Annotated in this window: 88 protein-coding genes, 1 rRNA gene, 1 pseudogene and 1 riboswitch; of the genes and pseudogenes, 44 read left to right on the forward strand and 46 right to left on the reverse strand. The window is 54.3% G+C overall.

From position 1 onward, the window contains the following. A 5S ribosomal RNA gene (gene rrf, locus AC07RN_RS19725) occupies nt 1-97 on the forward strand; the annotation flags it as partial. A gap of 103 nt (nt 98-200) precedes the next feature. Here the strand turns inward: rrf and mobB are convergent. Then, a complete protein-coding gene (gene mobB / locus AC07RN_RS19730) occupies nt 201-707 on the reverse strand; it encodes a molybdopterin-guanine dinucleotide biosynthesis protein MobB (RefSeq protein WP_478337114.1) in 507 nt (168 codons plus the stop codon). After that, the gene (gene mobA / locus AC07RN_RS19735) at nt 704-1,288 is read right to left on the reverse strand and encodes a molybdenum cofactor guanylyltransferase MobA (RefSeq protein WP_478337115.1); all 585 of its coding nucleotides are present in this window, start codon (nt 1,286-1,288) and stop codon (nt 704-706) included. Before mobA ends, mobB begins: the two co-directional genes overlap by 4 nt. Before the next feature lie 68 nt (nt 1,289-1,356). Here mobA and AC07RN_RS19740 point away from each other — a divergent pair, with 68 nt between their 5' ends. The 3 genes from AC07RN_RS19740 (at nt 1,357) to dsbA (ending at nt 3,338) form a co-directional block, all read left to right on the forward strand. Then, nucleotides 1,357-1,626 (forward strand): YihD family protein, encoded by a 270-nt coding sequence (locus tag AC07RN_RS19740; protein WP_059180536.1) that lies wholly within the window; start codon nt 1,357-1,359, stop codon nt 1,624-1,626. 75 nt (nt 1,627-1,701) lie between these two features. Next, complete coding sequence (locus AC07RN_RS19745) at nt 1,702-2,688, forward strand: serine/threonine protein kinase (protein WP_015961062.1); 987 nt, start codon at nt 1,702-1,704, stop codon at nt 2,686-2,688. A gap of 26 nt (nt 2,689-2,714) precedes the next feature. After that, on the forward strand, nt 2,715-3,338 hold the full coding sequence (dsbA, locus tag AC07RN_RS19750) for a thiol:disulfide interchange protein DsbA (RefSeq protein ID WP_015961061.1): 624 nt from the start codon (nt 2,715-2,717) through the stop codon (nt 3,336-3,338). A gap of 159 nt (nt 3,339-3,497) precedes the next feature. Here dsbA and AC07RN_RS19755 read toward each other — a convergent pair. Continuing rightward, nucleotides 3,498-3,675, reverse strand: a pseudogene (locus AC07RN_RS19755) (acyltransferase); the annotation flags it as partial. Nucleotides 3,676-4,110: 435 nt separating this feature from the next. Between AC07RN_RS19755 and polA the strand changes: the two are divergent. Both polA and spfP read left to right on the forward strand, forming a co-directional pair. Further along, nucleotides 4,111-6,903, forward strand: a complete 2,793-nt coding sequence (polA, locus tag AC07RN_RS19760) for a DNA polymerase I (RefSeq protein WP_478337116.1) — start codon at nt 4,111-4,113, stop codon at nt 6,901-6,903. Nucleotides 6,904-7,069: 166 nt separating this feature from the next. After that, nucleotides 7,070-7,117, forward strand: coding sequence for a small protein SpfP (gene spfP, locus AC07RN_RS19765; protein ID WP_071892919.1), 48 nt, complete (start codon nt 7,070-7,072; stop codon nt 7,115-7,117). A 99-nt stretch (nt 7,118-7,216) separates the two neighbouring features. Here spfP and yihA read toward each other — a convergent pair whose 3' ends face one another. Then, entirely contained in the window at nt 7,217-7,843 is a 627-nt protein-coding gene (gene yihA, locus AC07RN_RS19770) for a ribosome biogenesis GTP-binding protein YihA/YsxC (protein ID WP_015961059.1), read from the reverse strand. Nucleotides 7,844-8,418: 575 nt separating this feature from the next. On the opposite strand from yihA, the gene yihI reads away from it, so the two are divergent. Further along, a complete protein-coding gene (yihI, locus tag AC07RN_RS19775) occupies nt 8,419-8,934 on the forward strand; it encodes a Der GTPase-activating protein YihI (RefSeq protein WP_478337117.1) in 516 nt (171 codons plus the stop codon). 188 nt (nt 8,935-9,122) lie between these two features. Next, nucleotides 9,123-10,496 (forward strand): oxygen-independent coproporphyrinogen III oxidase, encoded by a 1,374-nt coding sequence (gene hemN, locus AC07RN_RS19780; RefSeq protein WP_478337118.1) that lies wholly within the window; start codon nt 9,123-9,125, stop codon nt 10,494-10,496. 40 nt (nt 10,497-10,536) lie between these two features. Here the strand turns inward: hemN and glnG are convergent, their stop codons facing one another. The 3 genes from glnG to glnA form a co-directional block, all read right to left on the reverse strand. Next, the gene (glnG, locus tag AC07RN_RS19785) at nt 10,537-11,949 is read right to left on the reverse strand and encodes a nitrogen regulation protein NR(I) (RefSeq protein ID WP_015961056.1); all 1,413 of its coding nucleotides are present in this window, start codon (nt 11,947-11,949) and stop codon (nt 10,537-10,539) included. 10 nt (nt 11,950-11,959) lie between these two features. Next, on the reverse strand, nt 11,960-13,009 hold the full coding sequence (gene glnL, locus AC07RN_RS19790) for a nitrogen regulation protein NR(II) (RefSeq protein WP_015961055.1): 1,050 nt from the start codon (nt 13,007-13,009) through the stop codon (nt 11,960-11,962). Between the two features lie 279 nt (nt 13,010-13,288). Next, entirely contained in the window at nt 13,289-14,698 is a 1,410-nt protein-coding gene (gene glnA / locus AC07RN_RS19795; protein ID WP_015961054.1) for a glutamate--ammonia ligase, read from the reverse strand. Between the two features lie 389 nt (nt 14,699-15,087). Between glnA and typA the strand changes: the two genes are divergently transcribed. The 5 genes from typA to fabY all read left to right on the forward strand — a co-directional run bounded on the left by typA (nt 15,088) and on the right by fabY (nt 19,992). Next, nucleotides 15,088-16,911, forward strand: coding sequence for a ribosome-dependent GTPase TypA (gene typA / locus AC07RN_RS19800; RefSeq protein WP_015961053.1), 1,824 nt, complete (start codon nt 15,088-15,090; stop codon nt 16,909-16,911). 195 nt (nt 16,912-17,106) lie between these two features. Next, the gene (gene yihX / locus AC07RN_RS19805) at nt 17,107-17,706 is read left to right on the forward strand and encodes a glucose-1-phosphatase (RefSeq protein WP_478337119.1); all 600 of its coding nucleotides are present in this window, start codon (nt 17,107-17,109) and stop codon (nt 17,704-17,706) included. Further along, the gene (locus AC07RN_RS19810) at nt 17,700-18,572 is read left to right on the forward strand and encodes a virulence factor BrkB family protein (RefSeq protein ID WP_478337120.1); all 873 of its coding nucleotides are present in this window, start codon (nt 17,700-17,702) and stop codon (nt 18,570-18,572) included. Before yihX ends, AC07RN_RS19810 begins: the two co-directional genes overlap by 7 nt. Next, a complete protein-coding gene (gene dtd, locus AC07RN_RS19815) occupies nt 18,569-19,006 on the forward strand; it encodes a D-aminoacyl-tRNA deacylase (RefSeq protein WP_478337121.1) in 438 nt (145 codons plus the stop codon). The genes AC07RN_RS19810 and dtd overlap by 4 nt, the downstream gene beginning before the upstream one ends. Before the next feature lie 44 nt (nt 19,007-19,050). Next, complete coding sequence (gene fabY / locus AC07RN_RS19820) at nt 19,051-19,992, forward strand: fatty acid biosynthesis protein FabY (RefSeq protein WP_041689564.1); 942 nt, start codon at nt 19,051-19,053, stop codon at nt 19,990-19,992. A gap of 20 nt (nt 19,993-20,012) precedes the next feature. Here fabY and AC07RN_RS19825 read toward each other — a convergent pair whose 3' ends face one another. From AC07RN_RS19825 to fdnG, 5 genes are all read right to left on the reverse strand, one after another. Further along, nucleotides 20,013-20,927 carry an alpha/beta hydrolase gene (locus tag AC07RN_RS19825; RefSeq protein ID WP_478337122.1) on the reverse strand — a complete coding sequence of 305 codons (915 nt, stop codon included), beginning with the start codon at nt 20,925-20,927 and terminating at the stop codon, nt 20,013-20,015. A gap of 427 nt (nt 20,928-21,354) precedes the next feature. After that, nucleotides 21,355-22,284 carry a formate dehydrogenase accessory protein FdhE gene (fdhE, locus tag AC07RN_RS19830; RefSeq protein WP_015961047.1) on the reverse strand — a complete coding sequence of 310 codons (930 nt, stop codon included), beginning with the start codon at nt 22,282-22,284 and terminating at the stop codon, nt 21,355-21,357. Beyond that, nucleotides 22,281-22,916 (reverse strand): formate dehydrogenase cytochrome b556 subunit, encoded by a 636-nt coding sequence (gene fdoI, locus AC07RN_RS19835; protein WP_015961046.1) that lies wholly within the window; start codon nt 22,914-22,916, stop codon nt 22,281-22,283. Before fdoI ends, fdhE begins: the two co-directional genes overlap by 4 nt. Continuing rightward, complete coding sequence (fdxH, locus tag AC07RN_RS19840; protein WP_478337123.1) at nt 22,913-23,836, reverse strand: formate dehydrogenase subunit beta; 924 nt, start codon at nt 23,834-23,836, stop codon at nt 22,913-22,915. Before fdxH ends, fdoI begins: the two co-directional genes overlap by 4 nt. Nucleotides 23,837-23,848: 12 nt before the next feature. Then, the gene (fdnG, locus tag AC07RN_RS19845; protein WP_150099591.1) at nt 23,849-26,899 is read right to left on the reverse strand and encodes a formate dehydrogenase-N subunit alpha; all 3,051 of its coding nucleotides are present in this window, start codon (nt 26,897-26,899) and stop codon (nt 23,849-23,851) included. Nucleotides 26,900-27,333: 434 nt separating this feature from the next. Here fdnG and fdhD point away from each other — a divergent pair, with 434 nt between their 5' ends. Together fdhD and AC07RN_RS19855 are read left to right on the forward strand one after the other, a co-directional pair. Continuing rightward, nucleotides 27,334-28,170: a formate dehydrogenase accessory sulfurtransferase FdhD gene (gene fdhD / locus AC07RN_RS19850; RefSeq protein WP_478337124.1), complete on the forward strand. Its 837-nt coding sequence runs from the start codon at nt 27,334-27,336 to the stop codon at nt 28,168-28,170. 114 nt (nt 28,171-28,284) lie between these two features. Beyond that, entirely contained in the window at nt 28,285-28,497 is a 213-nt protein-coding gene (locus AC07RN_RS19855; protein WP_015961041.1) for a YdgH/BhsA/McbA family protein, read from the forward strand. 39 nt (nt 28,498-28,536) lie between these two features. Here the strand turns inward: AC07RN_RS19855 and AC07RN_RS19860 are convergent, their stop codons facing one another. Further along, nucleotides 28,537-28,860 carry an AzlD domain-containing protein gene (locus AC07RN_RS19860; RefSeq protein ID WP_478337125.1) on the reverse strand — a complete coding sequence of 108 codons (324 nt, stop codon included), beginning with the start codon at nt 28,858-28,860 and terminating at the stop codon, nt 28,537-28,539. Continuing rightward, a complete protein-coding gene (locus AC07RN_RS19865; RefSeq protein WP_015961039.1) occupies nt 28,860-29,519 on the reverse strand; it encodes an AzlC family ABC transporter permease in 660 nt (219 codons plus the stop codon). Before AC07RN_RS19865 ends, AC07RN_RS19860 begins: the two co-directional genes overlap by 1 nt. Nucleotides 29,520-29,620: 101 nt before the next feature. Here AC07RN_RS19865 and AC07RN_RS19870 point away from each other — a divergent pair, with 101 nt between their 5' ends. The 4 genes from AC07RN_RS19870 to AC07RN_RS19885 all read left to right on the forward strand — a co-directional run bounded on the left by AC07RN_RS19870 (nt 29,621) and on the right by AC07RN_RS19885 (nt 34,721). Further along, nucleotides 29,621-30,169 carry a helix-turn-helix domain-containing protein gene (locus AC07RN_RS19870; protein WP_133632607.1) on the forward strand — a complete coding sequence of 183 codons (549 nt, stop codon included), beginning with the start codon at nt 29,621-29,623 and terminating at the stop codon, nt 30,167-30,169. A gap of 20 nt (nt 30,170-30,189) precedes the next feature. Then, nucleotides 30,190-31,185, forward strand: coding sequence for a LacI family DNA-binding transcriptional regulator (locus AC07RN_RS19875; protein WP_407438734.1), 996 nt, complete (start codon nt 30,190-30,192; stop codon nt 31,183-31,185). A gap of 102 nt (nt 31,186-31,287) precedes the next feature. Continuing rightward, the gene (locus AC07RN_RS19880) at nt 31,288-33,411 is read left to right on the forward strand and encodes an alpha-galactosidase (protein WP_478337126.1); all 2,124 of its coding nucleotides are present in this window, start codon (nt 31,288-31,290) and stop codon (nt 33,409-33,411) included. A 44-nt stretch (nt 33,412-33,455) separates the two neighbouring features. Then, a complete protein-coding gene (locus AC07RN_RS19885) occupies nt 33,456-34,721 on the forward strand; it encodes an MFS transporter (RefSeq protein WP_015961035.1) in 1,266 nt (421 codons plus the stop codon). Nucleotides 34,722-34,762: 41 nt separating this feature from the next. Here the strand turns inward: AC07RN_RS19885 and rhaM are convergent, their stop codons facing one another. The 9 genes from rhaM to rhaB form a co-directional block, all read right to left on the reverse strand. Next, entirely contained in the window at nt 34,763-35,077 is a 315-nt protein-coding gene (gene rhaM, locus AC07RN_RS19890; RefSeq protein ID WP_015961034.1) for an L-rhamnose mutarotase, read from the reverse strand. Then, entirely contained in the window at nt 35,074-36,222 is a 1,149-nt protein-coding gene (gene fucO / locus AC07RN_RS19895; RefSeq protein WP_478337127.1) for a lactaldehyde reductase, read from the reverse strand. Before fucO ends, rhaM begins: the two co-directional genes overlap by 4 nt. 131 nt (nt 36,223-36,353) lie before the next feature. After that, on the reverse strand, nt 36,354-37,358 hold the full coding sequence (locus tag AC07RN_RS19900; protein WP_478337128.1) for an ABC transporter permease: 1,005 nt from the start codon (nt 37,356-37,358) through the stop codon (nt 36,354-36,356). Further along, nucleotides 37,355-38,359 (reverse strand): ABC transporter permease, encoded by a 1,005-nt coding sequence (locus AC07RN_RS19905; RefSeq protein ID WP_478337129.1) that lies wholly within the window; start codon nt 38,357-38,359, stop codon nt 37,355-37,357. The genes AC07RN_RS19900 and AC07RN_RS19905 overlap by 4 nt, the downstream gene beginning before the upstream one ends. Beyond that, on the reverse strand, nt 38,359-39,861 hold the full coding sequence (locus AC07RN_RS19910) for a sugar ABC transporter ATP-binding protein (protein ID WP_478337130.1): 1,503 nt from the start codon (nt 39,859-39,861) through the stop codon (nt 38,359-38,361). The genes AC07RN_RS19905 and AC07RN_RS19910 overlap by 1 nt, the downstream gene beginning before the upstream one ends. A gap of 133 nt (nt 39,862-39,994) precedes the next feature. After that, nucleotides 39,995-40,981 (reverse strand): rhamnose ABC transporter substrate-binding protein, encoded by a 987-nt coding sequence (gene rhaS, locus AC07RN_RS19915; protein ID WP_015961029.1) that lies wholly within the window; start codon nt 40,979-40,981, stop codon nt 39,995-39,997. A gap of 82 nt (nt 40,982-41,063) precedes the next feature. Continuing rightward, a complete protein-coding gene (gene rhaD, locus AC07RN_RS19920) occupies nt 41,064-41,894 on the reverse strand; it encodes a rhamnulose-1-phosphate aldolase (protein WP_235134326.1) in 831 nt (276 codons plus the stop codon). A gap of 241 nt (nt 41,895-42,135) precedes the next feature. Beyond that, a complete protein-coding gene (gene rhaA / locus AC07RN_RS19925) occupies nt 42,136-43,395 on the reverse strand; it encodes an L-rhamnose isomerase (protein WP_015961027.1) in 1,260 nt (419 codons plus the stop codon). Further along, on the reverse strand, nt 43,392-44,861 hold the full coding sequence (rhaB, locus tag AC07RN_RS19930) for a rhamnulokinase (protein ID WP_478337131.1): 1,470 nt from the start codon (nt 44,859-44,861) through the stop codon (nt 43,392-43,394). Before rhaB ends, rhaA begins: the two co-directional genes overlap by 4 nt. A gap of 301 nt (nt 44,862-45,162) precedes the next feature. Here rhaB and rhaS (AC07RN_RS19935) point away from each other — a divergent pair, with 301 nt between their 5' ends. Further along, complete coding sequence (gene rhaS, locus AC07RN_RS19935; protein ID WP_478337132.1) at nt 45,163-45,999, forward strand: HTH-type transcriptional activator RhaS; 837 nt, start codon at nt 45,163-45,165, stop codon at nt 45,997-45,999. 72 nt (nt 46,000-46,071) lie between these two features. Then, nucleotides 46,072-46,920, forward strand: coding sequence for an HTH-type transcriptional activator RhaR (gene rhaR / locus AC07RN_RS19940; RefSeq protein WP_407438756.1), 849 nt, complete (start codon nt 46,072-46,074; stop codon nt 46,918-46,920). Here rhaR and rhaT read toward each other — a convergent pair whose 3' ends face one another. Then, on the reverse strand, nt 46,921-47,955 hold the full coding sequence (gene rhaT, locus AC07RN_RS19945) for an L-rhamnose/proton symporter RhaT (RefSeq protein ID WP_235134323.1): 1,035 nt from the start codon (nt 47,953-47,955) through the stop codon (nt 46,921-46,923). Between the two features lie 286 nt (nt 47,956-48,241). Here rhaT and sodA point away from each other — a divergent pair, with 286 nt between their 5' ends. Further along, nucleotides 48,242-48,862, forward strand: coding sequence for a superoxide dismutase [Mn] (gene sodA, locus AC07RN_RS19950; protein WP_015961022.1), 621 nt, complete (start codon nt 48,242-48,244; stop codon nt 48,860-48,862). Nucleotides 48,863-48,936: 74 nt separating this feature from the next. Continuing rightward, nucleotides 48,937-49,611, forward strand: a complete 675-nt coding sequence (gene yiiM / locus AC07RN_RS19955) for a 6-hydroxyaminopurine reductase (protein ID WP_478337133.1) — start codon at nt 48,937-48,939, stop codon at nt 49,609-49,611. Nucleotides 49,612-49,966: 355 nt separating this feature from the next. On the opposite strand, the gene cpxA is transcribed toward yiiM, so the two are convergent. After that, nucleotides 49,967-51,340: an envelope stress sensor histidine kinase CpxA gene (gene cpxA, locus AC07RN_RS19960; protein WP_015961020.1), complete on the reverse strand. Its 1,374-nt coding sequence runs from the start codon at nt 51,338-51,340 to the stop codon at nt 49,967-49,969. Beyond that, nucleotides 51,337-52,035 carry an envelope stress response regulator transcription factor CpxR gene (gene cpxR, locus AC07RN_RS19965; protein ID WP_015961019.1) on the reverse strand — a complete coding sequence of 233 codons (699 nt, stop codon included), beginning with the start codon at nt 52,033-52,035 and terminating at the stop codon, nt 51,337-51,339. The genes cpxA and cpxR overlap by 4 nt, the downstream gene beginning before the upstream one ends. Nucleotides 52,036-52,184: 149 nt before the next feature. Between cpxR and cpxP the strand changes: the two genes are divergently transcribed. The 6 genes from cpxP (at nt 52,185) to AC07RN_RS19995 (ending at nt 58,283) form a co-directional block, all read left to right on the forward strand. Beyond that, nucleotides 52,185-52,685, forward strand: coding sequence for a cell-envelope stress modulator CpxP (gene cpxP / locus AC07RN_RS19970; RefSeq protein ID WP_015961018.1), 501 nt, complete (start codon nt 52,185-52,187; stop codon nt 52,683-52,685). Nucleotides 52,686-52,838: 153 nt separating this feature from the next. Next, entirely contained in the window at nt 52,839-53,741 is a 903-nt protein-coding gene (gene fieF / locus AC07RN_RS19975; protein WP_015961016.1) for a CDF family cation-efflux transporter FieF, read from the forward strand. A 222-nt stretch (nt 53,742-53,963) separates the two neighbouring features. After that, nucleotides 53,964-54,926: a 6-phosphofructokinase gene (gene pfkA, locus AC07RN_RS19980; RefSeq protein WP_015961015.1), complete on the forward strand. Its 963-nt coding sequence runs from the start codon at nt 53,964-53,966 to the stop codon at nt 54,924-54,926. 137 nt (nt 54,927-55,063) lie between these two features. Then, nucleotides 55,064-56,053, forward strand: coding sequence for a sulfate ABC transporter substrate-binding protein (locus AC07RN_RS19985; RefSeq protein ID WP_015961014.1), 990 nt, complete (start codon nt 55,064-55,066; stop codon nt 56,051-56,053). Nucleotides 56,054-56,161: 108 nt separating this feature from the next. Beyond that, nucleotides 56,162-56,905 carry a CDP-diacylglycerol diphosphatase gene (locus AC07RN_RS19990; RefSeq protein WP_186754881.1) on the forward strand — a complete coding sequence of 248 codons (744 nt, stop codon included), beginning with the start codon at nt 56,162-56,164 and terminating at the stop codon, nt 56,903-56,905. Between the two features lie 73 nt (nt 56,906-56,978). Next, complete coding sequence (locus AC07RN_RS19995) at nt 56,979-58,283, forward strand: SLC13 family permease (RefSeq protein WP_478337134.1); 1,305 nt, start codon at nt 56,979-56,981, stop codon at nt 58,281-58,283. 142 nt (nt 58,284-58,425) lie between these two features. Here the strand turns inward: AC07RN_RS19995 and tpiA are convergent, their stop codons facing one another. Together tpiA and AC07RN_RS20005 are read right to left on the reverse strand one after the other, a co-directional pair. Further along, the gene (tpiA, locus tag AC07RN_RS20000) at nt 58,426-59,193 is read right to left on the reverse strand and encodes a triose-phosphate isomerase (protein ID WP_478337135.1); all 768 of its coding nucleotides are present in this window, start codon (nt 59,191-59,193) and stop codon (nt 58,426-58,428) included. Nucleotides 59,194-59,304: 111 nt separating this feature from the next. Then, complete coding sequence (locus AC07RN_RS20005; protein ID WP_478337136.1) at nt 59,305-59,901, reverse strand: DUF1454 family protein; 597 nt, start codon at nt 59,899-59,901, stop codon at nt 59,305-59,307. A 112-nt stretch (nt 59,902-60,013) separates the two neighbouring features. On the opposite strand from AC07RN_RS20005, the gene AC07RN_RS20010 reads away from it, so the two are divergent. Then, nucleotides 60,014-60,433 carry a DUF805 domain-containing protein gene (locus tag AC07RN_RS20010; protein WP_015961009.1) on the forward strand — a complete coding sequence of 140 codons (420 nt, stop codon included), beginning with the start codon at nt 60,014-60,016 and terminating at the stop codon, nt 60,431-60,433. Here AC07RN_RS20010 and fpr read toward each other — a convergent pair whose 3' ends face one another. From fpr to AC07RN_RS20030, 4 genes are all read right to left on the reverse strand, one after another. After that, nucleotides 60,434-61,180, reverse strand: a complete 747-nt coding sequence (fpr, locus tag AC07RN_RS20015; RefSeq protein WP_478337137.1) for a ferredoxin--NADP(+) reductase — start codon at nt 61,178-61,180, stop codon at nt 60,434-60,436. 96 nt (nt 61,181-61,276) lie between these two features. Beyond that, nucleotides 61,277-62,287: a class II fructose-bisphosphatase gene (glpX, locus tag AC07RN_RS20020; protein ID WP_015961007.1), complete on the reverse strand. Its 1,011-nt coding sequence runs from the start codon at nt 62,285-62,287 to the stop codon at nt 61,277-61,279. 219 nt (nt 62,288-62,506) lie between these two features. Further along, complete coding sequence (glpK, locus tag AC07RN_RS20025; RefSeq protein WP_015961006.1) at nt 62,507-64,015, reverse strand: glycerol kinase GlpK; 1,509 nt, start codon at nt 64,013-64,015, stop codon at nt 62,507-62,509. 21 nt (nt 64,016-64,036) lie between these two features. Continuing rightward, complete coding sequence (locus tag AC07RN_RS20030; RefSeq protein WP_015961005.1) at nt 64,037-64,882, reverse strand: MIP/aquaporin family protein; 846 nt, start codon at nt 64,880-64,882, stop codon at nt 64,037-64,039. Nucleotides 64,883-65,335: 453 nt separating this feature from the next. Here AC07RN_RS20030 and zapB point away from each other — a divergent pair, with 453 nt between their 5' ends. Continuing rightward, entirely contained in the window at nt 65,336-65,581 is a 246-nt protein-coding gene (gene zapB / locus AC07RN_RS20035; protein WP_190275359.1) for a septal ring assembly protein ZapB, read from the forward strand. Here zapB and AC07RN_RS20040 read toward each other — a convergent pair whose 3' ends face one another. The 8 genes from AC07RN_RS20040 to priA form a co-directional block, all read right to left on the reverse strand. Beyond that, nucleotides 65,582-65,740, reverse strand: a complete 159-nt coding sequence (locus tag AC07RN_RS20040; protein WP_478337138.1) for a hypothetical protein — start codon at nt 65,738-65,740, stop codon at nt 65,582-65,584. Nucleotides 65,741-65,769: 29 nt separating this feature from the next. Next, nucleotides 65,770-66,255 (reverse strand): ribonuclease E activity regulator RraA, encoded by a 486-nt coding sequence (rraA, locus tag AC07RN_RS20045; RefSeq protein ID WP_015961003.1) that lies wholly within the window; start codon nt 66,253-66,255, stop codon nt 65,770-65,772. Between the two features lie 92 nt (nt 66,256-66,347). Then, entirely contained in the window at nt 66,348-67,268 is a 921-nt protein-coding gene (menA, locus tag AC07RN_RS20050; RefSeq protein WP_478337139.1) for a 1,4-dihydroxy-2-naphthoate polyprenyltransferase, read from the reverse strand. Nucleotides 67,269-67,335: 67 nt separating this feature from the next. Continuing rightward, on the reverse strand, nt 67,336-68,667 hold the full coding sequence (hslU, locus tag AC07RN_RS20055) for an HslU--HslV peptidase ATPase subunit (RefSeq protein ID WP_015961001.1): 1,332 nt from the start codon (nt 68,665-68,667) through the stop codon (nt 67,336-67,338). A 9-nt stretch (nt 68,668-68,676) separates the two neighbouring features. Beyond that, nucleotides 68,677-69,207, reverse strand: coding sequence for an ATP-dependent protease subunit HslV (gene hslV / locus AC07RN_RS20060; protein ID WP_015961000.1), 531 nt, complete (start codon nt 69,205-69,207; stop codon nt 68,677-68,679). A 92-nt stretch (nt 69,208-69,299) separates the two neighbouring features. Next, nucleotides 69,300-70,310 (reverse strand): cell division protein FtsN, encoded by a 1,011-nt coding sequence (gene ftsN, locus AC07RN_RS20065; protein ID WP_041689734.1) that lies wholly within the window; start codon nt 70,308-70,310, stop codon nt 69,300-69,302. 93 nt (nt 70,311-70,403) lie between these two features. Further along, nucleotides 70,404-71,429, reverse strand: a complete 1,026-nt coding sequence (cytR, locus tag AC07RN_RS20070) for a DNA-binding transcriptional regulator CytR (protein ID WP_407438783.1) — start codon at nt 71,427-71,429, stop codon at nt 70,404-70,406. 128 nt (nt 71,430-71,557) lie between these two features. Continuing rightward, nucleotides 71,558-73,753, reverse strand: a complete 2,196-nt coding sequence (gene priA, locus AC07RN_RS20075) for a primosomal protein N' (RefSeq protein WP_478337140.1) — start codon at nt 73,751-73,753, stop codon at nt 71,558-71,560. Between the two features lie 203 nt (nt 73,754-73,956). Between priA and rpmE the strand changes: the two genes are divergently transcribed. Further along, nucleotides 73,957-74,169 carry a 50S ribosomal protein L31 gene (gene rpmE, locus AC07RN_RS20080; protein ID WP_015960996.1) on the forward strand — a complete coding sequence of 71 codons (213 nt, stop codon included), beginning with the start codon at nt 73,957-73,959 and terminating at the stop codon, nt 74,167-74,169. A 48-nt stretch (nt 74,170-74,217) separates the two neighbouring features. Here the strand turns inward: rpmE and metJ are convergent, their stop codons facing one another. Next, nucleotides 74,218-74,535: a met regulon transcriptional regulator MetJ gene (metJ, locus tag AC07RN_RS20085; protein WP_015960995.1), complete on the reverse strand. Its 318-nt coding sequence runs from the start codon at nt 74,533-74,535 to the stop codon at nt 74,218-74,220. Between the two features lie 277 nt (nt 74,536-74,812). On the opposite strand from metJ, the gene metB reads away from it, so the two are divergent. The 4 genes from metB to katG all read left to right on the forward strand — a co-directional run bounded on the left by metB (nt 74,813) and on the right by katG (nt 82,170). Then, nucleotides 74,813-75,973: a cystathionine gamma-synthase gene (metB, locus tag AC07RN_RS20090; protein WP_478337141.1), complete on the forward strand. Its 1,161-nt coding sequence runs from the start codon at nt 74,813-74,815 to the stop codon at nt 75,971-75,973. A 2-nt stretch (nt 75,974-75,975) separates the two neighbouring features. Further along, on the forward strand, nt 75,976-78,408 hold the full coding sequence (locus AC07RN_RS20095) for a bifunctional aspartate kinase/homoserine dehydrogenase II (RefSeq protein WP_015960993.1): 2,433 nt from the start codon (nt 75,976-75,978) through the stop codon (nt 78,406-78,408). A gap of 492 nt (nt 78,409-78,900) precedes the next feature. Continuing rightward, a complete protein-coding gene (gene metF, locus AC07RN_RS20100) occupies nt 78,901-79,791 on the forward strand; it encodes a methylenetetrahydrofolate reductase (RefSeq protein ID WP_015960992.1) in 891 nt (296 codons plus the stop codon). Nucleotides 79,792-79,989: 198 nt separating this feature from the next. After that, complete coding sequence (gene katG, locus AC07RN_RS20105; protein ID WP_478337142.1) at nt 79,990-82,170, forward strand: catalase/peroxidase HPI; 2,181 nt, start codon at nt 79,990-79,992, stop codon at nt 82,168-82,170. Nucleotides 82,171-82,229: 59 nt separating this feature from the next. Here katG and gldA read toward each other — a convergent pair whose 3' ends face one another. The 3 genes from gldA to argE all read right to left on the reverse strand — a co-directional run bounded on the left by gldA (nt 82,230) and on the right by argE (nt 87,583). Then, nucleotides 82,230-83,333, reverse strand: coding sequence for a bifunctional L-1,2-propanediol dehydrogenase/glycerol dehydrogenase (gene gldA, locus AC07RN_RS20110; protein WP_478337143.1), 1,104 nt, complete (start codon nt 83,331-83,333; stop codon nt 82,230-82,232). Nucleotides 83,334-83,509: 176 nt separating this feature from the next. Further along, nucleotides 83,510-86,161, reverse strand: coding sequence for a phosphoenolpyruvate carboxylase (ppc, locus tag AC07RN_RS20115; RefSeq protein ID WP_186754872.1), 2,652 nt, complete (start codon nt 86,159-86,161; stop codon nt 83,510-83,512). A gap of 270 nt (nt 86,162-86,431) precedes the next feature. Next, entirely contained in the window at nt 86,432-87,583 is a 1,152-nt protein-coding gene (argE, locus tag AC07RN_RS20120) for an acetylornithine deacetylase (protein WP_478337144.1), read from the reverse strand. 88 nt (nt 87,584-87,671) lie between these two features. Here argE and argC point away from each other — a divergent pair, with 88 nt between their 5' ends. From argC to oxyR, 4 genes are all read left to right on the forward strand, one after another. Further along, on the forward strand, nt 87,672-88,676 hold the full coding sequence (gene argC / locus AC07RN_RS20125; protein WP_015960987.1) for an N-acetyl-gamma-glutamyl-phosphate reductase: 1,005 nt from the start codon (nt 87,672-87,674) through the stop codon (nt 88,674-88,676). Nucleotides 88,677-88,682: 6 nt separating this feature from the next. Next, nucleotides 88,683-89,459: an acetylglutamate kinase gene (gene argB, locus AC07RN_RS20130; RefSeq protein WP_096759554.1), complete on the forward strand. Its 777-nt coding sequence runs from the start codon at nt 88,683-88,685 to the stop codon at nt 89,457-89,459. A gap of 54 nt (nt 89,460-89,513) precedes the next feature. Next, a complete protein-coding gene (argH, locus tag AC07RN_RS20135) occupies nt 89,514-90,887 on the forward strand; it encodes an argininosuccinate lyase (RefSeq protein WP_478337145.1) in 1,374 nt (457 codons plus the stop codon). Nucleotides 90,888-91,478: 591 nt separating this feature from the next. Next, a complete protein-coding gene (gene oxyR / locus AC07RN_RS20140) occupies nt 91,479-92,396 on the forward strand; it encodes a DNA-binding transcriptional regulator OxyR (protein WP_133632567.1) in 918 nt (305 codons plus the stop codon). On the opposite strand, the gene sthA is transcribed toward oxyR, so the two are convergent. Next, nucleotides 92,379-93,779, reverse strand: coding sequence for a Si-specific NAD(P)(+) transhydrogenase (sthA, locus tag AC07RN_RS20145; RefSeq protein ID WP_015960983.1), 1,401 nt, complete (start codon nt 93,777-93,779; stop codon nt 92,379-92,381). The two genes, oxyR and sthA, sit on opposite strands and share 18 nt — an antisense overlap. Nucleotides 93,780-93,975: 196 nt before the next feature. Between sthA and fabR the strand changes: the two genes are divergently transcribed. Together fabR and AC07RN_RS20155 are read left to right on the forward strand one after the other, a co-directional pair. Next, entirely contained in the window at nt 93,976-94,617 is a 642-nt protein-coding gene (gene fabR, locus AC07RN_RS20150; protein ID WP_015960982.1) for an HTH-type transcriptional repressor FabR, read from the forward strand. A 3-nt stretch (nt 94,618-94,620) separates the two neighbouring features. Further along, complete coding sequence (locus AC07RN_RS20155; protein WP_015960981.1) at nt 94,621-94,980, forward strand: YijD family membrane protein; 360 nt, start codon at nt 94,621-94,623, stop codon at nt 94,978-94,980. A gap of 5 nt (nt 94,981-94,985) precedes the next feature. Here AC07RN_RS20155 and trmA read toward each other — a convergent pair whose 3' ends face one another. Continuing rightward, nucleotides 94,986-96,086: a tRNA (uridine(54)-C5)-methyltransferase TrmA gene (trmA, locus tag AC07RN_RS20160; RefSeq protein ID WP_478337147.1), complete on the reverse strand. Its 1,101-nt coding sequence runs from the start codon at nt 96,084-96,086 to the stop codon at nt 94,986-94,988. A 104-nt stretch (nt 96,087-96,190) separates the two neighbouring features. Next, a riboswitch (cobalamin riboswitch) is annotated at nt 96,191-96,366 on the forward strand. 66 nt (nt 96,367-96,432) lie between these two features. Between trmA and btuB the strand changes: the two genes are divergently transcribed. Together btuB and murI are read left to right on the forward strand one after the other, a co-directional pair. Then, complete coding sequence (gene btuB, locus AC07RN_RS20165) at nt 96,433-98,283, forward strand: TonB-dependent vitamin B12 receptor BtuB (protein ID WP_478337146.1); 1,851 nt, start codon at nt 96,433-96,435, stop codon at nt 98,281-98,283. Further along, on the forward strand, nt 98,228-99,079 hold the full coding sequence (gene murI / locus AC07RN_RS20170) for a glutamate racemase (RefSeq protein WP_015960978.1): 852 nt from the start codon (nt 98,228-98,230) through the stop codon (nt 99,077-99,079). Before btuB ends, murI begins: the two co-directional genes overlap by 56 nt. The last annotated feature ends 149 nt before the right edge of the window (nt 99,080-99,228 follow it).

The raw sequence follows: 99,228 nt of genomic DNA on the forward strand, positions 1-99,228 counted from the left end.
TGGTCCCACCTGACCCCATGCCGAACTCAGAAGTGAAACGCCGTAGCGCCGATGGTAGTGTGGGGTCTCCCCATGTGAGAGTAGGGAACTGCCAGGCATCAATAAAGAAGAACCCCGGTCCGCAAGGCCCGGGGTTTTTTGCTTGTGTTTTTGGTGATAATGCTCAGAAAATAAGCCAGGCTGATAAGAAGTCCAGATGTTTACTGCTTCAGTAGCCACTCCTGAATAAAATCAGCAATCTCATCCGTGTTATTGAGATCTAATACGGGCACCTGTAAAGTCAGCAAAACATCACTGGCAACGGCAATCACATCCTCATTTAACATTAACTCATCGACCCCATGCCCGGTACCTTTCCTGAATAATAGAATCTTAGTCACTGGTTCATGCTTAAATCCCTCAACTAATACCAGATCCAAAGCGGAATGATCCATGCGACTCACAAGATAATTGAGATCGAGTGTGTCGTTCTCAGGTGTCTCAGTCATTAGTGCCCATCGCTGCGTACTGGTAACCATGGTTTGTGCGGCTCCAGCGCGACGCAATTCGTAACTGTCCTTACCCGGTTTATCGATATCCATATTGTGATGGGTATGCTTTATTACTCCAGTACGAATACCTCGCTCGTAAAGCGCAGGAATGAGTTTTTTTAGAAGCGATGTTTTGCCTGTGCCACTCCATGCGGCGATGGCTAAAACGGGTTTCATACAATCCCCTGTATATTTCGCAGATCTTCAGGTGTATTCACGTTAATAAAAGCAGATTTTTGATCGCTAAAATCGACTGAATGACCGCCGGATTGACGCATGAACATCATCACTCGACGTTCTCCGGATACTAGGTACGTTTTTAATTCTGCAATTAACTTTCGGTTAATCAATGCAATAGTAGGATGATCTCGCTCGCCATCATGTACCCAGACGACAGGGGCATTATTCCGATTGCTCACCAGACGCTCAGCAAGACAAGCTGGAATAAAAGGAGTATCGCAGGGACAAAAGAGAAACCATTCACGCTCAGACTGCTGCATAACGCTGAGCATACCGGCTAAAGGCCCCGGATAATCGTCCAGACTGTCTTGATAGACGGGATAGCCACTTTGCTGGTAAATATCGATATGCCGGTTAGCACTAATCGCGATGGCATCGACTTGCTTACGAAGCGTATCGGCCACATGCTTCCATAAAGGCTTTCCATTTAGCTCTTGTAAGCCCTTATCTCTTCCCCCCATTCGCGTCGCTCTTCCACCTGCCAGAACCACGGCGAGTACTTCCTTGCATTGATTCACAAATATCGCCTCTTTTATTGTGGGATTGACCCTGATAACGTATTCCCATAAACGAAAGGAGCATCGCAATGAAATGTAAACGTCTGAATGAAGTTATTGAACTCCTCCAGCCAGCCTGGCAAAAAGAGCCGGAACTGAATCTAATCCAATTTTTACAGAAACTGGCGAAAGAGTCAGGTTATGACGGCGAACTGACCGACCTTTCTGATGACATTCTGATCTATCACCTCAAAATGCGCGATTCCGCAAAAGATGCTGCGATTCCGGGGATAAAGAAAGATTACGAAGAAGATTTTAAAACCGCACTTCTACGCGCCCGCGGCGTAATTAAAGAGTAAAACCTTGTAAGAGGCGCCACCGAAATCTCTGTGAAATGATATCCTGAATCATTCGTATAATTTCCGGATGATCGGATGAACGACAAGTCTTTTACTTTCCAGACATTACACCCGGATACCATTATGGATGCCCTGTTCGAACAGGGTATCCGCGTAGACTCCGGGTTAACACCTCTTAACAGCTATGAAAACCGCGTCTATCAATTCCAGGATGAAGACCGCCAGCGTTTTGTCGTTAAGTTTTATCGGCCTCAACGGTGGTCTGCTGAGCAAATTCAGGAAGAGCATCAGTTTGCTCTGGATCTCGTAAATGATGAGATTCCTGTAGCCGCGCCGATCCAATTTGATAACCAAACGTTACTGACGCATAAAGGCTTTTTTTATGCTGTTTTCCCAAGCCTGGGCGGCCGTCAGTTTGAGTCCGATAACATCGATCAAATGGAGTGGGTTGCTCGCTATCTGGGTCGAATTCATCAGACTGGCCGAAAAAAAACCTTTAACGCCCGTCCTGCGATCGGTATTCAGGAATATTTAACAGAACCCCGCCAGGTTTTCGAAACCGCCACGCTGATCCCCAAGGCCCTGAAAGCGAACTTCCTTAAAGCGACCGATGCACTGATTAACGCGGTTGCGATGCACTGGGATGGTCAGGCAGAAACGTTGCGCCTTCATGGGGATTGTCATGCCGGTAATATCCTATGGCGAGATGGTCCTCTGTTTGTCGATCTCGACGATGCCAGAATGGGACCCGCGGTTCAGGATCTCTGGATGCTGCTGAATGGTGATAAAGCGGAACAGCGCATGCAGCTTGAAACCATTATTGAAGCATATGAAGAATTTAGCCCCTTCAATTCAGATGAAATCGCTCTGATTGAACCTTTACGCGCCATGCGTTTTGTATATTATCTCGCATGGTTAATCAGGCGTTGGGACGATCCCGCGTTTCCTAAAAACTTCCCGTGGCTGACCGGGGAAGATTACTGGCGCAGCCAGACAACCACATTTATTGAGCAGGTTAAGGTTCTTAATGAACCTCCACTGCAATTAACGCCAATGTATTAATCGGAAATATCAGGAGAAAGTTGATTATGAAAAAAATATGGCTGGCGCTGGCAGGTATGATTCTGGCATTTAGCGCATCCGCTGCTCAATTCAGCGATGGCAAGCAGTTCAATACCCTTGAGAAACCGGTTGCCGGTGAGCCTCAGGTACTGGAGTTTTTCTCTTTCTATTGCCCCCATTGCTATCAGTTTGAGGAAGTGCTGCACGTTTCTGATAACGTGAAGAAAAAGTTGCCTGAAGGCACCAAAATGACCAAATATCATGTCGAATTCTTGGGTCCATTGGGCAAAGATTTGACCCAGGCTTGGGCTGTTGCACTGGCGTTAGGTGTGGAAGATCAAGTTACCGCGCCAATGTTTGAAGCCGTACAGAAAACCCAAACCGTTCAGACGACGGCTGATATTCGCAAAGTCTTTGTTGATGCCGGTGTGAAAGGCGAAGATTACGACGCTGCATGGAATAGCTTTGTAGTGAAATCCCTGGTCGCCCAACAGGAAAAAGCTGCCGCAGATCTTCAGCTGCAGGGTGTTCCAGCCATGTTCGTTAATGGCAAATATCAAGTAAACCCGCAAGGCATGGATACAAGCAGCATGGACATTTTCGTGCAGCAATATGCTGACACCGTAAAATATCTGGTTGAGAAGAAATAAAAGAAAACGCCGGCTAACAGCCGGCGTTTTTGTTTGGCAATTTAATCCTGTTTATCAGCTCATCTTTATCATTCCATAGCGTGTTTAGCCAACTCTGGAATCGACGCTTGAAATGCTTATCGCTAATGTAATCGCCGTGTAACTCTTCATTCACCTCTACAACGCTAACCCTTCGCACCAGCAATGCATCATGAAATTACAGAATGTCGAAACTGTGCGCCAAACGACTGGAACCGGAAGCAATAATTTGATCACGCCGGCGAGAATAATGGGCACAGAGCGAAAGAGAGTGACCAGAACTCAGCTTTAAGGTGAATGCAGCGAGAAATCTCGACATGATGGGTTTTTGAAGGTGGTTAACTGATAATCAACGAGGGTACCGTTAACGCAGGGCGCTGATTTTATCAGTAAACCTGGCGTCGAATATGCTTTCATTCTGCGATTATGTGGAATTGATTTTGCAACAGAGTTTTCACCCGAAACAATTTTGGCGCAGGGAATATCCACATAGAGTAAATAATCAGCAACCGGAAATATACAGGTAGAATCCTTTCATAGTCGGTTGATCATAAAGCATAAATTATTAAAATTGATATTTAGAATGACATGATTATTCATATGTCATGAAAGTATTCACAAAGTTATCCACAGTTTTAATTTGCGAGTGATCCTCAGGATCGCGAAATCTTTTCCTGGACACGGCGCTAAAAACTGATGTTTTCATCCGTCTGTGGCATCCTTGAACCATAAATTAATTAAAGGCACGTACACTATGGTTCAGATCCCAGAAAACCCTCTTATTCTCGTCGATGGCTCTTCTTACCTTTATCGGGCGTATCATGCGTTTCCTCCTCTGACCAATAGCGCGGGGTTGCCGACCGGCGCGATGTACGGCGTGCTGAACATGCTGCGCAGCCTCATCCTTCAGTATCAGCCATCGCATGCCGCGGTCGTTTTTGACGCGAAGGGCAAAACGTTCCGCGATGAACTGTTCGAGCATTACAAATCCCATCGTCCCCCTATGCCGGACGATTTGCGTGCGCAAATTGAGCCTCTGCATGCCATGGTGAAAGCAATGGGCTTGCCGTTGCTGGCCGTTTCTGGCGTTGAAGCTGATGACGTCATTGGCACGCTGGCGCGTGAAGCTGAAAAGTTAGGCCGTCCGGTGCTAATCAGCACGGGTGATAAAGACATGGCTCAACTCGTCACCCCTGGTATCACCCTAATCAATACCATGACAAATACCATTCTTGGGCCAGATGAAGTCGCCACCAAATATGGCGTGCCTCCAGAACTGATTATCGATTTCCTGGCCTTGATGGGTGACTCCTCAGATAACATCCCAGGCGTGCCGGGTGTAGGCGAAAAAACTGCGCAAGCGCTGCTTCAAGGGTTAGGTGGGCTGGACACCCTGTATGCTGAATCAGATAAAATCGCTGGCTTAACATTCCGTGGCGCGAAAACCATAGCCGCGAAGCTGGAACAGAACAAAGAGGTGGCCTACCTCTCCTACAAACTGGCGACCATCAAAACCGACGTTGAACTGGAACTGACCTGTGAACAGCTTGAGGTGCAGCAACCTATTGCTGAAGAGCTGCTTGGCCTGTTTAAGCAATATGAATTCAAGCGCTGGATAACCGATGTCGAAGCCGGCAAATGGATGCAAGCTAAGGGCAGTAAACCTGCCGCGAAGCCAAAAGACACCATTGTCGTCAATGCTGAAGACGAAGTAGAAGAAGAGGCGACGACGCTCTCTTATGATAACTATGAAGTGGTGCTTGAAGAGTCTCAGCTCATTGCCTGGATAGAAAAACTGAAAAAAGCGCCCGTTTTTGCTTTTGATACCGAAACCGACAGCCTTGATAACATCTCTGCCAATATGGTGGGTCTGTCATTTGCGACGGAGCCTGGCATGGCGGCTTACGTTCCTGTCGCGCATGACTATCTTGATGCCCCTAATCAGATCTCCCGTGAGCGCGTACTGGAATTAATGAAACCGCTCCTCGAGGATGAGAAAGCCAAAAAAGTTGGGCAAAACCTCAAGTTTGACCGCGGCATTTTGCAAAATTACGGCGTTGAGCTGCGCGGTATTGCCTATGACACCATGCTGGAATCGTACATTCTGAACAGTGTCGCGGGCCGCCATGATATGGATTCGCTTTCAGATCGCTGGCTTAAGCATAAAACCGTCACCTTTGAAGAGATCGCCGGTAAAGGGAAGAATCAACTGACGTTTAATCAGATCGCGCTCGAAGAAGCGGGCCGTTACGCGGCGGAAGACGCCGACGTCACGCTGCAACTGCATCTGAAAATGTGGCCAAAACTGCAAAAGCAGGAAGGCCCGCTGAATGTATTCGAACATATTGAAATGCCGCTGGTGCCCGTTATTTCGCGCATTGAGCGCAATGGCGTCAAAATCGATCCGGCGGTGTTGCACAAACATTCTGAGGAGCTTGCCCTACGATTGAGTGAGCTTGAGCAAAAAGCCCATGAGATTGCCGGAGAGCCGTTCAACCTGTCCTCCACCAAGCAGTTGCAGACTATCTTGTTTGAAAAGCAAGGTATCAAGCCGCTGAAGAAAACGCCTGGTGGTGCACCATCAACGTCTGAAGAGGTACTGGAGGAGCTGGCACTCGATTACCCATTACCTAAAGTGATTCTGCAATACCGTGGTCTCGCCAAGCTTAAATCGACTTATACCGATAAGCTTCCGTTGATGATTAACCCAAAAACCAGTCGCGTTCACACCTCTTATCATCAGGCGGTTGCGGCGACAGGGCGTTTGTCCTCTACTGAGCCAAACCTGCAGAACATCCCGGTTCGTAATGAAGAGGGGCGCAGAATCCGTCAGGCATTTATCGCGCCGAAAGATTATCTGATTGTATCTGCCGACTACTCGCAAATTGAACTGCGCATCATGGCGCATTTGTCGCGGGATAAAGGCTTACTGACCGCATTTGCCGAAGGCAAAGATATCCATCGCGCGACTGCAGCAGAAGTTTTTGGTTTGCCACTGGATAGCGTGACCAACGATCAGCGCCGTAGTGCGAAAGCGATCAATTTTGGTCTGATTTACGGCATGAGCGCGTTTGGCCTTTCTCGCCAGCTAAATATTCCGCGCAAAGAGTCGCAAAAATACATGGACCTCTACTTTGAGCGTTATCCAGGCGTTCTGGAATACATGGAACGCACGCGCGCGCAGGCGAAGGAAAAAGGTTATGTCGAAACGCTGGACGGCCGTCGCCTTTATCTCCCTGACATCACGTCAAGCAATGCAGCTCGTCGAGCTGGAGCAGAGCGAGCGGCGATCAACGCACCGATGCAGGGCACGGCAGCCGACATCATCAAACGTGCAATGATTGCAGTGGATGCTTGGCTTGAAAAAGACAAACCGCGCGTGCGCATGATCATGCAGGTACACGATGAACTGGTGTTCGAAGTTCATCATGAAGATCTGGAAGCCGTTTCTAAAAAGATCCATGAACTGATGGAAGGCAGCATGACATTAGATGTGCCGTTGCTGGTGGAAGTAGGAAGCGGTGAAAACTGGGACTTGGCTCACTAATGATTCGATGCGTAATGCGCTTTTTATGTAAGTAAGCAACATAACAGTGTGCATTATGTGACATTCATTAGATTTACCTATGTAAAGAGTGAAAAAAAACTACAAAAAATGCTTTGTCCAGCGATAAAAAAAGAGTAGAGTTATTCGCGTAGGGTACAGAGGTAAGATGTTCTATCTTTCAGACCTTTTACTTCACGTAATCGGATTTGGCTGAATATTTTAGCCGCCCCAGTCAGTAATGACTGGGGCGTTTTTTATTGCGGCAAAGAAAATTTTCGGCAAAAAAAAAGCGCGGACATCGCCGCGCTTCTTATCACTCTTCCGCTTCTACAGCGGGTTCCAGCCCGTTATACCAACTGTCTAGCTTTTGACGTAAAACATCGACGCCTTGCTTTTTCAGCGATGAAAACGTCTCAATTTGCACGTCACCGTTGAATGCCAGTGCGGCTTCACGCACCATCTTGAGCTGCGCTTTACGCGCTCCGCTGGCCAGCTTGTCGGATTTGGTCAATAGCACTAGAACTGGGATTTCACTCGCTACCGCCCAGTGGATCATCTGCTGATCGAGATCTTTCAGCGGGTGGCGGATATCCATCAGCACAACCAGACCTTTCAGGCACTGGCGTTTTTCAAGATATTCACCCAGGGCTTTTTGCCATTTGAGTTTTACCTCTTCTGGAACTTCCGCATAGCCGTAGCCGGGTAAATCAACCAGTCGCTTGCCTTCAGCCACTTCAAACAAGTTAATAAGCTGAGTACGCCCTGGGGTTTTTGAGGTACGCGCCAGGCTTCTCTGATTAGTCAGCGTATTGAGGGCGCTGGATTTCCCTGCATTAGAACGGCCCGCAAACGCCACTTCAATCCCGGTATCAGGGGGTAAGTGGCGAATATCAGGCGCACTGGTGACAAAATTCGTCTGTTGATAGTTCCAGTTAGTCACGTACTTGTCTCCAAAATTCTTATTCTGAAAGGGATTATACCTGAATGCAGGCAAAAGGCTTTCCCTTCGCGAATGCGGCGTACGTTAACACCTTCTCCATTGTGAGATATCCGCCATGATATCTATGGGACATTTCAGACTAATGCCAGGCTTTAAAATAACCAATCCATTTAAAATCAAAGAGTTGTTTTTAAGTATTTTTCCTAAAATCCTTTTTTGTACACTTTCGTTACTTGTCAGAAGAACTGAAAAAGGTAAAGTAGCACCCACGGCGAGGATGCCATCAGGATTATGACTTAAGGATGAGGGTCAGGAGCGCCAGGAGGCGAAGACTCAGGATTACAAGGACGACACGCCAGGAGGCGTTTAAAAGGGAAATGGAACCGTATCACGGATGATTGCGCTAAAGGATAAACAGGGTTAGTTGTTGGCGAACAGGGATTGTAAAACCCGTTTAGGGTGGTGAGTCAGGAAAAAAGGCGACAGATTGCTCTGTCGCCTTTTTTCTTTGCTTGCTTTCTGCTAGATTTCGCCGCAATTCTATACTGAATAAAACGGCTTAAAGATAAGACATCATGAAAAAACCGACCTCTGCAGCGGGCGCGAAACGCCCGACAAAAGCGCACCGCAAAACACGTGAAGAACTGAATCAGGAAGCACGCGATCGCAAACGTGTTAAAAAGCACAGTGGGCATTCTGCGGGGAGCCGTGCGAATGGTAGCAGTGCATCAGGTTCTGCTGCACAAAACAGCAAACAGAAAGATCCACGCATTGGCAGTAAAACGCCAATTCCACTGGGCGTGACGGACACCCCAGTCGTCAAGCAGCACAAACCCAAGAGCGAGAAACCTATGCTTTCACCGCAGGCTGAGCTGGATATGCTGGAGAATGATGAGCGCCTGGACGCGCTGCTGGAACGCCTTGAAGCAGGCGAAAAACTGAATGCTGATGAGCAGAAATGGGTCGATGCCAAACTAGACCGTATTGATGAACTGATGCAGCAGCTCGGTCTTTCTTATGAAGATGATGAAGACGACGAAGAAGAAGAGAAGCAAGACGACATGATGCGTCTTCTGAAAGGTGGAAACTAACATTTGCACCCGGCAGGCTCTATCGTCCTGCTTATAACCCTTCCGGTTATATGTTATCTGGTGTGGTTATTCGTTAAACTACGGCGGTTGTCGCGGCGACAGAGGTTGTTGCGCACCCGAATGATGACCCGCAATGGGGTAAAAACGGGCCGCCGTATACGAATGCGACACCATCGGAAGGAGTGAACATGTCTGTACTGAGCATCGACTGGGATCTGGCCCTGATCCAAAAATATAACTATTCCGGGCCGCGTTATACCTCATATCCGACTGCGCTGGAGTTTGCCGAAACGTTCAGTGAGGCTGATTTTCAGCAAGCCGTGGTGCGTTATCCTGAGCGCCCGCTTTCGCTGTATGTTCACATCCCTTTTTGCCACAAGCTCTGCTATTTCTGCGGCTGTAATAAGATCGTGACTCGCCAGCAGCATAAAGCCGACCACTATCTTGATGCCCTTGAGCAGGAAATTCTGCACCGCGCACCGCTTTTTGCTGGCCGTCACGTTAGCCAGCTGCACTGGGGCGGCGGTACGCCGACCTATCTGAATAAAGCACAAATCAGCCGCCTGATGGATCTGCTGCGGGCAAACTTCCGGTTCGATGCTGATGCCGAAATTTCTATTGAAGTCGATCCGCGTGAAATTGAACTGGATGTCGTCGATCACCTGCGCGCCGAAGGCTTCAACCGTCTGAGTATGGGGGTCCAGGACTTCAACAAAGAGGTCCAGCGTCTGGTTAACCGCGAGCAGGATGAAGATTTTATTTTTGCTCTCCTGAACCATGCTCGCGAAATTGGTTTTACCTCAACCAATATTGACCTGATTTATGGCCTGCCGAAGCAGACGCCTGAAAGCTTTGCCTTCACCCTTAAACGTGTGGCAGAGCTGAATCCCGATCGCCTGAGTGTCTTTAACTATGCGCATCTGCCAACGCTGTTTGCGGCGCAACGTAAAATCAAAGATGCTGACCTGCCGTCTGCGCAGCAGAAGCTCGATATCCTGCAAGAAACCATCACGTCATTGACGGAAACTGGCTATCAGTTTATCGGTATGGATCACTTTGCCCGCCCGGATGATGAGCTGGCCATCGCCCAACGCGAAGGCGTGCTGCATCGTAATTTCCAGGGCTACACCACTCAGGGCGACAGCGATTTACTGGGCATGGGCGTATCCGCCATCAGTATGATCGGCGACTGCTATGCGCAAAACCAGAAAGAGCTGAAGCAGTATTATCAGCAGGTGGATGACATCGGGAACGCGCTGTGGCGCGGGATTGCTTTAACGCGTGACGATTGTATTCGCCGCGACGTTATTAAGGCGCTTATCTGTAATTTCCGCCTCGATTTTGAGCCAGTAGAAGCGCAATGGGATCTTAACTTTTCTGATTATTTTGCCGAAGATTTGAAGCTGATCGCCCCGCTGGCGAAAGATGGGCTGGTGGATGTGACGGATAAAGCGATTCAGGTGACGCCGAAAGGGCGCTTATTAATTCGTAATATCTGCATGTGTTTTGACGCCTATCTGCGCCAGAAGGCACGACTGCAGCAGTTCTCAAGAGTCATTTAAGCAATAAACCGGAGGCACAAGCCTCCGGTTTGAACTTTACTTATTCCATTCCTAACTCTTTCAGCTTACGCGTCAGGGTATTTCGCCCCCAACCTAGCAGTCGAGCCGCTTCCTGTTTGTGCCCTTGAGTGTGGCGAAGTGCGGTCGTCAGCAACGTACGCTCCATCTCTGGCTGTGCCTCTGACAATAAATTTTGATGACCGGAACGCAGCGCGCGATCCGCCCATTGCGCCAGAAGCGTTGCCCAGCTATCGGGCAATGACTGCCCGTTGCTGCTCTCTGGGGCTGTCGCTTCAAACAACTCACTCGGTAAATCCTGGATCAACACTTCCTGACCGGCAGCCATCACGGTGAGCCAGCGGCAGGTGTTTTCAAGCTGGCGCACGTTTCCGGGCCAGGCGAGACGAGTTAATGCAGCATCGGTCTCCGGATGCAGGAGTTTGGCTTCCACACCCAATTCGCGGGCAGCAACCTGCAAAAAGTGGCGTGCCAGACGGGGAATATCTTCACGGCGCTCGCGCAGCGGCGGCAGATGAACGCGGATAACGTTCAGGCGGTGGAACAAATCCTCACGGAATTTGCCTTCCTGAACGCGTTGCTCCAGGTTCTGGTGCGTCGCGGCGATAATACGCACGTCCACTTTCACCGGCGCATAACCGCCGACGCGATAGAACTGACCATCGGCCAGTACGCGCAACAGACGAGTCTGCACATCCATCGGCATATCACCGATTTCATCAAGGAACAGCGTCCCGCCATCGGCTTGCTCAAAGCGCCCCTGACGAACGGTGTTCGCACCGGTAAAGGCCCCTTTCTCGTGACCAAACAGTTCCGACTCGATCAAGTCTTTTGGAATCGCCGCCATATTCAGCGCGATAAACGGCGCTTTCGCACGCGGACTGTGGCGGTGCAGGGCGTGGGCAACCAGCTCTTTACCGGTCCCGGACTCACCATTAATCAAAACGCTGATGGATGAGCGCGATAAACGCCCAATGATGCGAAACACGTCCTGCATGGCAGGCGCTTCGCCAATAATATCGGTCGTTGGCCCAAACACTGGCGCATTGCGCGGCTGTTGCTGTTCCTGATAATGACTGATCGCGCGCTCAACCAGCGCTACCGCTTCGTCGATATCAAACGGCTTGGGTAAATAATCAAATGCACCCTGCTGGTACGCGCTCACGGCCGCATCCAGATCGGAATGTGCGGTCATTATGATGACCGGCAACATCGGGTGGCGCTGCTTGATTTGCTTCAGTAACGCAAGCCCGTCCATTCCCGGCATGCGAATATCAGAAAGCAGCACGTCCGGGGTTTTGGTGATGAGCGCGTCAAGCACTTCGCTACCGCTTTCAAAGGTGGTGCAGTTTAATCCTGCTCCGGTAAGCGCGCGTTCGAGCACCCAGCGAATGGAACTATCATCATCGACTACCCAGACTATCCCTCGTTGCATCGTCGTCACCTTATTTTTTTATTGGCAGGTAAACCGAAAACTCGGTATGACCCGGCCAACTGGTAAATTCAATTTTGCCGGAGTGTTGATCGATCAAATTGCGGGCAATGGACAACCCAAGCCCGGTGCCGCCTTCACGGCCGCTCACCATCGGGTAGAAAAGCGTATCTTGAAGGTGCGATGGAATACCCGGCCCGTTGTCTTCAACGTCGATTCTCGCCGCCAGGCGATAGCGCACGCCGTGTAGTGTCAGCTGGAATGCCGTGCGGGTACGTAAAACAATTTCGCCGCCTTCGGGGCCTAACGCCTGAAGAGCATTGCGCACGATGTTCAGCAGAACTTGCTCAACCTGGTCGGGATCGTGCGGTAATTCCGGCAGGCTCGGATCGTAATCGCGAATCAGTTTGACGTTAGGTGGGAGCTCCATCGACACCAACTTCACGACCCGCTCCGCCACTTTATGAATACTTTCCGTTACGTGCATACCCGGCTGCTGCGGCCCAAGTAAACGGTCAACCAGATTGCGCAGGCGGTCGGCCTGTTCAATGATGACGTTGGTATATTCCGCCAGCGCAGGGTCTGGCAGCGCCTTGGTCAACAGCTGTGCTGCACCGCGTAAACCGCCTAATGGGTTTTTGATTTCGTGGGCAAGGCCTCTCACCAGATCGCGTGCAGCAATCTGCTGTGCATGCTGAAGCTGTTCCTGGCTGAGCCGACGCAGATTATCCATCGGCGCCATTTCCAGTAAAATCAGGCCGTCCGGCAAGCGTTGCGCCGTTAACGAGAGAATATGCGAGCGTCCGTCGATAACCAGGGTCACTTCGTTGTCGGTAAACCCCTGACCGGCAGCCAAACTTTCCTGCATCAACGCGATATTCAGTGAAAAATAACTCAACAGTTCCGGTAAAGGTGTGCCGAATAATTTGCGTGAGCTTTGGGCGAGCAACTGCTGCGCCGCAGGGTTGGCGTAATGGACCGCCAGCTCATCATCGACAAGTAAGATACTGTTGATTAAAGAATTGAGGATCTGCCCAGCATCGGGCAGCGCGCCAGTTGCCATTCAGCAGTCTCCTGGAGTAGGTGCACTAATTTAGTGCAGTATAGCTTTTTCGTCGTGAAAAGCGCGTCAGATCAGTCTGTTGGTGGAGAAAAAAGCCCATCCGAAGATGGGCTGAAAGTTTCCACGGCAACAAAAATCTTCTCGCGTCTTTCTCGCCACCACTGCGTTGGCAACCTTCGTTAACCCCGGCCACATAGCTGTCTATGCCCCGGAGATTTACTCAGTTGCCGCCTTGCTGCGACAAGAAATCCGCCGAATAGGGTTTTCTTTAATGCTGACTTAAACGCTGTAGTACAGCTCGAACTCAACCGGGTGCGGAGTCATGCGTACGCGGTCGTTCTCTTCGATACGCAGGCCGATGTAAGCATCGATTGCATCGTCAGTGAACACACCACCCGCCGTCAGGAACTCACGGTCGGCGTCCAGCGCGTTCAGTGCTTCTTCCAGAGAGCCTGCAACCTGTGGGATCTCTTTCGCTTCTTCTGGCGGCAGGTCATACAGGTTTTTATCCATGGCTTCGCCAGGATGGATCTTGTTCTTAATGCCGTCCAGACCCGCCATCAGCAGTGCTGCGAAGCACAGGTATGGGTTAGCGGCTGGATCCGGGAAGCGCACTTCGATACGACGTGCTTTCGGAGATGCCACCACTGGGATACGGATAGACGCAGAACGGTTACGCGCGGAGTAAGCCAGCATAACAGGGGCTTCATAACCTGGGACCAGACGCTTGTAGGAGTTGGTCGTTGGGTTTGCCAGGGCGTTGATTGCTTTAGCGTGCTTGATAACACCGCCGATGTAGAACAGCGCTTGCTCAGACAGACCCGCATATTTGTCACCAGAGAACAGGTTTACGCCGTTCTTGGACAGGGACATGTGGCAGTGCATACCGGAACCGTTGTCGCCAAACATTGGTTTTGGCATAAAGGTCGCAGTTTTACCGAAGCGGTGAGCAACGTTGTGCACCACATATTTGTAGATCTGAATTTCATCCGCTTTTTTGGTCATGGTGTTAAAGCGGGTTGCGATTTCGTTCTGGCCCGCCGTCGCCACTTCGTGGTGGTGAGCTTCAACCACCAGGCCCATCTCTTCCATGATCAGACACATGGTAGAACGGATGTCCTGTGAAGAATCGACCGGAGGAACCGGGAAGTAACCGCCTTTCACGCCAGGACGGTGACCTTTGTTACCGCCTTCGTATTTGGTGGAGGAGTTCCATGCGCCTTCGATATCATCGATAGCCACGTGGGAACCGGAAATGGACGCACCAAAACGAATGTCGTCGAACAGGAAGAATTCTGGCTCTGGCCCAAACAGAACGGTGTCTGCAATGCCAGTAGAGCGCAGGTACTCTTCAGCGCGTTTAGCGATGGAGCGTGGGTCGCGATCGTAGCCCTGCAGCGTGCCTGGCTCAAGAATGTCGCAACGGATAATCAGGGTAGACTCTTCGTAGAACGGGTCAATGAGCGCAGTCGTTGAATCTGGCATCAGCACCATGTCGGATTCGTTAATGCCTTTCCAGCCACCGATAGAGGAGCCGTCAAACATTTTGCCTTCTTCGAAGAATTCGGCATTTACCTGGTGAGCAGGAATTGTGACGTGCTGTTCTTTGCCTTTGGTATCGGTGAAGCGCAGATCAACAAACTTCACTTCATGTTCGTTCAGCATCGTCAAAACGTGTTCAGCGGACATACTTAACTCTCCCGGATTGGTCATTGTCGTCGTGGTAACGAGGTCTTCAATTCTGTGTAAGGCTGGCGTTGTCGCCATCTTTTTGCCGTATTTTTATAAAGCGAAATCTGTGCCAACTTTCAAATTACCCCCAAAAGGCGCTATCATGCACACCATAGTGCAAACGACCTGCACCACGAACGTCACATTGCACCATTATAGTGCTTCGATGTGAACATTGAGCACCATAATGGTGCGATTTCCGTTAAAGTGCACTTTTTACGCTGCGTGAAAGCGATCACAAAGCAACTCTGCAATACTTGTTTGCGGAGGATGTTTGTGATCCTGTTTAGTCCTGCGATTAATCCGTGTACAATAACGCGCTATTTCTAAATGCCTGAGGCAAAGTTGTGATCGAAAATCTGCGTAATATCGCCATCATCGCGCACGTTGACCATGGTAAAACTACCCTGGTTGACAAGCTGCTACAGCAATCCGGTACGTTCAGCAATGATCGTGCGGAAGCCACCGAACGCGTGATGGACTCCAACGATTTGGAGAAAGAGCGTGGGATTACCATCCTCGCTAAAAACACCGCTATCAAATGGAATGACTACCGTATCAACATCGTTGATACCCCAGGGCACGCCGACTTCGGTGGTGAAGTTGAACGTGTAATGTCCATGGTAGACTCCGTTCTGCTGGTCGTTGACGCAATGGATGGCCCAATGCCGCAGACGCGCTTCGTAACCAAAAAGGCATTTGCCCATGGTTTGAAGCCAATCGTGGTTATCAACAAAGTTGACCGTCCTGGCGCGCGTCCTGACTGGGTTGTGGATCAGGTCTTCGACCTGTTCGTAAACCTGGATGCAAGCGACGAGCAACTCGACTTCCCAATCATCTATGCATCAGCATTGATGGGTATCGCGGGCAACGAACACACTGATATGGCGGAAGACATGACCCCGCTGTACCAGGCTATCGTTGACCACGTTAAAGCACCGAGCGTTGATCTTGACGGTCCGTTCCAGATGCAAATCTCCCAGCTGGATTACAACAACTACGTTGGCGTAATCGGCATCGGTCGTATCAAACGTGGCCGTGTGAAACCTAACCAGCAGATCACTCTGATCGACAGCGAAGGTAAAACACGTAACGGTAAAGTCGGTAAAGTACTGACTCACCTCGGTCTGGAGCGTATTGAATCCACCGAAGCTGAAGCGGGCGATATCATCGCGATCACCGGTCTGGGCGAACTGAACATCTCCGACACCCTTTGCGATCCGCAAAATGTCGAAGCGCTGCCAGCGCTGTCTGTTGATGAACCAACAGTTACCATGTTCTTCAACGTCAACACCTCTCCGTTCTGTGGCAAAGAAGGTAAATATGTTACCTCTCGTCAGATTCTTGACCGCCTGAACAAAGAGCTGGTGCACAACGTGGCACTGCGTGTTGAAGAAACCGAAGATGCGGACGCGTTCCGTGTATCCGGTCGTGGTGAGCTGCACCTGTCCGTTCTTATCGAAAACATGCGTCGTGAAGGCTTCGAACTGGCTGTGTCCCGTCCGAAAGTTATCAACCGTATGATCGACGGCCGTTTGCAAGAGCCGTTCGAGAACGTGACGCTGGACATCGAAGAACAGCACCAGGGTTCTGTGATGCAGGCAATGGGCGAGCGTAAGGGCGATGTCAAAGACATGATCCCTGACGGCAAAGGCCGTATTCGTCTGGATTACCTGATCCCGGCACGTGGCCTGATCGGCTTCCGTACCGAGTTCATGACCATGACGTCTGGTACTGGTCTGCTGTACTCCACGTTCAGCCACTACGATGACGTTAAACCGGGTGAAATCGGCCAGCGCCAGAACGGCGTGCTGATCTCTAACGGCCAGGGTAAAGCAGTTGCGTTCGCACTGTTCAGCCTGCAGGATCGCGGTAAGCTGTTCCTGGGTCACGGTGCAGAAGTTTACGAAGGCCAGATCATCGGTATTCACAGTCGTTCTAACGACCTGACTGTAAACTGCCTGACCGGTAAGAAACTGACCAACATGCGTGCTTCCGGTACTGACGAAGCGACCACGCTGGTTCCAGCACTGAAAATGTCTCTTGAGCAGGCTCTGGAATTTATCGATGACGACGAACTGGTAGAAGTGACTCCTACCTCCGTACGTATCCGTAAACGTCACCTGACTGAGAACGACCGTAAACGTGCGGGCCGTGGCAGCAAAGACTAATACGACTCCTTTTTAAGGATGCGTAGTCCGGGCTAAGCGAAAGTGATACCCGGCAAAAAAAGCCGCTGAGTTTCAGCGGCTTTTTTATTGGCACCCATTCAGACCCCCTCCTATGCGCTAAGCTGAACCTGACGCATAGCCAAAGCTTATCTTTCCCGCTACAGTTATTTCTTCACGGCGCAAAGGGAGATAAACATGCTTTATATCTTTGACTTAGGAAATGTCATCGTTGATATCGATTTCAATCGGGTGCTGGGCGCATGGAGCGATTTCAGCCGCGTGCCGCTGGCGACGCTCAAACAGAACTTCGCAATGGGCGAGGCGTTTCATCAGCACGAGCGCGGTGAAATCAGCGATGAGGCCTTCGCAGAAGCGATGTGCCATGAAATGGTTTTGCCGCTGAGCTACGAGCAATTTTCCCACGGCTGGCAGGCGGTCTTTGTGGCGATACGTCCGGATGTTGTCGACATCATGCACAAACTGCGCGAGCATGGGCATCGCGTGGTAGTCCTGTCCAATACCAACCGTCTTCACACCACTTTCTGGCCGGAGGAATATCCGGAGATCTGCGCAGCAGCCGATAAAATTTACCTTTCCCAGGAGATGGGCATGCGTAAACCGGAAGCGCGAATTTACCAGGCCGTCTTGCAGGCCGAAGGTTTCTCCGCCGCCGATGCGGTCTTTTTTGACGACAACGCCGATAATATTGAGGGTGCTAACCAGTTGGGTATCACCTCAATTTTGGTGACCGGGAAAGAGACGATACCGAATTATTTTGCGAAGCAGGTATGTTAAAAAACGTTCATCAAAAAGCTTCACATCACACCCGTCCGTTTCGGGCATGGATAAAACTGCTCTGGCAGCGCATTGATGAGGACAACATGACCACGCTGGCGGGCAATCTCGCTTATGTGTCGTTGCTTTCGTTGGTGCCGCTGGTGGCGGTGATTTTTGCGCTGTTCGCTGCATTTCCGATGTTTTCGGAAGTCAGCGTCCAACTGCGACATTTTGTCTTTGCTAACTTTATGCCGGCAACGGGCGACGTCATCCAGCGCTACATCGAACAGTTTGTCGCCAACTCCAGCAAGATGACGGCGGTCGGCGCCTGCGGGCTGATCGTCACGGCGCTGCTGCTGATGTATGCCATTGATAGTGCACTCAATACCATCTGGCGCAGCAAAAAAGTGCGGCCAAAAGTTTACTCTTTCGCCGTCTACTGGATGATTTTGACCCTCGGCCCGCTGCTGGCGGGGGCAAGTCTGGCCATCAGTTCTTATCTGCTGTCTCTACGCTGGGCCAGCGAGCTGAACACGGTGATTGATAACGTGCTGCGGATCTTTCCGCTGATTTTGTCGTGGCTCGCCTTTTGGCTCCTTTACAGCATTGTGCCGACCCTTCGTGTCCCTAATCGTGATGCCATTGTCGGTGCCCTGGTTGCGGCCATTCTCTTCGAATTGGGAAAAAAAGGCTTCGCACTTTACATCACCACATTCCCTTCCTATCAGCTGATTTATGGCGTGCTGGCTGTCGTGCCGATTCTGTTCGTCTGGGTCTACTGGACCTGGTGCATCGTCTTGCTTGGGGCGGAAATAACTGTCACTCTCGGGGAATACCGCAAACTCAAATTAGCCGCAGAACAAGAAGAAGCAGACCAACCATGATTGCATTGATTCAGCGCGTAAACCGTGCCAGCGTCACCGTGGAGGACGAGGTGACGGGTGAAATTGGCCCAGGACTTTTGGTGTTGTTAGGTGTCGAAAAGGATGACGACGAGCAAAAGGCCAATCGCTTGTGCGAGCGAGTGCTCGGCTATCGCATTTTCAGCGATGCAGACGGCAAGATGAATCTCAACGTCCAGCAGGCCGGTGGCAGCGTGCTGGTGGTGTCTCAATTTACGCTGGCGGCCGATACCGACCGTGGCATGCGCCCAGGATTTTCGAAAGGGGCTGCGCCCGATCGTGCTGAGGCGTTGTACGACTACTTTGTTGAGCGTTGTCGCCAACAAGAAATGAACACGCAAACCGGACGATTCGCTGCAGATATGCAGGTCTCGCTGGTGAACGATGGCCCCGTCACCTTCTGGCTGCAGGTATGAGCCAGCTGGCGGCCTGGCCGCGGGTAACAAGAGAGAGTACCGCTATGTATCATCTACGCGTACCGCAAACAGAAGAAGAGTTAGAGGTTTACTACCATTTCCGTTGGGAAATGCTGCGCAAACCGTTGCATCAGCCGAAAGGCTCAGAGCGTGATGCCTGGGATGCAATGGCGCACCATCAGATGGTGGTGGATGAAGAGGGGAATCTGGTTGCGGTCGGCCGCTTATACATCAATGCCGACTATGAAGCCTCCATCCGCTTTATGGCGGTTCATCCCTCCGTGCAGGACAAAGGGCTGGGCACGCTGATGGCGATGACGCTGGAGTCCGTTGCCCGTCAGGAGGGTGTAAAGCGCGTCACCTGTAGTGCCCGCGAAGATGCGGTTGAGTTTTTCTCTAAGCTCGGATTCGTCAACGAAGGCGAAATCACCGCGCCACAAACCACGCCGATACGGCATTTCCTGATGATCAAACCGATCGCCTCCCTCGATGACATTTTGCATCGCGGTGACTGGTGCGGTCAGCTGCAGCAGGCCTGGTATCAGCACATTCCGCTCAGCGAGAAAATGGGCGTACGCATCCAGCAATATACCGGGCAGAAATTCATTACCACCATGCCGGAAATCGGCAATCAAAACCCGCACCACACGCTGTTTGCCGGGAGTCTGTTCTCGCTGGCGACGCTGACGGGCTGGGGGTTGATCTGGCTGATGCTGCGCGAACGCCACCTTGGCGGCACCATTATTCTTGCCGATGCGCATATCCGTTACAGCAGGCCCATCAGCGGTAAACCAAGCGCGATTGCCGATTTAGGCTGTCTGAGCGGCGATCTGGACCGTCTGGCACGTGGACGTAAAGCCCGCGTGCAGATGCAGGTAGAATTGTTTGGCGACGAGACGTCGGGAGCTGTGTTCGAGGGAACCTATATCGTCCTGCCTGCGAAACCGTATGGTGCCTTTGAAGAGGGCGGGAACGAGGAAGAGTAGCCTCAAGCCAGCCTGGTGCATTACCGGGCTGTCCCAACTCGCCATGCGATATCTTTCATAACATCGCGTGCAGACTGGCTTATGCCGCCCAGTTGAAAGAATCCGTGAATCACGCCCTGCCACCGCTGAGCAGTGCACACCACGCTTTGCTCTGTCAGGCGCTCATAGAGAGCCTCGCCCTCATCGCACAGTGGATCAAACTCAGCCGTAATAATATGTACAGGCGGTAGACCGCTAAAATCATCGCGCCATATCGGACTGGCTTCTGGATGTTGGCGTTCACCATTCGGCAGATACATTTCATAGCCGCTCTGCAGCGTATCGCGGGTGATGACATAATCCACGCCATTGCGGGTATAACTCTCACACAGTGCCGTGGCATCAAGCATAGGATAAATAAGAATAAGTTGCGCGGGTTGCCATGTTTCTGCAGCTTTAAGCCGCAATGACGTCACCAACGCCAGATGGCCTCCAGCACTGTCTCCGCAAAGTGTGAGACGCTGTTTATCCGCACCAAACAATTCGGCGTATTGCCAGACCAGATTAGCGCCTTTCTCCGCGTCGTCATGCGCAGCGGGGAAGACATGTTCGGGGGCCAGCCTGTACTGAACCGCAATGACCCGACAGTGACTGTAAAACGCCAGTTGGCGGAGCTGATTATCATGGGTATCAAAACCCCCGCTGATAAAACAGCCACCGTGGTAGTAGATTACCGCGGGTAGAGTTTCTGATGCATTGAGTGGTGAAAATACGCGGAAAGTTATGCCTTCCAAATCGAACGTTTCCACTTTTACCCGTGTCTCCGTTTTTCCGGATAGCACTCTGCTGGCAACGTATCCTGCTCGCCGATCATCAATATTCTGGTTTCGAGACGAAGGTCGCCCGGCTGCAATGAAATCCTGAACCAGCTTATCAATACCCTTTTCCAGTGCCATGAATTTGTCCTTTTTACTGTGCGGATATACAGTCTTATAGCGCGATTTTTTACAGATGAAAATAGAGGATTTAGGTAGGGATTAGATAATGGAAAGCGACTCGCAGAATCGAAGACCGCTGTTCTAAATCTGGATAGAAGTCATTGTGGGGGCGCGTAAACACGGTCACAAAGTTAAAAGTGCGGCAGTGATGGACGCTTTTGAAATTATTGATGTGTCGCGAGAGATTGCTGGAAGAAGCGTGTCGCTCCGAGAGATACATGGGATGAACTTCCCGATGCCATCATTTTGGTTACTACCCAGAGCAGAAATTGCGCGTTAATTTCACGAAATACCAAAGGCTTTACTGGGATTGCAGGCGTGGTTTCACCCGATAAACTTTAGTGCCGAGCAACGTATGCCGCCCGGCACTCACTAAAGTAGGAAATTACTCCCCTTCACCCGGGAACAGGAACGGGTTGATAGAGCTACGGGCAAAGCCCTCTTGCTCCATGTGCGCGTCCAGTACCAGCGTGGCGAGATCGTCTGCGACGGCCTCGACTTTCGGGTCTTTTTCCTGATAAAGAATCTTCAGGTACGTCCCGCAATCACCGCAACTTTCGGCTTTTACGGCAGCGTTTTCGTTTTCCAGCGACCAGTAGTTCAGATCGCGGGTCTGCTCGCAGTTGCTGCATTTAATGCGCACCACATGCCACTCGGTTTCACACAGGTTGCAGTGCAAATAGCGCAAGCCTTGCGTCGTACCGATTTGCACCATGCTGGTGACGGGCATTGAGCCACAGACTGGGCAGAACTGGCGGGCTTCACCGTACTCAGCGCGCGCTTTGCCCGGAATCAGGCTGGCCATTTGCGCCCAGTAGAGCGACAGCGCAGCCCAAATAAACGGTGCTTTATCACTGCTAACTAACGCAAAATCGGCAGCAAACAGCGCGCTCGCCATCTCTTCCAGTTCAAGCGCAGAGGCTTTTTCCAGATTCTCGATAACCGCCAGTGCCGGACCGCTCATCTCTGGCTTCAGCTCAGCAATCAGTGATTGCAGCAGCGTGTGCCAGTGCTTATCGCGCGGCAAAACGTGGATATCTAGCGGCGGCTTGCCCTGATCGTTCGCTTCTTTGATGCGCGCGGTCAGGTCGATTTGCAGCGGGTGGTCATACAGCACCACTTCCTGCGCATGGGCGATAAGCGCAGCGAAGCGCAAGAAATCGCCAAGCGGATTGTTCTCTGCCAACTCGCGCAGACGCTCTGCGCGGCGGTTGTAGAGGTTCTTGAGTCTGGGGAATAACAACGGCGGAATGTAATCCGCCGTGCGTTTCTCGCTCGAACCCAGCTCATCTTGCGGGATTATGCGAATGCTCATTCAGATGACTTTTCCTGTTTCCGGCGGACTTCACGGTACCAGCGCGGGTGATGTTTCTTCGCCCATGCGCTGGTAACCCATCCTTCCACCATCGCGGTAATGGTGCCTTTGACCCAAAGGGCCGCGTAAATATGCACCATGATAACCACAATTAACGCGACTGCGGCAAATGAATGCAGCATCAGCGCAAATCGGATCACCGGGATTGAGAAAGCAGGCGCAAAATACGGACGCCAGATGATCACACCGCTCACCAGCAGCAGAACCAGGAAAATAATCGCCGCCCAGAATACGCATTTCTGGCCGAAGTTATAACGCCCGGTGTCACCCACTTCCTCGTTGACGATGATCTTACGAATATTCTTCGCCCAAAAGATATCATCCCGATTGATTAGGTTATGGTGCCAGTAACGGAAAAACATGATGATGAACGACGCAAACATAATCACGCCCACAAACGGGTGCAGAATTCGCGCCAGCTGCGGGGTGCCCAAGATTTGCATCAGCCAGTTGAACGACGGGAAGAAAAATCCCAGTCCGCTTATCGCCGCCAGCATGAAGCAGAAAGCGGTGACCCAGTGGTTGATACGTTCCGGCGCGGTGTAGCGCACGATGGTGTCACGTTTCCTCATTTGCGCTCCTCCTCACGATCGTCACGAGGCGTGTCTTTTTCCTCATGAAGATTGTCTTCTTCATCATCCGCACGGTTAGGACCGACGCCGACGTAGTGGAAGATACTGGCGGCAAACGTCGCTGCAAAGCCAACGGCGGCCAGCGGTTTCCAGATACCTTTCCAGAACTTCACGGTCGCGCTGATCTCCGGGTTCTCCGGCAGGCCGTGATACAGATTCGGCTTGTCGGCATGGTGCAGCACATACATCACGTGCGTCCCGCCAACACCCGCCGGATCGTACAGACCTGCGTTGTCATAACCACGGGTTTTCAGCTCGGACACGCGCTCGCCCGCTAGCGTTTTCATATCCTCTTTGGAGCCAAAGTGGATGGCCCCAGTCGGACAGGTTTTCACGCAGGCCGGCTCCTGGCCGACATTCACGCGGTCAACGCACAGCGTACATTTGTAGACGCGGTTGTCTTCCGGGTTCATGCGCGGTACGTCGAACGGACAGCCCGCGATGCAATAGCCGCAGCCAATACACTGTTCGGACTGAAAATCGACGATGCCGTTGGCATACTGAATGATAGCCCCTTCAGCCGGACACGCCTTCAGGCAGCCCGGATCGGCGCAGTGCATACAGCCGTCTTTGCGGATCAGCCATTCCAGTTTGTCGTTCTGCTCCACTTCCGAAAAACGCATCACCGTCCAGGATTTCGCGGTCAAATCGGCGGGGTTATCGTACACCCCGACGTTATGTCCCACTTCATCACGGATATCGTTCCACTCGGAACACGCCACCTGACAGGCCTTACAGCCGATACAGGTGGTGACGTCGATAAGCTTCGCCACTTCCTGCTGGTGGTCCCGCGCATGAGGCGCGGGCGTGAAACCGTTAGTCGCGGAACGACGAATAATGTCTTGCGATTGATAAGCCATAAGTCGTCTTCCTTACACCTTTTCCACGTTCACGAGGAAAGCCTTAAACTCCGGCGTCTGCGTGTTCGCATCGCCGACGAACGGTGTCAGGGTGTTGGCGATAAAGCCTTTCTTCGCCACGCCTTCGTAACCCCAGTGAATCGGGATGCCGATGGTATCCACCTCTTGCCCGTGTACCTGCAACGTGCGAATACGTTTAGTCACCACCGCCTTGGCTTTGATATAGCCACGGTTAGACGAAACTTTCACCGTGTCGCCGTGGGCGATGCCGAGCTTATTCGCCAGCTTCTCACCGATCTCTACAAACTGTTCCGGCTGTGCGATGGCGTTAAGCAGCGCATGCTTGGTCCAGTAGTGGAAGTGCTCGGTCAGGCGGTAAGTGGTGCCGACATACGGGAATTTATCTTTTTTACCCAGCGCTTCCAGATCGCCTTTAAAGATACGGGCGGCCGGGTTAGAGATAACGTTCGGGTGCAGCGGGTTAGTGCCCAGCGGCGTCTCAAACGGCTCGTAGTGTTCCGGGAACGGCCCTTCCGCCATCTTATCGATAGCAAACAGGCGGCCCATCCCTTCAGGCTGCATGATAAACGGCCCCACGTTGCTGCCCGGTGCGGCGGCGCTGTAGTCCGGAATATCGACGCCACCCCATTTCGCGCCGTCCCATTTCAGGAGCTGGCGTTTCGGGTCCCACGGATTGCCCTGCGGATCGGCGGATGCGCGGTTATACAGAATGCGGCGGTTCAGCGGCCACGCCCACGCCCAGCCCAGCGTATTGCCAAGACCCGATGGATCGGCGTTATCGCGGTTAGCCATCTGATTGCCTTTCGGCGTCCAGCTACCGGCGAAGATCCAGCAGCCGCTGGAGGTTGAGCCGTCATCGCGAAGATGCGCAAAGGTGCTCAGCTGTTCGCCTTTCTTCGCCAGCACGGTGCCGGTGGCCGGATCGATAATATCCGCCAATGCTTTGCCGTTGCTCTCCATCGCCACTTCTTCTGGCGCTGGATTTTCAGGCGTCGAATAGTTCCAGGTCATGTTCAGAACCGGTTCCGGATTCGCGCCGCCTTCGGTCGCATACATTTTACGCAGCCGCATGAAGATACCGGCCAGGATCTCGCCGTCGTTCATGGCGATGCCTGGGGCGTCTGCACCTTTCCAGTGCCACTGCAGCCAGCGGCCAGAGTTGACGATAGAACCGTTCTCTTCGGCGAAGCAGGTCGATGGTAAACGGAACACTTCGGTCTGAATCTTCGACGGATCGACGTCGTTTGATTCACCGTGGTTCTGCCAGAACGTCGCGGTCTCGGTATTGAGCGGGTCAATGGTGACCAGGAATTTCAGTTTCGACAGTGACTCCACTACCTTGTTTTTGTTCGGGAACGAGGCGACCGGGTTAAAGCCCTGGCACAGATAGCCGTTCACTTTGCCCTGGTGCATCATCTCGAAGTACTGCAGCACGTCGTACCCTTTGTCCCACTTCGGCAACCAATCAAAGCCCCAGCTGTTCTCTGCCGTCGCTTTGTCGCCGTAGAAGGCCTTCATCATTGAGACGAAGAATTTCGGGTAGTTGCCCCAGTAGTTGACCTGGCCTTCCAGCAGCGGTTTCGGCGTGTTGGCAGTCAGATAGGTCTGCAGGTCGGTCTGCTTCTCGCTTGGCAGCGTCATATAGCCCGTCAGGCTTTGTGACAGCAGACCAAGGTCGGTGAGCCCCTGAATATTGGAGTGACCGCGCAGGGCATTCACGCCGCCGCCTGCCATGCCCATATTGCCGAGCAGCAGCTGAATCATCGCCATGGTGCGGATGTTCTGTGCCCCGACGGAGTGCTGCGTCCAGCCGAGCGCATACAGGAACGACGCCGTTTTGTCTTTGGCGCTGGTTTCTGCAATGTATTCACAGACTTTCAGGAAATCCGCTTTTGGCGTGCCGCAGATGTTTTCGACCACATCTGGCGTGTAACGGGAAACGTGCTCTTTGAGCAGGTTCCATACACAGCGCGGATGAGTCAGCGTGGTGTCGCGTTTCGCAAAGCCGTTCTCGTCCAGCTCGTAGTTCCAGCTGGTTTTGTCGTACTTGCGTTTTTCGGCGTCGTAACCGCTGAACAAGCCATCTTCAAAGCCATAATCCTCACGCACGATCAGGCTGGCGTTGGTGTAGGCTTCGGCGTATTCACGGTTATATTTTTCGTTGGTGAGCAGGTACAGCAAAACGCCTGACAGGAAAGTAATGTCAGTACCTGATCGAATAGGGGTATAGAAATCCGCCACTGACGCTGTGCGCGTGAAGCGGGGATCGATCACAATCAGTTTCGCGCCATTATGGATTTTGGCTTCCATCGCCCAGCGGAATCCCACCGGATGCGCTTCTGCCGCATTCCCACCCATCACGACGATGAGGTTGGCGTTTTTGATGTCGACCCAGTGGTTGGTCATCGCACCGCGACCAAATGTTGGAGCAAGACTTGCTACCGTTGGTCCGTGTCAGACACGCGCCTGGTTGTCGACCGCGAGCATACCGAGTGCGCGCGTGAATTTCTGCGTTAAATAGCCGGTTTCGTTGCTGGACGCCGAGGCACAGAGCATCCCGGTGGAGAGCCAGCGGTTGACCGTTACACCGTCCGCGTTCTGCGGCATAAAGTTGGCGTCGCGATCTTCTTTCATCAGCTTCGCGATGCGATCAAATGCGTCGTCCCAGGTGATTTGCTGCCACTTGTCAGAGCCAGGTGCGCGATATTCGGGGAATTTGAGGCGGCTTTCTGAGTGGATGAAATCCACCAGACCTGCGCCTTTCGGGCACAACGCGCCACGGTTGACCGGATGATCCGGGTCACCTTCGATATGGAAAATAGATGCTTTAGCGTTTTTCGCGCCGTCGCCGAGGCTATACATTAACAGCCCACAACCGACAGAGCAGTAAGTGCAGGTATTACGGGTTTCACGGGTGCGCAGCAGTTTGTACTGCCGTGTTTCCGCGAGCGCGACGCCTGGGGCAAAGCCCAGTGCGGCTACCGTCGTGCCTGCCATACCGCCAGCGCAGATCTTAAAGAACTGCCTTCTGCTGACCTGCATGGGTCACTCCTTGTTTCGACATTGCCACCCTTCATTCCTCGGACAGCGGGCGTTTAACCCGTTAGGCGAGTTATTTAGGGGCATTATTGTTTTACTTTATGGATGAGAAATAACCACAAAGGTGAAAAATTGATTTATTCCCCCATTTGCACGAGGGATATGTTGAGAATACCACAATGTCGGTAAGCCTGTTCCCGCCGTGTTAAAACAAAGTGAGCGTATTATCACCGTGATGATTATAAAACGTGATATCAATCACGTTTTGCTTAGGGGATGTTACGACTATGTATCGGTGTCAACGTTGTGCCTCTCCAGAAGGAGTAGGTAAACTTGAAGGGTATGGGAGCCGAAAAGTTGATCCATACTATGCGCGTGGCCTGCGGTTTATGATGCAATAGCAGGTCTCACCTACGTGGTTGCTCAGGAATACCGTTGTGTCAAAACAGAATCGTGATACCCAAACGTCTCCACTGCCTGCGGGTGTGGTGGAACATTCGGTACACAGACCCCCTCACATTACCCATTCCGTCCCCGATTTTCTGGCGGAGGAGGTGCCCGTTGCGCTGGTTTACAACGGTATTTCCCATGTCGTGATGATGGCCTCACCCAAAGATCTCGAGCTGTTCGCCATCGGCTTTTCGCTCTCTGAAGGCATTATCGAGCAGCCTCAGGAAATCTACGGCATGGACGTTGTTAACGTCTGCAACGGCCTGGAAGTGCAAATCGAGCTGTCCAGCCGCCGCTTTATGGGACTCAAAGAACGTCGCCGCGCGCTGGCCGGACGCACGGGCTGTGGCGTTTGCGGTGTCGAGCAACTCAACGATATCGGCAAGCCGATTATCCCGCTGCCGTTTACCCAGACGTTCAATCTCCGCCAGCTCGATCATGCCCTGAACCATCTCAACGACGTGCAGCCCATCGGTCAACTGAGTGGCTGTACGCATGCCGCCGCCTGGGTTTTACCGTCGGGTGTAATTGCAGGCGGACACGAAGATGTGGGACGTCACGTCGCGCTGGATAAGCTGCTGGGCCGCCGCGCGGGAGAAAGCGACGCGTGGCAGCAGGGCGCTGCGTTGGTGTCCAGCCGGGCAAGCTATGAGATGGTGCAGAAAGCCGCGATGTGTGGCGTAGAAATTTTGTTCGCGGTCTCAGCAGCGACGACGCTGGCGGTCGAGGTGGCGCAGCGCTGCAATCTGACGCTGGTGGGATTTTGTAAGCCGGGGCGCGTCACGATTTATACCCATCCGCAGCGCCTGATTATTAATCAGTAAATTTGAATAACCTGAGCAAATCCTTCCGCTTTCAGTTGTCGGTGATGAGGTCTATTATTTATCATATCAAGGCAAAACGCCTTATCTAAACAACTAACGAACAGGATTTAAACCATGAAAAACATCAAAACTTTTGTTGCAGTAATCGCACTGGCGACTTCTTTCGGCTCATTTGCTGCTCAGTCAGTGACCGCAACCGCAACCACCATCGACGGTGCAGAAGCGAAAATTGCGGCTCAGGCACAAGAAGCGGGCGCGTCATCGTATAAAATTACTCAGGCATTCACTGGTAACCAGGTTCACATGACCGCTGAACTGACTAAATAAGCGAATCACCTGTCGAAAGAGCGCCCCTGGGGCGCTTTTTTAGTTTATGCCCGCCACGCGCAATAGCGCGGTGACCACCGCCGCCGCAAAAATCACCACGATCAACGGCATTTTCCGCCACGCCAAAAACACCGCAAACGCCACACCGGTCACCCGCGCCATTCCAGCAAAATGTTCGCTTTCGTAAAACGTGGTCGCCAGCGCCACGGAAAATAACAGCACCGTTGCGGCATCGGAAAGCAGCGCCTGAGAACGCTCAGAGAGCGCTAAACGGTTGCCCAGCTTCGCGCCGCCAAGGCGCATCAGGTACGTTCCCGCCGATAAAATGGCGATGCCGAGGATGAAAATCGTCATATTGCCCATTATTTCTTCCTCGCAGCAAGGCCCAGTAACGAGAGCAACACCGGCAAACCGACAGGCGCAAACGGCACCGCCGCCAGCGACAGCGCCGCACCGCTACAGGCGCGGATAAGCGTGGTGCGGTTCTTAAACGCAGGCACCACTAAAGCCAATAGAATGGCCGGGAACACGGCGTCCAGACCGATGGTCTCCGGCGCAGGCAATAATTTCCCAACCCCTGCGCCCAGCAACGTGCCGAGCGGCCAGATGATGGCGACGCCCAAACCGCACAGCCAGTAGGCTGCTTTGCGCTGCTCCGGCGTTTTTTGCGACAGGCCAAACACCACGCTTTCGTCGTTCATGATGTGGCAGCCCAAAAAGCTCGCGCCGCGTTTGCCGACCAGTTCACGCACCGTCACGCCAAACGGAACATGACGCGCATTGACCAGCAAACCCGCTGCGGCGGCGGCCAGCGGATTTCCGCCGCTGGCGACAATGCCGATAAACATAAATTCCGACGCGCCCGCCAGCACGGTGAGCGAAAGGACAAACGGCACCCAAATCGGGAAACCATACGCCATCGCCAGCGAACCATAAGACACCCCCACGACGCCCACGGCCAGGCACACCAGGACGATCGCTTTTATCGTGTCGCCTTTCAGGCAGGAGAAATAATGCTTCATACAATTTTAGCCATATCGAACGAGTTTCCATTATAATGAACGCATCAATGTCGTTTTACAAGATGAACGATTCGTTCGATTTATAGAACAGAGGCCCTTTTATGACGCAGCCAATTAGCGTTATCGCCAAAAGTCTGGTGCGAGAGCGTACGCGGACCGGGCTTTCACTGGCGGAAATCGCGCGTCGTGCCGGGATCGCCAAATCCACGCTTTCCCAGTTAGAGTCCGGCAACGGCAATCCGAGCCTGGAAACATTATGGTCGCTGTGCGTCGCGCTCGGCATTCCGTTTGCTCGTTTACTGGAGCCGCAGCAGCCCACCACGCAAGTGATTCGTCGTGGTGAAGGGACCAAAGTGACCGCCGAACATGCCCATTATCAGGCGATTTTGCTGGCCGCATGCCCGCCGGGTGCTCGTCGCGATGTGTATATGCTGATGGCTCAGCCGGGCGCGGACAGAATTTCGCAGCCACATCCGCCGGGATCGGTGGAACATATCATTGTGACGCAGGGCCGGGCGTTGGTTGGCCTGACGGAAGCCCCAGAAGAGCTGGGCGAAGGGGACTATATTTGTTATCCCGCTGACCAGCCGCATATCTTTAAAGCCCTTGAGCAAGATACCTATGCGCTTATGGTGGCGGAACAAAACTAAACAGCAGGACACGGAAAATCATGTCGCTTAAAGCCATTGCCAAAGAACTGGGACTGTCGGTTACCACCGTCAGCCGCGCCCTCAACGGATATGATGACGTTTCCAGCGAGACGCGCGCGCGCGTTGAAGCCGAAGCGCAGCGCCGTGGCTATCGCCCCAACACCTTTGCCCGCCGCCTGAAGATGGGCAAAATCGACGCCGTTGGGCTGGTATTTCCGGTGCATCCGGTTCCGCTCAATAACAGCGTTTTTATGGACATGGTCGGCGAAATTAGCCATGAACTGGCGCGACATGAGATCGACTTGCTGCTGATCGCTGACGACGACTTGGCCGACAAACACAGCTATATGCGTATGGTGCAAAGCCGCCGCGTGGATGCGCTGATTGTGGCGCATACGCTCGATCACGATCCGCGTCTTGAGCAGCTTCAGGCGGCGGGATTCCCTTTCCTGGCGTTAGGGCGTAGCCAGTTGCCGCAGCCTTACGCCTGGTTTGATTTTGACAACTACGCCGGAACGTATAACGCCACCCGCTGGCTGATTGCGAAAGGTCATCAGCGCATTGCGCTGCTCGGTGAAAGCAATAATCAGGCGTTCATCACCCAGCGTCGTCAGGGATATCTTGATGCACTGCGTGAAGCCGGACTGTCCAGCGAATGGCTGCGCGCGATGCCGCCTTCTCGTCGCGCGGGTTACAACACCACGCAAGCGCTGCTGGCGCTGACAGAACCGCCGACCGCCATCATCACCGACTGCAACACCCACGGTGACGGGGCCGCTATGGCGCTGGCGCAAGCCGGGCGTTTACACGGCGAGCACGCGGTGGCGCTGATCGTGTACGACGGGCTACCGCAGGACAGCATTGTCGAGACCGACGTGGCGGCGGTGATCCAATCCACCCGGCAGGGCGTGGGTAAACAAATTGCTGACATGGTGCGCCAGCTTATCGGCGGCGATGACCTCGCTCAACTTCAGGTGCTGTGGCAACCTGAATTCTCGCCAGGCGAAACCGCCTAAACTCGTTAAAATTGTAAACCGATCACAAATCCGAAACGTTTGGGTTGGCATCCGAAACGTTTCGGATCAACACTCAGGACATCTGATGACAGGAGATGTCCGATGCACGATTTCATTTTACGACTCGAAAGCGATACGGTTGACGTGGTGATAAAAACGCACCCATTCGCCGAAATTCTTTACTGGGGGCCGCATCTTCGCCACTTTTCCCCGCAAGATGTGCAAAGCCTTTCCCGCCCCATTGCGAACGGTCGACTGGATGTTGATATCCCGCTGACACTGATGGCTGAGCTGGGCCACGGATTGTTTGGCGCGCCCGGTATTGAAGGCCATCGTCAGGGACTCGACGGTTCACCGATATTCAAAACGGTTGCTGTAACGCAGGAAGGACAACGTCTGTCGATTACCGCCGAAGATGACACTGCAGGTTTACGTCTCACCAGTGAAATCACCCTCGATGACAGCGGCGTGCTGGTGGTGCGTCATGGCCTGACGAATTTACGCGCGCAGCCTTGGCAGGTCGATAGGCTCGCCGTCACGCTGCCAATCGCCGAACGCGCGCAGGAAGTGATGGCCTTTCATGGCCGCTGGATCCGCGAGTTTCAACCGCACCGCGTTACGCTTGAGCACGACAGCTTTGTGATCGAAAGCCGTCGCGGGCGCTCTTCCCACGAACACTTCCCGGCGCTGATGACCGGCACGCCATCGTTCAACGAAATGCACGGCGACGTGTGGGGCGTACATTTAGGCTGGAGCGGCAACCACCGCCTGCGCGCCGAAGCCAAAACGGACGGACGTCGTTATGTTCAGGCTGAAGCGCTCTATCTGCCGGGCGAAATGGCGGTGGAGGAGGGCGAAACGCTGTGGACGCCACGCCTCTACGCCAGCTATTCCGCTCACGGGCTGAACGGTATGAGCCAGCAGTTCCACCGCTATCTGCGTGAAAATATTATTCGCTTCCCGGAAAACAAATCGCGTCCGGTGCATCTCAATACCTGGGAAGGGATCTACTTCGACCACGATCCGCAATACATCATGCGAATGGCGGACGAAGCCGCCGGGCTAGGCGTGGAGCGTTTTATCATCGACGACGGCTGGTTTAAGGGGCGCAATAACGACCATGGCGCGCTGGGCGACTGGTATCTCGATGAGAAAAAATATCCTGACGGCTTAACGCCGGTGATTCATCACGTCAAAAATCTCGGCATGGAGTTTGGGATTTGGGTCGAACCCGAGATGATCAGCCCTGATTCCGATTTGTACCGCGCCCATCCCGACTGGGTGCTCGCCCTGCCGGGCTACACGCAGGCCACTGGACGCCATCAGTGGGTGCTCAATCTGAACATTCCTGAAGCCTTTGATTATTTACTCGAACGCCTGAGCTGGCTGCTTGGTGAACACGCGATTGATTACGTGAAGTGGGACATGAACCGCGAGCTGGTGCAGCCCGGCCATAACGGTAAAGCCGCTGCCGACGCGCAAACCCGCCAGTTCTACCGTCTGTTAGATCTGCTGGGCGAACGCTTCCCGCAGGTTGAATTTGAATCCTGCTCGTCGGGTGGTGGGCGCATTGATTACGAAGTGCTGACCCGCTGCCACCGTTTTTGGGCGTCGGACAACAATGACGCGCTGGAACGCAACACCATCCAGCGCGGCATGAGCTATTTCTTTCCGCCGGAAGTGATGGGCGCGCATATCGGTCATCATAAATGCCATGCCACTTTCCGCCAGCACAGTATCGCCTTCCGGGGCCTTACTGCGCTGTTTGGTCATATGGGACTGGAACTTGATCCGCTGAGCGTCGACGAGCACGAGCGAGACGGTTATCGGCACTATGCCGCGCTGCACAAGCAGTGGCGCGAGGTGATTCATCACGGCACGCAGTGGCGCGTGGATATGCCGGATGCCAGCACGCTGGCGAACGGTATAGTGAGTGCCGACAAAGGGCAGGGGTTGTTTATTGTCAGCCAGTTAGCGATGCCAGATTACACGCTAATGATGCCGCTGCGCATGCCGGGCCTTGAGGCGAGCGCGCAGTACCGCATCACGCTGCTCGAACATCCGAATATCCGTCTGACGGGCGAGGGCGGGCACACCATGCGCAAACTCCCCGCGTGGATGGAAGCACCGCAAACGGTGAGCGGTGAATGGTTGATGCAGGCAGGCATTGCGCTGCCGATTCTGGATCCGGAAACCGCCATTCTGATTGGCGTTGAACGCGTGTAAAGGTGACGGGCCGGATAGCCGGCCCTCAGTTGAGGATAAAAATAATGAACACGACTGCCTGTACCCACAAAAACAACCCTAATTTCTGGATTTTCGGGGCGTTCTTCTTTCTCTACTTCTTTATCATGGCCACCTGTTTTCCGTTCCTGCCGATCTGGCTGTCGGACGTCATCGGCTTGAACAAAACCCATACCGGGATTGTTTTCTCCTGTATTTCGCTTTCTGCGATCGCCTTCCAGCCTGTGCTGGGCGTGATTTCTGACAAACTGGGGCTGAAAAAACATCTGCTGTGGATAATCGCGGTGCTGCTGTTTTTATTCGCGCCGTTCTTCCTGTATGTCTTCGCGCCGCTTTTAAAAACCAGTATCTGGCTTGGGGCGCTGAGCGGCGGGCTGTATATCGGCTTTGTCTTCTCGGCGGGGTCTGGTGCCATTGAGGCCTACATCGAACGCGTCAGCCGCAACAGTTTCTTCGAATATGGCAAAGCGCGCATGTTCGGTTGTCTGGGCTGGGGGCTGTGCGCCTCAACGGGTGGCGTGCTGTTCAGCATCGATCCGTCGCTGGTGTTCTGGATGGGGTCCGGTGCGGCGCTGCTGCTTATGCTGTTGTTAGTGGTTGCCAAACCTAAGCCAAACCAGACGGCTGAAGTAATGAACGCGCTCGGTGCCAACCAGCCGCAAATCACCGCTAAAACCGTCATTAGCCTGTTCCGCCAGCGCAGAATGTGGATGTTTATTTTGTATGTGATTGGCGTGGCGTGCGTCTATGACGTGTTCGATCAGCAGTTTGCCACATTCTTTAAATCATTCTTCGCCACGCCAGAAGAAGGCACGCGTGCCTTTGGATTTGCGACGACGGCAGGGGAAATTTGTAACGCGATTATCATGTTCTGCTCGCCGTGGATCATTAACCGCATTGGCGCTAAAAATACGTTGCTGATTGCCGGGCTGATCATGGCGACGCGCATTATCGGCTCATCGTTCGCCACCACGGTGGTGGAAGTGATCGCCTTGAAAATGCTGCATGCGCTGGAAGTGCCGTTCCTGCTGGTGGGCGCGTTCAAATACATTACCGGCGTGTTTGATACCCGATTGTCTGCGACGATCTATCTGATAGGTTTCAATTTTGCCAAACAGTCGGCGGCGATTTTCCTGTCCGCCTTTGCCGGAAATATGTATGACCGGATCGGCTTCCAGGATACCTACCTGATGCTGGGCTGTATTGTACTGACGGTGACGGTGATATCGGCGTTTACGCTGAGTAGCAAACAGCAAATTGCGGCCAGAGGGAACACGGTGCAGGCCAGTTAAAACCAGGACGCTGCCGCAGTTCATGCGGCAGCGCAAAACGCTTAATCCAGGTAAAACACCTCTTTCAGTTCTGCACTCACCGGGCTGTTGTCCGGATTTGAGGGCATCACATCACGCATGTGTTTCCACCAGCGCTGGCAAACGTCAGTATGTGCCACTGCGTTCCAGCGCTCTTCCGATTCAATCTCGACAGTCGCAAACAGTAGATTACGGGCTTTATCCAGATAAATGGCGTAATGGTGCGCGCCGTGGTCTTTCAACACCGATTCAAGTTCTGGCCAGATCGGCGTGTGGCGGCGTTCATATTCATCGTGTGAATCTGGGTTCACCTGCATCACAAAAGCTTTGCGGATCATAATGCCTCCAGATACAGCTCGCGAACCTCGTCGCGGCTGGCGGTACGCGGGTTGCACGGTGCGCACGGGTCGGCGAGCGCTTTGTCCAGCCAGCCTTCGATATCCGCTTTGGTGACGCCAAGCTGGCTGAATCCTGATGGAATGCCGACGCGCGTGCTGAGATCGCGGATCGCCTGAATCGCTGACTGGCTTGCGGTTTCGTCGCTCATTCCACGCGTCTCGATGCCCATCGCCTGGGCCACGCGAGCAAAACGTGCGACCGCATTGGGCCGGTTAAAGTTTTCGATGATCGGCAGGAGAATAGCGTTGCACACGCCGTGCGGCAGGTTGTGCGTCGCGCCTGGCTGATGCGCCAGAGCGTGCACCAGACCCAGACCGGCGCTGTTAAACGCCATGCCCGCCAGATACTGCCCAAAAGCCATCTGCTCACGGGCGTGCAGGTTATGCCCGTCATCAACCGCTTTCGGCAGCCACAGCGCGATCAGGCGAATAGCTTCCAGCGCGTTGGCGTCGGTCAGCGGGTGCGCGCCGACAGACACATAGGCTTCGATGGCGTGCGTCAGCGCATCCATGCCCGTTGCGGCAGTGACGGACGCGGGAATATCGAGCATCACGCTGGCGTCATCGACGGCGATATCCGGGATAATATTGGAATCAATAATGACTTCTTTCACCTGGCGCGCGGTATCGATAATCACCGCGTTGCTGGTCATCTCCGCCGCCGTGCCCGCAGTGGTATTGATCGCCACCAGCGGCACGCCCGCGTTTTTGACTTTCCCGACGCCAGAATAAGCGGTGGACGGGCCAGGATTCGCCGTCAGGATTTTAATCGCTTTTGCGGTATCAATCGGGCTACCGCCGCCGAAAGCGATCAGATAATCACAGTCCGCATCCTGATATGCGGCGAACCCTTTCTGCACCAGCGCTTCGGTTGGGTTCGGGAACACGTCGTCGAACAGATGATACGACATCTGATGGACGTCCAGCGCGGTGAACAGGCTGTCGAGCAGCCCCATTTTCACCAACTGCCCGTCGGTAACAATCAGTGCTTTTCCCCACTGTTTGTTTGCCACCAGATTGACCATATCGCCGATTGCGCCCGCGCCGTGCAGGCTGATTTTGGGAAGCGCCAACATAAAGCTCATGATAATTCTCCTTAACATTGATTTTGGGAAATCCTGTTCCCCTCGCCCAACCTTCTCCGCAGAGGGGAGAAGGGACTGCTCGGTGCGGCTTTTCACCCTCTCCCTACGGGAGAGGGGTAGGGTGAGGGGACTCAAATCCGTCTGCGTTGCATAATCCGGCGGGTGATAATCGGCAGGGAGATCACCACAATCAGCATCGCGCCGATGATCACCGACATCACAATGCCAGGCACATTCAGCAAGCTCAGGCCAAAGGTCACCAGCCCCATCAGGAAGGCGGCGATAATCACGCCCACCATGCTGCCGGACCCGCCGAGAATATTGACGCCGCCGAGCACCGCCATCGTCACCACTGCCAATTCCCAGCCCATCGCAATCGTCGGGCGCGTGCTGCCTAAACGCGAGGTGAGCAATACCGACGCCAGCCCGGACATCAGCCCCACCAGCGCAAACAGCAGTAAGTTGTGACGTTTCACGTTGATGCCGGAATACCAGGCCCCGGTCGGATTGTTGCCGATGGCGTAGGTGCGTCGGCCAAAGTTGGTGCGATGCAACACGAAGGCAAACACCACGGCCAGCACGATAAACAGCGCGAAATCGAATGACAGCGCGCCCCACACGTAGCCTTGACCTAGCCAGGCGAAACTTTCGGGATAGCTGTTCAGCGCCTGATCGCCGAGCAAAATGTAGGTAATGCCGCGATACAGGCTCATGGTGCCGATGGTGATGACAATCGACGACAGATTAAAGCGGGTCACCAGCAGGCCGTTGAACAATCCGCACAGCAGCCCGACGCCTAATCCCACACAGACCAGCAGCGGCGTATCCACGCCCGCCGCCGCGCAAAAGCCCATCACCGTGGAACTCAGCGCGATAGTGGACGCCACTGACAGATCGATCTCTCGGGCGATAATCAGCATCGCCATCGGAAGCACGATGATCGCCTTTTCGGTGAAGTTAAACGTCGCGTCCGACAGATTCCAGATATCAAGAAAATAGGGCGAGGCGAAAGCATTGACCACAAACACCGCCAGGGTCACGGCCAGCAAAAATCCTTCCCAGCACAGCAGACGCTGGAAAATTCCCGTTGGCGCAGGCGTATTGTTCATCTCTTCCGACGTTATTATTTTGCTCATGATTTCACCGCCTGTTTCTGACGTGCCAGCGCGGCATCGCGCAAGATCAGCCGTCCTTTGCGTTTATTGCCGCGCTCGTTGAGCAGCACCGCAATCACAATCACCGTGCCGGAAATCGCCATTTGCCAGAACGGCGAAACGCCAATCACCGGCAGCGCGTTATTGATAACGCCGAGGAACAGCGCGCCGAACAGGCAGCCCAGGACACGTCCGGTGCCGCCCATGGTGCTGATGCCACCAATTACGCACGCCGCCACGACTTGCAGCTCAAACCCGTTTGCCACGTCGACGTACGCCACCGCGAAGCGCGAGATCCACAGATAGCCGCAGAATCCGGCCAGCGCGCCCGACAGGCAGAAGCTGACGAACTGCATTTTTCCGGCGTTAATCCCGGTGTAATACGCCGCCGTCGCGTTGCCGCCCGCGGTGTAAAGGGCGCGTCCGGTGCGGCTGTAGCGCAGGAAATAGCCCACCAACAGCAGCGCGGCAACCGCACACCAGCTCAGCACAGGCAAACCTAAAATCGCTGTGCGCGGCAGGGCGAGAAAATCCGTGCCCATCTGGTTGGAGTTCACCCAGCCGCCGCCGGAGAGCAAAAAGATAATTCCGCGGTAAATGCTCATGGTGCCGAGCGTCACCACAATCGCCGGGATGCCGAGCTTCCACACCAGCAGGCCGTTGATCGCGCCCATCAGCAACCCAAGCCCAGTGGCCAGAATCAGCAGCGCCCAGACGGGAACATCCGGATAATGGAAATTAATCAGCGCGACAATCATCCCGGTCAGCGCCAGGTTTGCCGCCATCGACAGGTCGATGCCTTTGGTCAGTAAAACCATCATCTGGCCGAGCGCGAGAATGATCAGAATGGAGGTGTCGTTAAACATCTCCACCAGATTGCCCGGCGCGATAAATGACGGCACGCGGCTGCCGATGGCGAGAATCAGCAGCACGATTACGGCGCCGAGCAGCGCCTCACGGTGCTTCAGCAGTTGCTTGATCATTACGCAGCCTCCTGTTTTGCACCGCTGGCCGCGCTGACGATGGTTTCCGCCGTCGCACCACCTGCGCTGTATTCCGCCACCATCAGCCCCTCGTGCATCACGATGATGCGGTCAGCCATGCCCATCACTTCCGGCAGTTCTGACGACACCATAATCACCGCCAGCCCCTGTCCAACCAGTTCTGACATAAACTGATGAACGGCCGCTTTTGAGCCGATATCGATGCCTTTTGTCGGCTCATCGAGGATAATCACGTCAGGATGCGTCGCCAGCCATTTGCCGATAACCACTTTTTGCTGATTGCCGCCAGAGAGCGTTTCGACCGGCTGTTTCCAGCTAAAAGCCTTCACCTGCAGACGCGTAGCGTATTCGTCCGCCAGCGCCCATTCGCGGCGGTCATTCAACACGCCGTTGGGGTTGAGCTTGCCGAGCTGCGGCAGACTGATGTTTTGCGCAATCGGCAGGGCAATAATCGCCCCCTGTTTTTGCCGCTCTTCCGGTACGCAGACAATCCCCGCTTTGATGGCATCGGACGGCTGGCGGAACTGTTGCGCTTTGCCGTTCAGCACGATTTCCCCGGAAGACGGGCGCGTGACGCCGGACAACGCCTGCATCAGCTCGGTACGTCCTGCACCGACCAGGCCGTAAAAGCCAAGGATTTCGCCTTTGCGCAGTGAAAACGAAATGTGCGCGAATTCAGTTGGATGGCAGAGATCGTTGACCTCCAGTACCGTCTCGCCTTTTTCGCATTCCACTTTTGGGAAAGTTTGGGTGATAGCGCGACCCACCATCATCGAGACCATACGTTCTTCGGTGATCTCATTCATCGCGCCCGCGCCGACAAACACGCCGTCGCGCAAAATGGTGTAGTGATCCGCCAGTTCGAAAATCTCGTCGAATTTGTGCGAGATAAACAGAATGGCTTTGCCTTCCTGCTTTAAGCGCTCAACGATGTGATAGAACTCGAGAATTTCATGCTGAGACAGCGCGGCTGTGGGTTCGTCGAGGATCACCACCTGCGCCTCAAACGACAGCGCACGGGCAATAGCCACCATATGACGCTGGGCAATGCTCAGGGTTTTGAGCGTGGCGCGCGGGTCAATCTGTACCTCGAGACGCGACAAAATCTCCTGCGCGCGACGGTGCATTTCCGGCCAGTCGAGCTTTTTGAAAAAGCCTTTGTGCAGATACTGACCGACGAAAATATTTTCGGTCACCGACAGTTCATCGAACAGCACGGTTTCCTGATGAATGGCGGTGATCCCGACTTTGTGCGCCGATTCCGGCGTCGGGAGCTGAATGGGGATCGCTTTGTAGAGGATTTCGCCCTCTTCAGGCTGATAAATGCCGGTCATCACTTTGACCAGCGTCGATTTGCCCGCGCCATTTTCACCGATAAGGGCGGTGACTTTGCCGGGCCAAAGCTCAAGCTGCACGTTCTCAAGGGCGCGCACACCGGGGAAAACCTTGGTGATGCCCTTAAGTTGAAGCAATGGGGTCATGATAGTTCTCCGTAGTATCCGCCTCCCCTCTGAAGAGGGTTAGGGGGCGTGCGGTCTGATGCCCTCACCCCGGCCCTCTCCCACAGGGAGAGGGGGTTAACGTTCCCTTTTCCTTTGGGAGAGGGTGAGGGGATTAGAAAATCTTAGAGAACTTATCAATGTTGCTGGCATCGTAGACGAACGGCTCAGCCATCGCGCCGCTGCCGTCGGCATCCAGCTTCACTTTGCCCAGTTTGCCCATGCTGGCTTCATCTTTGGTGGCGGTGCCTTTCACCAGATCGTCCGCCAGATAGGTTGCGGCATAGCCGAGATCGATGGGGTTCCAGATGGCGAAGCTTTTGCTCGCGCCGGATTTCACCGCGCCCGCCATTTCAGACGGCAAGCCCAGACCGGTGACATACACTTTGCCGATTTTGCCCTGGTCTTTCACTGCCTGCGCGGCAGCGACAATGCCGACGGAGGATGGCGAGACAATCACTTTCAAATCAGGATAGGTTTTCAGCAGGCCAACCGCTTCGCGGTAGCTTTTGTCAGAGAGATCGTCGCCGTAGGCCACGGTCACCAGATTGACGGACGGGTACTTCGGCAGCACCTTTTTCATCTCGGCAATCCAGGTGTTCTGGTTGGTGGAGGTGGGTGTCGCGCTCAGTACCGCCACATCCCCTTTTTCCACGTTCAGGGCTTTCAATGCATCTGCCGCCAGCTTGACGTTGGTTTCGCCGATCAGCGCGTTATTAGAAGGATTCAGATGGATCTGACGCCCGGCTTTTGCCACGCCAGAATCCCACGACACCACTTTGATGCCGCGCTGCATAGCTTTCTTGAGTACCGGAACCAGGGCATCCGGATCGTTAGCGGAAATGGCGATCGCATCGACACCTTGTGCGATCAACCCGTTCAGCACTTCGATCTGCGCTTCGGCGGTGGTCGTCGTTGGACCGGTGTAAATCACTTTGACATCACCTAACTCTTTGGCCGCCTCCTGCGCGCCGACGTTCGCGGCTTCGAAGAATCCATTTCCGAGGGATTTCGCCACCAGGGCGATTTTAACTTCTGCTACTGCGGAACCGGACAACGCCAGAGCGGCAACGGTGAGGATTAAGCTTAGTTTTATTTTCATTGCTTTTACTCCACTGAATAAGTGATTTGTGTAGGGATTGCAGGTGGTTTCGCCCCGTCTCAGTGAGCGGGGCGCGATGTTCTTATTTGTACAGCTCTAACGCCGATTTCATCGGGGTCACGCCAAAGCGTTTGCCCAGTGCAATCAGTTCTTCCTGAGTAATGGTCTGTTTCATTCCGCCCATGGAATAGACTTTGACTAACACTTCGGCGGATTTCTCGGCGGTATCGATCAGGCCAAAGGCTTCATCCAGCGTTGGACCGCTGCCGAACACACCGTGGAACGGCCACAGCACCAACGAATGTTTTTGCATGTCTTGCGCCGTCGCCTGGCCGATCTCGTCGGTACCCGGCACCATCCACGGCAAAATGCCCACGCCGTCCGGGAACACCACCAGACATTCGGTGCTGCCTTCCCACAGTTTGCGGGTGATAAACGCGCTGTCGTTCTCCAGCACGTAAGTCAGTGCGATCAGGTTGGTGGCATGACAGTGCATGATCACGCGGTCTTTCCCATCGGTCGCTTTGATACGTTCGCAGTGGGATAGGAAATGCGCTGGCAGCTCAGACGTCGGTACCGCTTCGTTCGTCAGCCCCCAAAGAATGTGGTAGCCCGCGCCGTCGCTGTCCACTTTTACCACGCCTAAATTCGCGGTCGGATCGAGCTGCACGTTGCGGAAGAATTTACCGGAGCCGGTGACGATAAACGCCGTGTTGGCGAGCAGCGGCATCGGCTGGCTCAGCGCGATATAGCGCGGCTTGTGGTGAAAATCTGCTTCAAACGGGGCGATATCCGCATCGTCAAGACGCAGCGTCAGGTTGCCGCCGTTGCGCTCGTCCCAGCCTTTCAGCCAGGCGTCGGTGGTAGCTTTAATCATGCCCTGGACGAACCAGGCGTTGGTGATGGTCTGCATAGTTTCTCTTTCCTTCAAAGTGCCGGGTGGCGCTGCGCTTACCCGGCCTACAAAATCTGATATTCGGTGAGGCCTGATGCCCTCACCCTAGCCCTCTCCCACAGGGAGAGGGGACTGTTCGGTGCGGTCTTCTCCCTCTCCATTTGGTGGAGGGCCACTCGGTCTTCTCCCTCTCCCTTTTGGTGGAGGGGCGCTCGGTTTTCTCCCTCTCCCTGTGGGAGAGGGCGGGGTGAGGGCAAAATTACCCGCGCTGGCTCAACACCTCTTTCTCATATGCCCGCACGTTGTCCAGCCACTGGCTACCGGCTGGCGCGTCGTTGCGCTGGCAGTACATTTCCCAGATGGCCTGCCACGGCAGGGATTTTTGCTCTTCCAGCAGCGCCAGACGCGCGGTGTAATCGCCGTTTTCTTCGAGCTGTTTCAGTGCAGCCGTAGGCTCAAGCAGCGCGCGCAGCAGGGCTTTTTTCATGTTGCGCGTACCAATCACCCACGCGGCGATGCGGTTGATCGAGGCGTCAAAGAAGTCGAGCCCAATGTGCACGCGGTCGAACAGATCGTGACGGATGATTTCGCTGGCGATGGCCTGGGTTTCGTCATCCAGCAGCACCACGTGGTCACTGTCCCAACGCACCGGACGGCTGACGTGCAGCAGCAGGCGCGGCACGTAGAGCATGGCGGCAGAGATTTTGTCGGAGATCACTTCCGTTGGATGGAAGTGGCCGGCATCCAGGCACAGCGCGGTCTGGCGGCTGGTGGCGTAACCCATGTAGAACTCATTTGAGCCAACGGTGTAGCTCTCCGCGCCGATACCGAACAGTTTGCTTTCCACGGCATCAATGTGATGCGCCGGATTTATCTTTTCGCTGATGATCTCATCGAGCGCCGCCAGCAGGCGCTGGCGTGGGGCCAGACGGTCGACGGTGATGTCTTTCATGCCGTCCGGGATCCAGATGTTCATCACCGACGGCGTGCCCAACTGTTCGCCAAAATAAGCGGACACGCGGCGGCTGGCCTTGACGTGGTCGATCCAGAACTGGCGAATTTCATCATCTGCGTGAGAGAGAGTAAAACCGTCGGCGCTCAGCGGATGCGAGAAGCAGGACGGATTGAAATCCAGCCCGAGTTTGTTGGCTTTTGCCCACTCAACCCAGTTCTTAAAGTGTTCCGGTTTGATTTCGTTACGCCCGACCGGCTCCGGGGCTTCGTGGTAAATCGCATGCAGATTCAGGCGTTTTGGGCCGGGGATTAAGCTCAGCGCCAGCTCCAGGTCGGCGCGCAGCTCGGTCGCGTTACGCGCTTTACCTGGATAGTTACCGGTGGCCTGAATACCCCCCGTCAGCGCGGCGCCGGTATTTTCAAAGCCTGCGACGTCATCGCCTTGCCAGCAGTGCATGGAAACCGGCAGACGATCGAGCTGACGCAGCGCCTCTTCGACATCCACGCCGACGGCGGCGAAACGCTGTTTAGCCAGTTCCCAGGCTTGTTCAAGTTGAGTGGTCATGCGCAAAGCTCCTTAGTCAGTCGTTTTTGCTGAAACTGCGCTCGGTAGCGGGCAATTTCATGGCAGGAATGAGGGGTAAACGTGGTGAGGGCGTAGTTGCCCGTGACCACGGTGCGGAAATCGTCCACGTTGGTGAGTTCGTCCAGCGTCATCAACTGGATGCCGATATTGCCGAGCGTGGACGCCTCGACAGGACCCGCCACGACGGTGATCCCGCAGGCGTCGGCGCAAAGCTGATTCAGTAGTTGGTTCTGGCAGCCGCCGCCCACGATGTGTAACTGGCTGAACGGTTTACCGCGCAGCGTTGCCAACTCCTGCAGCACGTCGGCATACAGCAGGGCGAGGCTGTCGAAAATACATCGCGCCAGTTCAGTTGGAGTGTTAGGAACAGGCTGGTTTGTTTCGCGACAGGCGGCCTGGATTTCGGCGCTCATATTGGCCGGATTGATAAAGCGATCGTCGTTCGGGTTGATCACGAAACGACACGCCGCCAGCGCTTCGGTATCGGTTATCAGCGTCGACAGGTCGGAGACGTTTTGCTCTTTCAGCACGCGCTGGAGCAGCCACAGCCCCATGATATTTTTCAGCACCCGATAGCGGCCTTCCGCGCCACCTTCGTTGGTGATGTTGGCAGCCAGCGCCGCATCGCTGGTGTACGGCGTTTTGCTCTCAAAACCCATCAGCGACCAGGTGCCGGACGAGAGATACGCCGCGTCTTTACTGGCGAGCGGAGAGGCTATCACGGCGCTGGCGGTGTCGTGGCTTGCTACCGCGACAACGGGGATTTGATTGCCCAGCGGGCAAATCCAGTGACCGATCACATTGCCGGGATGCGTCGGCGTGCCAAACCAGGCGGCGGAGACGCCGGTCCAGTTGAGCAGGCTTTCATCCCAGTTATCCGAGTTGATGTTGACCAACTGCGTGGTGGTGGCGTTGGTGTATTCCCAGTTCATATTGCCGGTCAGGCGATAGCTGAAGTAGTCCGGGATCAGCAGCGCATGAGCGACGTTTTTAATCAACTCTGGCTGCTGTTCCGCCAGCGCACGCAGCTGATACAGCGTGTTGAACGGTAAAAACTGAATGCCGCTGCGCCCGTAGATATCCGCTTTGCCGAGCTGTTCAATGGCGCGGGCCATCACGCCGTCGGTGCGGCTGTCTCGATATGACACCGGCAAACCGATGCGCGCGCCGTCGCGGTCCAGCAGGACGTAATCCACGCCCCAGGTATCAATCCCGATACTGTCAATCAGAATGCCTTCTTCGCAGACCTTGTTCAGTCCAGTGCGGATTTCAGCTTCCAGGCTGTCAATATCCCAGGTGTCCACGCCGACCTGTTTTTGCAGGCAGTTAACAAAACGGTGGATCTCGCGAAGAGTCAGCGTGCGCTGTTCAGGGGTATAGCAGGCCAGCATTACGCGACCGCTGGAGGCGCCTAAATCGACAGCGACACAATGGCGAAGAGTCATGTTCCGGTCCTTCTTTAAGTCATTACCGGAGAGTGTAAGAAAGGAAAGAAAAACAGACCTTCTCGCCACTGACAGCCAAAATCCGCGGCTGGCAAGGAATCAAAGATGAACGTGAGGGAGTTCACAGTTTCCAGTTATGGCGCGGATGTCAGGCCATGTGACGGTTGCCGCATTTCCCGATCTTTCCCGCTGTTTCTTAAAAATCCGACAGGCTTTGCACGCTTTACTGTCGAAAATTGAAGGTGAGAATCGCGGCCCTTAATTACTATTTTGAGAACATTTCTCATTGGTGGTGGCCGTTATGACCGTTCTGCACAGCGTGGATTTTTTCCCTTCCGGACATTCGCCCGTTGCGATTGAGCCGCGCCTGCCACAGGCGGCCTTTCCGGAACATCACCATGATTTTCATGAAATTGTGATTGTTGAGCATGGTACGGGCATTCACGTTTTTAACGGCCAGCCGTACACCATCAGCGGTGGAACGGTCTGTTTTGTTCGCGACCACGACCGGCACATGTATGAACATACCGACAACCTGTGCCTGACGAATGTGCTCTATCGTTCTCCGGATGCGTTCCAGTTTTTATCGGGGCTAAACCAGCTACTGCCGCAGGAAAAAGACGGGCACTATCCGTCGCACTGGCGAGTGAATCAATCCACGCTGCAGCAGGTACGCCAGCTCGTCACCCAGATGGAGCAGGCCGAGGAAAATACCGAATCACATGCGCTCGCCAGCCGTGAACTGACGTTCATGCAACTGCTGGTGCTCCTGCGCCGTAGCAGTCTGGTGGAAGGTCTCGAGAATAACGACGCGCGGCTCAATCAACTGATGGCCTGGCTGGAAGATCACTTTGCCGAAGAGGTGAGTTGGGAGACGGTGGCGGACGTGTTTTCGCTTTCCCTGCGCACTCTGCATCGCCAGCTCAAACAGCACACCGGATTGACGCCGCAGCGCTATCTGAACCGTCTGCGCTTGATCAAAGCCCGCCATCTTTTGCGTCATACGGATGAGAGCGTGACGGACATCGCTTATCGCTGCGGTTTTGGCGACAGTAACCACTTTTCGACGCTTTTTCGCCGGGAGTTTAGCTGGTCACCGCGCGCGATCCGTCAGGGCCGTGATGCGTCACTTCAGTAACGCGAGGCCAATCACCGTTTTTTTATCGCGAACCCGCTAATAATGTTCGGTTATTAGCCGCTGGGGTGTGTCGTGGGCGTTCCGTTAATCCTTCGCAAAACTGATTTTTTTGCCAACGCCGGACAGGCTGTCGCGGTGGCGGACCGCTATCCGCAAAATGTCTTTGCTGAGCATACGCACGAGTTTTGCGAGTTAGTTCTGGTATGGCGCGGCAACGGCCTTCACGTCCTCAACGATCGCCCTTACCGCATTACGCGCGGTGACCTGTTTTATATCCGCGCGGAAGACAAACACTCCTACGCCTCGGTTAACGATCTGGTTTTGCAAAACGTCATTTATTGCCCCGACAGGCTCAAGCTGAACGTTGACTGGGCCAGCAACATTCCTGGCTTTAACGATGCACGCGGCGCGCCGCACTGGCGTTTAAGCAGCAACGGTATGGCGCAGGTCAGGCCCGTTATCACGCAGCTTGAGCAGGAGAGTTTGAAGGCGGATCAGAGTGCGAACGAGATGGCTGAACTGCTGTTCGCCCAACTGGTGATGACGCTCAAACGCTTTCGTTATGCGACCGATAACCCTTCGGCGAACGAGCAAGAGGCGCTGCTGGATAAACTGATTACTGCGCTGGCTGGCAGCCTGAACCGCAGCTTTGTGCTGGAGAAGTTTTGCGAGCAAGAGCAGTGCAGCGAACGCGCCTTGCGCCAGCAGTTCCGCACCCAGACGGGCATGACCGTGAACCACTATTTGCGCCAGTTACGCATTTGCCACGCGCAATATCTGCTGCAACATACGGAGCTGATGGTGAGTGAAGTGGCGATGCGCTGCGGCTTTGAGGACAGTAACTATTTTTCGGTGGTGTTTAACCGGGAGGTAGGGATGACGCCGGTTCAGTGGCGTCATCGCAGTCGAAAAGCAGCGTAGTTAACTCGCCATGCCCAGGCCGACAATGTTGGCGGCAATAATAATCACCACGCAACCCAGACTCAGCACGCCCACCGGACGACGCCCGGCGTTGTTCCACTCTTTTAGCACCAGGCCCACCATCCCGCCGCACAACACGTAGAAGCTCATGTGTAGCATCCAACTCATATAGTCATATTGCGGTGGAATGCTGGCGTGGCCCCAGGCGTAGAAGAAGAACTGCAAATACCACATCAGGCCGCCGAGCGCCGAAAGCAGCACGTTGGTGACGATCAGGGGTTTTGCCAGCGAGAAGTCGGCTTTTACCGACAGATTCTTCACTTTTGCCAGACGAATAAAACAGAAGCCCAGATTGACCAGCGCACCGCCGCCCATGATGACCACATAGCTTGGCAACGCGACGTACAGCGGATCAACGCCGAGCGCGGCAGCGGCTTCGTGCATTGGTTTGGCCGCGTTCATCGCAAACGACATGCCCGCCGAGAAAATGCCGCACATCACCGCCAGCACCAGCCCTTTCCTCAGATTGAAATCCTCGGCGGTGATGCCCATTTTGCGCTCTTTCAACTGACCCGCGCGGGTGACAATCCCCACGCCAATCACCGCCACCAGCACGCCGAGCAGCGTCATTCGACCGCCATGGGTGTTGATCAACACGTCGAAATTACCGTTCAGGATTGGCGTCATCAGCGTGCCGACAATCAGGGTGATCCCGATGGCAATCCCGATCCCCATCGACATGCCCAGATAGCGCATGGTCAGGCCGTAGTTGATATTGCCGATGCCCCACATTGCGCCAAACAGAAAAACGGGCAGCAGCGTCGAGGCGTTAAAGGAGGTGAAGTAGGCCCAGAAATCAGGCAGAAGTATGGCGCTGATGGTCCAGGGCAGGATCAGCCACGAAACCGTACCGCCAACGGACCACATGGTTTCCCATGACCAATGTTTGACCTTTTTAAAGGGGGCATAGAAACAGGCTGCACTGGCTGCGCCTATCAAATGCCAGAAAATACCCATCGTAATCGCATGATTCATTTTTACATCCTCATCGTTTTTATATGTCGTTGGCTTCCCTCCGACCCGATGAGTGTAAAAATTAAGCGGTGAGCGAACCTTCAGAAGGTTGCCGCACTTTTCTTCCAAATGGCAATCAACGCGTTAACCGCGTGAGCAGACTCACAATTTCACGAATGATACAAAAAATAACCTTATAAAAAGTACGGCATTGATAATCATTTTCAATATCATTTAATTAACTATAATGAACCAACTGCTTACGCGGCATTAACAGCTGTGCCGCCCGACAATAATGGAGAGGATTATGAGTTATACACTGCCATCCCTGCCGTATGCCTATGACGCACTGGAACCGCATTTCGACAAGCAGACGATGGAAATCCATCACACTAAACACCACCAGGCTTATGTAAACAACGCGAACGCTGCGCTGGAAAGCCTGCCAGAATTCGCTGAACTGTCCGTTGAAGAGCTGATCACCAAACTGGATCAACTGCCAGCAGACAAGAAAACCGTTCTGCGTAACAACGCTGGCGGTCACGCTAACCACAGCCTGTTCTGGAAAGGCCTGAAAACCGGCACCACCCTGCAGGGCGACCTGAAAGCGGCTATCGAGCGCGATTTCGGTTCTGTGGATGCTTTCAAAGCGGAATTCGAGAAAGCCGCTGCGACCCGTTTCGGTTCTGGCTGGGCTTGGCTGGTTCTGAAAGGCGACAAACTGGCTGTGGTTTCTACCGCTAACCAGGATTCCCCGCTGATGGGTGAAGCCGTTTCTGGCGTGTCTGGTTTCCCAATCGTGGGCCTGGATGTGTGGGAACACGCTTACTACCTGAAATTCCAGAACCGTCGTCCAGACTACATCAAAGCATTCTGGGACGTGGTGAACTGGGACGAAGCAGCCGCGCGTTTCGCTGCTAAAAAATAAGGTTGCATTGACGCCTGTGAGAAGCGAGTCTGATGACTCGCTTTTTTTGTCTCTGCATAAAGGAGCAATGACACATGCGCTATCCAGTTAACGTGTTTACAGGCAAGGTAAGGGATTACGACGGTAGCCGTCCGAGCGCTATCGCCAAAGTGCAGGTCGACGGCGAACTGACCCTGACCGATCTCGGGCTGGCGGGTGACGAACAGGCCGAAAAGAAAATCCACGGCGGGCCTGAGCGCGCGCTGTGCCATTATCCCCGCGAACACTATCTCCATTGGGCGCGTGAATTCCCCGAGCAGGCGGATCTCTTCGTCGCTCCCGCGTTTGGTGAAAACCTGTCGACCGACGGGATGACCGAAAAAGACGTCTTTATCGGCGACATTTATCGCTGGGGCGATGCGCTGATTCAGGTCACGCAGCCGCGTTCCCCATGCTTTAAACTCAACTTCCATTTCGGTATCAGCGATATGTCCTCGCAGATGCAAAGCGCGAGTAAAACCGGCTGGCTGTATCGCGTGGTGCTGGCGGGGCAGGTTTTTGCCGATGCGCCGCTGGAGCTGGCGTCGCGTCTGAGTGATGTGTCGGTTTACGATGCCTGCGCCATTGCCTGGCATATGCCGTTTGATGACGAACAGTACCATCGGCTTTTGTCTGCGGCGGGGCTGTCGACAAGCTGGACCCGAACGATGCAGAAGCGACGAATTGCCCGCAAGATCGAGGATAACTCGCGGAGATTGTGGGGGAAATAGCGCGACTGTTATCCCCTCACCCCTGCCCTCTCCCAAGGGGAGAGGGAGAAAGACTGCACGAAGCCTCCCTTCTCCTGGCGGAGAGGGCGAAAGACTGCACGGAGCCTCCCTTCTCCTGTCGGAGAGGGAGAAAGACTGCACGGAGCCTCCCTTCTCCTGTCGGAGAGGGGAGAAGACTGCACGGAGCCATTCCTTCTCCTGTCGGAGAGGGGAGAAGACTGCACGGAGCCTCCCTTCTCCTTGCGGAGAGGGCGAAACACTGCACGGAGCCATTCCTTTTCCTGTCGGAGAGGGGAAAGACGGCACTGAACCATTCCCTCTCCCTGTGGGAGAGGGGTAGGGTGAGGACAAAGGGCTACGAACGCTTATACAGCGGCAACCACATGGTTAACCGTAATCCTCCCAGCGGGCTGTCGTCGGCTTTAACCCAGCCGCGATGCTGCTGAATGGCGGTTTCGACAATCGCCAGCCCAAGCCCCGTGCCGCCTGACTCGCGATCGCGGGCCTCGTCGGTACGGTAGAACGGACGGAAAATCTGCTCACGATCATCCGGACTCACGCCTGGACCATCGTCGTCCACGTTGATGGTGACCCCATCTTTATCGACCGAAAACGCCACCTCAATTTTCGTGTGCGAGTAGCGCAGGGCATTACGCACGATATTCTCCAGCGCGCTTTCCAGCGTGTTGGGGTTACCGTACAGCGGCCACGGTCCCGGTGGGAAGTTGACGGTAAACGACTTGCCCATCTGTTCGGCTTCGAACGCGGCGTTATCCAGCACCTCATGCCACAGGTGATTGGCTTTCACCGTTTCGCTCACCAGTGCATTTTTTTGCTGATTGCGCGACATCACCAGCAGATCGTTGATCATGCTGTCCAAACGATGCGCTTCCATCTCGATACGTTCCAGCTCCTTGCTTTCACCGCTACGACGACGCAGCAGCGCGGTGCCGAGCTGCAGGCGCGTCAGCGGGGTGCGCAGCTCGTGTGAGATGTCCGACAGCAAACGTTGCTGTGAAGTCATCATCCTTTCAAGTGCGGTGACCATCTGGTTAAAACTGGCTCCAGCGGCAAGGAATTCTTGCGGCCCGGCTTCCAGTTCCGGATGTTGTCGCAGGTTTCCCTGAGCCACTTCATCCGCCGCGTTTTTCAGCTTACGCGCCGGTTTTGCCAGGCTCCACGCCAGCCATAACAGTAGCGGGGAACTCAACAGCATGGTGACAATCAGCAGCAGCAGCGGACGGTCAAACAGCAAGTTGATAAAGTCAGTTTGGGAGCTACTTGCCGGTCGAATCAGATAGAGCTGGTAATTATCTTCCCCATCCCTGATGGAAAATGGCCCTACCATTTCTACCCGACCGTACTTTTTCTTTTGCGGATGATCGGCGTTATCCGCCTGGCCAATGAAGTTACGGATAATTTGCATTTCATTGCGTTCCGCACCGATCACGCGGCCTTCGCTGGTGACCAGCAGCAGGCGTTGTCCGGGCGGCGCCCATTTGTCGATAGCGCGAAACAGCCTGCGCCACCACATCAAATCATTGGGCGGATCGTTTGCCAGTTCAGCTTCTACGTGTTGTTCGATCATCACGCCCTGACGTTGCTCGCTGTCGAGAAGCTCCGTCATCTGGCGTGAGTCGAGTTTTGGCAACATCAAAACCAGCATCAAAACCAGTGCCAGCGTCAGCCAAAAAATGGCGAAGATGCGGGCGGTTAAGCTGCCTATCATGAAGCGGAAACCATCAGATAACCGCGGCCACGTAGGGTTTTAAACCATGGGTGACCATCTTTGCGCTCCGGCAGCTTACGGCGCAGGTTAGAGATGTGCATGTCGATGGCGCGGTCAAACGGCGTAAGACGCTTGCCCAGCACTTCCTGACTCAAATGTTCACGCGATACCACTTGGCCGAGATGCTGCGCCAGCAGATAAAGCAGGGTGAACTCGGTGCCGGTTAATTCCAGCGTGACGCCATCAAAGCTTGCTTCCTGGCGGCCTGGGTTCAGGCTCAGGGAATCCACTTCCAGCGTCGGTGAACTGTTATCGCTATTCTGCTGCTGTTCGCTCCAGTGGGAACGACGCAGAATCGCGCGGATACGCGCTACCAGCTCGCGATCGTTAAACGGTTTAGGTAAATAGTCATCCGCGCCCAGCTCAAGGCCGAGAACGCGATCCAGTTCGCTGCCGCGAGCGGTCAGCATGATTACAGGTGTCTGATAGGTCTGGCGTAGTTCTTTAAGCGTATCGATACCGTTTTTCTTCGGCATCATCACGTCAAGCAAAAGCAAGTCAATGCTGTCGTCCAGGAGACTCAGCGCCTGTTCCCCATCATGGGCAACAATCACGTTGAAACCTTCCATGTCCAGCAGCTCTTTTAGTAGAGATGTAAGCTCTCGGTCATCATCAACTAACAGGATTTTATTCATTGTTTAAATACCTCCGAGGCAGAAATTACGACATCAAGGCTATCTAATCCATGACTTTACGTTGTTTTACACCCCCTGACGCATGTTTGCAGCACGTATCGTAATCTGTCTTCGTTGAATCGCGACACGAAAGATTTTGGGAGCAAGTGATGCGCAAAGTTACCGCTGCCGTCATGGCCTCAACACTGGCGTTTAGTGCTTTAAGCCAGGCTGCTGGAGTCATTACCGGCGTTAACGGGTCCTCAGCTGAGGGCATTACGCAGCACAGTGGCCAAAGCCATATGTTTGACGGCATAAATTTAACTGAACACCAGCGTCAACAGATGCGAGATCTGATGCACAGGGCAAGACACGATCAGCCCCCTGTTAATGTTAGCGAAATAGAGACAATGCACAGCCTTGTCACTGCAGAAAATTTTGACGAAAGCGCTGTACGCGCTCAGGCACAAAAGATGGCGCAGGAACAAGTTGCCCGCCAGGTCGAGATGGCCAGGGTTCGCAACCAAATGTTCCACCTGCTATCGCCCGAGCAGCAAGCGGTTTTGAACGAGAAACATCAGCAACGAATGGATCAGTTGCGTGAGGTTGCCCGGATGCAACAAAGCTCTGATATGACGCTTTTCAGTAGCAATACCCGTAGTAACCAGTAGACCCTGTTTTCCTTGCCATAGACACCATCCCTGTCTTCCCCCTCATGATGAGGGGGTTTTTTTTGCCTTTCATTCTGATTTGTTAACCGTTTATTCATGCTTTACCTCCTGATGCATCCGTTATACTAGCGGCAGGGCATGACAGGAGCGTGTATGAATCAATCCTATGGCCGGCTGGTGAGCCGCGCCGCAATCGCCGCGACGGTCATGGCGTCGTGTTTGCTAATCATCAAAATCTTTGCGTGGTGGTACACCGGCTCGGTCAGTATTCTGGCGGCACTGGTGGATTCCCTCGTCGACATCGCCGCGTCGTTAACCAATCTGCTGGTGGTGCGCTATTCTCTGCAACCTGCGGATGATGAACACACGTTTGGCCACGGCAAAGCAGAATCGCTCGCCGCGCTGGCGCAAAGTATGTTTATTTCGGGCTCCGCGTTATTTCTCTTTTTGACCGGTATTCAGCATTTGGCCTCGCCCGTCCCCATGAAAGATCCGGGTGTTGGCGTGGTCGTGACGGTTATAGCACTTATTAGCACAATTGTTCTGGTAACGTTCCAACGCTGGGTGGTTCGCAAAACGCAAAGTCAGGCGGTACGGGCAGATATGCTTCATTATCAGTCTGATGTTATGATGAATGGTGCGATTCTTGTTGCGCTCGGACTCGCATGGTATGGATGGCATCGTGCCGACGCAATATTTGCGTTAGGGATTGGGATCTATATTTTATACAGCGCCTTGCGAATGGGTTATGAGGCTGTGCAATCGCTTCTTGACCGCGCGCTGCCCGATGCAGAACGAGCAGACATCTTTGATATCGTCACCTCCTGGCCGGGCGTCAGTGGTGCTCACGATCTTCGTACGCGGCAGTCAGGGCCGACCCGCTTTATTCAGATTCATTTAGAAATGGAAGATAACCTGCCGCTGGTTCAGGCGCATGTGATTGCTGAGCAGGTTGAACAGGCGATTTTGCAGCGTTTCCCGGGGTCGGACGTCATTATTCACCAGGATCCCTGCTCAGTCGTACCAGGACATTTGAGCTTTCGTAATTCGTTGTAAAAAAGTGAGCCAGGCCAGCATTTTGTGGATAAATTACCACCATTGGGGCTGACCTGAATCAATTCAGCTGGAAGTGGTTGATATACTATTTGCAGTATTGGTTGGTTGAATCGACCCGTTATATTTCAAGTTGCCCGTGCTTTCCTGCAAATTGAAATATTTCGGGTATAGACCTCTTCCGGCAACAGATTTCATTTTGCATTCCTAAGTTCAGAGGTAGTCATGATTAAGAAAATCGGTGTGTTGACAAGCGGCGGTGATGCCCCAGGCATGAACGCGGCAATTCGTGGTGTTGTGCGTGCAGCGTTGACGGAAGGTCTGGAAATTTTTGGCGTTTATGACGGCTACCTGGGTCTGTATGAAGACCGTATGGTTCAGCTCGATCGCTACAGCGTATCTGACATGATTAACCGTGGCGGTACTTTCCTCGGTTCCGCGCGCTTCCCGGAATTCCGCGAAGAGCACATCCGTCAGGTGGCTATCGAAAACATGAAAAAACGCGGCCTGGACGCGTTAGTGGTTATCGGCGGTGACGGTTCTTATATGGGCGCAAAACGCCTGACTGAAATGGGCTTCCCATGTATCGGTCTGCCGGGCACCATCGATAACGACATCAAAGGCACCGACTACACCATTGGTTTCTTTACTGCCCTCGGTACTGTTGTTGAAGCGATTGACCGTCTGCGTGACACCTCTTCTTCTCACCAGCGTATTTCCATCGTTGAAGTGATGGGCCGTTACTGCGGCGACCTGACCCTGGCTGCGGCAATTGCCGGCGGCTGTGAGTTCATCGTTGTTCCAGAAGTGGAATTCAGCCGTGAAGATCTGGTCAACGAAATCAAAGCCGGTATCGCGAAAGGCAAAAAACACGCCATCGTGGCGATCACCGAACACATCTGTGATGTGGACGAGCTGGCAAAATACATCGAAACCGAGACCAAGCGCGAGACGCGTGCCACGGTTCTGGGTCACATCCAGCGCGGCGGTTCCCCGGGTCCTTACGATCGTATTCTGGCTTCCCGCATGGGCGCATACGCTATCGATCTGCTGCTGCAGGGTCATGGCGGTCGTTGCGTCGGTATTCAGAACGAAAAACTGGTTCACCATGACATCGTTGACGCGATCGAAAGCATGAAGCGTCCGTTCAAAGGTGACTGGCTGGACTGCGCGAAAAAACTGTATTGATAGCAGACACCCCTCTTCCCGTCGGAGAGGGGTGTTTATTCCCCTAAGTTATAGCCAATCTTTTTTTATTCTTTAATGATTGGTTCTCTTTCTGGCACGCTGCATTCATCAAAACACTACTTTAAGAGAGTTGGGCGATGAACAAATGGGGCGTGGGTTTAACGTTATTGCTGGCATCGACCAGCGTTCTGGCAAAAGACATCCAGTTACTGAACGTGTCGTACGATCCGACGCGTGAACTGTACGATCAATACAACAAAGCGTTCGCGGCACACTACAAGCAGGAGACCGGCGATAACGTGGTGATTCGCCAGTCGCATGGCGGCTCCGGTAAACAGGCTACCTCTGTCATTAACGGCATCGAAGCGGATGTGGTCACCCTGGCACTGGCCTACGACGTAGACGCCATCGCTGAGCGCGGTCGTATTGATAAAAACTGGATTAAACGTCTGCCGGACAATTCCGCGCCGTATACCTCCACCATCGTCTTCCTGGTGCGCAAAGGTAATCCGAAACAGATTCATGACTGGAACGATCTGATTAAACCGGGCGTTTCTGTGATCACCCCGAACCCGAAAAGCTCCGGCGGCGCACGCTGGAACTACCTGGCAGCCTGGGGCTACGCGCTGCACCATAACAACGGTGACCAGGCCAAAGCACAGGATTTCGTGAAGTCCCTGTTCAAAAACGTCGAAGTGCTGGATTCCGGCGCGCGCGGCGCAACCAATACCTTCGTAGAACGCGGCATCGGTGACGTGCTGATTGCATGGGAAAACGAAGCGCTGCTGGCAACCCATGAACTGGACAAAGATAAGTTCGAAATTGTCACCCCGAGCGAATCGATTCTGGCGGAACCGACCGTTTCTATCGTCGATAAAGTGGTTGAGAAAAAAGACACCAAAGCGGTGGCCGAAGCCTATCTGAAGTATCTCTACTCTCCGGAAGGCCAGGAGATCGCAGCGAAAAACTTCTATCGTCCACGCGACCCGGAAGTAGCGAAGAAATATGATAGCGCGTTCCCGAAACTGAAGCTGTTCACCATTGACGAAGAGTTCGGCGGCTGGGCGAAAGCGCAGAAAGAGCACTTCTCTAACGGCGGCACGTTCGACCAGATCAGCAAACGCTAAGCGTTCAACCCGCATGACAACAGACCCGGCGCGAGAAATCCGCCGGGTTTTTATTTGGTCATCATTTTGCGTTACTCTTTCGCTTCAACTGGATATCGGGAACGCGTAATGAAAAAACTTATCGTACTGGCGTTGGTCGTCAGTGTGGCTGTAGCGGGCGGCTGGTTCTGGATGAAGTCCGGTAATCCTGACGCACTTCGCCATATCGTTCTCGAACAGTGTGTTCCAAATCAGCAACAGCACCGCAATCCCGCGCCGTGCGCGCAGGTTAAACCGGATGCCGGTTACGTGGTGTTTAAAGATCGCAACGGGCCGCTGCAATATTTGCTGATGCCGACGTACCGTATCAACGGTACCGAAAGCCCGCTGCTGACCGAGCCGCAGACGCCCAATTTCTTCTGGCTGGCGTGGCAATCGCGCAACTTTATGAGCATGAAGCGCGGTACGGAAGTGCCGGACAGCGCCATCGCGCTCACGATTAATTCGCCGACCGGGCGCACGCAAAATCATTTTCATATTCACATCTCCTGCCTGCGTGCTGACGTGCGCGAAAAGCTGGATGCGAATCAGGGACAAATTAGCACGCAGTGGCTGCCGTTTCCTGGCGGACTGGAAGGGCATGAGTATCTTGCGCGACGGGTGACAGAAGCGGAGCTGGTCAAACGCAGCCCGTTTATGATGCTGGCGCAAGAACTGCCACAAGCGCGTGAGCACATGGGGCGGTTTGCCATGGCGATGGCGCAGCAATCCGACGGTTCGTTTGTGCTGCTGGCGACCGAGCGAAATTTACTGGTACTTAACCGCGCATCGGCTGAGGAATTACAGGATCATCAATGCGATATCCTGAATTGACCCCACCATAAATAGCGTTTACTCGGCCTGCCTGTCGCCGTAGACTTGCTGAAAAAATCGACAGGAGACAGGTATGTCGCTCTGGTTTACTCACCCTCTTTTTCTGCCTTCGCTCATTGTTGGCATCACCATCGTGCTGTGGGCGACCTCGCTCCTGCCTGAATTTATCACCGCGCTGCTGTTCTTTACGGCAGCGATGATCGCCAAAATTGCCCCAGCGGATGTCATTTTTGGGGGCTTTGCGTCATCGGCATTCTGGCTGGTCTTTAGCGGATTTGTGCTCGGTGTGGCGATTCGCAAAACCGGCCTGGCGGACAGGGCGGCGCGAGCGCTATCGGCAAAACTGACCGATTCGTGGCTGTTGATGGTAGCAAGCGTGGTGCTGCTGAGTTATGCCCTGGCGTTTGTGATGCCGTCGAACATGGGGCGCATCGCGCTGCTGATGCCGATTGTGGCGGCGATGGCTAAACGTGCCAGCATCGCGGACGGCTCCCGCGCGTGGTTTGGTCTGGCGTTGGCGGTGGGTTTCGGGACCTTCCAGCTTTCCGCGACTATTTTGCCCGCTAACGTACCGAATCTGGTGATGAGCGGCGCGGCGGAAGGTTCATACGGCATCCATCTGAACTACGTGCCTTATCTCCTGCTGCACACGCCGGTGCTCGGCATTCTAAAAGGGCTGATTCTGATTGGGCTGATCTGCTGGCTGTTCCCCGGCTCACCCAAACATCCGCAGGAGGTTTCTGCGCCTGAACCGATGGGGCGCGATGAGAAACGGCTCGCCTGGCTTCTGGCGGTAGTGCTTGTGATGTGGGTGACGGAGAGCTGGCATGGAATTGGCCCGGCGTGGACCGGGCTGGCGGCATCGCTGGTGGTGATGCTCCCGCGCATCGGTTTTATTTCCGGTGAGGAGTTTTCGGCGGGCGTGAATATGCGTACCTGCATCTACGTGGCGGGTATTTTGGGGCTGGCTATCACCGTCACGCAGACGGGAATTGGGAGCGCCGTAGGAGAGGCGTTGCTTCACCTGATGCCGTTGGACGCGGATAAGCCTTTCACCAGTTTCCTGGCGCTCACGGGTATCACCACGGCGCTTAACTTCATCATGACCGCCAACGGCGTTCCGGCGCTGTACACCACGCTGGCGCAGAGTTTTTCCGATGCGACCGGTTTCCCGCTGCTGTCGGTGATTATGATTCAGGTGTTGGGTTATTCCACGCCGCTGTTGCCGTATCAGGCATCGCCGATTGTGGTGGCGATGGGACTTGGGAAAGTGCCTGCAAAGGCGGGAATGATGCTGTGTCTGGCGCTGGCAGTGGCGACCTATGTGGTCCTGTTGCCGCTCGATTACTTATGGTTTAGCGTGCTGGGGAAATTATAGATTCTGCGCTGTGTTTCCCCTCACCTTGGCCCTCTCACAATGGGAGAGGGAGAAACCTTTCAGGCATTTATCTCGCCACTCGGGAAAGAAGACGCTGAACGGTTTCCTCTCCCTTGTTGGGAGAGGGTGAGGGGACAAGCCATTACGCCTGTTTAGCGGCTTCTGCTGCTTTAACGATCACCGCGAAAGCGTCAGCTTTCAGGGAAGCACCGCCAACCAGCGCGCCGTCGATGTCCGGCTGGGTGAACAGCTCAGCAGCGTTTGCCGCGTTAACGGAACCGCCGTACTGAATGATCACTTGCTCAGCCACTTTCGCGTCGGCTTTCGCAATGTGGTCACGGATAAATTTGTGAACAGCCTGTGCCTGCGCAGGGGTCGCAGATTTGCCAGTACCGATTGCCCATACCGGTTCGTAAGCGATAACCACGCCTTCGAACGCGCTCGCGCCCTGAGTTTTTAGCACAGCATCGATCTGACGTGCGCACACTTCTTCGGTTTTGCCTGCTTCGTTTTCTGCTTCGGTTTCACCAATGCACAGAACCGGGATCAGACTCTGCTCTTTCAGCACTGCGAATTTCTTCGCGATCAGCTCGTCAGACTCTTTGTGATAAGTACGACGCTCAGAGTGGCCGATGATGATGTATTTTGCGCCGATATCTTTCAGCATTTCAGCGGAGGTTTCGCCGGTGAATGCGCCAGAGAGGTTAACGTCAACGTTCTGTGCACCCAGAACGATGTGGCTGCCGTCAGCAGCGTGTTTAGCCAGATCCAGATAAATGTCTGGTGGAGCGATCGCTACAGCACAGCCTGTCACGCCAGCCAGCTCTTTACGCAGGTTCGCGATCAGCTCGTTTACCATGTGGCGGCTGCCGTTCAGTTTCCAGTTACCCATCACTAAAGGATGTCGCATTTCAATTCTCCACGCTACTAAAGCGAATTAAGGATTATGGCCGCCCTGACGGGCAGCATGGTCTGTGAATCAGTATAGAGATTTTCCCTCGAAAGGCTTTGCTTTTTGTCATTAATTCGCCCCTCCGAGTGTGTGAGATAGCGCCAGCTTAATCGGTTCAACGGCGAAGGTCAGCCCCTTTTCGCCGTGATCTGCGACCACATAGCGAATCGCGCCGTCTGTTTCGGCGTAGTAACGTTTGTTTTTACCGGCGGTCAGCAATTTTTGCAGTTTTTGCTGGCTTTGCGCTTTGGTCAAAATCGGGGTGAAGGCGCGCAAAATCGCGCTCATGTACTCCAGCGCTTTGGCTTTGGCGGCTTTCTGTTCCGGGCCTTGAATCGGCAGCCAGGTGATTTGCATGCTTTTGATTTTTAACGTGCCGCGTTCAAGCGCAGTCGAGGCGTACAGATTTTCGTTAATTTTACTGGCCGCACGCGTCAGGGTAGGCGTGTCTTTTGCGCCGTCTATCGCGCGAAACTCACCCAGCGCGAGTGTGGGATTATCTTTGTTGAACGTTTCGCGGAACTGACTGATCGATTGATCGAATGACGGCGCGCCTTGCAGAAGATACGGCGCAGTCGCAGGGGGAGAGGCGTCATTGGCGTGCAGGGAAAAGCTGGTGCTCAGCATCGTTAAACACAGCAGAATCGGGTGAGTCCATCTTTTCATCAATATTATCCCTGGCGGTCATTGCTCATGATTAAAACGATATCTGCCCGGCTTGTCAAAAGGTCGGCACTCCAGGGTAAACTACGCGGCAGACGATAATAAGGAACCTGACATGACCATACAGCAGTGGCTGTTTTCATTCAAAGGGCGTATTGGACGCCGTGATTTCTGGATTTGGATCGTGACGTGGATTGTCGCGATGCTGGTGCTTTTCGGCCTGGCCTACAGCAACTGGCTGGGCACCCAAACGGCAGCGTTTGCGCTGGTGTGTCTGCTGTGGCCAACGGCTTCCGTGATCGTTAAACGTCTGCATGACAGGGGCCGTTCCGGTTTGTGGGCACTGCTGATCCCTCTGGCGTGGATGCTGGTGGCGGGTCACTGGGCGATACTCCCGTCGGTCCTACCTTGGGTGGTAGGGAAACTCATTCCGACGGTGATTTTTGTCATGACTATCATCGATCTGGGCGCGTTCGTGGGCACCCAGAGCGAGAATAAATACGGCAAGGACACGCTGGACGTGAAGTTCCGCTAATTACCAGTAGTGTTCAGCAGTCATATGGCCCGGTCGGCGGCGCAAATGTTTGGTCATCTGCCGGGAGTCTTTCAGCAACTGCTGGGTATCACGCACCATCTGCGGGTTGCCGCAGAGCATCACGTGGCTGGTTTCCGCATTCATCTGTAAACCCACGGCGGATTCAAGTTCACCGCTTTCAATCAGCGCCGGAACGCGTCCGGTGAGCGCACCATCAACCGTTTCACGGCTGACCACCGTCTGGATTTTCAACTTTCCTGCGTAGCGTTTTTCAAGCTCCTGCATCAGCGGCAGATAGCTCAGATCGGCGGCGTAGCGTGCGGCATGCACCAGAACGATATTTTTGAATCGCTCCAGATCCTTCCCGTATTGCAGAATCGACAGATAAGGGCCGATGGCCGTACCGGTTGCCAGCATCCACAGGGTGTCGCAGTCGGGGATCTCTTCCAGCACAAAGAAACCAGCGGCTTCGCTGACCATCAGAACGTCATCACCGGGCTGAAGCGCAGCCAGGCGCGGGCTGAGTTTGCCGTCAGGAACGGTCACCAGATAAAACTCGAGATCCGGATTGTCCGGCGCATTGACGTAGGAATAGGCGCGCTGCACGCGCTCGCCGTCAATTTCCAGCCCCAGCTTGGCGAATTGCCCGGCCGTGAACGGATGAATGGGGGCATGAACGGTGATACTAAAAAGCGCATCGGTCCAGAACGTTACTTTTGTGACTTTACCTGTTACCCAGTCCGCCATGACGATCTCCTGTGCTGATATCTGTTTCTATCTTCCGTTCTTGCCGGGGAGATTTCCAGCCCAGCGGGGCCGGAAAGCTCTATTGATCAAATCACCTTACAGGATGTGAGTTTGAACATTTGGGTCTTTGCGATCCAGATAATGAATCGACTGGATGCGACGGATAGTGCGTGATTTTCCGCGAATCAGCAGCGTTTCAGTGGTGGCCATATTGCCCTTGCGGGTGATGCCGTCCAGCAGGTCGCCTTTGGTGATACCGGTTGCCGAGAAGATCACGTTATCGCTGCGCGCCATATCATCCAGGGACAGCACTTTATTCGCTTCAATGCCCATCGCTTTGCAGCGCGCCAGCTCCTGTTCGCCGATGCGACGGTTCTCTTCGCTGTCACCCTTCACGTCATGACGAGCCAGCAGGCGACCCTGCATATCACCATCCAGCGCGCGAATCACCGCAGCGGACACTACGCCTTCCGGCGCGCCACCAATGCCGTACAGCACGTCGACTTCGCTGTCTGGCATACAGGTCAAAATAGACGCCGCGACGTCGCCATCCGGAATGGCAAAAACACGCACGCCGAGCTGCTGCATATGCGCAATGGTGACGTCATGGCGCGGTTTGGCGAGAATAGTGACGGTCAGTTCACTGAGCGGTTTACCCAGCGCAGCCGCGACATTACGCAGGTTATCTGCCAGAGGCAGATTGAGATCGATAGCGCCTTTCGCGCCTGGACCGACAATCAGTTTTTCCATGTACATATCAGGCGCGTTGAGGAAGCAGCCTTTATCGCCAACGGCAAGCACCGCCAGCGCGTTCGCCTGGCCCATCGCCGTCATGCGCGTGCCTTCAATCGGGTCGACAGCGATATCCACCGCATCACCGTTGCCGGTGCCCACTTTCTCACCGATGAACAGCATGGGCGCTTCGTCGATCTCGCCTTCGCCAATGACAATGGTCCCGTCAATGTTGACCTGGTTGAGCATAATGCGCATTGCATGAACGGCCGCGCCGTCAGCAATATTTTTGTCGCCACGTCCTAACCACTTATAGCCTGCGAGGGCGGCGGCTTCGGTTACGCGGGAGAATTCGATGGCAAGTTCACGTTTCATGGGGTACTCGTGCAGTCAAAAGGAATTGCACGAAGTTTATCACAGAGTGGGATGGGGTGCGGGTTGATGCGGTGCGGCCTGATGCCCTCACCCCGGACCGTACACCCACGGGGAGAGGTCAGGATTATCATGCGTCGGGCAGGAAAAAAGCGGCAGGTAACGTGTGAGTGAAAACCAGAAAACTCCCTCTCCCATTGGGAGAGGGGAGGGTGAGGGAAATTACTCTTCGTGCTCTTCCCACGCCAGGGCGCGTTTCACCGCTTTTTTCCAGCCGCTGTAGCGATAGTTACGCTCGGTCGTTTCGATACCCGGACGGAATTCACGCTCGATGACCGCTTTTTCCTGCAGCTCATCCAGATTCTGCCAGAAACCAACCGCCAGACCTGCCAGATACGCAGCACCCAACGCGGTGACTTCGCGCACTTCTGGACGCTCAACGCGGGTGCCCAGAATGTCGGACTGGAACTGCATCAGGAAGTTGTTCGCGACCGCGCCGCCGTCCACGCGCAGAGCGTGCAGACGAATGCCGGAGTCGGCTTGCATCGCTTCCAGCACGTCACGCGTCTGGTAGGCGATGGATTCCAGCGTGGCGCGGATGATGTGGTTAGAGTTCACCCCACGCGTCAGGCCGAAAATAGCGCCGCGCGCATACGGGTCCCAGTATGGCGCGCCCAGACCTGTGAATGCCGGCACCACGTATACACCGTTGGTGTCCTTCACTTTGGTGGCGAAGTATTCGGAATCGAACGCATCGCTGATGAGCTTCATTTCGTCGCGCAGCCACTGAATGGATGCCCCCGCCATGAAGACCGCACCTTCCAGCGCATAATTCACTTCGCCGCGTGGGCCGCAGGCGATGGTGGTCAGCAGGCCATTTTCTGATTTCACCGCTTTCTCGCCGGTATTCATCAGCATAAAGCAGCCGGTACCGTAGGTGTTTTTCGCCATCCCTTCTTTCACGCATAGCTGGCCAAACAGCGCAGCCTGCTGGTCACCGGCGATACCGGAGATCGGAATACGCGTGCCGCCTTTACCACCGATGTTGGTCTGGCCGTACACTTCGGATGATTTACGCACTTCTGGCAGCATGGCGCGCGGGATGTCCAGCGCCTCCAGCATTTTGTCATCCCAGTCCAGCTTGTGGATGTTGAACAGCATGGTACGGGAAGCGTTGGTGTAATCGGTAACGTGCACCCGCCCTTGGGTCATCTTCCAGATGAGCCAGGTATCGACGGTACCGAACAGCAGTTCGCCGCGTTTTGCGCGCTCACGGGAACCTTCAACGTGATCCAAAATCCACTTCACTTTGGTGCCTGAGAAGTACGGATCCACCACCAGACCGGTGGTGCTGCGGATGTAATCTTCCATGCCGTCGCGCTTGAGCTTCTCGCAGATTTCGGCCGTACGGCGACACTGCCAGACGATGGCGTTATAGATTGGTTTACCGGTTTCACGTTCCCACACAATCGCGGTTTCACGCTGGTTGGTGATACCAATTGCCGCGATTTCATCGGAACTGATGTCGGCTTTCGCCAGCACTTCGACCAGCGTTGAGCTTTGGGTCGCCCAGATTTCCATTGGATCGTGCTCTACCCAGCCAGGCTTAGGATAGATTTGTTCGAATTCGCGCTGTGACACGCTGACGATATTCGCGTCATGATCCATTACGACAGCGCGGGAGCTGGTAGTGCCCTGGTCGAGCGCAACGATATATTTTTTGTCGGTCATAGTATGTGTCCCGTAGTCAGATTACAGCGAAGCTTTTTGTTGTGCGGTAGAGGTCGTTTCTTTCTCGTCTTCCACACAGGTGTCGCACGGTAAGTGGCGACCAATTAATTTGCGATAGCCGAATGCGCCCAGCGCAGCCCCTGCAATCGGGCCGAACAGCGGCACCAGGAAGTAAGGGATATCTTTGGCACCAGTAAAGGCCACTTCACCCCAGCCCGCAAAGAAGGCGAAGGTTTTCGGACCCAGGTCACGCGCCGGGTTCATCGCAAAGCCCGTCAGTGGACCCATTGATGCGCCGATCACGGCAATCAGTAAACCAATCAACAGTGGAGCCAGTGGGCCGCGCGGAATGCCGTTACCATCATCGCCCAGCGCCATGATAACGCCCATCAGAATAGCGGTAATCACCATCTCAACTGCGAATGCCTGCACAAAATTGATATGCGGGTTTGGATACGTTGAGAAGATACCGGCCAGATCCAGACTTTCGACACTGCCGCGCACCATATGATGCGTCTGTTCGAAGTCGATGAAAAGATTGTAATAAAGCCCGTAAACTAATGCCGCTGCGCAAAAGGCGCCGGCAAATTGAGAAATAATAAACGGCACAACTTTGCGTCCGTCAAAGCATGCGAATAGCCACAACGCGATGGTCACCGCCGGGTTAAGGTGTGCGCCGGAAACCCCTGCAGTCAGGTAAATGGCCATTGCCACGCCCAAACCCCAGATGATGCTGATCTCCCACTGGCCGAAGGTCGCGCCAGCCACTTTCAGGGCAGCAACACAGCCTACCCCAAAGAAAATCAACAACCCGGTACCAAGGAACTCGGCGATGCACTGGCCTTTTAAGGTTGATGTCTGACTCATAATCGGAATCCTGAAGAAAGATGAATGTTTATTGTTAGCGCAGCGACAACGAACAGCCACGATGTCCTGTAGACATGCTGTTAATTTATCGTTAACGAGCAAAAACGAGAAATATCGAAATCAAAATGTGTGTGCTGTGTCAATAAAATGAGCGTTTTCGCGCTATAAAGCGTGTTTTAGCAGCAGTAGAGAAATGTGAGCTGAATCATTTCATTAACTAAAGTATTAACAATTTAGGGGTAGATGGTGCGAATGCACCAGGACCAGACCGAAAAGTGTTGCAAACCGCGATCTGCGCGGCATGCCGCTGGACAGGGGACGCCGCGCTCCATACAATCGACATTAAATATGTTGTGCGCGTTTTACACGCCATTGTTCAGTTTTCCTCCTCCTTGATGAAATGTGAACGATGTAGCGTAAGTTCGAAGCGTCGCCTTGCCATTCAGAAGAGGTATGACCATGTCATTAGAAGTGTTTGAGAAACTGGAATCAAAAGTACAGCAGGCGATCGACACCATCACACTGCTGCAGATGGAAATCGAAGAACTGAAAGAAAAGAACAACGCCCTGGCGCAGGAAGTGCATTCTGCTCAGAACGGTCGTGAAGAGCTCGAGCGCGAAAATCAGCAGCTGCGCGAACAGCAGAACGGCTGGCAGGATCGTCTGCAGGCATTGCTCGGCCGCATGGAAGAAGTTTAATTACGCTTCATCTTTCGCGCCGTAGCGGCGTTGGCTGCGCTCAGCTACCCCAGTCACGTAGTTGACTACGCTCCTGGGGATATCTTCGTTTGCCGCCTTGCTACAACACGAAATCTTAGCGTAATGGCCCGCGTCAAATGCAGGCCAAAGTGAACTCATAAAAAAGGCACCTTTCGGTGCCTTTTTTATTACTCGATATCGAGAGGATCTTCGGAAAGGATGATGCCGGTATTGTCGGCGTAGAGATGGTCGCCGGAGAAGAAGGTGACGCCACCGAAGTTAACGCGCACATCGCTTTCGCCGATGCCTTCGCCTGCGGCACCCACGGGGATAGCTGCAATGGCCTGAATGCCCAAATCCAGCTCTTCCAAATCGTCAACCTGACGGACAGCGCCGTACACCACAATTCCTTCCCACTCGTTTTGCAGGGCCAGACGGGCAAGATCGGCGTCGATTAACGCACGACGGACAGAGCCGCCGCCATCAACCAGCAAAATACGGCCACGGCCATTTTGTTCGAGCAGCTCATACAGCAACCCGTTGTCCTCGAAACATTTTACCGTGATGATTTGTCCGCCAAATGACGACCGTCCCCCAAAGTTGGAAAACAGCGGTTCCACGACGTTGACATCTTCTTGATAGATGTCACAAAGCTCGGAAGTATCGTATTTCATAGGTTTAACGCTCGGTTGCTGCGAATGTGTTCAGTATATCGTGCTAAACGCGTTGTTGGCAAAATCATCAATTGTTAATTGATATTTGTCAGTTAACGCAGCGTCTGGCTCAGGATAATCCCAAGTACGAACAACAGGTTAGTCAGTAATGCGCCTTTTACCGTACGTTCGAGCATGGGCGGCATCGCGGAGGGGTTTAGCTCGCGCATCACGAAACGCGCCTGTTTGATCAGCAACGGCGCGGCCAGAACAAACAGCCAGCCCCAGAGGCTGTGCAATGAAAGCAGATTAAACAGTGCAAGGCAGATCAGCGCCCCCATCAACAGGCCCGCGTGATAGCGACGGGCGTTGACCGGTCCTAACCGTACCGCGAGGGTGTTTTTACCGTTCTCACGGTCACTTTCGATATCGCGCAGGTTATTGATGTTGAGAACCGCCGCAGCCAGTAATCCGCAGGCAGTAGCGGGCAGGAATAGCGCGGGAATCAGCGTATGCGCCTGCAAATACCAACTGCCCATCACGCTCAGCCAGCCAAAGAAAACCAGCACGGAAATATCACCCAAACCGATATAACCATAAGGGCGCGTGCCGACGGTATAGGTAATCGCCGCAATAATCGCCAGAATCCCCAACACCATAAAGCCGATGAAATCGGCCGTTGTTTTGCAGGCCACCGACACCAGCGCCAGACCTGAAAGACAGATGAGCAGCACGGTGATAATCAGTGCACGTTTCATCTGTGGCTGAGTTATCACCCCTTTCTGCATGCCGCGCAGCGGCCCAATACGATCGGGTTTATCGCTGCCCTTGACCGCATCGCCGTAGTCGTTAGCAAGGTTAGAGAGGATTTGCAGCAGACCGGCCGTGATGAGCGCCAGTCCGGCAACCAGCGGATCGAAATGACCTTGCCACCAGGCAAGCGTGGTGCCAACGACGATGGCGGCAAAGGCCAGAGGTAATGTCTTGGGACGCAGGCTTTCGAGCCACGCCTGAGTACGGCTGATATCAGTCATTTTATTTAGCCAATAAAAATGGGGGCATTAGCCCCCATCAACAGTGATGAAAATGCATTAACCGCGATTATAAGATAAAACGGCTTAGATCTTCATCTGCCACTAACGCATCCAGATGTTTACTCACATAATCTGCGTCAATGGTAATACTTTGGCCGTTCAGATCGCTGGCTTCATAAGAGATATCTTCGACCAGACGTTCCAGCACGGTGTGCAAACGACGCGCCCCGATGTTTTCGGTGGTTTCGTTAACCTGCCATGCGGCCTGAGCGATACGCTTGATACCGTCTGCGGTGAACTCAATGGTCACGCCTTCGGTGGCCATCAGCGCTTTGTACTGCACGGTGATCGAGGCATTTGGCTCAGTCAGAATGCGTTCAAAATCGTCGGTAGTCAGCGCCTGCAGCTCCACGCGAATCGGCAGACGGCCCTGCAATTCAGGAATGAGATCGGAAGGCTTAGCCACCTGGAACGCGCCAGAAGCAATAAACAGAATGTGATCGGTTTTAACCATGCCGTGCTTGGTCGAAACGGTACAGCCCTCGACCAGCGGCAACAGGTCACGCTGAACGCCTTCACGAGACACGTCCGGACCGTTGGATTCACCGCGCTTACAGATTTTGTCGATCTCATCGATAAACACGATGCCGTGCTGCTCAACCGCGTCGATTGCGTCTTGTTTCAACTCTTCTGGATTCACCAGTTTGGCCGCTTCTTCTTCAATCAGCAGCTTCATTGCGTCTTTGATTTTCAGCTTGCGCGGTTTTTGCTTCTGGCCGCCCAGGTTCTGGAACATCGACTGCAGCTGGCTTGTCATCTCTTCCATACCCGGAGGAGACATAATTTCTACACCCATTGGGGCCGCAGCCAGATCAATTTCAATCTCTTTGTCGTCCAGTTGGCCTTCACGCAGTTTTTTGCGGAATGCCTGACGCGCGGCGGACGGCTCCTGAGGTTGTTCATTCTGACCCCAGTTGTTTTTTGCCGGTGGGATCAGCACGTCGAGAATACGTTCTTCGGCCATTTCTTCAGCACGATAACGGTTTTTCTCAATGGCCTGTACGCGCACCATTTTCATCGCTGAATCGGCCAGATCGCGGATAATCGAGTCCACTTCTTTACCGACGTAGCCCACTTCAGTGAACTTGGTGGCTTCAACTTTGATGAACGGTGCGTTTGCCAGCTTCGCCAGACGACGGGCGATTTCGGTTTTACCGACGCCGGTCGGGCCGATCATCAGAATATTTTTTGGGGTAACTTCGTGGCGCAGCTCTTCATCAAGCTGCATACGACGCCAGCGGTTACGCAGGGCGATTGCCACGGAACGCTTGGCGTTGTCCTGGCCGATAATGTGTTTGTTCAGCTCACTGACAATTTCGCGTGGGGTCATTTCAGACATGGGAGATCCTTACGCTTTAGAGTTCAATTCTTCGATGGTATGGAAGTGGTTGGTGTAAATGCAGATATCACCTGCAATTCCCAACGCCTTCTCGGCAATTTCGCGGGCGCTCAGCTCAGTATTTTCAAGCAAAGCACGCGCAGCGGCCTGGGCGTAAGGACCGCCGGAGCCGATAGCAATCAGATCGTTTTCTGGCTGAATGACGTCACCGTTCCCGGTGATAATCAGAGAGGCATTTTCATCCGCGACGGCCAACAGCGCTTCGAGTTTGCGCAGCATACGGTCGGTGCGCCAGTCTTTCGCCAGCTCAACGGCCGCTTTGACCAGGTGGCCCTGGTGCATTTCAAGCTTGCGTTCAAACAGTTCGAAGAGCGTGAAGGCGTCAGCGGTACCGCCCGCAAAACCGGCGATCACTTTGTCGTTATACAGGCGGCGCACTTTTTTCACGTTGCCTTTCATGACGGTATTACCCAGCGTGGCCTGGCCATCACCGGCGATTACCACATGGCCGTTACGGCGTACACTTACTATTGTTGTCACGAGCAGACCCCCTGGTTACAAATTCGAAACAGATGCCCTGAGCTAATACTCAGGGCTGAATAGAATGATAGATGGGGGGGATTTTGGGGGTTTCAACCCCCAGAGGCGAGTCGAATGCAGTTTGTGTGACCGGCAATTTTCAGGCGGCTAATGGTGCCGTCTGCATTTTCTTTGCCCTTCACCGGGCCGATTACAACGCGATTCCAGCCGCCGTTGGTGGTGATGCGTGAATCAAAACCTTCAAAGGCCAACTGCGCACGCACGGTTTCTGCCTGGTCTGCGCCTTTGAACGATCCACACTGAACCATCCAGCGACGATCGTCTTTCTTCTCGGCCGTTTGTTTCGGTGCTTCGGCTGGCTGCGTAACCGGTGCGCTCTGCTGTGGCTGCGCTTTCGGCTGCTGCGCGGTATTATGCGCTGGCGTTTGCAGCAGATCCTGATACGGCTGTGCTGATGCGGTTTGTTTCTGCTGCTGCGTCTGGCGCGGCTGCTGGACAGGCTGAGTCTGCACGGTACGCGTCTGCTGCTGTGGCTGCTGATACGGTTGTTCGGTCACACGCGGCTGTGCGCGCGGTTGCTGTACCGGCTGCGTTTGCGTCAACTGCGGTTGCTGAACTTGCTGCTGTGCCTGACGTTGACGTTGCAGCGTTTGCTGACGCTGCTGTGGCGTCTGTTCATTCCACGGCACTTCGGTCAGCTGCGTTGGCTGCTGGCGCATATCGGCCTGCATCTGCGCCAGAAGCTGGCGTTGCTCATTCGTTAGCTGATCGGCATTTTTCACTTCACCACCGGCAGAAGGCTCGGTCGGGGCACGCACGCCTGGCTGGCGGCTTTCCAGCTCTTTGATATAGCGCCAGCGCTCTTCAGGTTTTGGCGGCAAACCATTACCGGCCACTTTGTTGCCCTGAAGCGCTTCTGACTCTTCTTTTTTGTGGTGAGTAATAAAGTATAAACCGCCGATAAAGGCCACGAGCACAGCCGCGGCTATCGCGACCATAGCGGGCGAGACGGAGGACAGGCTACTTTTCTTGCTCCGTGAGGTGCTCTTTTTGCGTCGCGAAGGTGCCGGCTGGCCGCGACGTACATAATCTCGTTGTGCCACTATCGTTTCGCTGTATTTATGCATTCGTCAGCCCGCCATGTTACTTAAGCGGCGGGCCTTTGACCAGATGAGGGAGTCTTAAAGCCGTTTACTTTAAGTAAGCGCCTGTGTAGAGCCCCGAATAATAAGTTCGCAATCCAGTAACCGCGAGCCGCTGCTGACGGTTTGCCCATGCAGCTGATCAAGCAGTAACAGCATGGCCTCGCGCCCAATATCATAGCGCGGTTGCGCGACGGTCGAGAGGGGAGGATCGCAAAACTCGGAAAGGGAAATATTATCGAACCCGATAATAGACAAATCTTGCGGCACGCGCAGGCCCCGGCGTTTGGCATACGACAACGCGCCCAACGCCATCACGTCGCTGTGGCAGAAAACGGCCGTTGGCGGTACAGGCTGCGACAGTAGTTGCTCGAGCGCCAGGCCTCCAGCTTCAAGCGTAAAATCACCGCGCGCGATGTAATGCGGATCGACCGTCACGCCAGCACGACGCAGTGCCTGAACGTAGCCCTGCAGACGATAATGGCACAGCGGCATCTCTTCCGGCCCGGCGATACAGCCAATGCGCTTATGCCCCAAATCCTGGAGATAGTTCACGGCGTTAAACGCGGCAGTCAGATTATCAATATGAACCGTCGGCAGTTTAAGCTCTGGCGCAAATTCATTCGCCATCACCATCGGCGGCAGGTTGCGCTGCTCTTCGATGCTGGCATCAAACGGCAAACGCGATCCGAGCAGCAACATGCCGTCGATCTGCTTGGTAATGATGAGGTCGATAAAGGTTTTTTCTTGCTGATTCTGATGCGCGCAATCACCGATCAGCACCAGATAACCCTGTGCGGCGGCGGTAACTTCGATGCCGCGAATAATCTCGCTAAAGAAGGGATCGCAAATGTCCGGCACAATCACCAGGATGGTCCGCGATTCATTTCGCTTGAGGTTACGGCCCATTGCCTGAGGTAAATAGCCCACTTCCAGCGCCGCCTGCTCAACGCGATTACGCGTCGTCTGAGAGACTTTATCCGGGTTCATTAACGCGCGGGACACCGTTGCCGTGGACACTTTGGCTTTCTGGGCAACGTCTTTCATGGTCGCCGGGGCAACCTCTTTCCTGGACTTCAACGTCTTCTCCTCGCAGGACCACCAACTACTGACTGATTCATTTTTACAGATAGTGAATGGAAGCGGTTACAGAATTTTCATAAAAAGTGTGAGGAGCGTTTGATTTTTCGATCCCTCTCGCATCGTTTCTATCCTTCGATGGGGTCGACATCCAGAACCCACTTCACTTTTCGCGCTTCTGGCAAGGTGTTGATGAGCGCCAGCGTGCCACTAATCACATGCTGTAAACGCACGCGAGAAGGGTGCTGGAGCAAAATTTGCCAGCGATACCGGCCACCGCGCTTAGGCGCAAGCGCAGGAACGGGGCCTAAAATCCACAGCTGATTATCCACCAGCGGGCTGGCCTGCAGCAGATTACGTAACTGCTGCAAAAACAGCGGTGCCTGCTGATTGTTATGGTCTTCCGCGCGAATAATCACGTGGCTGGTCCACGGGGGTAACTGCATGGTCTGACGCTCAGCCAGCGCCTGCTCCGCAAACGCGTCATAGCCTTTATGGAGCAATGTTTGCAGCAGCGGGTGTTCAGGGTGATGAGTTTGCAGCACCACTTCACCCTGTTTGCCCGCGCGACCTGCACGCCCGGCCACCTGCGTGTAAAGCTGGGCGAAGCGCTCAGCGGAACGGAAATCGGCAGAAAACAGCGCGCCATCGACGTCCAGCAGCGCCACCAGCGTGACGTCCGGGAAGTGATGCCCTTTCGCCAGCATCTGTGTACCAATCAGAATGCGCGCGCCGCCGCGATGAACTTCAGCCAGCTGTTGCTCTAGCGCCCCTTTACGGCTGGTGGTGTCGCGGTCAATACGCGAAAGCGGTACGCCGGGGAAAAACGGTGCCAGCGCCTGTTCGAGCTGCTCGGTGCCAAGACCGACCGGAACCATATGCGTCGAGCCGCACGATGGGCACTGGCGCGGCACCGGGCGCTGGCTGTCACAGTGGTGACAACGCAAATGATGCTGCGCCTGATGCAGCGTGTAGTAATGATCGCAGCGCGGGCATTCCGCTATCCAGCCGCAGTCGTGGCACAGCAGCGTCGGCGCAAATCCACGGCGGTTCAGGAAAAGAATCACCTGATTATCGGCCTGCAAATGCTGGCGCATGCGGGTGATTAACGCGGGCGCGAGTCCGGCCTGTACCTGCTGGCCTTTCAGATCCAGCACATGCTGAATGGCCGGGCGCGCATTACCCGCGCGGCGCGTCAGGCGCAGCATGTGGTATTTGCGCTGGCGCACGTTGTGCAGCGTTTCCAGGGCGGGCGTTGCCGAGCCAAGAATAATCGGGATTCGTTCGCTGTGCGCGCGGTAAACGGCCAGATCGCGGGCGTGATAGCGCCAGCCTTCCTGCTGTTTATAGGAACTGTCGTGTTCTTCGTCGATCACGATGACGCCGAGATTTTTAAACGGGGTAAACAGCGACGAGCGGGTACCAATCACAATCGCCGCTTCGCCGTTTTTGGCTTTCAGCCAGGCGCTTAAACGTTCTGTATCGTTCAAGCCGGAATGGAGCACTTCGACCGGGGCGTTAAAACGTTCACGAAAACGGGCGATGGTCTGCGGCGTCAGGCCGATCTCAGGCACCATTACCAGCGCTTGTTTACCCTGCGCGAGCGCATTTTCCAGTACGCTCAGATACACTTCGGTCTTGCCGGAACCGGTCACGCCCGCTAACAGCCAGGCGGAAAAACTATCAGATGCGCTGTGAATTGCGCCAACGGCGGTCGCTTGCTCCGTGTTGAGACGCAGCCGCTCACCGGCCACGCTAAACCCGTCGCGCCAGTCCACCAGCGCAGGGGCTTCGCTGGCAAGCTCGCACAGCCCTTTTTTGCGCAATGCCTGCAGCGCTGCGTCATTAAATTCCAGCTCTTCAACCTGATGACGCCAGATCCTGCCCTGACGCAGTGCGGCCAGCGCCTGCTGCTGCTTAGGCGATCTTTTCAGGCTGTTGATATCGACGGCTTGTCCGTCTTCTGTCGCAAACCAGAACCACGTCGGGGCATGGCTGGCGCTTTTACCCTGGCGCAGCAAAATCGGCAGCGCGTGAAACAGCACGTCGCCAATCGGGTGGTGATAATAATCCGCCGCCCACAGCAGCAGCCGCCAGACGCTTGCGGAGTAAACCGGCTCAACGTCGAGCACTTCCACCACCGCTTTTAATTCATTGATCGGCAGCTCGCTTTTGTCGCTTACCGACACCACCACGCCGACGCGCTGCTGCTTGCCAAAAGGCACGGTTACGCGACAGCCCGCTTTGGCGCTCATGCTGTCGGGCAGCAAATAGTCAAAGGTGCGGGGAAGCGGAACGGGCAGGGCAACGTGAGCAACGGGCATCGAATCTTCCTGACTTGAAAAGTGGCGCGTTAGTATACACATTAGATGCTATAGACGTGCTGATCAGTTTGCATCCACCGAATGGATTCTGTATGATTCGCCGCCTTTGGTGTAACATTACGCCAAAGAATTTACTATCAACATCGCGTGGTGTCTGGCGTTAGGGCTGGAAGAGCGACGCGGCCTTAACTGAGGTTCTCCCCATGAAAAAAGATATTCACCCGAAATACGATTTTATTACTGCAAACTGCTCTTGCGGTAACGCGATCAAAATCCGCTCTACAGTGGGTCACGATCTGAACCTGGACGTGTGCGGCCAATGCCACCCGTTCTACACTGGTAAGCAGCGTGATGTTGCAACCGGTGGCCGTGTTGACCGCTTCAACAAGCGTTTCAGCATCCCGGGCGCTAAATAAGCTACCCGAAAAAAAAGCGCCGAAAGGCGCTTTTTTTGTTTCTGCACTTCAGTATTCCCACGTATCCGGGTCGATACCCAGTTCACGCATGATCACTTTCGCCGCTTCCGGAATTTCATCGCTACGCTCTTTGCGCAGGTCTTCATCATTCGGCAGGGGTTGGCCAGTAAACGCATGCAAAAATGCTTCGCAGAGCAGTTCGCTGTTTGTCGCGTGACGCAGGTTATTCACCTGACGACGCGTGCGTTCATCGGTGAGGATCTTTAACACCTTCAGAGGAATGGAAACCGTAATTTTTTTTACTTGCTCACTCTTCTTACCGTGCTCAGCGTATGGGCTGATATATTCGCCGCTCCATTCAGCCATGAGATACCTTTAATCCTCTCTGTCATTTATAAGGGCATAAAGCCATAAGTTGTATGGGGCTTTATACCGTAATCTCGCGTAGTTTACCGTAAGGACGATACCGTGACACGGGTATTGCGCCTTTAGCGTGCACTAAAGCATGTCATTTTAACGGCTATTCTCGCATTGCTCAATCTATACGCAAAGAAGTTTAGATGTCCAGATGTATTGACGTCCATAAGTTCAGTGTTTACTCTGGTGCCTGACTTTTCACCTTATTAGCCAGGAAGCCTTCACCATGACGCGTAAACAGGCCACGATCGCAGTGCGTAGCGGATTGAATGATGACGAGCAGTACGGCTGCGTTGTCCCGCCGATTCATCTTTCCAGTACCTATAATTTCACCGGATTTAATGAACCTCGTGCGCATGACTATTCACGTCGTGGCAACCCGACGCGTGACGTTACCCAGCGCGCGCTGGCGGAACTCGAAGGCGGCGCAGGTGCGGTTCTGACCAATACCGGTATGTCGGCCATTCATCTGGTGACCACGGTATTCCTGAAACCTGGCGATTTGTTGCTCGCTCCACACGACTGTTACGGTGGCAGCTACCGACTTTTTGATAGCCTGGCAAAACGTGGCTGTTATCGCGTTCTTTTTGTCGATCAAAATGACGAACAGGCGCTAAAACAAGCACTTGCCGAAAAGCCTAAGCTCGTTCTGGTGGAAAGCCCAAGCAACCCGTTATTGCGTGTTGTCGATATTGCGAAAATTTGTCAGCTCGCAAGGGATGCGGGAGCGATAAGTGTAGTGGATAATACGTTCCTCAGTCCGGCGCTTCAGAACCCACTTTCCCTGGGTGCGGACCTGGTATTGCATTCATGCACGAAATATTTGAACGGTCACTCTGACGTGGTCGCGGGCGTGGTGATTGCAAAAGATCCGGAAGTTGTCACCGAACTGGCATGGTGGGCCAATAACATTGGCGTGACTGCGGGCGCGTTCGACAGCTATTTGCTGCTGCGCGGGATCCGCACGCTGTCGCCACGTATGGAAGTGGCACAACGCAATGCCCAGGCGATTGTCGATTTCCTGAAAAACCAGCCGCTGGTGAAAAAGCTGTATCACCCGTCGTTGCCGGAAAACCAGGGCCACGTGATCGCCGCGCGCCAGCAGAAAGGGTTTGGCGCGATGTTAAGTTTTGAACTGGATGGCGATGAGCAAACGCTGCGTCGCTTCCTGAGCGCGTTGTCACTGTTTACGCTGGCGGAATCATTAGGGGGAGTCGAAAGCTTGATCTCTCACGCCGCAACAATGACACATGCAGGCATGGCGCCAGAAGCGCGTGCCGCAGCCGGGATTTCTGAGACGCTGCTTCGCATCTCAACCGGTATTGAAGACTGTGAAGATTTAATTGCCGATCTGGAAAATGCCTTCCAGGTCGCAGCCAAGGGGTAATCATGAGTGTGATAGCGCAGGCAGGGGCGAAGGGTCGTCAACTGCATAAGTTTGGTGGTAGTAGTCTTGCTGATGTGAAATGTTACCTGCGTGTCGCAGGGATCATGGCGGAGTATTCGATGCCGGGCGACATGATGGTTGTCTCGGCGGCGGGCAGCACTACCAACCAGTTGATTAGCTGGCTCAAACTGAGCCAGACCGATCGCCTTTCTGCGCATCAGGTTCAACAAACGTTACGCCGTTATCAGAGTGATTTGATTTCCGGCCTGCTGCCCGCGCAAGCGGCGGACGGGCTGATCAGCGCTTTTGTTCACGATCTGGAGCGTCTGGCGGCGCTGCTGGACAGCGGCATTACCGAAGCGGTTTACGCGGAAGTGGTCGGCCACGGTGAAGTCTGGTCTGCACGCCTGATGGCCGCAGTGCTGGAACAGCAAGGTCTGGAGGCCGCGTGGCTGGACGCACGCGATTTCCTGCGCGCCGAACGCGCTGCGCAGCCGCAGGTTGACGAAGGGTTGTCTTATCCGCTGCTGCAACAGCTTTTGGTGCAGCATCCGGGTAAACGTATCGTCGTTACGGGCTTTATCAGCCGCAGCAACGCGGGTGAAACCGTGCTGTTGGGCCGTAACGGTTCTGACTATTCCGCCACGCAAATCGGTGCGCTGGCCGGGGCGTCTCGCGTCACCATCTGGAGCGATGTGGCCGGCGTTTACAGTGCCGATCCACGCAAAGTCAAAGATGCCTGTCTGCTGCCGCTGCTGCGCCTGGACGAAGCCAGCGAGCTGGCACGTCTCGCCGCCCCGGTTCTGCACGCCCGCACGCTGCAGCCCGTTTCCGGGAGCGATATCGATCTGCAACTGCGCTGCAGCTACACGCCGGATCAGGGTTCCACACGCATCGAACGCGTTCTGGCATCGGGTACGGGCGCGCGCATTGTCACCAGTCACGATGATATTTGCCTGATTGAGTTCCAGGTGCCTGCGGGCCAGGACGTCAAGCTGGCGCATAAAGATATCGATTTAATTCTCAAGCGTGCGCAGGTGCGTCCGCTGGCGGTTGGCGTGCACAGCGATCGTCATTTACTGCAGTTCTGCTACACCGCAGAAGTGGCCGATAGCGCGCTTAAAACGCTGGACGAAGCCGGTTTGCCGGGCGAACTCCGTTTGCGTCAGGGCCTGGCGCTGGTGGCGATGGTCGGCGCAGGCGTCTCCCGTAATCCGCTGCATTGCCACCGTTTCTGGCAACAGTTGAAGGGGCAGCCGGTTGAATTTACCTGGCAGTCGGAAGAGGGCATCAGCCTGGTCGCCGTGCTGCGTAAAGGGCCAACCGAGAGTCTGATTCAGGGCCTGCACACCACGCTGTTCCGCGCGGAAAAACGTATCGGTCTGGTGCTTTTTGGTAAAGGTAATATCGGTTCCCGCTGGCTGGAGCTGTTTGCTCGCGAGCAAACGACGCTGTCGGCGCGTACCGGATTTGAATTTGTCCTGGCAGGCGTAGTGGACAGTCGCCGCAGCCTGCTCAATTACGAAGGGCTGGACGCCAGCCGTGCGCTCGCGTTCTTCAATGACGAAGCCGTTGAACAGGATGAAGAGTCGCTGTTCCTGTGGATGCGCGCGCACCCGTACGACGATTTAGTTGTGCTGGATGTCACGGCCAGCGAACAGCTTGCCGATCAGTATCTGGATTTTGCTAGCCATGGTTTCCATGTCATCAGTGCGAACAAGCTGGCAGGCGCGAGCAGCACCGATAAATATCGTCAGATTCACGATGCGTTTGAAAAAACCGGGCGTCACTGGCTGTACAACGCCACCGTGGGCGCGGGCTTACCGGTCAACCATACGGTGCGGGACCTGATCGACAGTGGCGACAGCATTTTAGCCATCAGCGGGATTTTCTCCGGGACGCTGTCGTGGCTGTTCCTGCAATTCGACGGCACGGTGCCGTTCACCGACCTGGTCGATCAGGCGTGGCAGCAGGGGTTGACCGAACCCGATCCGCGTGTGGATTTAGCCGGGAAAGACGTGATGCGCAAGCTGGTGATTCTGGCGCGTGAGGCGGGTTACGATATCGAGCCAGGCCAGGTGCGTGTGGAATCGTTAGTTCCTGCGGGCTGCGAAGAGGGTTCCGTCGATCATTTCTTTGAGAACGGTGATGAGCTGAACGACCAGATGGTGCAACGCCTGGAAGCCGCGCAAGAAATGGGACTGGTGCTGCGCTACGTAGCGCGTTTCGATGCCAACGGTAAAGCGCGCGTGGGTGTGGAAGCGGTGCGTCCGGAGCATCCGCTGGCGGCGCTGCTGCCGTGCGATAACGTCTTTGCCATCGAAAGCCGCTGGTATCGCGATAACCCGCTGGTGATTCGTGGGCCAGGCGCGGGGCGTGATGTGACTGCAGGTGCCATTCAGTCGGATATTAACCGTCTGGCGCAACTGCTGTAGTTTTTGCTCTGCATCGTCTGATGCCCTCACCCTAACCCTCTCCCACGGGAGAGGGAATCGCTCGGGGCGGTCTTCCCTCAATCCTCGTAGATAAGAGGGAATGTTTTCTCTCCCTTCACAGCGCGGCGAAGAGACTTTTTTCTCTCTCTTCACAACGTGGCGAGGGATTATCGTCTCCCTTTTCACAACGTAGCGAAGGGATTCTTTTCTCCCTCTTCACAACATGGCGAGGGATTCGCGTCTCCCTTTTCACAACGCAGCGAAAGGATTCTTTTCTCCCTCTCCCTGTGGGAGAGGGCTGGGGTGAGGGCATCAGACCGCACTTTCCCCACCATCATGAACTTCTTTCATCTTGCCTGAACATTCCTCACCGTTATGACTGATTATTTCAGTTGACGGCATTCGCGTTTTCCGTCATTTTTACATCCAGACGTCTAAATGGATAGATGTTTATAACTAGCAATAATTATCACGCGATTGATGAGGTAAGGTATGAGCTTTTTTCACGCCAACCAGCGGGAAGCCCTGAATCAGAGCCTGGCTGAAGTGCAGGGCCAGATTAACGTCTCTTTTGAATTCTTTCCGCCGCGCACCAGTGAAATGGAGCAAACCCTATGGAGCTCTATCGATCGCCTGAGCAGCCTGAAGCCGAAATTTGTCTCCGTCACCTACGGGGCAAACTCAGGCGAGCGCGACCGTACGCACAGCATTATTAAAGGCATTAAGGACCGCACGGGACTTGAAGCCGCGCCGCATTTAACCTGTGTGGATGCGACTCGCGACGAATTGCGCGCTATCGCCCAGGATTACTGGAACAACGGGATTCGCCATATCGTCGCCCTGCGCGGCGACCTGCCGCCGGGCAGCGGTAAACCGGAAATGTACGCCACCGATCTGGTCACGTTGCTCAAGGACGTGGGCGATTTTGATATCTCCGTCGCCGCTTATCCGGAAGTGCATCCGGAAGCGAAAAGCGCCCAGGCCGATCTGCTCAACCTGAAACGTAAAGTCGATGCTGGTGCCAACCGCGCGATTACCCAGTTTTTCTTCGACGTCGAAAGCTATCTGCGTTTTCGTGACCGCTGCGTTAACGCTGGAATCGACCTGGAAATTATCCCGGGCATCCTGCCGGTCTCGAACTTCAAGCAGGCGAAGAAGTTTGCGGACATGACCAACGTGCGTATCCCGCTGTGGATGCAGAAAATGTACGAAGGGCTGGATGACGACGCTGAAACCCGCAAGCTGGTGGGGGCTAATATCGCGATGGACATGGTGAAAATTTTGAGTCGTGAAGGGGTGAAGGATTTCCATTTCTACACGCTTAACCGCGCCGAGATGAGTTACGCCATCTGCCACACTCTCGGCGTTCGCCCAGGACTATAATACCAAGACCCTCTTCGGAGGGTTTTTCATTTCCGCCTCCCCCCGATACCGCCCGCTTCCGCGCGGCATTATGCAAAAGCCATGCAATATCCGAGGTTAATTAAAAGGATTTAACTATCGAATCTGTGGGTTATCTCAACTATACCTTATCAGCAAGCGTGTATATCTTAAAAAGAACACTATAGAGGGAGCAGAGAGATGAGCATGTCAGAAGAGACCAATAATTCGTTATCCAGCGGCAAGTGTCCTTTTCACCATGGAGGGTCTGATCAGAGCGCAGGCGCGGGGACAGGCAGTCGCGACTGGTGGCCCAAGCAGCTACGCGTTGAACTCTTAAACCAACATTCCAACCGTTCGAACCCCTTGGGTGAAGACTTCGACTACCGCAAAGAATTCAGCAAACTCGACTATTCCGCTCTCAAAGGCGATATCAAAGCTCTTCTGACCGATTCTCAATCCTGGTGGCCTGCCGACTGGGGCAGCTACGTGGGCCTGTTTATTCGTATGGCATGGCACGGCGCAGGGACATACCGTTCCGTGGATGGTCGTGGCGGTGCCGGTCGCGGTCAGCAGCGCTTTGCCCCTCTGAATGCATGGCCGGATAACGTGAGTCTTGATAAAGCACGCCGTCTGCTGTGGCCTATTAAACAAAAATACGGGCAGAAAATTTCCTGGGCCGATCTGTATATCCTGGCGGGGAACGTGGCGCTGGAGAATTCAGGCTTCCGTACGTTTGGCTTTGGTGCCGGGCGCGAAGATGTCTGGGAGCCAGATATGGACGTTAACTGGGGTGATGAAAAAGCCTGGCTAACCCATCGCGATCCTGAATCACTGGCAAAACGTCCGTTAGCGGCCACTGAAATGGGGCTGATTTACGTCAATCCGGAAGGGCCAAACGCCAGCGGTGAGCCGCTGTCGGCAGCCGCAGCGATTCGCGCAACGTTCGGCAACATGGGCATGAACGATGAAGAGACCGTCGCACTGATTGCGGGCGGGCATACGCTCGGCAAAACGCACGGCGCAGCGGCGGCCACGCATGTGGGTGTCGATCCGGAAGGGGCGTTGATTGAATCTCAGGGCTTAGGCTGGACCAGCACACACGGAACGGGCGTGGGCGCAGATGCGATCACCTCCGGTCTGGAAGTCGTCTGGTCACAGACGCCAACCCAGTGGAGTAACTACTTCTTCGAAAACCTGTTCAAATACGAGTGGGTACAGACCCGCAGCCCGGCTGGCGCGATCCAGTTCGAAGCCGTTGACGCGCCGGAAATTATTCCCGATCCGTTCGACCCGTCGAAAAAACGCAAACCTACCATGCTGGTGACCGATCTGACGCTGCGTTTCGACCCAGAGTTCGAGAAAATTTCTCGTCGCTTCCTGAACGATCCGCAGGCATTTAACGAAGCATTCGCGCGTGCCTGGTACAAACTGACGCACCGAGATATGGGGCCAAAAGCACGTTACATCGGTCCTGAAGTGCCGAAAGAGGATCTGATCTGGCAGGACCCGCTGCCGCAGGCGGTGTTCAATCCGTCACAAGAAGATATTGCGAGTCTGAAAGCGGAAATTGTGGCTTCCGGGCTGTCTGTTAGCGAGCTGGTGTCGGTTGCCTGGGCGTCTGCTTCCACCTTCCGCGGCGGTGACAAACGTGGTGGTGCCAACGGCGCGCGTCTGGCACTGGCTCCGCAGCGCGACTGGGACGTGAACGCCGCAGCGGTGCGCGCGTTACCGACTTTGGAAGCGATTCAACGCACGACCAACAAAGCGTCACTGGCCGATATCATCGTGCTGGCGGGTGTTGTTGGCGTTGAGCAGGCGGCAAAAGCGGCGGGTGTGTACATCACCGTGCCATTTACGCCGGGCCGCGTCGATGCGCGTCAGGATCAGACTGATATCGAGATGTTTAATCTGCTTGAGCCAATTGCCGATGGCTTCCGCAACTATCGCGCTCAGGTTGATGTTTCGACAACGGAATCGCTGCTGATTGATAAAGCGCAACAGCTGACGTTAACCGCGCCAGAACTGACCGCGCTGGTTGGGGGAATGCGTGTGCTGGGCGCTAACTTTGATGGCAGCCAGAATGGCGTGTTCACCGATCGCGTTGGTGTGTTGACCACCGATTTCTTTGTGAATTTGCTCGATATGGGAACCCAGTGGAAAGCCACAGACGAATCCAACGAACTGTTTGCGGGCAGCGACCGTGCAAGTGGCGAGGTGAAATACACCGCAACGCGTGCCGATCTGGTGTTTGGTTCTAACGCGGTTCTGCGTGCGCTGGCGGAGGTTTACGCCAGCCAGGATGCCAGCGAGAAGTTCGTCAAAGATTTTGTCGCGGCATGGACCAAAGTGATGAATCTGGATCGTTTTGATGTGAAGTAATCAGGCATCAGTCATAAATAAAAATCCCCGCCTCGGCGGGGATTTTTTTATGTCAGACGTTATTCCCACTCATGCAGACAACGCTGACCATATTGATCGGCGACCAGCAGTGCCGCATACACCTCATCTGGCGTCACACCGCCCGGCATATTGTGGATGGTTTCGCCTTTGGCGCAGGCCGTCTCGGCCACCCGGCGCATCTTAGCGGGAATATCTTCTTTGATATCCAGCTGTGCCAGAGTGATGGGCAGCCCAACGCTGTGACACAGCGCGGCAACCGTTTCGATCTCTTCTACCGGCGCGTTTTCCAGCACCAACTGGGTGAGCGTGCCGAACGCGACTTTTTCACCGTGATAAAAATGGTGTGCATCCGGAATCGCCGTCAGGCCGTTGTGAATCGCGTGGGCAGCGGCCAGTCCGCCACTTTCAAAGCCCACGCCGCTGAGGTAAGTATTGGCTTCGACGACGCGCTCAAGGGCTGGCGTGACGACATGCTGTTCCGCTGCCAGCATCGCCTTTTCTCCCTCTTCGATCAGGGTGTTGTAGCAGAGTTCCGCCAGAGCGAGAGCCGCTTGGGTGCATTTCCCCCCGGCCATGGTGGTGGCTCCGCTGCGTGAGCAGGCGCGCGCCTCAAACCAGGTCGCCAGCGCATCGCCAATCCCGGCGGCCAAAAGACGCGCAGGCGCACCCGCTACGACTTTGGTATCGACGATAACCATATTGGGATTGTGTGGGAGCATCAGGTAATGATCGAACTCGCCGCTATCGGTGTAGATGACAGAAAGAGCGCTGCACGGTGCATCCGTGGAGGCAATGGTTGGCGCGATAGCCACCGGCACATCCATAAAATGCGCTAATGCTTTGGCGGTATCGAGCGTTTTACCGCCGCCAATACCTAGCACGGCCTGGCAGTCATCGCCCTTGGCCAGCTTGCGCAAACGGTCAATCTCATTTTGTGAACATTCGCCGCCAAATGGCGCGATTTCCACGTGCAGTTCTGCCTGTTTGAAGCTTTGACGCAAGGTGTCTTCCGCAAAGCCTAAAACAAACTTATCCCCGACCACCAGCCAGCGTTTCGCCAGCGGTTTGAGATAGTCGCCGAGTCGGGTGAGGGCATCTGCACCCTGGATATATTTGCCCGGTGATTGAATGATACGGTCCATAACATTTCTCCCTTAGAGGTTGAGGTTACTAAACGCGTTTTTCCCGTCGTGCTCGAACGTCACTCTTTGGACTTTACCGCCACAGCAGTCGGTATTTGTTGCGCTACATCTAAGGAGGGGGGATTTTTGGGCAAAAAAAAGCCACACAAAGTGTGGCCTTTTGATTCAGAAAACCGTTAGCCGGTGTTACGCATGCCTGCTGCAACGCCCGCAATCGTCACCATCAGTGCCTGTTCAACGCGTGGATCCGCCTCTTTACCTTCTTCTTCGGCCTTACGTGAGCGATGCAACAGCTCAGCCTGCAGAACGTTCAGCGGGTCGGTGTAGATATTACGCAGCTGAATAGACTCGGCAATCCATGGCAAATCGGCCATCAGATGCGAATCGTTGGCGATAGCCAGCACAATTTTAATGTCGCCTTCCAGCAGTTCGCGCAGCTCTTTGCCCAACGCCCACAGTTCGGGTTTCACCAGACGCTGATCGTAGTATTCCGCCAGCCACAGGTCGACTTTGGAGAACACCATTTCCAGCATGCCAAGGCGCGTGGAGAAGAACGGCCAGTCGCGGCACATCGTCTCAAGCTCAGTCTGCTTACCGTCTTCCACCACTTTTTGCAGCGCCGCACCCGCACCCAGCCAGGCGGGCAGCATCAGGCGGTTTTGCGTCCAGGCGAAGATCCACGGAATCGCACGCAGAGATTCCACACCGCCGGTCGGACGGCGTTTTGCCGGACGAGAACCCAGCGGCAGTTTGCCCAGCTCCTGCTCAGGCGTCGCCGAGCGGAAGTACGGCACGAAGTCTTTGTTTTCACGCACGTAGCCACGGTACAAGTCGCAGGAGATATCCGACAGCTCATCCATGATGTGACGCCATGCGTCTTTCGGCTCTGGCGGTGGCAACAGGTTAGCTTCCAGAATCGCGCTGGTGTAGAGCGACAGGCTACTGATTGTTACTTCTGGCAGACCGTATTTAAAGCGGATCATCTCGCCCTGCTCGGTGACGCGCAGACCGCCTTTCAGGCTACCCGGTGGTTGAGAGAGCAGTGCGGCATGAGCCGGTGCACCGCCACGACCGATAGAGCCGCCGCGTCCGTGGAACAGCGTTAATTCGATACCTGCTTTTTCGCAGGTTTTGATCAGCGCATCTTGCGCCTGGTACTGCGCCCAGGATGCCGCCATCACACCCGCGTCTTTTGCGGAGTCGGAATAGCCAATCATCACCATTTGTTTGCCCTGAATAAAGCCGCGATACCAGTCGATGTTCAGTAACTGGGTCATCACGTCGTTGGCGTTATTCAGGTCGTCGAGGGTTTCAAACAGCGGCGCGACAGGCAGCGCAAAGCTGATACCGGCTTCTTTCAGCAGCAGATGAACGGCCAGCACGTCTGACGGCGTTTTGGCCATGGAGATCACATAGGCCGCAACCGATCCTTTTGGCGCATCAACGATCGCTTTGCAGGTGTTGAGGACTTCGCTGGTTTCTTCGCTCGGTTCCCAGCTGCGTGGCAGAAGCGGACGTTTGGAATTTAATTCGCGGATCAGGAACGCCTGTTTGTCGGCTTCTGACCAGCTTTCGTAATCGCCAATGCCGAGATAACGGGTCAACTCGCCCAGCGCTTCGGTATGGCGGGTGCTTTCCTGACGCACATCAATACGCACCAAAGGCACGCCGAAACACTTCACGCGGCGCAGGGTGTCGAGCAGTTCGCCGTTGGCGATGATGCCCATGCCGCACGCTTGCAGTGATTTATAGCAGGCGTACAGCGGGTCCCACAGCTGCTCGTTTTGACTCAGCAGTCCGGCTGGTTTTGGCAGACGCTGGCCTTTCAAACGTGCTTCCAGCCAGGCTTGAGTCGCCATCAGCTGGCCGCGCAGACCTTTTAGCAAGAAGCGGTACGGTTCGGTTGCACCGGCTTCGCCGACCAGTTCGAGCAGTTCTGGCGTGGCTTCCACCATCGACAGCTCAGAAATCAGGATCTGAATATCTTTCAGGAACAGGTCGGTGGCTTTCCAGCGGCTGAGCAACAGCACATGACGCGTGATTTCGGCGGTCACGTTTGGGTTACCGTCGCGGTCGCCACCCATCCAGGAGGTGAAACGCACCGGAACAAAATCCACCGGCAGGCGATAGCCGAGGTTCTCTTCGAGCTGTTCGTTTAATTCACGCAGGTAGTTCGGCACGCCTTCCCACAGGCTATTTTCGACAACCGCAAAACCCCATTTGGCTTCATCAACCGGGCTTGGGCGATATTTGCGAATTTCATCGGTGTGCCAGGACTGAGCAATCAGCTGGCGCAGGCGGCGCATCAGCTGGTTACGTTCGTAATCGACGATGTCTTTGTTATCTAACTGCTTGAGACAGCTATTCACTTCGCCCATTTTGTGAATCAGGGTACGGCGGGTGATTTCGGTCGGGTGCGCAGTCAGCACCAGCTCAAGCGAAAGGGACTCAACCGCTTTCTTGATGATCTCTTCGTTCAGTTCAGGCTGGTCTTTGAGTTTTCTGAGCGTACGGGCAATCACTTCCGGGTTGCTGGCACCTTCGCCTTTTGGCGAAATGCTGTGGTATTGCTCGGCGGTGTTAGCCAGATTCAGGAACTGGCTGAACGCGCGCGCCACGGGCAGAAGCTCATCATTTGACAGGTTTTGCAGCGTGGTGAGCAGCTCCTGACGATTGGCTTCATTTCCTGCACGGGAGGATTTGGACAGCTTACGGATTGTTTCGACGCGGTCGAGAATGGTCTCTCCTAGCGCATCCTTGATGGTATCTCCCAGCACTTTGCCGAGCATACTGACATTACTACGCAACGCGGAATATTGTTCGTTCATATAAACCCAGACACCCCATCATTATGTTTTATGTCCATTCAAAAATCTTTTGGACATTATTTTGTCATCTCTCTTTATAAAGCCACGTAAAACCCCTGTCGTCAATTGCTGCGAAAACGGTTCAGCAAACGAATAAATGCAGGCAATTTACGAAATTTAATTCGCTTCGCGTCAGATAAGAGATGCTTATGGGAATGTGATGGGGATCATGCGTTTTGTTGCTCTCACCGAAACCCTCTCCCATGAGGAGAGGGAACCACTGGGGGCGTTTTAATGCCAGCAGAAGTGATGCACAACCTGCGTAATTAACTCGCGCGTGGGCTTAATAAAGCGTGTTTCCAGGTATTCATCCGGCTGGTGAGCCTGATTGATGGAGCCCGGACCCAGCACCAGCGTTGGGCACAGCGTCTGGATAAACGGCGCTTCGGTGCAGTAGTTCACCACGTCCGTTTTCTCACCGAGCAGTTTCTCGACTACTTGCACCAATTGATGATCCGGCGGGCATTCGTAACCTGGAATCGGTGGATGCAGATCGAAAATGGTCAGACGGCCAGGCCAGCGTTCACTCACCGGGGCCAGCGCTTCGCTGAGTAAACCGTTGAGATCGTCGAGCGTCATGCCCGGCAGCGGGCGAATATCCATGTGCAGTTCGCAGCAGGCGCAGATACGGTTGGATGCGTCACCGCCGTGCAGACTACCGAGATTCAGCGTGGGATACGGCACGGTGAAGGAATCGTGGTGGAAGCGTTCTTTTAGGGAGTCGCGCAGCACCATAATGCGGCCAATGGCGTCGTGCATCAGCTCAATGGCATTGACGCCGCGCGCCGGATCGCTGGAGTGACCCGACTGGCCCAACACGCGCACCGCCGTAGAGATATGGCCTTTATGCGCCCGAATCGGTTGCAGGGACGTCGGCTCGCCAATAATCGCGCAGTCCGGGCGAATGGCGGTATTTTCAGAGAAATAACGTGCGCCCGCCATGCTGGTTTCTTCGTCGGCGGTCGCCAGAATGTAGAGCGGTTTTTTCAGCGTCTTCACATCAACGTCACGCAGCGCATCGAGAATAAAGGCAAAAAAGCCTTTCATGTCGGCTGTGCCCAGGCCGTAAAGCTTGCCGTCATGCTCGGTGAGGGTGAAGGGATCGCGCGTCCAGCGCCCATCATCAAAGGGCACGGTGTCCGTATGGCCGGCCAGTAAAAGACCGCCTGCACCCTGTCCGGCACTGGCCAGCAGGTTAAATTTATGACGGGTTTCAGGAACGGGTTGAACTTCCACCTTAAAGCCGAGATCGCTAAACCATCCAGCCAGCATATTGATTAAAGACTCATTGCTCTGGTCGAGCGCTTCTTCGGTCGCACTGATGGACGGCGTGGCAATCAGGGCGCGGTAAATCTCGATAAAGGGTGGTAAATTCATTTTCATTGTTGACATACCTTAGGTCGTGATAGTATCAATATTCATGCACTAAATGTGAATAAAAATACACTAACGTTGATCGTAAAGGAACCCGATGTTGAATACGCTGATTGTGGGCGCTAGCGGTTATGCGGGCGCAGAGCTTGTAAGCTACGTGAATCGCCATCCTCATATGACCATAACCGCTTTGACTGTCTCAGCGCAAAGCAATGATGCGGGAAAGTTAATTTCCGATTTGCATCCGCAACTTAAGGGAATCGTCGATCTGCCGTTGCAGCCGATGTCCGATATCAGTGAGTTTGTTGGCGGCGTGGATGTGGTGTTTCTGGCAACCGCGCACGAAGTCAGCCACGATCTGGCCCCGCAGTTTTTGGCGGCGGGTTGCGTGGTGTTTGACCTCTCCGGCGCGTTCCGCGTTAACGACAGTGCGTTCTACGAAAAATATTACGGTTTCACTCACCAGCATACCGATCTGCTTGAGCAGGCGGTTTACGGACTGGCAGAGTGGAACGACGACAAGATAAAAGAAGCCAATCTGATTGCCGTTCCGGGTTGTTATCCAACGGCGGCGCAGCTTTCGCTTAAACCGCTGATCGACGCCGACCTGCTGGATCTGAATCAGTGGCCGGTGATCAACGCCACCAGCGGCGTGAGCGGTGCTGGTCGCAAGGCGGCGATGGCCAACAGTTTCTGCGAAGTGAGTCTGCAACCGTATGGCGTGTTCAATCACCGTCATCACCCGGAGATCACCACGCATCTGGGCGCGGAGGTGATTTTCACACCGCATCTGGGCAATTTCCCGCGCGGGATTCTGGAAACCATCACCTGTCGTCTGAAGCCGGGCGTGACCAAAGACCAGATTTCTGAAGCCTTTACGCAGGCCTATGCCAACAAACCGCTGGTGCGTCTGTACGATAAAGGCGTTCCGGCGCTGAAAAACGTGGTTGGTCTGCCGTTCTGCGACATCGGCTTTGCCGTTCAGGGCGAGCATCTGATTGTGGTGGCGGCGGAAGATAATCTTCTTAAAGGCGCTGCCGCTCAGGCGATGCAGTGCGCAAATATTCGTTTTGGCTACGCTGAAACCCAGTCTCTTATTTAAGGTGTGATGATGAATCCATTAATTATCAAACTCGGTGGCGTGTTGCTGGACAGTGAAGAAGCGCTGGAGCGTCTGTTTAGCGCGCTGGTTGACTATCGTGAATCCCATCAGCGTCCGCTGGTGATTGTTCACGGCGGCGGCTGCGTAGTGGATGAGCTGATGAAAGGCCTTAACCTGCCGGTGAAAAAGAAGAACGGCCTGCGCGTGACGCCTGCCGATCAGATTGACATCATCACCGGTGCGCTGGCGGGAACGGCAAACAAAACGCTGTTGTCATGGGCGAAGAAACATCATATCGCGTCGGTTGGCCTGTACTTGGGCGATGGCGACAGCGTAAAAGTGACACAGCTCGATGAAGAGTTGGGCCATGTTGGACTGGCGCAGCCGGGTTCGCCTAAGCTGATTAACACGCTGCTGGAAGGCGGTTTCCTGCCAGTGGTGAGCTCTATCGGTGTCACCGAAGAAGGGCAACTGATGAACGTGAACGCCGACCAGGCCGCAACGGCTCTGGCCGCCACGCTGGGTGCTGACTTGATTCTGCTTTCCGACGTGAGCGGAATTCTGGACGGTAAAGGCCAGCGTATCGCTGAGATGACGGCGGCGAAAGCCGAGCAGCTGATTTCTCAGGGCATCATTACGGATGGCATGATTGTGAAAGTGAACGCAGCGCTGGACGCTGCGCGCACGTTAGGTCGTCCGGTGGACATCGCCTCATGGCGGCACGCGGAACAACTTCCGGCGCTGTTTAACGGCACGCCGATTGGCACGCGTATTCTGGCATAAGCATTTTCCCCCTCATCAGAGGGGTATCAATAAACGAATTTAAGGAAGCATGTTATGGCACTTTGGGGTGGGCGTTTTACACAGGCAGCGGATCAACGGTTCAAACAGTTCAACGACTCTTTGCGCTTCGACTACCGCCTGGCCGAACAAGATATCGTCGGCTCTGTGGCCTGGTCCAAAGCGCTGGTCACCGTCGGGGTGTTAAGTGCCGGTGAGCAAGTACAGCTCGAAGAGGCGCTGAACAATCTGCTGGAAGAAGTACGCCTGAATCCGCAGCAAATCCTCGAAAGCGACGCGGAAGATATTCACAGCTGGGTGGAAGGCAAGCTGATCGACAAAGTGGGCCAGTTGGGTAAAAAGCTGCACACCGGACGTAGCCGTAACGATCAGGTGGCGACCGACCTGAAGCTGTGGTGTAAAGACACTATCGTGGAACTGCTGTCGGCGAATCGTCAGCTACAGAATGCGCTGGTCGAAACCGCGCAGAACAATCAGGACGCGGTGATGCCGGGTTATACCCACCTGCAGCGCGCGCAGCCTGTTACCTTTGCTCACTGGTCTCTGGCGTATGTCGAGATGCTGGCGCGTGACGAAAGCCGTTTGCAGGATACGCTGAAGCGTCTGGACGTGAGCCCGCTGGGCAGCGGGGCGCTGGCAGGAACCGCCTATGAAATCGACCGTGAACAGTTGGCGGGCTGGTTGGGCTTTGCTTCTGCGACCCGCAACAGTCTGGACAGCGTGTCGGATCGTGACCATGTTCTGGAGCTGCTGTCGAATGCCTCTATCGGCATGGTGCATTTGTCGCGTTTTGCCGAAGATCTGATTTTCTTCAACTCCGGGGAAGCCGGTTTTGTGGAGCTGTCCGATCGTGTCACTTCTGGTTCTTCGTTGATGCCGCAGAAGAAAAATCCGGATGCGCTGGAGCTGATTCGCGGTAAGTGTGGTCGTGTGCAGGGCGCATTGACGGGCATGATGATGACCCTGAAAGGTCTGCCGTTGGCCTACAACAAAGATATGCAGGAAGATAAAGAAGGGCTGTTCGATGCGCTCGACACCTGGCTGGATTGTCTGCATATGGGCGCACTGGTGCTGGACGGCATTCAGGTGAAACGTCCGCGTTGCCAGGAAGCAGCGCAGCAGGGCTATGCAAACTCCACCGAGCTGGCGGATTATCTTGTCGCCAAAGGTGTACCGTTCCGCGAGGCGCACCATATTGTGGGCGAAGCCGTGGTTGAGGCGATTCGCCAGGGCAAGCCGCTGGAAGATTTGACGCTAGCCGATTTGCAGAAATTTAGCGCCGTGATTGGCGATGACGTGTACCCGATTCTTTCGCTGCAATCCTGTCTGGATAAGCGCGCGGCGAAAGGCGGCGTGTCACCGAAGCAAGTCGCGCAGGCGATTGCGGATGCGAAATCGCGTCTTGTGTAGGATTTGTGCGGGCTGATGCCCTCACCCCAGCCCTCTCCCACTGGGAGAGGGAGCAAGCACTTAAAAATGGCAACGTTGGTTGCCATTTTGCTTTTATCTTACCTCACTCCGATCCTCTTCCACGGGGAGAGGGAGTAAACACTTAAAATGGCAACGTCGGTTGCCATTTTTCTTTTGCCTTGCCTCGCCCCGATCCCCTTCGACAGGGAGAGGGAGTAAACACTTAAAATGGCAACGTTGGTTGCCATTTGCTTTTACGTTATTTCATCCCGAGCCTCTCACCGTGGAAGAGGCTCGATCAGTCCCCTCTCCCTCTGGGAGAGGGTTAGGGTAAGGGAAGAATATGCAGCCTGGCTTAAAGCCGGGCTTTTTTATGCAAAAAAAAGCGGACCACGGGGTCCGCAAAAGTTCACGTTGGCTTTAGTTGTTCGAGTTAGGGATAAACTCGTCTGACTCGGCGGGGACGTCAAGGGTCAAACACGTGCCGCCTCGTCTATGTGGTGTATTATTCAACAGAGTGCTTGATAGGGATAATCGTTCGTTGCTATGCTATCTATCGCCATGAACTATCATGGCGATAGAGGATGAATAATGAATATTCGTGATCTTGAATACCTGGTGGCACTCGCTGAGCACCGACATTTTCGCCGCGCGGCAGATTCCTGCCACGTTAGCCAGCCTACGCTGAGCGGTCAGATCCGCAAGCTGGAAGATGAGCTGGGCGTCATGCTGCTAGAGCGCACCAGCCGTAAAGTGCTGTTCACCCAGGCCGGTTTGCTGCTGGTGGATCAGGCGCGCACCGTGTTGCGCGAGGTCAAAGTGCTCAAGGAAATGGCAAGCCAGCAGGGCGAGGCGATGTCCGGTCCGCTGCATATTGGCCTGATTCCAACCGTTGGTCCGTATCTACTTCCGCTCATCATTCCGATGCTGCATCAGACCTTCCCGAAACTCGAAATGTATCTGCATGAAGCGCAGACACATCAGTTGCTGGCCCAGCTCGACAGCGGCAAGCTCGACTGCGCGATCCTGGCGCTGGTCAAAGAGAGCGAAGCGTTTATTGAGGTGCCGCTGTTTGATGAACCGATGATGCTGGCGATCTACGACGATCACCCGTGGGCCAATCGCGATCGCGTACCGATGGGTGATCTGGCGGGTGAAAAGCTGCTGATGCTGGAAGACGGTCACTGCCTGCGCGATCAGGCGATGGGTTTCTGCTTTGAAGCGGGTGCTGAGGAAGATACCCATTTCCGCGCAACCAGCCTGGAAACGCTGCGTAATATGGTGGCGGCGGGAAGTGGTATTACGCTGCTGCCTGCGCTGGCTGTACCGCGCGAGCGTCGACGCGATGGCGTGGTTTATCTGCCGTGCATTAAACCGGAGCCGCGTCGCACGGTGGGCCTGGTTTATCGTCCGGGATCACCCCTGCGCAGCCGCTATGAGCAGCTGGCAGAGGCCATCCGCAGTTCGATGGATGGCCATTTTGACGACGCGTTAAAACAGGCGGTTTAAGCCGTTCAGCGCGGCTACCCGATAGGCTTCCGCCATTGTCGGGTAGTTAAAGGTGGTGTTAACGAAGTACTCGATCGTGTTACCGCCACCTTTTTGCTCCATGATTGCCTGGCCGATATGAATGATTTCCGCCGCACGTTCACCGAAGCAGTGAATGCCGAGGATCTCTTTCGTCTCGCGATGGAACAAAATCTTCAGCGTTCCCACGCTCATTCCCACGATTTGCGCCCGCGCCAGATGTTTAAACTGCGCACGACCGACTTCGTATGGCACTTTCATCGACGTCAGCTGCTGTTCGGTCTTACCCACAGAACTGATTTCCGGAATGGTATAAATGCCGGTGGGAATATCTTCAATCAGATGGGCGGTGGCTTCACCTTTCACCAGCGCTTGCGCCGCGATGCGACCCTGATCGTAAGCGGCAGAGGCCAGACTCGGATAACCAATCACATCGCCTACCGCGTAGATATGCGGCAGTGCCGTCTGGTACATGCTGTTGACCTTCAACTGGCCACGACTGTCGGTGGTAAGACCGATGTTTTCCAGCGCCAGCGAATCGGTGTTACCGGTACGGCCATTCGCGTACAGCAGGCAATCGGCTTTCAGCTTTTTGCCGGACTTCAGATGCATGATCACGCCATCGTCGCAGGCTTCGATTCTTTCGTACTCTTCGTTGTGGCGAATCACCACACCGCTGTTCCAGAAATGGTACGAGAGCGAATCGGACATCTCCTGATCGAGAAACGCCAGCAGGCGGTCGCGGGTGTTGATCAAATCAACTTTGACTTCCATCCCACGGAAAATGGAGGCGTATTCGCAGCCGATAACCCCAGCGCCGTAGATCAGCACATGGCGCGGCTCATGATGCAGGCTCAAAATGGAGTCGCTGTCATAAACGCGCGGATGTGAAAAATCGACGTCGTCCGGATGATAGGGGCGTGAACCGCAGGCGATGACAAATTTCTCGGCGGTAATGGTCTCGACGGAGCCGTCGTGACATTTCAGCGCCAGCGTATGCTCGTCAACAAAGTGCGCGTCACCCTGCAGGATTTCGCAGTGGTTGCGTTCGTAAAACCCCTGGCGCATCCGCGTCTGCTGATTAATTACGGTATCAGCATGATTGAGGATGTCGGCAAAAGAGGATCGAAGAAGACGGGAGTGATCGCTGTAAAGAGGGTTTTGGTTAAATTCGATAATGCGGCTAACGGCGTGGCGGAGGGCTTTTGAAGGGATGGTGCCCCAGTGGGTACAACCGCCGCCAACATTATGGTAGCGCTCAATGACCGCTACTCTGGCTCCCTGTTTCACCAGACCCATAGCAGCGCCTTCGCCGCCGGGGCCGGAACCAATAACTATTGCGTCGTAATCGTAGGAATGTGACATGGCAAGGCTTACCTGTTCTTATACATAAAAGCAACAGAATAGTAACATCATTGGTGGGATAACCCAATTATCGTTGTGCTCTTTTCGAGCTGTGGAGCACAAACCTCGCGTAAACAATCATTCACAAAGCTGTGCAAACAGATTAATTTTATTCTCTGGTATAGTGCCTTAAGGCCTTTGGAAGGATTCAACTATTGTGATGGGCGTAAGAGCACAACAAAAAGAGAAAACCCGGCGTTCGCTGGTGGAAGCGGCATTCAGTCAACTGAGTGCTGAGCGAAGCTTTGCCAGTTTGAGCCTGCGCGAAGTCGCACGCGAAGCCGGGATTGCGCCAACGTCTTTCTATCGTCATTTCCGGGATGTGGATGAACTGGGCCTGACCATGGTGGATGAGAGCGGGTTAATGCTGCGCCAGCTCATGCGCCAGGCGCGTCAGCGTATTGCCAAGGGTGGCAGCGTGATCCGCACGTCAGTCTCTACTTTTATGGAATTTATTGGCAACAACCCTAACGCATTCCGCCTGTTATTGCGTGAGCGTTCGGGAACGTCGGCTGCTTTCCGTGCCGCTGTGGTGCGAGAAATTCAGCATTTTATCGCGGAACTTGCCGACTATCTGGAACTCGAAAACCATATGCCACGAGCCTTCACGGAAGCGCAGGCCGAGGCGATGGTGACCATTGTTTTCAGTGCGGGTGCCGAAGCACTGGATGTGGGCGTTGAACAACGCAAACAACTCGAAGAGCGACTGGTCTTGCAACTGCGGATGATTTCAAAAGGCGCTTATTACTGGTATCGCCGTGAACAAGAAAGGTCGGCGCATCAAATCGACGAAGGGTGAGTAATGAAACAGTCAGGTCAGGATAAAGGTACGTTGTTGCTGGCATTGATCGCTGGCTTATCAATTAATGGTACGTTTGCAGCGGTGTTTAGCTCGATTGTGCCGTTTTCGATTTTCCCGATGATCGCGTTGGTACTGACAGTTTACTGTCTGCACCAGCGTTATCAGAACCGCACCATGCCGGTAGGTTTACCGGGCCTGGCGGCGGCGTTCTTTATTCTGGGTGTCCTGTTGTATAGCACCGTCGTGCGCGCGGAGTATCCGGATATCGGCTCCAATTTCCTGCCCGCCGTGCTGTCTGTGGCGCTGGTGTTCTGGATTGGCATCAAAATGCGTCACCGTAAGCACCAGCTCCCTGAATGATGGCGTTATTTCAACGTTAACAGTACGCCGCACTCCATATGGTGCGTGTAGGGGAACTGATCGAACAGTGCCAGACGTTCAACCTTGTGCGTCTGGCTTAATGTTTCCAGGTTCTTGCACAGCGTTTCCGGGTTACAGGAAATGTACAAAATACGCGGATACGCCTGCACCATCTTCTCGGTTTCGCTGTCCAGCCCGCTGCGCGGGGGATCGACGAAAATCGTCTCGCACTGGTAGCTCCTCAAATCGATACCCTGCAAACGGTTGAATTCACGCTCACCGTTCATTGCCTGCGTAAATTCTTCTGCCGCCATACGAATGATCTGCACGTTATCGATATGGTTGGCGGCAATATTGTATTGCGCGGAGGCGACAGACGGCTTGGCAATTTCGGTGGCCAGCACGCGCTCAAAGTTACGCGCCAGCGCCAGCGAGAAGTTGCCGTTACCGCAGTACAGCTCCAGCAGATCGCCTTTTGACCCTTCCGTTGCACTCAGCGCCCACTCCAGCATTTGCACATTCATGGCCGCATTCGGCTGAGTGAAGCTGTTTTCGACCTGACGATAAATCATCTCTTTACCGGCCACCGGCAGGCGTTCATCCACGTAATCCTGATCGAGCATGATTTTAGTTTTGGTCGCGCGGCCAATCAGATGGACGTTGATATTCTGCGCCCGCAGCGCATCGCGCAGAACTTCGGCTTCTTTGCGCCATTCGTCGGCCAGCTTTTTGTGATACAGCATCGAGACGATGGCCTGATTGCTTTGGGTAGTCAGGTAATCAATCTGGAACAGTTTATGGCGCAACTGGGGGTTATTGCGCACGCCTTCAATCATCAGCGTCATTAATTGGTTAATTAATTCGCTGGCTGCCGGGAAACTGTTTACGCGGATGCGGGACTTGGTCTGCTGATCGAAAATGATGTGATACAGGTCGTCGCCGTCATGCCAAATACGGAACTCAGCACGCATGCGGTAATGGCTGACAGGAGAGCGGAACACCTCTGGAACGGGCGCGGCAAAAGGCGTCATCATACTTTGCAGGCGGACAACTTTCTCTGCCAGCTGCGCGTCGTACTGTTCTGTCGGGAGGTGTTCGGGTGTCATCATGCATCCTGAGTGGTGAAGAATTTCGCGGGGATTGTAAGCACTGTACAGGGGATGTCCAGATTTAATCATGCATAGCTGTCTGGACATCTATACGTTTCTAATTGTAGCATTCTGTTTCCGGTCTCATGTAAGTGAAAAGGGAATCCAGTGCAAATCTGGAGCTGACGCGCAGCGGTAAAGACTGGCGGGATGAGAGTTGTAGACACTGTGAAAATGGGAAGTCTTCATCCGTAAAACGCCACTAAGCCCGAAGACCTGCCGGAATTACGTCGCATCTGGTTTCATCATCGCGTGCTATAGATGACGCCTGCGGCATCCTTCTTATATTGTGGATGCTTTAAAAATGATTAAAAAAGTATCGCTGATGACGGCTCTCTCCGTCACGGCATTTTCGGGCTGGGCGCAGGATAGCGCTGACTCATTGGTGGTCACAGCAAACCGTTTCGAACAACCGGCAAATACCGTTCTGGCACCAACTTCTGTTGTGACGCGTGAAGATATTGAACGCTGGCAGGCAAAAAGCGTCGTCGAAGTTATGCAGCGTTTACCGGGCGTGGATATTGCGCAAAGCGGCGGAATGGGGGCAAACGCTTCTACCTTTATTCGTGGTACAGAATCCCGTCACGTCCTGGTGCTGATCGATGGTATTCCGCTGAACAATGCGGGAATCAGCAACGTTGCCGATCTGAGCCAAATCCCAACATCCCTCATTCAACGTATCGAATACATTCGCGGCCCGCGTTCGGCGCTGTACGGTTCCGATGCGATTGGCGGCGTGATCAACATTATTACCGGGCGTGATAAGCCTGGCGCGGACATCACTGCGAGTGTCGGTTCGAAGGGCTATCAGTCTTACGATGGTTCATTCCAGCAGGTGCTGGATAAAACTAAAATCACGATGGCGGGTAACTATACCTACACGCGCGGTTTTGATATCGATGCGCAGGATGCACCGCGTCAACCCGATCGCGATGGCTTTATGAGTAAGTCGCTGTATGGCTCTATCGAACAGCAGATTACCGACAGTCTGAGCGGCTTCGTGCGTGGTTTTGGCTATGACAACCGTACGGCCTACGACGGGTATGACAGCTACGATGATAACTTCAATTTTACCGGCACGCCGGATACGCGTCAGTTATACAGCCAGAACTGGGATACCGGACTGCGTTACAAGCAGGGTATTTATCAGACGCAACTGGTGGCGGGTTACGGTCGCAGTAAAGACCAGAACTACGATCCGAGTAAAGGTCGCTATGCCGCCTCTTCTACTATGGATGATGTGAAGCAATACACCACGCAGTGGATGAACACCTTTACCGTTGGCCACGGCAATATCGGCGCGGGTATTGACTGGCAGAAGCAGCAGACGCAGGCGGGCACGGGTCTTCTTAATGAAGGCTTCAAACAGCATAACACCGGCGTTTTCCTTTCTGCGATGCAGCAGTTTGATAGTGTCACGCTGGAAGCGGCGGCGCGTCATGATGATAATTCTAACTTTGGTAACCACAGCACCTGGCAGACCAGCGCGGCGTGGGAATTCGTTGAGGGCTATCGCATCATCGGTTCTTACGGTACAGCGTATAAAGCGCCAACGATGAGCCAGATCCACAGCCCGCAATACGGTAATCCCGATCTCAAGCCAGAAGAGAGCGAACAGTGGGAAGGTGGCTTTGAAGGGCTGACGGGTCCGGTGACCTGGCGTGTCAGCGCCTATCGCAATGATGTCGATAACCTGATTGGCTATGGCAACCGAAATCGTCCTTATAACGTCGATAAAGCGCGTATCGAAGGGGTTGAAGCCACGGCAGAGTTTGATACCGGCCCGGTCGGTCATCAGATTTCTTATGATTATGTTGACCCGCGTAATGCCACGACCAATCAGGTGCTCGCCCGTCGTTCTAAGCAACAGGTGAAATACCAGTTGGATACGCAGGTTTGGGATCTCGACTGGAACTTGGCCTATCGCTATCTGGGTACGCGTTATGATGTGGCCGTTGATCCTAATACCTACGCAACTGAACGCGTGCAAATGGGGGGCGTAAGTCTGTGGGATCTCGCAGTTTCATATCCGGTCACCTCACATCTCACAGTTCGTGGTAAAATAGCCAACCTGTTCGATAAAGATTACGAGACAGTTTATGGCTACGAAACTGCAGGACGGGAATACACCTTGTCTGGCAGCTACACCTTCTGATCCACGTCCCACCGTGCTGGTGTTTGACTCCGGCGTCGGTGGGCTTTCGGTCTATGATGAGATTCGGCATCTTCTGCCGGATCTTCATTACATCTATGCTTTCGATAATGTCGCCTTTCCGTATGGGGAAAAGAGCGAGGACTTTATTGTCGAACGTGTGGTTGAAATCGTCACAGCCGTTCAGGCGCGCTACCCCTTAGCATTAGCCGTCATTGCCTGTAATACGGCGAGTACCGTTTCTCTTCCTTCATTGCGTGAAAAATTCCCGTTCCCGGTTGTGGGTGTCGTTCCGGCGATTAAGCCTGCAGCTCGTCTGACGGCGAATGGCATCGTTGGATTATTAGCGACACGCGGAACGGTGAAGCGTCCTTATACGCGTGAACTCATCGACCGCTTTGCCAACGAATGCAAGATTGCAATGTTAGGCTCAGCTGAGCTGGTGGAGATGGCCGAAGCGAAGCTGCACGGTGAACCCGTTTCGCTCGAAGAGTTGCGACGCATTCTCGGCCCATGGCTGCGGATGGCTGAACCGCCAGATACGGTGGTGCTCGGCTGCACGCATTTTCCTCTATTACAGGAAGAGCTACTGGAGGTGTTGCCGGAAGGGACACGTCTTGTGGATTCCGGCGCGGCAATCGCCCGTCGTACAGCCTGGTTGCTGGAACATGAAGCGCCAGAGGCTAAATCCAGTGATAAGAACATTGCCTTTTGTATGGCGTTAACCCCTGAGACTGAGCAACTTTTACCCGTTTTACAGCGTTACGGCTTTGAAACGCTCGAAAAACTAGCGCTTTAACGCGCTTTTGGGTAAAAAAGAGACGGTTGGAAATTAATTTTAAATTTCCTCTTGTCACCTCAGAATAACTCCCTATAATGCGCCTCCACTGACACGGAACAACGGAACACAAGCCGCCGGGTCAGCGGGGTTCAGCGATGAACGCCGGC

It is taken from the genome of Lelliottia sp. GFLA7, from assembly GCF_056490165.1.

Excerpts from the sequence above, each read along its gene's own strand:
- AC07RN_RS20030 (WP_015961005.1), bottom strand. The coding sequence starts at position 64,882 with ATGAGTCAGACATCAACCTTAAAAGGCCAGTGCATCGCCGAGTTCCTT.
- yiiM (WP_478337133.1), top strand. The coding sequence starts at position 48,937 with ATGCGCTATCCAGTTAACGTGTTTACAGGCAAGGTAAGGGATTACGAC.
- rraA (WP_015961003.1), bottom strand. The coding sequence starts at position 66,255 with ATGAAATACGATACTTCCGAGCTTTGTGACATCTATCAAGAAGATGTC.
- AC07RN_RS19885 (WP_015961035.1), top strand. The coding sequence starts at position 33,456 with ATGAACACGACTGCCTGTACCCACAAAAACAACCCTAATTTCTGGATT.
- ppc (WP_186754872.1), bottom strand. The coding sequence starts at position 86,161 with ATGAACGAACAATATTCCGCGTTGCGTAGTAATGTCAGTATGCTCGGC.
- mobB (WP_478337114.1), bottom strand. The coding sequence starts at position 707 with ATGAAACCCGTTTTAGCCATCGCCGCATGGAGTGGCACAGGCAAAACA.
- fieF (WP_015961016.1), top strand. The coding sequence starts at position 52,839 with ATGAATCAATCCTATGGCCGGCTGGTGAGCCGCGCCGCAATCGCCGCG.
- AC07RN_RS20010 (WP_015961009.1), top strand. The coding sequence starts at position 60,014 with ATGACCATACAGCAGTGGCTGTTTTCATTCAAAGGGCGTATTGGACGC.
- glnA (WP_015961054.1), bottom strand. The coding sequence starts at position 14,698 with ATGTCCGCTGAACACGTTTTGACGATGCTGAACGAACATGAAGTGAAG.
- btuB (WP_478337146.1), top strand. The coding sequence starts at position 96,433 with ATGATTAAAAAAGTATCGCTGATGACGGCTCTCTCCGTCACGGCATTT.
- AC07RN_RS19985 (WP_015961014.1), top strand. The coding sequence starts at position 55,064 with ATGAACAAATGGGGCGTGGGTTTAACGTTATTGCTGGCATCGACCAGC.
- AC07RN_RS19825 (WP_478337122.1), bottom strand. The coding sequence starts at position 20,927 with ATGGCACTGGAAAAGGGTATTGATAAGCTGGTTCAGGATTTCATTGCA.
- murI (WP_015960978.1), top strand. The coding sequence starts at position 98,228 with ATGGCTACGAAACTGCAGGACGGGAATACACCTTGTCTGGCAGCTACA.
- cpxR (WP_015961019.1), bottom strand. The coding sequence starts at position 52,035 with ATGAATAAAATCCTGTTAGTTGATGATGACCGAGAGCTTACATCTCTA.
- dtd (WP_478337121.1), top strand. The coding sequence starts at position 18,569 with ATGATTGCATTGATTCAGCGCGTAAACCGTGCCAGCGTCACCGTGGAG.
- rhaS (WP_478337132.1), top strand. The coding sequence starts at position 45,163 with ATGACCGTTCTGCACAGCGTGGATTTTTTCCCTTCCGGACATTCGCCC.
- fucO (WP_478337127.1), bottom strand. The coding sequence starts at position 36,222 with ATGAGCTTTATGTTGGCGCTTCCCAAAATCAGCCTGCACGGCGCGGGC.
- dsbA (WP_015961061.1), top strand. The coding sequence starts at position 2,715 with ATGAAAAAAATATGGCTGGCGCTGGCAGGTATGATTCTGGCATTTAGC.
- argB (WP_096759554.1), top strand. The coding sequence starts at position 88,683 with ATGATGAATCCATTAATTATCAAACTCGGTGGCGTGTTGCTGGACAGT.
- AC07RN_RS19860 (WP_478337125.1), bottom strand. The coding sequence starts at position 28,860 with ATGGGCAATATGACGATTTTCATCCTCGGCATCGCCATTTTATCGGCG.
- fdhE (WP_015961047.1), bottom strand. The coding sequence starts at position 22,284 with ATGAGCATTCGCATAATCCCGCAAGATGAGCTGGGTTCGAGCGAGAAA.
- glnG (WP_015961056.1), bottom strand. The coding sequence starts at position 11,949 with ATGCAACGAGGGATAGTCTGGGTAGTCGATGATGATAGTTCCATTCGC.
- AC07RN_RS20155 (WP_015960981.1), top strand. The coding sequence starts at position 94,621 with ATGAAACAGTCAGGTCAGGATAAAGGTACGTTGTTGCTGGCATTGATC.
- AC07RN_RS19910 (WP_478337130.1), bottom strand. The coding sequence starts at position 39,861 with ATGACCCCATTGCTTCAACTTAAGGGCATCACCAAGGTTTTCCCCGGT.
- zapB (WP_190275359.1), top strand. The coding sequence starts at position 65,336 with ATGACCATGTCATTAGAAGTGTTTGAGAAACTGGAATCAAAAGTACAG.
- tpiA (WP_478337135.1), bottom strand. The coding sequence starts at position 59,193 with ATGCGACATCCTTTAGTGATGGGTAACTGGAAACTGAACGGCAGCCGC.
- glnL (WP_015961055.1), bottom strand. The coding sequence starts at position 13,009 with ATGGCAACTGGCGCGCTGCCCGATGCTGGGCAGATCCTCAATTCTTTA.
- rhaB (WP_478337131.1), bottom strand. The coding sequence starts at position 44,861 with ATGACTCTTCGCCATTGTGTCGCTGTCGATTTAGGCGCCTCCAGCGGT.
- rhaD (WP_235134326.1), bottom strand. The coding sequence starts at position 41,894 with ATGCAGACCATCACCAACGCCTGGTTCGTCCAGGGCATGATTAAAGCT.
- AC07RN_RS19745 (WP_015961062.1), top strand. The coding sequence starts at position 1,702 with ATGAACGACAAGTCTTTTACTTTCCAGACATTACACCCGGATACCATT.
- AC07RN_RS19880 (WP_478337126.1), top strand. The coding sequence starts at position 31,288 with ATGCACGATTTCATTTTACGACTCGAAAGCGATACGGTTGACGTGGTG.
- fpr (WP_478337137.1), bottom strand. The coding sequence starts at position 61,180 with ATGGCGGACTGGGTAACAGGTAAAGTCACAAAAGTAACGTTCTGGACC.
- AC07RN_RS19870 (WP_133632607.1), top strand. The coding sequence starts at position 29,621 with ATGACGCAGCCAATTAGCGTTATCGCCAAAAGTCTGGTGCGAGAGCGT.
- AC07RN_RS19990 (WP_186754881.1), top strand. The coding sequence starts at position 56,162 with ATGAAAAAACTTATCGTACTGGCGTTGGTCGTCAGTGTGGCTGTAGCG.
- rhaA (WP_015961027.1), bottom strand. The coding sequence starts at position 43,395 with ATGACCACTCAACTTGAACAAGCCTGGGAACTGGCTAAACAGCGTTTC.
- AC07RN_RS20005 (WP_478337136.1), bottom strand. The coding sequence starts at position 59,901 with ATGAAAAGATGGACTCACCCGATTCTGCTGTGTTTAACGATGCTGAGC.
- AC07RN_RS20040 (WP_478337138.1), bottom strand. The coding sequence starts at position 65,740 with ATGAGTTCACTTTGGCCTGCATTTGACGCGGGCCATTACGCTAAGATT.
- fdxH (WP_478337123.1), bottom strand. The coding sequence starts at position 23,836 with ATGGCTTATCAATCGCAAGACATTATTCGTCGTTCCGCGACTAACGGT.
- rhaS (WP_015961029.1), bottom strand. The coding sequence starts at position 40,981 with ATGAAAATAAAACTAAGCTTAATCCTCACCGTTGCCGCTCTGGCGTTG.
- gldA (WP_478337143.1), bottom strand. The coding sequence starts at position 83,333 with ATGGACCGTATCATTCAATCACCGGGCAAATATATCCAGGGTGCAGAT.
- AC07RN_RS19740 (WP_059180536.1), top strand. The coding sequence starts at position 1,357 with ATGAAATGTAAACGTCTGAATGAAGTTATTGAACTCCTCCAGCCAGCC.
- argE (WP_478337144.1), bottom strand. The coding sequence starts at position 87,583 with ATGAAAATGAATTTACCACCCTTTATCGAGATTTACCGCGCCCTGATT.
- rhaM (WP_015961034.1), bottom strand. The coding sequence starts at position 35,077 with ATGATCCGCAAAGCTTTTGTGATGCAGGTGAACCCAGATTCACACGAT.
- AC07RN_RS19875 (WP_407438734.1), top strand. The coding sequence starts at position 30,190 with ATGTCGCTTAAAGCCATTGCCAAAGAACTGGGACTGTCGGTTACCACC.
- pfkA (WP_015961015.1), top strand. The coding sequence starts at position 53,964 with ATGATTAAGAAAATCGGTGTGTTGACAAGCGGCGGTGATGCCCCAGGC.
- fdoI (WP_015961046.1), bottom strand. The coding sequence starts at position 22,916 with ATGAGGAAACGTGACACCATCGTGCGCTACACCGCGCCGGAACGTATC.
- hslU (WP_015961001.1), bottom strand. The coding sequence starts at position 68,667 with ATGTCTGAAATGACCCCACGCGAAATTGTCAGTGAGCTGAACAAACAC.
- cpxP (WP_015961018.1), top strand. The coding sequence starts at position 52,185 with ATGCGCAAAGTTACCGCTGCCGTCATGGCCTCAACACTGGCGTTTAGT.
- metJ (WP_015960995.1), bottom strand. The coding sequence starts at position 74,535 with ATGGCTGAATGGAGCGGCGAATATATCAGCCCATACGCTGAGCACGGT.
- rpmE (WP_015960996.1), top strand. The coding sequence starts at position 73,957 with ATGAAAAAAGATATTCACCCGAAATACGATTTTATTACTGCAAACTGC.
- AC07RN_RS20095 (WP_015960993.1), top strand. The coding sequence starts at position 75,976 with ATGAGTGTGATAGCGCAGGCAGGGGCGAAGGGTCGTCAACTGCATAAG.
- menA (WP_478337139.1), bottom strand. The coding sequence starts at position 67,268 with ATGACTGATATCAGCCGTACTCAGGCGTGGCTCGAAAGCCTGCGTCCC.
- AC07RN_RS19855 (WP_015961041.1), top strand. The coding sequence starts at position 28,285 with ATGAAAAACATCAAAACTTTTGTTGCAGTAATCGCACTGGCGACTTCT.
- glpK (WP_015961006.1), bottom strand. The coding sequence starts at position 64,015 with ATGACCGACAAAAAATATATCGTTGCGCTCGACCAGGGCACTACCAGC.
- glpX (WP_015961007.1), bottom strand. The coding sequence starts at position 62,287 with ATGAAACGTGAACTTGCCATCGAATTCTCCCGCGTAACCGAAGCCGCC.
- argC (WP_015960987.1), top strand. The coding sequence starts at position 87,672 with ATGTTGAATACGCTGATTGTGGGCGCTAGCGGTTATGCGGGCGCAGAG.
- cpxA (WP_015961020.1), bottom strand. The coding sequence starts at position 51,340 with ATGATAGGCAGCTTAACCGCCCGCATCTTCGCCATTTTTTGGCTGACG.
- trmA (WP_478337147.1), bottom strand. The coding sequence starts at position 96,086 with ATGACACCCGAACACCTCCCGACAGAACAGTACGACGCGCAGCTGGCA.
- metF (WP_015960992.1), top strand. The coding sequence starts at position 78,901 with ATGAGCTTTTTTCACGCCAACCAGCGGGAAGCCCTGAATCAGAGCCTG.
- priA (WP_478337140.1), bottom strand. The coding sequence starts at position 73,753 with ATGCCCGTTGCTCACGTTGCCCTGCCCGTTCCGCTTCCCCGCACCTTT.
- AC07RN_RS19995 (WP_478337134.1), top strand. The coding sequence starts at position 56,979 with ATGTCGCTCTGGTTTACTCACCCTCTTTTTCTGCCTTCGCTCATTGTT.
- AC07RN_RS19900 (WP_478337128.1), bottom strand. The coding sequence starts at position 37,358 with ATGAGCAAAATAATAACGTCGGAAGAGATGAACAATACGCCTGCGCCA.
- rhaT (WP_235134323.1), bottom strand. The coding sequence starts at position 47,955 with ATGAATCATGCGATTACGATGGGTATTTTCTGGCATTTGATAGGCGCA.
- fabY (WP_041689564.1), top strand. The coding sequence starts at position 19,051 with ATGTATCATCTACGCGTACCGCAAACAGAAGAAGAGTTAGAGGTTTAC.
- sodA (WP_015961022.1), top strand. The coding sequence starts at position 48,242 with ATGAGTTATACACTGCCATCCCTGCCGTATGCCTATGACGCACTGGAA.
- oxyR (WP_133632567.1), top strand. The coding sequence starts at position 91,479 with ATGAATATTCGTGATCTTGAATACCTGGTGGCACTCGCTGAGCACCGA.
- argH (WP_478337145.1), top strand. The coding sequence starts at position 89,514 with ATGGCACTTTGGGGTGGGCGTTTTACACAGGCAGCGGATCAACGGTTC.
- AC07RN_RS19865 (WP_015961039.1), bottom strand. The coding sequence starts at position 29,519 with ATGAAGCATTATTTCTCCTGCCTGAAAGGCGACACGATAAAAGCGATC.
- polA (WP_478337116.1), top strand. The coding sequence starts at position 4,111 with ATGGTTCAGATCCCAGAAAACCCTCTTATTCTCGTCGATGGCTCTTCT.
- sthA (WP_015960983.1), bottom strand. The coding sequence starts at position 93,779 with ATGTCACATTCCTACGATTACGACGCAATAGTTATTGGTTCCGGCCCC.
- AC07RN_RS19810 (WP_478337120.1), top strand. The coding sequence starts at position 17,700 with ATGTTAAAAAACGTTCATCAAAAAGCTTCACATCACACCCGTCCGTTT.
- hemN (WP_478337118.1), top strand. The coding sequence starts at position 9,123 with ATGTCTGTACTGAGCATCGACTGGGATCTGGCCCTGATCCAAAAATAT.
- metB (WP_478337141.1), top strand. The coding sequence starts at position 74,813 with ATGACGCGTAAACAGGCCACGATCGCAGTGCGTAGCGGATTGAATGAT.
- yihX (WP_478337119.1), top strand. The coding sequence starts at position 17,107 with ATGCTTTATATCTTTGACTTAGGAAATGTCATCGTTGATATCGATTTC.
- katG (WP_478337142.1), top strand. The coding sequence starts at position 79,990 with ATGAGCATGTCAGAAGAGACCAATAATTCGTTATCCAGCGGCAAGTGT.
- yihI (WP_478337117.1), top strand. The coding sequence starts at position 8,419 with ATGAAAAAACCGACCTCTGCAGCGGGCGCGAAACGCCCGACAAAAGCG.
- AC07RN_RS19905 (WP_478337129.1), bottom strand. The coding sequence starts at position 38,359 with ATGATCAAGCAACTGCTGAAGCACCGTGAGGCGCTGCTCGGCGCCGTA.